Annotated in this window: 102 protein-coding genes, 1 tRNA gene, 2 rRNA genes and 1 pseudogene (1 of these 106 running past the window's edge); 52 read left to right on the forward strand and 54 right to left on the reverse strand. The window is 60.5% G+C overall.

Annotation, left to right across the window (positions count from 1 at the left end):
- The first annotated feature begins 292 nt into the window (after positions 1-292).
- The 7 genes from CO671_RS01740 (at position 293) to CO671_RS01770 (ending at position 7,223) form a co-directional block, all read left to right on the forward strand.
- Positions 293-3,178: ribosomal RNA gene (locus CO671_RS01740) — 23S ribosomal RNA — on the forward strand.
- A 236-nt stretch (positions 3,179-3,414) separates the two neighbouring features.
- A 5S ribosomal RNA gene (gene rrf / locus CO671_RS01745) occupies positions 3,415-3,529 on the forward strand.
- A 94-nt stretch (positions 3,530-3,623) separates the two neighbouring features.
- Positions 3,624-3,700: transfer RNA gene (locus CO671_RS01750), tRNA-Met, on the forward strand.
- Positions 3,701-3,865: 165 nt separating this feature from the next.
- A complete protein-coding gene (locus CO671_RS01755; RefSeq protein WP_245424936.1) occupies positions 3,866-5,197 on the forward strand; it encodes a site-specific integrase in 1,332 nt (443 codons plus the stop codon).
- A 148-nt stretch (positions 5,198-5,345) separates the two neighbouring features.
- The gene (locus tag CO671_RS01760; RefSeq protein ID WP_097604088.1) at positions 5,346-5,594 is read left to right on the forward strand and encodes a CopG family ribbon-helix-helix protein; all 249 of its coding nucleotides are present in this window, start codon (positions 5,346-5,348) and stop codon (positions 5,592-5,594) included.
- Positions 5,591-5,881 carry a type II toxin-antitoxin system RelE/ParE family toxin gene (locus CO671_RS01765; RefSeq protein WP_097604089.1) on the forward strand — a complete coding sequence of 97 codons (291 nt, stop codon included), beginning with the start codon at positions 5,591-5,593 and terminating at the stop codon, positions 5,879-5,881. Before CO671_RS01760 ends, CO671_RS01765 begins: the two co-directional genes overlap by 4 nt.
- Before the next feature lie 82 nt (positions 5,882-5,963).
- Positions 5,964-7,223 (forward strand): YiiX/YebB-like N1pC/P60 family cysteine hydrolase, encoded by a 1,260-nt coding sequence (locus tag CO671_RS01770; protein WP_097604090.1) that lies wholly within the window; start codon positions 5,964-5,966, stop codon positions 7,221-7,223.
- A gap of 81 nt (positions 7,224-7,304) precedes the next feature.
- Here CO671_RS01770 and CO671_RS01775 read toward each other — a convergent pair whose 3' ends face one another.
- From CO671_RS01775 to CO671_RS01800, 6 genes are all read right to left on the reverse strand, one after another.
- Positions 7,305-7,622, reverse strand: a complete 318-nt coding sequence (locus CO671_RS01775; protein ID WP_097604091.1) for a hypothetical protein — start codon at positions 7,620-7,622, stop codon at positions 7,305-7,307.
- Between the two features lie 211 nt (positions 7,623-7,833).
- Complete coding sequence (gene mobQ / locus CO671_RS01780; RefSeq protein ID WP_170964911.1) at positions 7,834-9,093, reverse strand: MobQ family relaxase; 1,260 nt, start codon at positions 9,091-9,093, stop codon at positions 7,834-7,836.
- Between the two features lie 2 nt (positions 9,094-9,095).
- Positions 9,096-10,613, reverse strand: coding sequence for a type IV secretory system conjugative DNA transfer family protein (locus tag CO671_RS01785; protein WP_097604093.1), 1,518 nt, complete (start codon positions 10,611-10,613; stop codon positions 9,096-9,098).
- Positions 10,614-10,737: 124 nt separating this feature from the next.
- Positions 10,738-10,950, reverse strand: coding sequence for a hypothetical protein (locus CO671_RS01790; RefSeq protein WP_097604094.1), 213 nt, complete (start codon positions 10,948-10,950; stop codon positions 10,738-10,740).
- 3 nt (positions 10,951-10,953) lie between these two features.
- Positions 10,954-11,307 (reverse strand): hypothetical protein, encoded by a 354-nt coding sequence (locus CO671_RS01795; RefSeq protein ID WP_097604095.1) that lies wholly within the window; start codon positions 11,305-11,307, stop codon positions 10,954-10,956.
- 43 nt (positions 11,308-11,350) lie between these two features.
- Positions 11,351-11,668, reverse strand: a complete 318-nt coding sequence (locus CO671_RS01800) for a hypothetical protein (RefSeq protein ID WP_097604096.1) — start codon at positions 11,666-11,668, stop codon at positions 11,351-11,353.
- Between the two features lie 352 nt (positions 11,669-12,020).
- Here CO671_RS01800 and CO671_RS01805 point away from each other — a divergent pair, with 352 nt between their 5' ends.
- Positions 12,021-12,848, forward strand: a complete 828-nt coding sequence (locus CO671_RS01805) for a hypothetical protein (protein ID WP_097604097.1) — start codon at positions 12,021-12,023, stop codon at positions 12,846-12,848.
- 266 nt (positions 12,849-13,114) lie between these two features.
- Here CO671_RS01805 and CO671_RS01810 read toward each other — a convergent pair whose 3' ends face one another.
- From CO671_RS01810 to CO671_RS01820, 3 genes are read right to left on the reverse strand one after another with little or no spacing between them, the layout of a single operon-like run.
- A complete protein-coding gene (locus tag CO671_RS01810; RefSeq protein WP_097604098.1) occupies positions 13,115-13,897 on the reverse strand; it encodes a hypothetical protein in 783 nt (260 codons plus the stop codon).
- Positions 13,879-14,481: a hypothetical protein gene (locus CO671_RS01815; RefSeq protein WP_097604099.1), complete on the reverse strand. Its 603-nt coding sequence runs from the start codon at positions 14,479-14,481 to the stop codon at positions 13,879-13,881. Before CO671_RS01815 ends, CO671_RS01810 begins: the two co-directional genes overlap by 19 nt.
- 36 nt (positions 14,482-14,517) lie before the next feature.
- Positions 14,518-14,973, reverse strand: coding sequence for a hypothetical protein (locus tag CO671_RS01820; protein WP_097604100.1), 456 nt, complete (start codon positions 14,971-14,973; stop codon positions 14,518-14,520).
- A gap of 232 nt (positions 14,974-15,205) precedes the next feature.
- Here CO671_RS01820 and CO671_RS01825 point away from each other — a divergent pair, with 232 nt between their 5' ends.
- Together CO671_RS01825 and CO671_RS01830 are read left to right on the forward strand one after the other, a co-directional pair.
- Positions 15,206-15,835: a recombinase family protein gene (locus CO671_RS01825; protein WP_097604101.1), complete on the forward strand. Its 630-nt coding sequence runs from the start codon at positions 15,206-15,208 to the stop codon at positions 15,833-15,835.
- A gap of 200 nt (positions 15,836-16,035) precedes the next feature.
- Entirely contained in the window at positions 16,036-16,338 is a 303-nt protein-coding gene (locus tag CO671_RS01830) for a hypothetical protein (RefSeq protein WP_097604102.1), read from the forward strand.
- A 61-nt stretch (positions 16,339-16,399) separates the two neighbouring features.
- Here the strand turns inward: CO671_RS01830 and CO671_RS01835 are convergent, their stop codons facing one another.
- The 3 genes from CO671_RS01835 to CO671_RS01845 all read right to left on the reverse strand — a co-directional run bounded on the left by CO671_RS01835 (position 16,400) and on the right by CO671_RS01845 (position 19,851).
- Positions 16,400-17,410 (reverse strand): hypothetical protein, encoded by a 1,011-nt coding sequence (locus tag CO671_RS01835; protein ID WP_141514441.1) that lies wholly within the window; start codon positions 17,408-17,410, stop codon positions 16,400-16,402.
- A gap of 62 nt (positions 17,411-17,472) precedes the next feature.
- On the reverse strand, positions 17,473-18,759 hold the full coding sequence (locus tag CO671_RS01840) for a hypothetical protein (RefSeq protein WP_141514442.1): 1,287 nt from the start codon (positions 18,757-18,759) through the stop codon (positions 17,473-17,475).
- 102 nt (positions 18,760-18,861) lie between these two features.
- Positions 18,862-19,851, reverse strand: a complete 990-nt coding sequence (locus CO671_RS01845) for a hypothetical protein (protein ID WP_097605040.1) — start codon at positions 19,849-19,851, stop codon at positions 18,862-18,864.
- A gap of 128 nt (positions 19,852-19,979) precedes the next feature.
- Between CO671_RS01845 and CO671_RS01850 the strand changes: the two genes are divergently transcribed.
- Genes CO671_RS01850 through CO671_RS01860 form a run of 3 tightly spaced genes read left to right on the forward strand, consistent with a single transcriptional unit; the run spans position 19,980 to position 23,204 of the window.
- Positions 19,980-20,957 carry a DUF4238 domain-containing protein gene (locus CO671_RS01850; protein ID WP_170964912.1) on the forward strand — a complete coding sequence of 326 codons (978 nt, stop codon included), beginning with the start codon at positions 19,980-19,982 and terminating at the stop codon, positions 20,955-20,957.
- Between the two features lie 11 nt (positions 20,958-20,968).
- Positions 20,969-21,742, forward strand: coding sequence for a TIGR02391 family protein (locus CO671_RS01855; protein WP_097604106.1), 774 nt, complete (start codon positions 20,969-20,971; stop codon positions 21,740-21,742).
- A gap of 7 nt (positions 21,743-21,749) precedes the next feature.
- Positions 21,750-23,204, forward strand: coding sequence for an SEFIR domain-containing protein (locus CO671_RS01860; protein WP_097604107.1), 1,455 nt, complete (start codon positions 21,750-21,752; stop codon positions 23,202-23,204).
- Between the two features lie 140 nt (positions 23,205-23,344).
- On the opposite strand, the gene CO671_RS01865 is transcribed toward CO671_RS01860, so the two are convergent.
- From CO671_RS01865 to CO671_RS01885, 5 genes are all read right to left on the reverse strand, one after another.
- Positions 23,345-24,967: a hypothetical protein gene (locus tag CO671_RS01865; RefSeq protein WP_097604108.1), complete on the reverse strand. Its 1,623-nt coding sequence runs from the start codon at positions 24,965-24,967 to the stop codon at positions 23,345-23,347.
- Between the two features lie 58 nt (positions 24,968-25,025).
- Entirely contained in the window at positions 25,026-26,738 is a 1,713-nt protein-coding gene (locus CO671_RS01870) for an ATP-dependent helicase (RefSeq protein ID WP_170964913.1), read from the reverse strand.
- Positions 26,735-28,483, reverse strand: coding sequence for an AAA family ATPase (locus CO671_RS01875; RefSeq protein WP_097604110.1), 1,749 nt, complete (start codon positions 28,481-28,483; stop codon positions 26,735-26,737). The genes CO671_RS01870 and CO671_RS01875 overlap by 4 nt, the downstream gene beginning before the upstream one ends.
- 912 nt (positions 28,484-29,395) lie before the next feature.
- Positions 29,396-30,196 (reverse strand): IclR family transcriptional regulator, encoded by an 801-nt coding sequence (locus tag CO671_RS01880; protein ID WP_097604111.1) that lies wholly within the window; start codon positions 30,194-30,196, stop codon positions 29,396-29,398.
- Positions 30,189-30,584 carry an acyl-CoA thioesterase gene (locus tag CO671_RS01885; RefSeq protein WP_245424937.1) on the reverse strand — a complete coding sequence of 132 codons (396 nt, stop codon included), beginning with the start codon at positions 30,582-30,584 and terminating at the stop codon, positions 30,189-30,191. The genes CO671_RS01880 and CO671_RS01885 overlap by 8 nt, the downstream gene beginning before the upstream one ends.
- Positions 30,585-30,684: 100 nt before the next feature.
- On the opposite strand from CO671_RS01885, the pseudogene CO671_RS34090 reads away from it, so the two are divergent.
- The 7 genes and pseudogenes from CO671_RS34090 to CO671_RS01915 all read left to right on the forward strand — a co-directional run.
- Positions 30,685-31,641: pseudogene (locus tag CO671_RS34090) on the forward strand (FAD-dependent monooxygenase); the annotation flags it as partial.
- Positions 31,642-31,788: 147 nt separating this feature from the next.
- Complete coding sequence (locus tag CO671_RS34095; protein ID WP_245424946.1) at positions 31,789-33,438, forward strand: benzoate-CoA ligase family protein; 1,650 nt, start codon at positions 31,789-31,791, stop codon at positions 33,436-33,438.
- Between the two features lie 26 nt (positions 33,439-33,464).
- Positions 33,465-34,190 carry an alpha/beta hydrolase gene (locus CO671_RS01895; RefSeq protein ID WP_010027696.1) on the forward strand — a complete coding sequence of 242 codons (726 nt, stop codon included), beginning with the start codon at positions 33,465-33,467 and terminating at the stop codon, positions 34,188-34,190.
- 78 nt (positions 34,191-34,268) lie between these two features.
- A complete protein-coding gene (locus CO671_RS01900; protein WP_097604114.1) occupies positions 34,269-34,964 on the forward strand; it encodes a fumarylacetoacetate hydrolase family protein in 696 nt (231 codons plus the stop codon).
- Between the two features lie 2 nt (positions 34,965-34,966).
- On the forward strand, positions 34,967-35,614 hold the full coding sequence (maiA, locus tag CO671_RS01905; RefSeq protein ID WP_097604115.1) for a maleylacetoacetate isomerase: 648 nt from the start codon (positions 34,967-34,969) through the stop codon (positions 35,612-35,614).
- Between the two features lie 83 nt (positions 35,615-35,697).
- Positions 35,698-36,741, forward strand: coding sequence for a cupin domain-containing protein (locus CO671_RS01910; RefSeq protein ID WP_245424938.1), 1,044 nt, complete (start codon positions 35,698-35,700; stop codon positions 36,739-36,741).
- Positions 36,738-37,523 carry a maleylpyruvate isomerase N-terminal domain-containing protein gene (locus CO671_RS01915; RefSeq protein ID WP_097604117.1) on the forward strand — a complete coding sequence of 262 codons (786 nt, stop codon included), beginning with the start codon at positions 36,738-36,740 and terminating at the stop codon, positions 37,521-37,523. Before CO671_RS01910 ends, CO671_RS01915 begins: the two co-directional genes overlap by 4 nt.
- 374 nt (positions 37,524-37,897) lie before the next feature.
- Here CO671_RS01915 and CO671_RS01925 read toward each other — a convergent pair whose 3' ends face one another.
- Positions 37,898-38,335: a MarR family transcriptional regulator gene (locus tag CO671_RS01925; protein ID WP_097582091.1), complete on the reverse strand. Its 438-nt coding sequence runs from the start codon at positions 38,333-38,335 to the stop codon at positions 37,898-37,900.
- A 132-nt stretch (positions 38,336-38,467) separates the two neighbouring features.
- Positions 38,468-39,766: an aromatic acid/H+ symport family MFS transporter gene (locus tag CO671_RS01930; protein WP_097604118.1), complete on the reverse strand. Its 1,299-nt coding sequence runs from the start codon at positions 39,764-39,766 to the stop codon at positions 38,468-38,470.
- A gap of 325 nt (positions 39,767-40,091) precedes the next feature.
- Between CO671_RS01930 and CO671_RS01935 the strand changes: the two genes are divergently transcribed.
- The 8 genes from CO671_RS01935 to CO671_RS01970 all read left to right on the forward strand — a co-directional run bounded on the left by CO671_RS01935 (position 40,092) and on the right by CO671_RS01970 (position 47,239).
- Positions 40,092-40,595 (forward strand): flavin reductase family protein, encoded by a 504-nt coding sequence (locus CO671_RS01935; protein ID WP_097604119.1) that lies wholly within the window; start codon positions 40,092-40,094, stop codon positions 40,593-40,595.
- Positions 40,596-40,667: 72 nt separating this feature from the next.
- Complete coding sequence (locus CO671_RS01940; RefSeq protein ID WP_097605041.1) at positions 40,668-41,846, forward strand: flavin-dependent monooxygenase; 1,179 nt, start codon at positions 40,668-40,670, stop codon at positions 41,844-41,846.
- Positions 41,847-41,867: 21 nt separating this feature from the next.
- The gene (gene tsdA, locus CO671_RS01945) at positions 41,868-42,842 is read left to right on the forward strand and encodes a gamma-resorcylate decarboxylase (protein ID WP_097604120.1); all 975 of its coding nucleotides are present in this window, start codon (positions 41,868-41,870) and stop codon (positions 42,840-42,842) included.
- Between the two features lie 11 nt (positions 42,843-42,853).
- Positions 42,854-43,738, forward strand: coding sequence for an intradiol ring-cleavage dioxygenase (locus tag CO671_RS01950; protein ID WP_210201904.1), 885 nt, complete (start codon positions 42,854-42,856; stop codon positions 43,736-43,738).
- Position 43,739: 1 nt separating this feature from the next.
- Positions 43,740-44,795 (forward strand): maleylacetate reductase, encoded by a 1,056-nt coding sequence (locus CO671_RS01955; protein ID WP_097604122.1) that lies wholly within the window; start codon positions 43,740-43,742, stop codon positions 44,793-44,795.
- A gap of 382 nt (positions 44,796-45,177) precedes the next feature.
- On the forward strand, positions 45,178-46,179 hold the full coding sequence (nuoH, locus tag CO671_RS01960) for an NADH-quinone oxidoreductase subunit NuoH (RefSeq protein ID WP_097604123.1): 1,002 nt from the start codon (positions 45,178-45,180) through the stop codon (positions 46,177-46,179).
- Between the two features lie 10 nt (positions 46,180-46,189).
- Positions 46,190-46,753, forward strand: a complete 564-nt coding sequence (locus CO671_RS01965; RefSeq protein WP_097604124.1) for an NADH-quinone oxidoreductase subunit I — start codon at positions 46,190-46,192, stop codon at positions 46,751-46,753.
- 45 nt (positions 46,754-46,798) lie between these two features.
- Complete coding sequence (locus CO671_RS01970) at positions 46,799-47,239, forward strand: CBS domain-containing protein (protein ID WP_097604125.1); 441 nt, start codon at positions 46,799-46,801, stop codon at positions 47,237-47,239.
- 176 nt (positions 47,240-47,415) lie between these two features.
- On the opposite strand, the gene nuoG is transcribed toward CO671_RS01970, so the two are convergent.
- From nuoG to CO671_RS02070, 20 genes are all read right to left on the reverse strand, one after another.
- Positions 47,416-49,995, reverse strand: coding sequence for an NADH-quinone oxidoreductase subunit NuoG (gene nuoG, locus CO671_RS01975; RefSeq protein WP_141514443.1), 2,580 nt, complete (start codon positions 49,993-49,995; stop codon positions 47,416-47,418).
- A 32-nt stretch (positions 49,996-50,027) separates the two neighbouring features.
- Entirely contained in the window at positions 50,028-51,293 is a 1,266-nt protein-coding gene (gene nuoF / locus CO671_RS01980; RefSeq protein WP_097604126.1) for an NADH-quinone oxidoreductase subunit NuoF, read from the reverse strand.
- 4 nt (positions 51,294-51,297) lie between these two features.
- Positions 51,298-51,810 (reverse strand): NADH-quinone oxidoreductase subunit NuoE, encoded by a 513-nt coding sequence (gene nuoE / locus CO671_RS01985; RefSeq protein WP_097604127.1) that lies wholly within the window; start codon positions 51,808-51,810, stop codon positions 51,298-51,300.
- A gap of 17 nt (positions 51,811-51,827) precedes the next feature.
- Positions 51,828-53,042, reverse strand: coding sequence for an NADH dehydrogenase (quinone) subunit D (gene nuoD / locus CO671_RS01990; protein WP_097604128.1), 1,215 nt, complete (start codon positions 53,040-53,042; stop codon positions 51,828-51,830).
- Between the two features lie 29 nt (positions 53,043-53,071).
- Positions 53,072-53,608, reverse strand: a complete 537-nt coding sequence (locus tag CO671_RS01995; protein WP_097604129.1) for an NADH-quinone oxidoreductase subunit C — start codon at positions 53,606-53,608, stop codon at positions 53,072-53,074.
- On the reverse strand, positions 53,605-54,108 hold the full coding sequence (locus CO671_RS02000; RefSeq protein WP_003582024.1) for an NADH-quinone oxidoreductase subunit B: 504 nt from the start codon (positions 54,106-54,108) through the stop codon (positions 53,605-53,607). Before CO671_RS02000 ends, CO671_RS01995 begins: the two co-directional genes overlap by 4 nt.
- The gene (locus CO671_RS02005) at positions 54,096-54,461 is read right to left on the reverse strand and encodes an NADH-quinone oxidoreductase subunit A (RefSeq protein WP_097605042.1); all 366 of its coding nucleotides are present in this window, start codon (positions 54,459-54,461) and stop codon (positions 54,096-54,098) included. The genes CO671_RS02000 and CO671_RS02005 overlap by 13 nt, the downstream gene beginning before the upstream one ends.
- Before the next feature lie 105 nt (positions 54,462-54,566).
- Positions 54,567-56,006: an NADH-quinone oxidoreductase subunit N gene (locus tag CO671_RS02010; protein ID WP_097604130.1), complete on the reverse strand. Its 1,440-nt coding sequence runs from the start codon at positions 56,004-56,006 to the stop codon at positions 54,567-54,569.
- Positions 56,003-57,478, reverse strand: a complete 1,476-nt coding sequence (locus CO671_RS02015) for an NADH-quinone oxidoreductase subunit M (RefSeq protein ID WP_097604131.1) — start codon at positions 57,476-57,478, stop codon at positions 56,003-56,005. The genes CO671_RS02010 and CO671_RS02015 overlap by 4 nt, the downstream gene beginning before the upstream one ends.
- Before the next feature lie 8 nt (positions 57,479-57,486).
- On the reverse strand, positions 57,487-59,247 hold the full coding sequence (locus CO671_RS02020; RefSeq protein ID WP_097604132.1) for a Na(+)/H(+) antiporter subunit D: 1,761 nt from the start codon (positions 59,245-59,247) through the stop codon (positions 57,487-57,489).
- Complete coding sequence (locus CO671_RS02025) at positions 59,240-59,494, reverse strand: hypothetical protein (RefSeq protein WP_097604133.1); 255 nt, start codon at positions 59,492-59,494, stop codon at positions 59,240-59,242. The genes CO671_RS02020 and CO671_RS02025 overlap by 8 nt, the downstream gene beginning before the upstream one ends.
- Positions 59,491-60,954 (reverse strand): monovalent cation/H+ antiporter subunit D family protein, encoded by a 1,464-nt coding sequence (locus tag CO671_RS02030; RefSeq protein WP_097604134.1) that lies wholly within the window; start codon positions 60,952-60,954, stop codon positions 59,491-59,493. Before CO671_RS02030 ends, CO671_RS02025 begins: the two co-directional genes overlap by 4 nt.
- Positions 60,955-60,958: 4 nt before the next feature.
- Positions 60,959-61,261, reverse strand: coding sequence for an NADH-quinone oxidoreductase subunit NuoK (gene nuoK, locus CO671_RS02035; protein WP_010029941.1), 303 nt, complete (start codon positions 61,259-61,261; stop codon positions 60,959-60,961).
- Positions 61,261-61,761, reverse strand: a complete 501-nt coding sequence (locus CO671_RS02040) for an NADH-quinone oxidoreductase subunit J (RefSeq protein ID WP_010029942.1) — start codon at positions 61,759-61,761, stop codon at positions 61,261-61,263. Before CO671_RS02040 ends, nuoK begins: the two co-directional genes overlap by 1 nt.
- A gap of 301 nt (positions 61,762-62,062) precedes the next feature.
- Positions 62,063-63,142 (reverse strand): sn-glycerol-3-phosphate ABC transporter ATP-binding protein UgpC, encoded by a 1,080-nt coding sequence (ugpC, locus tag CO671_RS02045; RefSeq protein ID WP_097604135.1) that lies wholly within the window; start codon positions 63,140-63,142, stop codon positions 62,063-62,065.
- A complete protein-coding gene (locus CO671_RS02050; protein ID WP_097604136.1) occupies positions 63,139-64,068 on the reverse strand; it encodes a PfkB family carbohydrate kinase in 930 nt (309 codons plus the stop codon). Before CO671_RS02050 ends, ugpC begins: the two co-directional genes overlap by 4 nt.
- Positions 64,069-65,091, reverse strand: a complete 1,023-nt coding sequence (locus CO671_RS02055) for an SIS domain-containing protein (protein WP_097604137.1) — start codon at positions 65,089-65,091, stop codon at positions 64,069-64,071.
- Positions 65,088-65,933, reverse strand: a complete 846-nt coding sequence (locus tag CO671_RS02060; RefSeq protein ID WP_097604138.1) for a carbohydrate ABC transporter permease — start codon at positions 65,931-65,933, stop codon at positions 65,088-65,090. Before CO671_RS02060 ends, CO671_RS02055 begins: the two co-directional genes overlap by 4 nt.
- Complete coding sequence (locus CO671_RS02065) at positions 65,933-66,817, reverse strand: sugar ABC transporter permease (RefSeq protein WP_097604139.1); 885 nt, start codon at positions 66,815-66,817, stop codon at positions 65,933-65,935. Before CO671_RS02065 ends, CO671_RS02060 begins: the two co-directional genes overlap by 1 nt.
- Before the next feature lie 74 nt (positions 66,818-66,891).
- A complete protein-coding gene (locus tag CO671_RS02070; protein ID WP_097604140.1) occupies positions 66,892-68,130 on the reverse strand; it encodes an extracellular solute-binding protein in 1,239 nt (412 codons plus the stop codon).
- 228 nt (positions 68,131-68,358) lie between these two features.
- Here CO671_RS02070 and CO671_RS02075 point away from each other — a divergent pair, with 228 nt between their 5' ends.
- The 5 genes from CO671_RS02075 (at position 68,359) to CO671_RS02095 (ending at position 74,343) form a co-directional block, all read left to right on the forward strand.
- Positions 68,359-69,564, forward strand: a complete 1,206-nt coding sequence (locus tag CO671_RS02075; RefSeq protein ID WP_097604141.1) for an ROK family transcriptional regulator — start codon at positions 68,359-68,361, stop codon at positions 69,562-69,564.
- 363 nt (positions 69,565-69,927) lie between these two features.
- Positions 69,928-71,283, forward strand: coding sequence for an extracellular solute-binding protein (locus CO671_RS02080; protein ID WP_097604142.1), 1,356 nt, complete (start codon positions 69,928-69,930; stop codon positions 71,281-71,283).
- A gap of 128 nt (positions 71,284-71,411) precedes the next feature.
- Positions 71,412-72,296, forward strand: a complete 885-nt coding sequence (locus CO671_RS02085; protein ID WP_077994876.1) for a sugar ABC transporter permease — start codon at positions 71,412-71,414, stop codon at positions 72,294-72,296.
- A 10-nt stretch (positions 72,297-72,306) separates the two neighbouring features.
- Complete coding sequence (locus CO671_RS02090) at positions 72,307-73,221, forward strand: ABC transporter permease subunit (RefSeq protein ID WP_010032994.1); 915 nt, start codon at positions 72,307-72,309, stop codon at positions 73,219-73,221.
- Positions 73,222-73,233: 12 nt separating this feature from the next.
- On the forward strand, positions 73,234-74,343 hold the full coding sequence (locus CO671_RS02095) for a sn-glycerol-3-phosphate import ATP-binding protein UgpC (protein ID WP_097604143.1): 1,110 nt from the start codon (positions 73,234-73,236) through the stop codon (positions 74,341-74,343).
- Positions 74,344-74,349: 6 nt separating this feature from the next.
- Here CO671_RS02095 and CO671_RS02100 read toward each other — a convergent pair whose 3' ends face one another.
- Complete coding sequence (locus tag CO671_RS02100; protein ID WP_009994847.1) at positions 74,350-74,823, reverse strand: cupin domain-containing protein; 474 nt, start codon at positions 74,821-74,823, stop codon at positions 74,350-74,352.
- A gap of 92 nt (positions 74,824-74,915) precedes the next feature.
- Here CO671_RS02100 and CO671_RS02105 point away from each other — a divergent pair, with 92 nt between their 5' ends.
- The gene (locus CO671_RS02105) at positions 74,916-75,452 is read left to right on the forward strand and encodes a hypothetical protein (protein ID WP_097604144.1); all 537 of its coding nucleotides are present in this window, start codon (positions 74,916-74,918) and stop codon (positions 75,450-75,452) included.
- A 98-nt stretch (positions 75,453-75,550) separates the two neighbouring features.
- On the opposite strand, the gene CO671_RS02110 is transcribed toward CO671_RS02105, so the two are convergent.
- A complete protein-coding gene (locus tag CO671_RS02110) occupies positions 75,551-76,321 on the reverse strand; it encodes a TIM barrel protein (RefSeq protein ID WP_097604145.1) in 771 nt (256 codons plus the stop codon).
- Positions 76,322-76,450: 129 nt separating this feature from the next.
- Between CO671_RS02110 and CO671_RS02115 the strand changes: the two genes are divergently transcribed.
- Positions 76,451-77,239: an SDR family oxidoreductase gene (locus CO671_RS02115; RefSeq protein WP_097604146.1), complete on the forward strand. Its 789-nt coding sequence runs from the start codon at positions 76,451-76,453 to the stop codon at positions 77,237-77,239.
- A gap of 299 nt (positions 77,240-77,538) precedes the next feature.
- Positions 77,539-78,003 carry an Rrf2 family transcriptional regulator gene (locus tag CO671_RS02120; RefSeq protein ID WP_097604147.1) on the forward strand — a complete coding sequence of 155 codons (465 nt, stop codon included), beginning with the start codon at positions 77,539-77,541 and terminating at the stop codon, positions 78,001-78,003.
- Between the two features lie 54 nt (positions 78,004-78,057).
- Here CO671_RS02120 and CO671_RS02125 read toward each other — a convergent pair whose 3' ends face one another.
- Positions 78,058-79,176, reverse strand: a complete 1,119-nt coding sequence (locus CO671_RS02125) for a monooxygenase (RefSeq protein WP_097604148.1) — start codon at positions 79,174-79,176, stop codon at positions 78,058-78,060.
- A 165-nt stretch (positions 79,177-79,341) separates the two neighbouring features.
- On the opposite strand from CO671_RS02125, the gene CO671_RS02130 reads away from it, so the two are divergent.
- Positions 79,342-80,118 carry a metallophosphoesterase gene (locus tag CO671_RS02130; protein WP_170964914.1) on the forward strand — a complete coding sequence of 259 codons (777 nt, stop codon included), beginning with the start codon at positions 79,342-79,344 and terminating at the stop codon, positions 80,116-80,118.
- A gap of 21 nt (positions 80,119-80,139) precedes the next feature.
- Here the strand turns inward: CO671_RS02130 and CO671_RS02135 are convergent, their stop codons facing one another.
- From CO671_RS02135 to CO671_RS02145, 3 genes are all read right to left on the reverse strand, one after another.
- Positions 80,140-83,328 (reverse strand): multidrug efflux RND transporter permease subunit, encoded by a 3,189-nt coding sequence (locus CO671_RS02135; RefSeq protein ID WP_097604149.1) that lies wholly within the window; start codon positions 83,326-83,328, stop codon positions 80,140-80,142.
- Complete coding sequence (locus CO671_RS02140) at positions 83,325-84,500, reverse strand: efflux RND transporter periplasmic adaptor subunit (RefSeq protein WP_010030311.1); 1,176 nt, start codon at positions 84,498-84,500, stop codon at positions 83,325-83,327. Before CO671_RS02140 ends, CO671_RS02135 begins: the two co-directional genes overlap by 4 nt.
- A 263-nt stretch (positions 84,501-84,763) precedes the next feature.
- Entirely contained in the window at positions 84,764-86,311 is a 1,548-nt protein-coding gene (locus tag CO671_RS02145; protein WP_097604150.1) for a cation:proton antiporter, read from the reverse strand.
- A 214-nt stretch (positions 86,312-86,525) separates the two neighbouring features.
- Between CO671_RS02145 and CO671_RS02150 the strand changes: the two genes are divergently transcribed.
- From CO671_RS02150 to CO671_RS02160, 3 genes are read left to right on the forward strand one after another with little or no spacing between them, the layout of a single operon-like run.
- Positions 86,526-86,990: a MarR family transcriptional regulator gene (locus CO671_RS02150; protein WP_010029563.1), complete on the forward strand. Its 465-nt coding sequence runs from the start codon at positions 86,526-86,528 to the stop codon at positions 86,988-86,990.
- Positions 86,983-88,203 (forward strand): HlyD family secretion protein, encoded by a 1,221-nt coding sequence (locus CO671_RS02155; RefSeq protein WP_097604151.1) that lies wholly within the window; start codon positions 86,983-86,985, stop codon positions 88,201-88,203. Before CO671_RS02150 ends, CO671_RS02155 begins: the two co-directional genes overlap by 8 nt.
- On the forward strand, positions 88,196-89,737 hold the full coding sequence (locus CO671_RS02160; RefSeq protein WP_097604152.1) for a DHA2 family efflux MFS transporter permease subunit: 1,542 nt from the start codon (positions 88,196-88,198) through the stop codon (positions 89,735-89,737). The genes CO671_RS02155 and CO671_RS02160 overlap by 8 nt, the downstream gene beginning before the upstream one ends.
- Here the strand turns inward: CO671_RS02160 and CO671_RS02165 are convergent, their stop codons facing one another.
- The 3 genes from CO671_RS02165 to CO671_RS02175 are packed head-to-tail and all read right to left on the reverse strand — an operon-like array spanning position 89,738 to position 91,671.
- The gene (locus tag CO671_RS02165; protein WP_097604153.1) at positions 89,738-90,355 is read right to left on the reverse strand and encodes a DNA-3-methyladenine glycosylase; all 618 of its coding nucleotides are present in this window, start codon (positions 90,353-90,355) and stop codon (positions 89,738-89,740) included.
- A gap of 49 nt (positions 90,356-90,404) precedes the next feature.
- A complete protein-coding gene (locus CO671_RS02170; RefSeq protein WP_097604154.1) occupies positions 90,405-90,719 on the reverse strand; it encodes a hypothetical protein in 315 nt (104 codons plus the stop codon).
- A 43-nt stretch (positions 90,720-90,762) separates the two neighbouring features.
- Positions 90,763-91,671: a LysR family transcriptional regulator gene (locus CO671_RS02175; RefSeq protein ID WP_097604155.1), complete on the reverse strand. Its 909-nt coding sequence runs from the start codon at positions 91,669-91,671 to the stop codon at positions 90,763-90,765.
- Positions 91,672-91,790: 119 nt separating this feature from the next.
- Here CO671_RS02175 and CO671_RS02180 point away from each other — a divergent pair, with 119 nt between their 5' ends.
- Positions 91,791-92,534, forward strand: coding sequence for an SDR family oxidoreductase (locus tag CO671_RS02180; RefSeq protein ID WP_097604156.1), 744 nt, complete (start codon positions 91,791-91,793; stop codon positions 92,532-92,534).
- Positions 92,535-92,764: 230 nt separating this feature from the next.
- Here the strand turns inward: CO671_RS02180 and CO671_RS02185 are convergent, their stop codons facing one another.
- Positions 92,765-93,676, reverse strand: coding sequence for a LysR family transcriptional regulator (locus tag CO671_RS02185; protein WP_097604157.1), 912 nt, complete (start codon positions 93,674-93,676; stop codon positions 92,765-92,767).
- Between the two features lie 163 nt (positions 93,677-93,839).
- On the opposite strand from CO671_RS02185, the gene CO671_RS02190 reads away from it, so the two are divergent.
- The 6 genes from CO671_RS02190 (at position 93,840) to CO671_RS02215 (ending at position 104,361) form a co-directional block, all read left to right on the forward strand.
- A complete protein-coding gene (locus CO671_RS02190) occupies positions 93,840-94,655 on the forward strand; it encodes an alpha/beta hydrolase fold domain-containing protein (RefSeq protein ID WP_097604158.1) in 816 nt (271 codons plus the stop codon).
- A gap of 46 nt (positions 94,656-94,701) precedes the next feature.
- The gene (locus CO671_RS02195; protein WP_097604159.1) at positions 94,702-95,892 is read left to right on the forward strand and encodes an efflux RND transporter periplasmic adaptor subunit; all 1,191 of its coding nucleotides are present in this window, start codon (positions 94,702-94,704) and stop codon (positions 95,890-95,892) included.
- Positions 95,893-96,030: 138 nt separating this feature from the next.
- Positions 96,031-99,231 (forward strand): multidrug efflux RND transporter permease subunit, encoded by a 3,201-nt coding sequence (locus CO671_RS02200; RefSeq protein ID WP_097604160.1) that lies wholly within the window; start codon positions 96,031-96,033, stop codon positions 99,229-99,231.
- A 289-nt stretch (positions 99,232-99,520) separates the two neighbouring features.
- A complete protein-coding gene (locus CO671_RS02205; protein ID WP_097604161.1) occupies positions 99,521-101,305 on the forward strand; it encodes an IlvD/Edd family dehydratase in 1,785 nt (594 codons plus the stop codon).
- Positions 101,306-101,435: 130 nt separating this feature from the next.
- Complete coding sequence (locus CO671_RS02210) at positions 101,436-103,253, forward strand: GGDEF domain-containing phosphodiesterase (protein WP_097605044.1); 1,818 nt, start codon at positions 101,436-101,438, stop codon at positions 103,251-103,253.
- Between the two features lie 259 nt (positions 103,254-103,512).
- A complete protein-coding gene (locus CO671_RS02215; RefSeq protein WP_097604162.1) occupies positions 103,513-104,361 on the forward strand; it encodes a GNAT family N-acetyltransferase in 849 nt (282 codons plus the stop codon).
- Here CO671_RS02215 and CO671_RS02220 read toward each other — a convergent pair.
- Positions 104,358-105,275, reverse strand: a complete 918-nt coding sequence (locus tag CO671_RS02220; RefSeq protein ID WP_097604163.1) for a DMT family transporter — start codon at positions 105,273-105,275, stop codon at positions 104,358-104,360. The genes CO671_RS02215 and CO671_RS02220 overlap by 4 nt on opposite strands.
- 193 nt (positions 105,276-105,468) lie before the next feature.
- On the opposite strand from CO671_RS02220, the gene CO671_RS02225 reads away from it, so the two are divergent.
- Positions 105,469-106,767, forward strand: coding sequence for an adenylosuccinate synthase (locus CO671_RS02225; protein ID WP_097604164.1), 1,299 nt, complete (start codon positions 105,469-105,471; stop codon positions 106,765-106,767).
- 61 nt (positions 106,768-106,828) lie between these two features.
- The gene (locus CO671_RS02230; protein WP_097604165.1) at positions 106,829-109,333 is read left to right on the forward strand and encodes a hypothetical protein; all 2,505 of its coding nucleotides are present in this window, start codon (positions 106,829-106,831) and stop codon (positions 109,331-109,333) included.
- 211 nt (positions 109,334-109,544) lie between these two features.
- On the opposite strand, the gene rpoH is transcribed toward CO671_RS02230, so the two are convergent.
- Both rpoH and CO671_RS02240 read right to left on the reverse strand, forming a co-directional pair.
- Positions 109,545-110,453 carry an RNA polymerase sigma factor RpoH gene (rpoH, locus tag CO671_RS02235; RefSeq protein ID WP_012484996.1) on the reverse strand — a complete coding sequence of 303 codons (909 nt, stop codon included), beginning with the start codon at positions 110,451-110,453 and terminating at the stop codon, positions 109,545-109,547.
- A gap of 189 nt (positions 110,454-110,642) precedes the next feature.
- Entirely contained in the window at positions 110,643-111,668 is a 1,026-nt protein-coding gene (locus tag CO671_RS02240; protein WP_097604166.1) for an RluA family pseudouridine synthase, read from the reverse strand.
- Positions 111,669-111,709: 41 nt separating this feature from the next.
- On the opposite strand from CO671_RS02240, the gene CO671_RS02245 reads away from it, so the two are divergent.
- Positions 111,710-112,093, forward strand: coding sequence for a hypothetical protein (locus CO671_RS02245; RefSeq protein ID WP_010034389.1), 384 nt, complete (start codon positions 111,710-111,712; stop codon positions 112,091-112,093).
- 7 nt (positions 112,094-112,100) lie between these two features.
- Positions 112,101-112,925, forward strand: coding sequence for an RNA methyltransferase (locus tag CO671_RS02250; RefSeq protein WP_010034391.1), 825 nt, complete (start codon positions 112,101-112,103; stop codon positions 112,923-112,925).
- A 107-nt stretch (positions 112,926-113,032) separates the two neighbouring features.
- Here CO671_RS02250 and CO671_RS02255 read toward each other — a convergent pair whose 3' ends face one another.
- A complete protein-coding gene (locus tag CO671_RS02255) occupies positions 113,033-114,193 on the reverse strand; it encodes a hypothetical protein (RefSeq protein ID WP_010034392.1) in 1,161 nt (386 codons plus the stop codon).
- Between the two features lie 217 nt (positions 114,194-114,410).
- Positions 114,411-115,001: an EipA family protein gene (locus CO671_RS02260; RefSeq protein ID WP_064684799.1), complete on the reverse strand. Its 591-nt coding sequence runs from the start codon at positions 114,999-115,001 to the stop codon at positions 114,411-114,413.
- 194 nt (positions 115,002-115,195) lie between these two features.
- Here CO671_RS02260 and CO671_RS02265 point away from each other — a divergent pair, with 194 nt between their 5' ends.
- Positions 115,196-115,343 carry the start of a histidine phosphotransferase family protein gene (locus CO671_RS02265; protein ID WP_097605045.1) on the forward strand. Its footprint extends 500 nt past the window's final position, so the window shows 148 of its 648 coding nt (coding positions 1-148); it begins with the start codon at positions 115,196-115,198; its stop codon lies off the right edge, out of view.

The raw sequence follows: 115,343 nt of genomic DNA on the forward strand, positions 1-115,343 counted from the left end.
ACTTGATTACCGTTGCCTGACCGCGCGGTATCGGATCATATCTCGAGAAGCTGGTCTTAAGACCTGACACAAGCGAGCTGCTCGGCGTAGCTCCAATAAAGTGCTCAGGTCGAACACGTCGATGGCATTGTTAGAAAGCGTGATTGTAAAAGGTAATCACGCATGTTTGGCCCGACCGCACGGCAATCGCAAGGTTGTCCGGATGGTCGGATTTGGCACCCCACGAGGGCGAAAGCCGAGTGGATAAGGTTTGCCAAATCAAACAAAGATGATGAGCATTGGCAATGAGAACGATTAAGTGTCGTAAGGGCATTTGGTGGATGCCTTGGCATGCACAGGCGATGAAGGACGTGATACGCTGCGAAAAGCCGTGGGGAGCTGCGAATGAGCTTTGATCCATGGATCTCCGAATGGGGCAACCCACCTTAAGATACTTGGGAATCTGATGCGCCGGTGGCGCGTGAGTGAGTAGGAATTAGTGAATAGTGAATAGTTTTAAAAACTAAACACTAGCGACTGCTCACTACTCACTGTTTGCGTCACGGACGCATGAGGTTCCAAGTATCGATAATAAGGTATCTGCACCTGAATAAAATAGGGTGTAAGAAGCGAACGCAGGGAACTGAAACATCTAAGTACCTGCAGGAAAGGACATCAACCGAGACTCCGCAAGTAGTGGCGAGCGAACGCGGACCAGGCCAGTGGCAATTGTGATTAAAGTGGAACGCTCTGGAAAGTGCGGCCGTAGTGGGTGACAGCCCCGTACGCGTAGATATCATGATTGTCCTAGAGTAGGGCGGGACACGAGAAATCCTGTCTGAACATGGGGAGACCACTCTCCAAGCCTAAGTACTCGTGCATGACCGATAGCGAACAAGTACCGTGAGGGAAAGGTGAAAAGCACCCCGACAAGGGGAGTGAAATAGAACCTGAAACCGGATGCCTACAAACAGTCGGAGGGGGCAACCCTGACGGCGTACCTTTTGTATAATGGGTCAACGACTTAGTGTAACAAGCAAGCTTAAGCCGGTAGGTGTAGGCGCAGCGAAAGCGAGTCTGAATAGGGCGATATAGTTTGTTGCATTAGACCCGAAACCGAGTGATCTAGCCATGAGCAGGTTGAAGGTTGGGTAACACCAACTGGAGGACCGAACCCGCATCTGTTGCAATAGATTGGGATGACTTGTGGCTAGGGGTGAAAGGCCAATCAAACTCGGAAATAGCTGGTTCTCCGCGAAATCTATTTAGGTAGAGCGTCGAGCGAATACCCCCGGGGGTAGAGCACTGGATGGGCTATGGGGACTCACCGTCTTACTGATCCTAACCAAACTCCGAATACCGGGGAGTACTACTCGGCAGACACACGGCGGGTGCTAACGTCCGTCGTGAAAAGGGCAACAACCCTAACCTCCAGCTAAGGTCCCCAAGTCATGGCTAAGTGGGAAAGGATGTGAGGATCCCAAAACAACCAGGATGTTGGCTTAGAAGCAGCCATCATTTAAAGAAAGCGTAACAGCTCACTGGTCTAAATAAGGGTCTTTGCGCCGAAAATGTAACGGGGCTGAAGCCATGCACCGAAGCTGAGGATTCCTCTTTGAGGAGTGGTAGCGGAGCGTTCCGTAAGCTGATGAAGGGAGACCCGTGAGGGCTCCTGGAGGTATCGGAAGTGCGAATGTTGACATGAGTAACGATAAAGAGGGTGAGAGACCCTCTCGCCGAAAGACCAAGGGTTCCTGCTTAAAGTTAATCTGAGCAGGGTTAGCCGGCCCCTAAGACGAGGCGGACACGCGTAGTCGATGGGAACCACGTTAATATTCGTGGGCCTGGTGGTAGTGACGGATTGCACAAGTTGTTCTGGTTTATTGGATTATCAGGGCAGCGGAGCGGTTCCAGGAAATAGCTCCACCGTATAGACCGTACCCGAAACCGACACAGGTGGTCAGGTAGAGTATACCAAGGCGCTTGAGAGAACTATGTTGAAGGAACTCGGCAAATTGCACGCGTAACTTCGGAAGAAGCGTGACCCCATTTTACGCAAGTATGATGGGGTGGCACAGACCAGGGGGTAGCGACTGTTTATCAAAAACACAGGGCTCTGCGAAGTCGCAAGACGACGTATAGGGTCTGACGCCTGCCCGGTGCTGGAAGGTTAAGAGGAGAGGTGCAAGCTTTGAATCGAAGCCCCAGTAAACGGCGGCCGTAACTATAACGGTCCTAAGGTAGCGAAATTCCTTGTCGGGTAAGTTCCGACCTGCACGAATGGCGTAACGACTTCCCCGCTGTCTCCAACATAGACTCAGTGAAATTGAATTCCCCGTGAAGATGCGGGGTTCCTGCGGTCAGACGGAAAGACCCCGTGCACCTTTACTATAGCTTTACACTGGCATTCGTGTCGGCATGTGTAGGATAGGTGGTAGGCTTTGAAGCGGGGACGCCAGTTTCCGTGGAGCCATCCTTGAAATACCACCCTTATCGTCATGGATGTCTAACCGCGGCCCGTCATCCGGGTCCGGGACAGTGTATGGTGGGTAGTTTGACTGGGGCGGTCGCCTCCGAAAGAGTAACGGAGGCGCGCGATGGTGGGCTCAGACCGGTCGGAAATCGGTCGTCGAGTGCAATGGCATAAGCCCGCCTGACTGCGAGACTGACAAGTCGAGCAGAGACGAAAGTCGGTCATAGTGATCCGGTGGTCCCGCGTGGAAGGGCCATCGCTCAACGGATAAAAGGTACGCCGGGGATAACAGGCTGATGACCCCCAAGAGTCCATATCGACGGGGTTGTTTGGCACCTCGATGTCGGCTCATCGCATCCTGGGGCTGGAGCAGGTCCCAAGGGTTTGGCTGTTCGCCAATTAAAGCGGTACGTGAGCTGGGTTCAGAACGTCGTGAGACAGTTCGGTCCCTATCTGCCGTGGGTGTAGGAATATTGACAGGATCTGTCCCTAGTACGAGAGGACCGGGATGGACATATCTCTGGTGGACCTGTTGTCCTGCCAAGGGCATAGCAGGGTAGCTATATATGGACGGGATAACCGCTGAAGGCATCTAAGCGGGAAACCCACCTGAAAACGAGTGTTCCCTATCAGAGCCGTGGAAGACGACCACGTTGATAGGCCGGGTGTGGAAGTGCGGCAACGCATGAAGCTTACCGGTACTAATAGCTCGATCGGCTTGATCGTTCTCATTGACTGTGCTCATCACAAGGCGAATGCAAAGCATTCGTCCTGCCAGGGCGACCGCAAAGCGGTCGTCCCGACAAGGCAAAGGCCTTCGCCTTTGCCCGGGCCCGGCGAACACGAAGTGTTCGTCCGGTTAAAGGCCAAAGACGTGTTCAAAACAAAACACTACCGACTAGTCACTAATCACTAGTCACTCGTGTACCAGCTTCTCAAATCAAAAAGTTGCGCTTTGCCGACCTGGTGGTTATGGCGGGGTGGCTGCACCCGTTCCCTTTCCGAACACGGCCGTGAAACGCCCCTGCGCCCATGGTACTTCGTCTTAAGACGCGGGAGAGTAGGTCGCTGCCAGGTCTGCAAATCGCAACTCAAATCTTCTCTGAACATCCAACGGCCAAAAGCCGAACAAAAGGCCGCCCACAAAGCGGCCTTTTGTGTTACAATATACCGCGGGGTGGAGCAGCCCGGTAGCTCGTCAGGCTCATAACCTGAAGGCCGCAGGTTCAAATCCTGCCCCCGCAACCAAAATTTCCAAGACTATCAAGACTTTGTCGGCCTCCCATGTGGAGGCCGAAGTCGTTTTTACCCCTAGCACAAACCTAGCACAAAACCCGAGGTCGATTTGACTGGTCCCTTGAGGTCGTGATTCCCTGTCCCTACATCGAACACGAAAACAATCAGGGGGCCGGTATGACGAGCCATGAAATCCTCGGAGGGAAGGTCAATGTCTACCGGCGCGGGGGGCTCACCTGGCATTGCTCCACGTCCCTGAAGGGCCGCCAGTACCGTACCAGCACCAAGGAAACCGGGCTGGCGCAGGCCAAGGCGTTTGCGGAAGACTGGTATCTCGGGCTTCGCGGCAAGCTGGCGGCCGGGTTGATGAAGACCGAAAAGACCCTTGCTGAGGCCGCTACGAAGTTCGAGCAGGAATATGCCGTCATCACGGAAGGCGAGCGCAGCCCCAAGTGGGTTGAGGGGCACAGTATCCGCCTGCGGCTTCACCTGATCCCGTTCTTTGGCAAGATGGGCCTGTCGGAGATCACGGCCGGGACGGTTCAGGATTACCGGGTTCATCGCATCGGTACGTCCACGACCGGTCAGCCCCCGGCACGTAGCACACTCCATGATGAGGTTGGCACCTTGCGGCAGGTGTTGAAGACGGCCATCCGCCACAAGTGGCTCAATCATCTTCCCGATCTGTCGCCGCCGTACAAGACGCAAGGGAAGATCATGCACCGGCCGTGGTTCAGTCCCGCCGAATACAAGCAGCTTTACGAGGCAACCCGGCTGAATGCCAAGGAGCCCAAGAACCCTTACTTCCGGTGGGAAGCCGAGCAGTTGCACGACTTCGTGCTGTTCATGGGCAATACCGGCCTTCGGCCGGATGAGGCCAAGCAGCTCCAGCACCGGGACGTGACGATCGTTGAAGACCCGGAATCGCGTCAGCGCATCCTCGAAATCGAGGTGCGCGGCAAGCGTGGTATTGGCTGGTGCAAATCCATGCCCGGCGCGGTCAAGCCCTATGAGCGTCTGCGCGATCGGCTCAAACCGGCGCGTGAAAAAGGTGAGGGCAAGAACGTTGAGGCCGTGGCGAAGCTCCCGGCGCCGACCGATCTGCTGTTTCCTGGCAATTATCTCAAGATGTTCAACAATCTTCTTGAAGCGCAACATCTCAAGCTCGACCGAGACGGCAAACCTCGGACGGCCTACAGCTTACGTCACACCTATATATGCCTTCGGCTGATGGAAGGGGCAGACGTCTACGCGATTGCCAAAAACTGCCGCACCAGCGTCGAGATGATCGAGAAATTCTACGCGGCGCACATCAAGACCACATTGGACGCTTCCGTCATCAACGCGCGCAAACCCCGGAGGGCGAACCGCGATCGGAGGGGGAAGAGAGCGGCGGAACCGCCGCTCTACCACGGAAACGAGGCTCCACAGCCTCGTCGCGACACCCGAACGGGTGTCCAGACGAACCGCTTGCCGGTTCGCAGCGCCCGCTTGGCGGGGCGCTCATAGAAGGTTTAGCCTTCTCTTAATCCGGCCACATCGCTTCGGTGTGGTCGGGATTTATTCACCTCAATGAAAGTCCTCTCCCGTGAGCAGAACCTTGACGAACCACATTGGTTCACCAATAATCAAAGTGAACCAAGGAAAGTTAGGTGCCATGACTGCGGCGTTTACCGTGCGTGTAAAAGATGAAACCGCAAGCAAGCTCGATCAGCTTGCCGAAAAGCTGGATCGCTCCCGCTCCTACATGGCTGCCGAGGCCATCGAGGCCTTTGTTGAGCAGCAGGAGTGGCAGCTTGCCGAGATCGAAGCCGGGTTGGCCGAGGCCGATCGGGGCGAATTCGCCAGCGATGACGATGTGGCTAAGGTTGTCGGAAAGTACGTCAAGCCTGCCCGTCAATCATGAGCGGAAAACGTATTCGCTGGACGCTTCGGGCGTTGCGGCGGCTTGATGAAATCGGCGCATATATCGAGAAAGACAATCCCGATGCGGCGGCTCGCGTGGTGGCGCGGATCGTGTCGGCCGTCGATATGTTGGCGGAACTGCCTGCAAGCGGGCGGCCGGGTCGCATCAAGGGCACCCGTGAAATCGTGCTGGCGGATATACCTTATATCATTCCGTACCGCGTCAGCCAGGATATTGAGATTATCACCGTCATGCATGCGCACCAGCGGTGGCCGGAGATGTTTTGACAAATATCGCGTACATCAGTCCGCGTTTTTGACAAAACCGCCTTAAACGTGAGGCAGAGAATCGCAATTAACGTGGGCTGCCATGAAGCGGATCAATGACACCATACTGCAGCCGGGCGATATCATTCTGACGACATCGGCGGAGGCCGTCAGTAAGGCAATCCGAATAGCGACGCGCAGCGATATTTCGCATGCCATGGTCTGTGTCGAAGGTCACTCGGTTATCGATGCCACGGCTGAAGGCGTACAGGCCCGCAATACGCAGCGCCTCTTCTACGAGGATGGGTGCTCGATCCATATTCTGCGGTTGCGCGATGGGCTCACGGACGCCCAGCTCAATGCCGTGATTACTTTTATGCGCGCCCACATCGGGACCCAGTATTCGACCAAGGAGGCTGTGCAAACGGCACTCGGTGGTAGACGGCGACCCAGCCGAAAGCAGTTCTGTTCGCGGCTTGTCGCTCAAGCTTTCTCCCACGCAGGTATTGAGCTGGTTGGCAACACGAACTTCTGTTCGCCTGCCGATCTCAAAAACAGCTCGCTTCTCATGGCGATCGGCAATCCCGCCATCGACGTTCCTGCGGAGGAAAAGACCCGCTGGGACAAACATCTCGATAGCACCGAAAGAATGCGAAAGGCGATTAACGACGTCCTTGATGGTGCCCGAACGAAAAACAAAGATATCCAGACCTTCGACGACATTCACCGCCATCTTGTAGAACATCCCGAAGATGATGACGCCTTTTGCGCCTTTCTACAGCGGTCTGGCTATCTCACGCTGTGGCAGATCGAGCTGGAGAAGAATCCGTGGCAGTATGACGTGGCGCTGATGAATGCTGATCCGTCAGGGGAGATTGAAGCCTACTGCAGGGTAACGCTTCGCGATCACGAGAGTGGCCCGCATCGTTATATTGTGAATCGGGGCGCGTACACGCTCTGGAGCCGGCAGTTTGGACTTCGCTTTTTTCATGTCATGGCAGAGCTATACCAGCACCTCGCCTATCTGCACGATCAGCGGATCAGAACGGCCAGGGCCTGGCTGACCATGAACGGACACCCCTTGTCTGACAAACCGCCCGAGCTGGTCCCGCATACGCCGGAGTGGTTTTCCTCACTGGAACAATGGGACCCCCCTCAAGCGATGATGACACGCGCCGTCATTGAAGCGGCCGAGCGCTCGGATGTTTGCTCGGTTTGCGGAGATGACCCAGCCAGCGACTTTGTTCTTGAAGATCATCAGCGTCCTTTAGGTGGACCTGCTACCCTCCGGCTCTGTTCGGATTGTCTCGGTATCCGAAGGTCGGGTGGCGCGTTTTATGTTCCTCTGACTTCAGCAGTCTGAGCGACCTCTTCCTTTGGTAAGGCACCGGAGGGGGTGCAGGGGTCTCCCCTGCAAACCGCGCGTAGCGCGGTCGCGTTGGTATTATGATAGACAGGCCACGCCGAGATAGCGCGGCAGCACGAGCGGCAACGCGAAGAGCAGGACGCCGCCGAGCGCGAGGCCCAGGCCGCTCGTACTCCTTCCTAAGGTTACCACCCACACGATCACACCCACCGAGGACATAAGAACACCTATCCCGTAGGCCACGGCAATCACCGGATGGAGCAGCGAGCAGAATGCCATGGGCCGGTAGCCGAGCCATCCGGCAACATGGTCGATGCCCAGTCCACCCAGCAGTACGATGCCCGAGAGGGCGGCGAGGTTACCAACGAGATGGGCGACGAGGCCGGGATGTGACATAGGCGATCTTTTCTGACAGGAGACAAAAATACGGTGAGGCGGCAGGACCACAGGTCCGGCGTATAAAGAGAAGATGAAGGGGTAAGAGCGCACTTATACATCGCTGCGCGACATAGGTGCTCCGGCAGCCACAGGCTTGTGGCAATCCGCCGGAAAGGAACGCCCTTGCGGGCGTGTTTTTTTGGCCTGTATTCCGGTCGTTTCGCCTGGTCTACCATCGCTCGCGCCTCCGCGACGTCGTGCGGCCACCGAGCCGCACGCGGCGCACCCAACGCTCGACCTCCTTTGCCCGGACCAATCCCCGCTCGTAGCGAAGATTGGCGCCCGTCGCCGCACGCTCCAGTTCCTTGAGCAATTGCGCGATCTGGTCGAGCCGTTTGCGGGCATGGGCCGTCTTGCGTGCGGCGGCCTCCCGGCGCTGCTTGTCCTCCTGGGCCGCCTTCCAGCGATTGAACCGGAATGCGGGTCCTTTGATCGCGCCTTCGGCCGTAAACGTGACACGCCGCTGCCAGTGGTCGAGCTTACGGTTCATGCGGTCGAACCGCCGATTGATGGCCACGAGGTCCCGCTTGAGCTGCGTGTTGTTCCCGGCCACGATCCCTTCCAGCCAGGACAACCGTGTACCTATGTCGTGGGCGGGGTAGTTGCGCTGTCGCCGTTGGGTCTTGGACGCTGATGCCGCCGTTGAGGGCTTTCGATATGAGCTGACCTCACGCACCTGACTGCGCGGGTGTCGGCCATTGCGGACGATCTGGCGTGCTTTAGGCCCGACGTGGAACTCGGGCGTCCGGCTCAGTTCCGTCGCCCGTGCCCTGTCATGGCGTGCCAGGGCTTCCTCCCGTTGGGCTGCCAATGTGCGGTGATCGATCCGCGTGCGCTTTCCGGCTCGTTCCAACGCGAGATTGCATGCGATGGCCCATTCCGACCGCCACACGTTCAGCAAGTCCTTGCTGTTCCATTCGCGGGTTTTGACGGGGTCAAGACCGCTCGCCGTTGCGCGGCGCAGGGTCAGCATGACATGGGCGTGGAAATTCTTGTCGTTTTGTCCCTGCTCCGGGATGGGATCATGCAAGGCGAAATCCGCCACCATGCCGCGCCGGACAAAGTGCGTCTCAAGGAAGGTCCGCACGAGGTCAAGGCGATCAGCCGGGTTCAATTCATATGGCAGGGCCATGTTGAACTCGCGCGCCAACTGGGCGTCCTTGCGGACTTCCATGGCTTCCACCGTGTTCCAGAGGGTTTCCCGGTCGGTGAGCCATGGCGCACTGCCGGGAGGTGCGAGAATTTCCCGGTGCACGACCCCGCCGCGACGGCTGTAGTCGTGTACTTCGTTGTTGCTGCGGTCGTTCAGCCGTTCCCCGGCACGATAGGCCGCAGCCGCCACCGCTTTGGAACCGGGACGGTAGGAGCCGTCCGGATTTCGCTTTGACTTGCGTCCGAGGATTTGTCCGGAAAAGTGATAGATAGCCATGGTCAGCCCCGGAGGCGTGACCGCTTGGTGGCAGCTCCCCGCCACTGGTCCCATTGCCCGCGCCAGCGCCGCACCTTCCGGTAATCGATGCGACGGCCGAGGATGGAATACGGAACATTGCGGAGCTTGACGACCGTGCGGGTGAGGGGGAGGCGCTGCACTTCGGCCGGATCGAGAAGCCAATACCCGCTTTCGGACTGACCTTTTTGGCGATTGCCGCTGTCCCACAGTTCCCCGGAATGGCTCACGCCGGATGACCTGGATAGCGTGGTCATGTTGCCGAGCATGTTGGCGACGTACGTGGCCGTTTGATTGTCGTTGACCCCGAAGAACACGCGCGCCGACGCGTTGGCGAGGAACGCCTCGGCACCCCGGCCATAGACCTCGTAAATCTGCGGCAGGTTCTGCCAGATCAGGACCGGCGTGCAGTAGGCGCGCAGCAGGCCGGATTGCCGTTCGAGCGGATCAAGGCGGCCGAGCACCGCGACTTCGTCAAGGAGAAGCACGACCTTGCGCTCTGGAGGCGCCACTTTGGCCCGCGTGAGCGTCTTTAGCGCGCAGCCAACCATGACCCGTAGCCATCGTTCGTAAACGGTCAAAACGTCCTCATCCACGCAGAGGAAGAGCGTGGACGTTTCCGTCGTCAGTTCTGACAGATCGAATGTGGACGATGACGACAGGATGCCTGCCGGAGATCCTGCCGACCACGATTCGGTGGCCTTCTGGAGATTGGACAGAATGGATTTGAACTCTGACGAAAAGCCACCGCCAGGTTCGAGCGCGCTGGTGAGGAAACCAGCGGCGATTTCGCGTGCCGCGAGCGACGGGGAATTTTCGGTAATGTCGTCGAGCGTGGCCAAAAAGACGTGCGGTGTGCCGACCGACAGACGGCGCACGGCGGCCAGCGTGCGGCTTTCGACGGGTTCCTGCAGCGTGTGCAGAATGAGTGCCTTCAGCATCGACGCGGCCTTGTCGTCCCAATGCGCTTCGCGGGCATCCGGTTTGATCATCAGCGACGCGAGTGCGGCTGCGTCATCCGCTTCGTTCGGTGTTCCGACACGAATGATGTCCATGGGGTTGTATCGGTCGGAATGCTCAAGGTCCGTGGGATTGAGCATCCGGACCTTGCCGAAGGTGGCGCGGCGGCGGCGTGCGATGTCGTAGTTTTCCCCCTTTGGGTCCGTGACGACCATCGAGCCGCGATAGGAGAGCAGGGAGGGGATCACCACGCCGAGGCCCTTTCCGGAGCCCATGGAGGCGAACACCATGACCATGCCGTCCGAGGAAAAGCGCAGAAATCGGCGGAAGGCGCCGCGTCCGAGAATGACTCCTTCTCCGGTGATGGCGCCCCGTCGCAGTTGCTCCCAGCGCGTGGCCCACCGGGAAGAGCCGTGCGAACCGCCCTTGCGGCGGCGTTTGCGGGCCACTCGAAACAGCAGCCGCAGCATCCACCAGCAGGCTTTCAGCAGAAACGTCAAAATCCGGTAGGTGGATTTGAGCAATAGTCCCAACAAATCCATGGCATTAACCTGTCACACGGTGAATGCCATGGACAAACCACGTTGCCTGCCGAAGCGGCACGAAACGGGTAAATAGTCTCCCTTGGCGTTCACTTTTTACGGGAGGTGTTTTGTCGGATATCGGTTAGCGGCGCCGGGGATTGCCCCGGCGGCGCTCGAATGACGTGCGCCGGGGTGGCGCACGTCGGTTCGGTTTACGGGTGAGGCGCGTGAACAAGTCCGCGATGATGCGGGCGAGGGCACGGCCGAAGGCTGAGAAGACCGCTGCCAGGATTTGCAGGTAGAGGTTCAGCAGTCGCTCGATCACCCGGAAGATGAAGCCGAGGAACTGGTTCATCGGTCAGGCATCGACCTTGCCGTAGGAAACGGGCCGGAAGGTCATGCGGTCCAGTGACCACATATGGCGGATGCCGGTACCGCTGTCCTCCAGGATGGCAACTGTCGTGCCATCCTCCAACGTTCCCCACATAATTATCTTGGGCTTGTAGACATCAAGCAACCGTTCGTAGCTATGGTGGTGATTGTTGATAAGCCGCGTCAGGATACGATGCACGGTTTCCGCGCTGAGCGGGCGGCGCGGGTTTGGCAGAAGCCGTTGCAGGATGTTGGGCATCAGGGACGGCAAACCCGTCGAGGTATGGACGGCGGGCATGGTGTCCGAAGTATCATGATCAATCGTAATGTACTTGCGCATGGGAATCTCCAAATTGGACGAGTGAAGGGGCGGGGCCGTGTCATCAGCTGACGCGGCCGATCGCAAAGGGCTTGCGGTTCTTCTTGCTGATGACCCACAGCCAGTTCTCGCCGTTGAGGGGATTGCGGAAGACGTAACCGAGGGTGCCTTCCTTGCTGCGCTGATACCGGAGGAAAACACCATCTGCCTCCTGACGGCGAAAGCCGTTGGAGCTGGTGTAGTAGCAGCGATGCCGTCCGAAAATCTGATGGACTTCCTCGTCGTAAATCCAGAGCGTGGCGGACACGATGCCTGCCGTGCTGGCGGCGCTTTGGGCACGAGGGGGTGTGGGCAAGGTGTAGACTTGGGGAAAATTTCTCATGTCGTATCTCCTGTTGCGATTACGCGGACCTGACGAATGCCAGTTCGAGCAGGCCGGCTTCAGGAGAGCAGGGCGGAGCAATGCTAGGAATTTTAATAAATTTGCTGGGCATTCTTATTAAAATTGACATCCGTCCAAACAATGAATCCTCCCCTGGCAGGGAGGATTCACCGGAAACCGGAGCGCGGCAACGCAGCCGGTTTCACACGCCTCAAGACGGTCAGGAGACAACCCGTCGGCGTGGATGGGAAAACGGAAAAAAGGTTGGGATAGCCTCAGTGTGGGGCCGGGACCGGGAAATGCAAGTATATTGAAATAAAATTTTGCGACGCGATGTTAAGGGAAACGCTAGATGACTGAAAATGAAAAGAGAAGAGGAGGAAAACCTCCGCGGCCCACCAAATACGAGAAGTTAAATGCGACTCTCGAAAAGGGCCTGAAGGGTAAAATCTCATTGCATGCTCCGGGTTGGGGCAAGATGTCCGGCTTTGTCGAAGAGGCCATTCGACGCGAATTAGAACGACGGGAAGCTGCTGCTCACGATGAAGTGGAGAGGGCTGCTGTTGACGACATCCGAAACGAGATCGATAACATAGATGTCTTGATTGTAGGGCGAGGAAGCGAGGAATTCATTTCCCAAGCCGTGAACTATACCTACCACTATCTGCGCTTTTTCTCGTTCCGGGGAGCGATCTTTGAGTTGTTCCCCCGCCATTACAAAAGATATGCTGATAGCGTCGAACAGTATGACGCGGCAAAACAAGAGGCGACGGCGTTTCTGGGCAAGGGCTGCAATTTTGACGAGGATCATCTTCTTCGGCTCATTTCAAGCGCGAAGGATGCAGGAGCTGAGGAAGCCCGTGAACTCGCGGCAGCATATGAGAAGATCAATAGCCCTGAACAAGGGCTGATACAGGAAGAAACCCTTCAGCCCAAATCGCATTATGCGAGGCTTTGGGATATTTTTGAAACGCCTAGCCCATTCGCCAGCGCATCTTCGGCTCTCGATGATACCAAGTATTCACCGGAATTTGCTGGTCCGAACGCTTCCCAGCTACAATCCAAACGTTTTACGTGGTGGAAGTTGAACGAAGACCGTCTGGTCGGGGCACAGTGGGGCGTTGCGATTACGATAACCGGAGTGGTTATCGTCTGGATTATTGAAATGTTGTTCAACTGAGCGAACCGGCCGGGGTTTCCCTCCGCTTCCCCCATGTCGATGCTCCGGCCCTGAAACCGAGCCGCATGTCTCGGTTTCTTGCTGCGCAACCGGGCCTCCCGCATAGACATGTGGCCCCGCGCGTCGGTGACACCAAGCGGGGCGACTGGTTTGCCCTGCGGGCCCGGTCAGGCCATTTTGACCTGACCTAAACAAGTCTGGGCCGCCCCGCTTGGCGTCAACCCCGGCCTGCCGTCCGCGCCGATCGATAGGCTATGGTCATGCCATCATTCCACTGGAACCATCTCGCCGTCCACAAGGTAGGAGCATTCGAACTTTTCGCCCGCGAAATAGCAGTCCTTGGTGTTATTGGGCAGTTTGACGGTTTTAGGTGATTGTCCGGCCTTGGAGGGAGTGCAGATCGCAAACACGTCAAACGGCGATTCATAGAGGTTGGCGAAGTGCTTCACGCTGCCCGCGACACGGGGCTGAAGCGGGGAAGCGTCGGCGCCGCTGCCAGCCCGCATCGTGACATCACGCACACGGAAGCCGCAGACGTCGGGTTGTTTGTCGTTCAGTGCTTCGGTGGGCAGTGTCTTGGGCTCCTCCAGCAGCGCCTTGGAGTAGGGGTCGTTCTCCATTATGTCGTCGGCCAATTTGTTGAGCCGCACGGCTTCCTGCGGGGTGAAGTCTGTCGCCCCCGGTGGGGTGGTGCGCCCGCAGATTTCCACCGTACCGGGCGAGCCGTGCAGGTAACGCGGCATGAACATGATGGTGTAGGAGCCGCTTTTGGGCAGCGGCCCGAACCATGACGCCGGGCCATTGGTCTTGTAGTCGGGCGCGTCCAGCACCGGAATGCGCTCCGGGTTGTCCATCAGGACGCTGACATAAGCGCCCCGCTTGAACTGACCGACAAACATCCCTGCCGATCCGGTGTAGTTGAAGCATCCGGTTCCGGCATCGAGCTTGAAGGGCTGGGTTTTGGGCAGCGGCGCCTGTTCGGCCGATGCGGGAGCCGCCAGCAGGCAGGCCCCGACGACGCAAAGGGCTCTTAGACCTTGGGCTTGCATATGTTCGCCTTGAAATAAGAAAGGGCCTGGTTCGCCTTCTCTTGAATGGATTTTACCGGGGTTTCGGGGTTTTCCTTTTCGAAGGGGCCAACTCTCAGTCCCCACCGTCCGGTCGTAGACTCTTCGGAAACCGCCTTGCACCACACGTCTTCCGCAGCTTCAAGGCACATTATTTTGGCGCCCGGAAGCTTCATGTTTTTGCCCCGTCCAACTTCGACGGCGGTCACATTGGTGAGGTCCACCGAGAATTTTGCATCCTTCAAGCCGACGCGCTCATTTATTGCGAGGGGCTTCATTGCAACGGTGAATGTGCAGTTGTCCGATGTTTCGACCGTGGCCCGGAGGGCATCCTCCGAGTTGCTACCCTCTTGCATCTTGACCACGAGGCTGAGGGGCTTGGCTTGCGTGGCCTCGGTGCTGACCGTCAGCGTGTCCATTGTGACCGAAGCTTTGTCTTCAAGACCGAAGAGAAGGTAGCTTACGACCTCCTCCGCGCTCTTGCCGTCGAAGGGACCGGCAGCCTCGCTGGAGCACGCCGAGAGAATAGCCGCGCTGAATGCGGCGGTCAGGAGTTTCGCTTTCATGGGAATGCCTTTCGGGGCTATCGGGATATGTTGCAATTACATGCGGGTGAGCTGCATGGCGTAATCGCAGCCCGCGACGCGCAGCTTGGAACCGTCGAGCTGATAGTTGCATACCGCAGCCGGTGGAGAGCCGGGGATGCCGGGGCCGGGTTCGAGTTTCAGGCGGTTGTCGTCGTAGGTTGTCCATTTCCACACGGCTTGTGTGCCCTTGACGACAAAAATGGCCGTGCCGTCTTTCAGAAGATCAACCGTGTTGCCATTCGGATCGGTGTATTTTCCCTCGATGCCGGGACTGCCGGAGCAGGACGCGAGGAACAGGGCAAAAGCTGTCGTCACAGCGGCTTTAAATACAGATGGATTTTGTTTGATTGCATTTTGCATTGAGAAATGACCCCTGAACGTGGAATCGGGGGCGGAATCCGTGCCGTGGCAGAACGGCAAGAACCGCCGTCCGGCCTGTGCCTTTGGCAGTTTCTGGGTATCAAAAATCACGACTTTTGCCGGTCACCCCGGCAAGTGCAGACGCTTAATATCAACAACAGAAAATCAAGTAATTAAATCCGTTGATGAAGACAAAATGGCGTTACAGAATGTGAATCTCTCCCACTTGCAAAAGTCGTGATTTATGAGTGTTTGAAATTGGTCATTAATATTAAACAATACAAGGTTTTATAGATGTGGTTTTGCCTCTTGCTCCCGTCATATTGCTTGGCAGGATGCAGTCATGATTTATGGATATGCCCGCGTTTCCACGAAAAAGCAGGACCTCGCTTATCAATTCGACAGGCTTCAGAAGGCGGGTTGCGACCAAATAATCCATGAGAAAAAGAGCGGCAAAGACACAGCAGGACGGCCAGAACTGTTGCGGCTGCTGGCCAACCTTCAGCCCGGCGACAACCTTCTTGCCACGGTCTCGGATCGCGTAGCCCGAGATCCTCTCGACCTGGTGCTCATCCTCCGCGAAGTTGAGAACGCGGGCGCGCGGCTTCGGCTCCTTGATGAACCATTTATCGACACGACCTTCGATTTTGCCGATATGGCAGCGTATTTTAAGGGTTGGTTGGGGCGGGTGGATCGGTTGCGGATATTGCAAAATACCGCCAACGGACGCGCCATGGCGAAAGCCAAGGGGGTCAAATTCGGGCGCAAGCCGAAACTTAGTCCCCGCCAGAGAATCCAGGTCATCGAAAGGAAGGCTCGTGGTGAGCCATACGCGCAGATTGCCCGGTCGTTTGGAGTGAGTGAGAGCACCATAAATCGAATTCGACCTGTGGAGAGCGGATGCTCTCTATCTCCGGTGTTCGGCCATGACGGTGTTGTCCCTGAATGTTGCGAGAATTTCAAGAAGGTGTGAAGCTCCTGGTTGAACCGGGATCAGTCGATCATTTCGCTTTCGATTGCATCCGTTAAATTCTCGCGTATCTTGATTCTGCGCATGTGAGCATAAGGTGGCGCCTGGCGCCTTTGATAGGCCACCACACCAAGAACCAGCATCGGTTGGCGACCGATAAGGCTGATGCAAGATTACGCCACCTCTAAAAAGGATCTCTTGTCATGGATTCCCATGCCATTATTGCGTCTCTGCCGTTGAGCGGAGACGACCGGGCCGAATTCATTCGGGCCGCAAACCATGTGTTCGAATGCATCATCGAACGGATTGAACCGAACAATGAGGAGATGACCCGCAGCCTCTGGGATGCCGGTCACTACGTCGACCATCATCTGTTGAACGAGGCCATGTTGCCGATAGAGCGGGACTACGCTCTGTCCTTCATCGATGCGTTTCTGGTAAGTTATGTGGTCGATTTGGCGGTTGAGGCCGACAAGCTGGTGGCCGAGCCTCAGACCGTGAACTGATGTCGGCTGATACGACGGCCCCCGGTTCACGCCGGGGGCGTCTCGCCGGGAACAGAGCTTGTCAAAGTGGGTTTCCGCACATGTACGCAGGCGCCCCGTTATTGTTTGCACGCCAAGCTGCTTGACCTGCTGGAGAGCAATCCGGCTCCGGGGGACGGTCACACCGCTCGTACATCGTTTCCTCTTGTAGGTCTCCGACATGAGTGTTTTGCTGTCGCCGTAGCGTGCGAATCTTCGTATCGGTCTTGTAGATCTCGAAAGAGCCCGAGGTGATGCTTTGCGCATTGTGAGCGCAATGGTAGGTGAATACCGAGTTAGTCGTATTGATCACGGACAGATTAGTGATCGCGCAGCCCATGGACGATGAGAGGTCATCCGCCCAGAGCTTTGTATAAGCTTCAAGGGATTCGGGGACTTCATAGCACTGCCCGGTCATTGGCTGGCTGGTGTTGTTGATGATAAACGAGGTAGCCCTCCACCCGGGTTGCAGTGAAGTGGTTTGATCCTGGGGCTCGGGTTCGGTTGGCACACAATCAACGCTGCCTTGCTGATACTGCCATTCTAGGGAGCCGCAGATGGGCTTCACCGCGGGCGCTTGCCGCAGTCTTTCCAACTCGGCCTCCCAGGCCACATATCGTTCCTCTTTTCGGGTATCCAATTCGGCATTCCGACGTTTTGCATCTTCTTCCCACTCCCTGAAATAGGCGGGCTCATCGGGAGCCGGGTCGAGCCGATCCACACCGGCACCAACCACCGCACCTACCTTGTCGATATTCTGCAGGGCCGCGATCCCCAGTTGGGCGATTGGACCAAGTGGCATTAGGGGCAGGATGACTGGCACCATGTCATTTGGTGTAAGGTTCTTTCCGCCTAGAATCTTGTCCCACACGTCGGAAGCGCCCTGTTTAAACTCCAACGAACTCCCGAGACCTCCGGCCACCTTGCCCGAGACCTTCAAACCGTGATTGTTAAGTCCGCCTTTCTCCAGAAGTTCGGCGCCTATTCCAATCCCCTGCAAGCCCAAGGTTGCGGTGTCATCCGCTTGGGCCTTGGCCTCTTTGTATGCCAGCATTGCTAGGAGGGAGGCCCCTATATGCCATCTTGGGTGCAATCTAGTCTCCCGTTAAAAGCGATTCAGTAGACAGTAGGGATGACGAGCGTGACTTTACATTTGTGTTTGCCGCCGGGCATGAACACCGCGTACCCGCCGTATCGATTGGTTTGCTTGTCATGGAATGCGGCGGCCAACTGAATCTGCTTGTCAGCCGCAGCAGCTACCGGAAATGCCGTCGAAAGATAGAAGGGGCCGATTTGGCTCGATCGTTTGCCGTCCGTGAACGTGATGTCCGTTTCGTTCAAAGTTGTCGTAATCGGCTCGCGGCAGCCAGTTTCCAACGGGGTTTTAGCAAATTCCAGGAAGGCGACGAGGTTGATCTTTACGAGCTGTGAAAGTTCTTCATCCTTCCGGTACCAGGAAAATATGCTAACGAAGACGTCAGATCGCGGAAAATCCTTTACGAGCTGCCGGAACACCACAGGTCGGTTTTTTAGCATATTGTCGAGGTAGTTCGGTCGCTCCTTAAACTTGTAAAGCTCCTCCGAGAAATACCGACCGGGCATAAACCCAACTGTTATCTTTTCGCCGCTCTTGGCCTTCATAAGGGCATAAAGATCAGCTGAGGAGTTGTAGAAAAGCACGTAACGCGCGCCACGCAGCTCGTACCGCTCCTTTATCGAGGTCTCCATGATGGCGTGGGCTAGTTTCTCCGCTTCGGGCAAACCGAATTTCTCTAAATTCGCTCGCCATGCGTCGTTAAAATTGGGTCGGTGAACCCCAAAGATCACGGCGTCGCTAAAAGCCTCCAAACCTTCTGGCGTCTTTTCGAGCGGAATATTGCTTGCCGCATCTATCGGTCCTGCCGATGGCTCCACCGATTCCGTATTGTTGGTTGTCACAGGATCGGCAGGTGTCAGCGCCACTTTCTTGAATTCCTTACCGGTGAACTCGAAGAAATGTGCGCCTCGGGGACTGTCTTCCCCCACCTGTCCGGCGACAACCAGCAGGCGGCTATTCTTGCGGAACTCAAACGGGCGATCATAGCCCTGCCAGAAGCAGGCTGCGAACGGCAAGGCGTGGACCTGCCCCGTTTTGACGTCGATGAGAGCGCCGGTATCGCACTGTGTGCCCGCGCCCCATTGCGTAAAGACATAGCTGCCACCGAAGTTGATAGGTTCGCGTGATGCCTGCTGGAGTCGCGTGCGCTCTTCCTGCGTCAGCTTAGGGTCCAGTCGGACCTGAACTTCCGGCCCTGAATACATCTTCGCCAGATAGTCCTTGAATTTGGGGACTTCCTGCGACTGCGCTCCTGTCACGCAGCACAATCCAGCGGCCATCATTAACCCGACAAGCAGCTTTCTCATGCTGTGCGACATCTCCTGTTTCACGGCATGATTGCATCTCACGTTATACTTGCCAACGACTTTCGACGGGGCAGAACCGGCCGCTATAAAGGTGCAGGCCGATTAGCACCTTGCTAGAAGTTGCTGGCCGAGTTTTTCGATGAGATCGGCAAACTCCAGAACCGCGTTGGCGCGGATAACGAGTCGCTGCCCAATGGAATAAGAAGTATCGCCGCTGCGGCTGACGTAGTCCGTATCGACAATGCCTTGCTGATGCGCGAGTAGATGCCGCTGCTGGAAATACATCGTGAGCTTCTGCAGCGACCCGGCTTCGATAAGTTGATCGTAACTGGCGCCGATGGTCTGAGCCCATAGCTCGGAACCTGCTTCCAGGTTTTGAAAAGCATTGCGCCGCGCCTTTGGGCCGGATTTGGTCTCGTAGAGCTGCTCGCACAAACGCTGGAACGACATAACCGTGTCCTGCATGGCCTTTTCCAGCAGGGTCCTTGTCATTACTTCCGCTTCGTCGGGGCCGAGGTTGGCGCGCAAGGCGTCGCCCAGCGTGGCCGCTGTCCGAATGGTGGCAAGGGTCTGGGCAAACGTGTGGCTGGCGGAGTTTTTCCCGCAACTTGGGCAGAAGAACGCCGCTCCTACATAAGAATACCGGCATTGGCAGGATTCGCACGTCGTCCGCAACCGCATGGGATCGGCTGCCGCCACCGGCAGTAGGACAACATCGTGGGCGCCTTTGACATCAAGGGTGATGCTCAAGAATGAATTGCGGCGTTGGCGGCGCTTCGACTCCGCCGCGTCGGCGCGCATCGCCTTGTTGATGCCAGCCTTGACGGAATTAAGTGCATATTCCCGCCCTTCTTCAATCTGCTTTCGCGTGAACCAATCTGTGGCTGGCGCTACGTGGCGACACGAGGGGCAAAACACTTCCTCGTCGCGGACTATGTTCGTCCAGTCATCCGCGTGGATTTTGAACTGAAACAGGCATTTTTCGTCGGGACATTCCTTGTCGTAGAAACCGTCAGCATCCTTTTCGAGCGGAACGGAAATGCTGGTGGTGCTGGCCAAGCGGCTTAATTCGCGCTGAAGATTCTTGAACATCGGCGACTCCTGTGATGCCGTGTACATAGCATGAACAAAATTCTTCTGCTACTGAAGGATGCAGGCGCTCTTGCCATGCATGATCTCCCAGGCAAGATGCTGGGCAAATCACCCGAATGGAATATTCGATGGCCCTGGATCATTATGTTTCTCAAGTACATCTGAAGAATTTCTACGCTCCTGATTTGGGGGAGCGGATGTATGCGATTCGTAAGGCCGGTTTGAAAACCTATCAGTGCGATTCCTACAGTCAGTGCCGCATCGAGGAAGGCAGCACCAATCCCTATCTTCAGGAGCCTCGTGTCATTGAGGAATTCCTGAAAGATGTGGAGCCCCGATACAATGCTGCGCTTGAAAAGCTCCGCGCAGGGCAGCTTGATCGTGATTCCATTTTCGCAATTGCCGGATTTGCGGCTTACGTCGAAAGTTGCTCACCCGCCGGGATGCGCATCCATAGTGCGCCTTTGCGCAAGACTTTGGAGATGACGGCGGAACTGCTCGAAAAGGACGGACGCTTGCCGCCAGCTCCACCGGAGCTTGGCGGGGAATCACTGGCCGAACTTTTGAGTTCGGGCCGCGTGCAGTTTGCGATCGATCCCAAATACCCGCAATCCATTGGCATCCAGAGCATCCTCAAGCGCTTATCGATCTGGGGGAATTCCTGGTGGGACATTGTCATTAACGAAGACGGGGACAGCCCATTCTTCACCAGCGATTACCCCGTGGCGATTCAGCCGGGTGATCGGCCGGGGCTTGTGAATCGCATCGTGCCACTCGCCCCGAACCTAGCCTTGCGGATAAAACCCGATCTTGCCGAGCGTGGAATCGTGGACTTGGAGTTTCGCAATCTGCGCATCCGGCGTGTGAAGGCGACCAAGCAACTGATTGCGGCGATCAATACCGCGATTGTACAGGGGGCTGAGACCACGGTTTATTCTTCATTGGATCGTCCGTGGGTTCCCCGCTTTGTGGAAAAGTACGCGAACTTTCATATTGAACCGAGGACAACGAAAGTTCCTTACGGCGATGGCTATATGGCCGTATCGACAATGGCGGTTGGCCGGAAAACGAATGCCGCGCTGTCGGTTAACCAGATGGGCAGATAGGAGGGGGTTGGATGCGAGATCTTTTGGCGGCCATACCCGACGTTGAGTTGTTGTTATCAATGCAGCCTGAAGAGCTTGGCGCGAAGCTGCTTTTTTTGCTCCGACGACGCCTCGAAACCGGCTCCCGTTATGTGCATCTCAGCAATTCCCTTAATGAGCTAGACAGTTGGGATAGGCCTGGGCGCAACCCCTTCCCACCGGGCAAGGTTGACGAGATCAAGATCGCGATTGCCGAAGCTTGGCTTTGGCTGCAGGCGCAGGGCCTATTAATTCCGGCTCCTGATAGCAACGGGGCCAACGGATTTTCGGTTTTAAGCCGCAGGGCCAAGACTTTTGAGGATGAGGCTGCCTTTGCGAGACACAATGTTTCAAGGCTTCTCCCTAAGGAGATCCTCCATCCGCGAATGGCCGATCGTGTGTGGTCTGCTTTCATACGCGGAGAGTTTGATGTTGCGGTTTTCCAGGCAACGAAGAGCGTCGAAGTGTACGTCCGAGAGGCGAGTGGGCATGGCAACGACCTTCTTGGAATGAAACTTATGCAAGAAGCGTTCAAACCGGAGGGAGGCGTTCTCACAGATGCGAGTGCTGAAGCCGGCGAGCGGCTCGCGCGGATGCAATTGTTTTGCGGCGCCATTGGTTCTTACAAGAACCCAAATTCGCATAGGGATGTTGATATGACTGACCCCATGGAGGCCCTGGAGATCATCTTGCTTGCCAACCATTTGATGAAGATCGTCGATGCGCGAGTTGCCGGACGCAATCCGGCGGTAAACAACGGAAACTGAGGCGGGAATGACTGAGACTAAAGCGACCGAGCCGAAGCTTTTTATTTCATACAGCTGGACGACCCCCGATCATGAGGCATGGGTGCTTCAGTTTGCCGAGGAATTAACGAGCCAGGGCGTGCATGTCATTCTCGACAAATGGGATTTGCAGCCTGGGCATGATGCGAATGCCTTTATGGAAAGCATGGTGACCGACCCAACGGTCACGAAAGTCCTGCTTATCTGCGATGAAATGTACGCCAAGAAGTCGGACGGGCGCAAAGGTGGCGCTGGTACGGAAGCTCAGATCATCACGCCTGAGATCTACGCCCATACGGCCCAAGACAAATTTGCAGCGGTGGTGCGTGAGCGAGACGCGGACGGTAAGGCTCATCTGCCAACCTACTACAAAGGACGAATTTATTTCGACTTAACGAATCCTTCGACCTATTCCACGGAGTTCGATCGTATCCTGCGATGGGTATGGGGCCAGCCCCTTCATGTGCGGCCTGAAATCGGTCAGAAGCCAGTGTTTCTCACCGATAACGCTGTTCAGGGAAAAATCCAGAGTTCTGTGACTCACAGGCGAGCAATGGAGGCGGTTCGAGCTGGAGAGAGCAACGCAGTAGCTTGCGTCAGGGAATACCTCGATACTCTCGCCAACGGGCTTGAAACTTTCCGGATCAAGACGGGTGAGGAAAACAAGGCTACTTTTGACGATTTGGTTGTTGAAAGTATTGATGCTTTTACGTCATACAGGAATGAGGTAATCGAGCTTTTTTCGGTAATAGCGCAGTATTCGGCGTCGCAAGAGATGATTGATTGCGTACATAGATTCTTCGAAAAGTGCATACCTTATCTGCATATTCCGCCCAATAGGTCTCATTTTTTCGAGTGGGATTGCGACAATTATCATTTCATCGTGCACGAGTTGTTTCTTTATGCCCTTGGAATACTTTTCAAATATGAGAGATTTGACGCTGCTGCCAGTCTGATAGACACCGAATATTATTGGGACGACCGGCGTGAGCGGGATAACAAGATGCATTCCTTCGCGATCTTCCGTGACTATCTGAGGTCTTTTGAACATCGGAACAAGCGGCTGGATAAGCGGCGTCTGTCGCTTCGTGCCGATATGTTGCATGAGCGAAACAAGGGGACCGGAGTCGACTTTCAGTATCTGATGGCTGCGGACTTTATCCTTTATCTCCGGGCTGCGCGCAGCGGATATTGGCAAGGGTGGTGGCCCGAGACCCTTCTACACGCAGGGAGACATGGAGGTGCTTTTGAACTTTTTGCGCGCGCCAAGTCGCTAAAATATTTCAATAGAATCAGAGGCCTATTGAAGGTTGAAAGTAAGGAGGAGTTCGCTAAATTTATCGAAGAACTCCAGTCGGATCGTCAGAATCTTCCTTCTTGGGAGTTCACCCGGGTCAATCCAAGTGCTTTGTCCGGGCTTTCCAATCTTGCGACCACGCCATGAGAACGGAGGCGATAATTGGAACCGCTATATAGTCAAACGGGACAGGTTTACGCGTGGCTCGATGATGTTTCAGGTCGCATCATCAATCTTTGTGGCCAGCATGTCGCCTTCCTCAGCGGAAGCATCTAATAACCAACCATCTAATAAGATATCTCCGAAATAGCCACTCCGTAGAGCGCTTTGAACTGCCGTTCAGCCCAAGACTTCCATTCATCCTCTTCGTGCCGTTCCGAGAGCCATTTAAAATTGAATTTAAATGGGCCGTCATTGAATATCCATTGTCGCGATAAGTTGTAAACAACACCATTTCCAAAGAAATTATTGAGGGTTTTTGTTAAATCCTCTTCCGTTTTATTTGGAAATTTTCGTATAAATATTCCACCATCGTCAGCTTTGTCTGAGAACAGAGATAGATTATTTAGCCACAAATCCTCAATGTGCTCACTCGAATTTGCCTTCCAATAGCCTGGCCAGCAGAAAAACTCAGGGTTAGACGATTTGTCCGTCGTGAAGTCGATGAAGAATGATAGCAAAACACGGAGCGCCATATTGCTATTTTGATATTGGAAAAGATCTTTTTCCTTCATCAATGTTCCTACTTCAGGGATCGTTAATCGCCATTTTTGAACCTCATCCCAACCTTCAGATATATGCTGAATCCCGCATTTCGAGGTCAACTTCCATGATACATCCAGATATTCTGACTTAGAATAGTCCTTTATAGCGTTGGAAAATGCTGTCGGGTCATCGGCGATTCCCCGGCAAAGCAGTTCAAACCGGATATTGGGATCGGCCAAATTTACGAAGCTTGCAAAGTTTGAGATATCGCAGGGAAAGCCTTCGGTCGGATTGATCGCCAAATCTACAACCAACAGGAAGAGGGCGACACGGGGATCAAGGGGACAAGCAGGCATTTCAAGTCCGCTGAGTTCCAGAAATTTGATGAACGCAGCTTCATAAACACCGTACAGCATCCCTGCTTCCCTAAAGTCATCGAGAGTAAGGTCCGGCGTAGCGGAATTCAAAAACTGCATTTGATTGAAGCATGCCTGTCCTTCCCATAACTGTGCCAGCGAGGTGTGCCTCCTAAAAATGGGTGACCCGTAGTAGTAACCGATTTGGCCCAGCTCCGTTAATTGGCGAAACTCTTGTTCCCATCTGTCCAAAGACGGGAGGAACACCGAGTTTGGATCAATAATAGGCTGAATGTTGGAAATCAGCCCGCTGTAGGCGATATTGAAGCAATGCCCTTGTGATTCGAAATATTTATCTTGGTATATATCGGTTGAGATCTCTGGCTTAAGTAGCCAGAGTTTGAAGAATTGAACGTCCATATAGTTATTAATGATCGTATTTGCGAGAGCTTGAGCAGCATCGGTATGATCCTTACCGCTGAGCTCTCCGTTCAATGCCCAATTCTTTATAGATTTAAAAGGCTTAGTGATATTGCACCATTCGGTCATATCACTAAGGTTCATGTGTGTTTGGTTTGGGAAGCATGTGCTCAGTAATAAACCGGTAGTGCTGCCAATGTGCTGCCACCAATGAATAGTCTCGTGGATATATGTTGAGTATGCCTGAAGTGTTTCCCCGCTAACCTTATTTCGATCGAAATTTTTGCTCGTTATCGAGTCTATAAGCTCATGATTTCTTGGGCTTAGCCTCAGCACAAACTGCTCCGTGTTATAAAGGCCATGGGCGTCCAAGACTGCGCGAAAGTCACTCATTCCTTCAGAGCGGACCAAGGCAGGATCTAATGTCATTAATTTTCCTCAGTTTTTGGTACAGCTCATAATCGAGCTGAAAGTAGGACGCCTGGGGCTAGGATTTCTCAACAAATCCGCGCGCCACAAGATCCGCGCGCAGGTTGCCAATTTCCTTGTCGGGAATGGCCAGTACGAAGAGGTCCTGCGCCCGCGTCACGGCCACATATCCGATGCGACCAATTTCGGTTTTAGGGCCAGCTATTAATTCTTCCACTTGGGCTTTGTTGGCGACATACATCACGGCCGGAATGCTCTCGCCTTTCACACCATGTACGGTCTCTACGCGAATGTCAGTGCCTTCGGAAGGCACTTCGCCTGCAGGCATTAAAGCAGCACTCTTCAACTTTGTTTTGGCAAGCATCTGACCGACGGTGGTGACAGGAGTTAGTTCTGCTTCAGATTCGAGCCAAGACAAAACTGCTTTGACGCTGGGTACCAGATGTGAGTGCCAATCCGTGGCAGCCGCCAGAGCCGCCGAGGGCAATCCATCTTGAGCGCGTGTAAATCCCCATAGTTTCCGACGAATTTTTGCGGCAAGCGCATCTGTCCCCGGCCGTTGCAGTCGGTTTGCCAGATCTTTTGGCGGATTACTGAGAAGCCGAAGAAAGCCACGAACCACGAGATTGAAGGCTGCGTTGTAGTCGCCAGCCTGGTCCCTTTTAAGTGAGGCTTCTGCGAAAATGGCCGTGGCGCCTTGTCCCTGAGAAGGCAAATCACCTCGCCAAACCTTCACCCCCTCATTACCGCGACATACTATCGTTGCTTGGTTTGGAGAAATGTTGGCTTCTGAAAGCATGCTTATGAACTTCTTTCGAAGATCCTCTTCGCCTCCTTTTTTCAAGGACGTGAAATACGCACCATTCAAGGTCTTCGGAGAAGCACGATCGTGCTCGTCAGCTCTCCCCGTCAGGGCGTTTGCGACCTTGACGATCGCTGGCACAGATCGGAAATTCCTCGTTAGTTCCTGCGCGTCAACGCCAGCTTGGCTATGATAGGCTTTGAGGTACGTTCCGTCTGCATCGGCGAATTCGTAGATCCCTTGATTGGCGTCCCCGATAAGCGAAATGTGCGTTCCGGCGACATTGAGAAGTTCAAGGATGGCCTGATGGCAAGATCCAATGTCTTGCGCCTCATCTATGATGATGTGGGGATATCGATGAGCCAGGGCCTTTAGAACGAATGGCTGGTCGAGCAGCGTGCGATGGACCCAAAAACGACCGAGATCATGAGTATAAGCGCCGGTTTTTCCGAGCCGCACCGCAAGACCATTGCCTTCTGCATAGCTGACCGGGACTTTGGTGCCTTTGTAGGTGGCATAGTAGCTTGGAGTGCCGCCTCCAAGTGACACCTTGAGTTCAGTAACGGACATGGGAAATCCATTGCCATTGAATGTGAAACCCTTAAGGAAGGGTTCGCCACCAGAGATCAAGTAGGACGCCCTTGCTGCATTCATCGTCCGGTGAGCGTGAGGCCCAAGAACATGGGTCGTGAAAAAACTGTCCAAGGTTGCGATATCGACACGACTTCCCTGCATACCGAGGCGGCGATCGCGTACGAGTGCGCGGTAATCCCTTTGGAAGGTTTCAACGGCCACATTGGAGTATGAAAGCAATGCAATTCTACCCCGATTATTGCCCATAAGTTCGCGCATATGTACGAGACGATGTACGGCAGTGCGGGTTTTTCCGCTTCCAGCGCATGCTGTGACGCAGAGTTTTCCAAGTGGACGTTCAGCGATATTTTGTTGTTCGGAGGAAAGCGATGTCACGAACTGGCCCCGAATTCACACACATGCTTGATGGCATTCTTAATGTACGTAGGCACCGCAATCGCTTGACTCAGATCTTCTACCTGTGCAGCCAAAGCCTGACCGAACTTACCTTTCTGGACATTACTTTCCGTGCGCTCGAACATGCCCTGAAATAGGGTCTTCGCCTTTTCCTGATCGGTGGTCCCAGCAGCTACATTGGTAGCTAACGCCGCACCGATTTGGGGGTGAATAGCTTTCAGGGCTGCAAGCATGGTGGGCCTATTAATCGGGTCTAAAGCCAGATCGTATTCAAATGTCTTTTGGCCGTAGAAAACCTTGACGAAGGTGTCTTCCCGTTTTTTGAGGCTGGCGGCCGTGTCCGAGATTTCTATTGCCTCCCCAAGCGCTGGATAATGAGCGATCGGCTCCGAGCCTGGTAAATGAATCTTCTGCGGGTCTGCATCTGTGAGCACTGAGACAGGGACTTTGAGTGCGTCTTCGCCAAACAGAGGCAGGAAGCAATCGAAATTCAGCCCGTCAACGCTGATGACGCTGACTCCGTGCTTGCGGAGATCGAAACCCTCTTTCTCTGCCAGAGTGCGGATCATCATTTGTTCCGCAGCCCCCTCCACGAAAATGATCCTTCTCGCGAAGAATAGCTCCGCCCGAGTTACGTCGAGATAACGTTCCAGCTTTTCGCGGTCACCCTTCTGGAATTTGACATTTCGTGGGGCGAAGGTCTCGATGGCGCTCTCCGTTTCGACCAAGCACACGATCGTCTTGAGCTTTGCGATGCTCGCAAAGTTCGGCGAATGGCTGGTCACAAACACCTGAACCGGCTTTTCTCCTTCAGAAGTTTCAACATTCATAAGATATTTCAAAAGGATGGATTGTAGCTGAGGGTGGAGATGTGCTTCAGGTTCCTCGACAATCAGGCCGCGAAATGCCGCGTCCGGATTCATCGCAAGCTCGCTCAGAACTACTGCCATGAAGATTAGGTTGTTAAAGCCGAGGCCGTTATGCTCGATTTCGAAGGTATCGACGAGCATGGATAGGCGGGCGGTGAGCTTTTGGAAATCTGTACCAGAGAGGCCGAGGTCGATTGCTTGCCGCATAGTGCTGCCAATCATGGCTTCGTGGCGCGTGCTAATGGCTTTGTGCGTATCTACGAGAGGCGCATGTTTTTTTAGATTATCGTCGAGTTCGACGAGAGCTTTGTTTATTTCTTCACGGCCCTTTTCATCCGATAGGAGTTGAATCAAGCGAGCGAGTTGGCTACTGCGACCGGGGCGCAGCCCTTGGCTGGCATCCCGTAGCGGGGGAAGGTAAACACTTCTCAAGTTTTCAAGCATGTCGCTTGTGAGCGGATTGTCCTCATGGTCCCCGCACCAACGCTTTACCTTCAGACGCCCGCTCTTGTCGGGGTCTCCATATTGAACAGTGATTGATGCTACAAGTTTGCCGTTTGCATCCTTCTTGAGGGCCGGAAGGAAATCAGCTTCGTCGTCAGTATTCAAATCTCGAAAAATGAACGTGAACGAGATGTCGCCCTTACGTTTACCTCCTTTTGGACAGTGAACGTCATCTGTAATAAAGCGCGGATAGGGATCGTCTGCACCCGCTAGCAGCGAGCGCAGTGCCTCAATGACAGCTGATTTGCCGACATTGTTCGGCCCTACAATGATATTGAGTCCAGCCTCGAACTGTAGTTTGACGTTAGCCAGTCGCCTGAAATTTAGAATTTCCAAGTCTGATAAGTACATTGCATCCCCTTACTTCTTAACGAAGCACACTACCGTTCGCCGGAGATGTAAAGCCAAATTTCTACCATACGTTTCAACGCCTTTAGGACAACATGGATTCCGCAGTGTCTCGAAGCTGAAGAAAGGAGGTTTTCCTGACGCATCTAAAATCAAAAAAAAACGGAAAATTAGCACAGATTTTAGCACAAAATAATTTCAAACCCGTATTCGCGAGTAATTACAGTTAGATGCCTGAGTGTCCGTCAGGCTCATAACCTGAAGGCCGCAGGTTCAAATCCTGCCCCCGCAACCAATTTCCTTTATCTTACCCAGACCAGTTATCGCTGGCGGAAAAGCTTCGCTTTCCCTGGCGATGGTAGCTCGTCGTTCGCAAAGCTCACCATAACCTGAAGGGTGAGCGGGCGCTCGGGCAAAGCCTGATAAAACAGTCCAGTGGACGGTTTTAAGACCCGAACGGGGCAAATCCTGCCCCCGCAACCAAATAAATAGCCCGCCTCGTGCGGGCTTTTTGTTTGGTAACGGGTCGAGGAGTTAACGCCTCTTCAGGGGCCTGCTAGGAGGCAAAGCCGACCAAGCGGGACAGAAAACTTCAAATCCTGCCCCCGAAACCAAACACACAAATAGACAATACTCAAAAAGCCCGCCAATCCGGCGGGCTTTTGTCGTTTTAGCGCGACAGAACAGACAGGCGATGAACTCCTGCGCGTCCTGATCGATTTCCAAACACGGCTATCCCGGCCGGTTATGCCGCCTCTGATTGACGCCTTCGATCTGGCCCCCGCCAGGGTATTTGGAGACTGCGATATAGCCAAGCAGTCGTTCTGTCGGCAGACCGCTTTCGACGATGTGTGCCGGCGCCAGGGGCCTGGATCACACCGCCGCGGCCCCGGAAGGCGTATTTGGGGCGGCGCGTTAGCCGGTGATGATCGGCGAAAAGGATAGCTTCTCGCAGAATCCTATGAGCTTCCGCACAGCATCGGAACCCGGCTCCGTCACTGCGGGGTCTGTGCCTATGAGGGTGATTACGCATTGGGCTCTACCCTGCCAATCGAGGATGGGTGCGGCAATCGCAACCAGGCCGGGAATGAAGCGTCCTTCCACTGATGAGAATCCACGCATTCGGAACGTCTCGGTCATTCTCTCGATGTCTTGCTCCGTTCGCAATTGGCTGTCCACGGTGGATGATGCCTTGCGTGCGGCGCGTAGTTCCGCTTCGCGGATCGCCTGAAGCGGCGCCGGCGGAGCCCAGGTGAGAAAGGCCCGCCCGGTCGCGGAGTTAAGAAGCGGCAGGATGGTGCCGAGGCCCATCGACGTGACCGTGGGCGTGGCGGCGCGCTCCCAGCGGACGACGGTCGCACCATGCGTGCCCCAGACCGACAGAAGCACGGTCAGGCCGGATTCGAGGCAGAGCTCCGGAAGAGCGTCGGACGCACGATTGACGAAGTCATGCCGGGCGAGCGCCGCAAGACCGAGCGCGATCGCGCCTTCACCGAGATCGTATTTGCCGGACTTGCCAGCCTGAACGACCAGGCCCGCGTTTAGGAATGACGTCAGATAGCGGTGCACCTTGCTCGGTGGCATGCCGCAGTCGCGCGCCAGCTCCGACAGCGACATCGGACGCAGATAGCCGCCCATCGCGCTCAAGAGCTTCAACGCCGCGTCCAGCGACTGGATGCCGCCGGACTGGCGATCGCTTTCGTCGTCCTTATCCATCTTCACCCAGTAATTGGCGCAGTACCTCTATTTCGCTGGCGACAATAGCATCGCCCGCCGGCTTGAACAGGCCCCGGAGCTCGCCGCCCACAGCCGCGACCTCGCCTGCTACCGTGATCTCATAACCGAGCCGCAGGGTTTTGCGGCCCCACTCCTCGATCGACAGCGCGATGCGAAGCCGGTCGCCGTCGCGCATAGGCCTGCGGAACTGTGCCTTTGCTTCCAGGAGGCCGATGCCGACCGCGCCGAGGGTTTGGCAAATTTTTCCATGGCCCCCAAAATTACGCAACCAGTCGTGGAAGGCGCGATCAAACCAAGCGTAGGTCCGGGGGTAGAAAACGATCCCCGCCGGATCGCAGTCGCCAAAACTCACCGAATATTCAAGCACATGTGCGTCTCTCATTTTTCCACCATATGAAACTAGTTGCACTATGTGGAAAAATATCTATCATCAGGATCGGGAACTGTCGAGTGACTTGGGAGGAAACATGTCGCAACTGTCCAGCGTGGAGATACTCGGGGGAGGCCCTGCGGGGCTCTACTCCGCAATCCTCTTGCGGCGTGCCATGCCGCATCTGCGCCTGCGCGTGACGGAACAGAATCCCAAAGGTGCGACCTTCGGATTCGGTGTAGTCTTTTCCGATCAGGCGCTGGATTTCCTGAAGGCGGATGATCCGGAAACGCACGATCTCATCACGCCCGCCATGGAGCGCTGGCGCAACATGACCTTGAACCTTCCCGGTGGGCAGGCCGTCCTCGATGGCGTCGGTTTCTCGGCCATCGGGCGGCTGGAACTGATCGAGGTCCTGCGCAAGCGCGCAGAAGCCCTCGGTGTCGAAATCCGTTTTTCACATCTGATCGAATCGCTGGACGAAGTGCAGGCCGACCTGATCATCGGCGCCGACGGGCTGAACTCGTTCGTGCGGCGGTCCAACCAGGCGGACTTTGCGCCGACGATCGAGCATTTCAGCAATCATTTTGCCTGGTTCGGCACGGAACGGCCTTTCGACACCCTGACCCAGACTTTCGTGAAAATGCAGAGGGGTGCGTTCAATGCGCATCACTACCGCTATCAGCCCGATCGCAGTACTTTCATCGTCGAATGCGACGACGCCACATTCCAGGCCTATGGCTTTGCGGCCATGGACGAGGCCGAGAGCGCGCGGGCCTGCGAGTCGATCTTCGCCGATCTTCTTGATGGCGCGCCGCTGATCACCAATAAGTCCACGTGGCGGCAGTTTCCTCGTCTCTGGTGCGAAAACTGGGTAGTCGGCCGTCACGTGCTTCTCGGGGATGCCGCTCATACCGCCCACTTCTCCATCGGCTCCGGCACGCGGCTTGCCATGGAGGATGCCATCGCGCTTGTCCGGGCACTCTCGTCTCACGACGATGTCGAACAGGCATTGGCTGCCTATCAGGCGGAGCGCCAGCCGATCGCCAGGAAGATCGTCGATGCCGCCAACACGTCCGCCACATGGTATGAGAATTTTGCCGCCAAGATGGATCTGTCGCCGGTCGATTTCGGGCTCGACTATCTGATGCGCTCGGGCCGTGTCGATATGGACAGGCTGCGCCGGATGGCTCCCGGCTTCATGGCAAGATACGATGCGGAGAAGGGCGGCGGCAATATCGTCGATCCCGTCGGCCACGACAATGCGGGTGCTACGGAGGTCGGCTTCAGGCGGGAGGACCATCCGAATTGTTCTTCAATCCTCTGGGACAATCTCTTCTGCAATCCGGATAAGCTTGCGCTGATCGGCCCGGCGGGATCGCTGACCTATGCCCAGTTGGTGACCGAAGCGGCACGCTGGGGGAATGCCTTCATCGCCGCTGGGCTTAAGCGTGGCGACCGGATTCCGTTCTTCCTCGACGACACGCCTGTCTATCCGGCTGCCTTCTTCGGAGCAGTCCGAGCCGGCTTCGTGCCGGTCCTGCTCAACACCCAGACCACGGCCGATGTGCTGAATTTCTTCCTTCAGGACACGGGCGCGAAGATCGCGCTATGCGAAGCAGCGCTTGCGAGGCGCTTTGAAGGCGAGGCGCTACACGGGACGACGCTCGAGCGGGTGGTGATCGTCAATGGCGCGGCGGATGGTGAAGGGCGCATCGCTGCGGCGGACTTTCTTGCTGGGCAGCCCGACACGCTCGATTGCGCCGATACCGGGCCAGAGGACATGGCCTTCTGGATGTATTCCTCGGGCTCGACGGGGCGGCCCAAGGGGATCGTCCACCTCCACCATGACATGGCCTATACGCAGGCCTCCTTTGGCAAGCATGCGCTCAAGCTGACCGAGGATGACATTTGCTTCTCCGTCCCGAAGATTTTCTTTGCCTATGGCTTCGGCAACGCCCTCACATTCCCGTTTTCGATCGGCGCGACGACGCTTCTGATGCCGGGCCAGCCGAGGCCCGACGCGGTGCTGGACATGATCGAAAAATACCGGCCGACGGTGCTCTTCGGATTGCCGACGCTTTATACGGCGCTGGCGCGGACGGAAAATGTCGGGACGCGCGATCTGAGTTCGCTCCGGCAATCGATGTCGGCGGCGGAAATCCTGTCGCAGGATATTTACGACGCCTGGAAAAGTCTGACCGGCCATGGTCCGACCGAGGGACTGGGGTCGACCGAACTGCTTCACATCTACCTCTCGAACAGCCTTTCGGATCACCGCATCGGTTCGGCCGGCGCGCGGGTGCCGGGTTACGAAATCCGGCTCGAGACGCCGGATGGCAGGGTGCCGGAGCCCGGAGAGGAAGGCGTCATGTTCGTGCGAGGCGATTCTTCCGCTCCGTCTTATTGGAATCGGTCCGACAAGACGAAGGAGACGATGCGGGGCGACTGGATCTATACCGGCGACCGCTTCATCGAGGTGGACGGTTACTATTATTTCCAGGGCCGCGCCGACGAGCTTATCAAGGTTTCGGGCCAATGGGTCTGGCCGCTTGAGGTTGAACGCTGTCTCAACGAGCATCCCGATGTCCATGAATGCGCGGTCATGGCCCATCAACTCGAAGACCGCCGAATGACGCTGCGGGCCGTGATCCGGCTGAGGGAGGGGCGCGCCGCGACTGAAGCGCAGTCGGATGCGTTGCGCGCCTATGTGAAGACGCGGCTGCAGCCCTACAAATATCCGCGCATCGTGAATTATGTCGCCGACCTGCCGAAGACCGGAACGGGGAAGATCGATCGCCAGGCACTGGCCGCGATGCCGGTGCGGCAAGATGCTGCAATCGGACTTTGAAGCGCATGACCAGAGGAGGGGAAACCATGGGAACTTATGTACTTGTCCATGGCGCATGTCATGATGGCAGCCATTTTGAAGCTTGCGCCGCGCCCATTCGCGCAGCCGGGCATACCGTCCACTGCCCGACGCTGAAGGGCAACCGGCCGGGAGACGACCGCAAGGCCGTGACACTGGACGATGCGATCGACTCCCTCGTGGCGTTCTTCGAGGAAAACGACATTCAGGACGCGGTTCTGGTCGGCCACAGCTGGGGCGGCATGGCCATCACCGGGGCAGCCGACCGGTTGGGTCCGGGACGTGTGCGTCGTCTCGTCTATTTCAGCGCCTTCGTGCCCAACAATGGCGAAAGCCTGATCGATATGTGCCCGCCGCATTATCAGGCGCTGTTTCCGCAGCTTGCCGGCGAGACCGGCGAAGTTTTGTTTCCCTATCCGATCCTGCGTGAATCCTTCATCAACGACGGAACGGAGGAGCAGGCGCGGTCGCTGTTCAACAGCCTCAACGCCCAGCCCTTCAACACGATGAACGACAGGATCAGGCTCTCGAAGAACCCGGCGGAGTTCATGATCGGCAAGTCCTTCCTGCACTGCACGGAAGATACGTCGCTGCCGCAGTCGCTACCCTTCCATCCGCGTCTTTCGGAAAAGCTCGGGCTCTACCGTCTGATCAGCATGCCCGGCAGTCATTCGACGCATGTAACGGCGCCCGTGCTGCTGGGCGAGAAGATCATGGAAGCCGGGCGGGATTGAAGCCGCAAACTGAGGCGAAAGCCCAAACGCTCCGCGGATCACCGCGGAGCCAGAACTGCAACCAACAAGGAAAGATAGATGACCCTGGTCCTACCCGCTCCTGCCACCCCCACCGTCGCCGTCGCCGGATCGGATGCCAGATTTCCGGTACGCAGGATATTCTGCGTCGGCCGCAATTATGCGGCGCATGCGCGCGAAATGGGCAAGGACCCTGACCGGGAGCCGCCGTTCTTCTTCAGCAAGCCGGCGGATGCCGTGGTCGATTCCGGTGAAACCGTGGCCTATCCGCCCCAGACCGAGAATTTCCACTACGAGGCCGAGCTGGTCGTGGCGATCGGCAAGGGTGGATGCTCCATAGCGGAGGCGGACGCGCTCGATCACATCTGGGGCTATGCTGTGGGCAATGATCTGACGCGGCGCGACCTACAATTGGCCGCGCGTGACGTGGGCCGGCCCTGGGATTTCGGCAAGGCGTTCGACCGCTCCGCCATTATCGGCCCGGTGCATGCGGTATCGGAGACGGGGCATCCCGCGAAGGGGTCGATCCGGCTTGCGGTCAATGGCGTGGTCAAGCAGGATGCGGATCTGGCCGAACTGATATGGTCGGTTCCGGAAGTCATTTCCTATCTCTCGCATTCGATCGCGCTTGCGCCCGGCGATCTCATCATGACGGGAACGCCGGCCGGGGTCGGTCCGCTGGTGCCGGGTGATGTTTGCACCGTGAGCATCAAGGGTCTGGGCGAGATTTCCACCACGATCGGGCCGAGGGACTGAAAATGGTCCTCAAGCTCCACAATTTCTTCCGCTCCTCGACATCGACGCGGCTTCGCGCAGCGCTCAATCTCAAGGGGTTGGCCTATGATTATGTCCCCTATGTCCTGCGCCGTGGCGATACGCGAAAGGCCGAATATCTGGCGATGAACCCTCAGGGTCTCGTGCCTGTTCTGGAGCGGGAAGACGGAAGCTTTCTGACGCAATCGCTCGCCATCATCGAATGGCTGGAGGAGACGCATCCCACCCCCGCGTTGCTCCCCACCGATCCGGATGGGCGGGCACGGGTGCGTGCGCTTGCCTATATGATCGCCTGCGAAATCCACCCGCTGAACAATCTGCGCGTGCTCGGCTATCTCGCCGACCGCTTCGGCGCCAGCGAGGATGGCCAGAAGGAATGGTTCACCCATTGGGTGGCGACGACGTTCGACGCGCTTGAGACGATGCTGGCTTGCGATCCGCGCACCGGCGCCTTCTGCCACGGCGACGTGCCGGGCCTCGCCGACATCTGCCTATATGCGCAGGTCTGGAACAATCAGCGCTTCGGGATCGCTACGTCGGCCTGGCCGACCATTCAACGGATTTTCGCGCGCCTCGACACAATAGCGGCGTTCAGCAACGCCGCGCCGCTCCGGCAACCCGATGCGGCCTGAGACCGTGAAACGGAGGATATGCCATGCATGATGAGATCCACGCCAAGCCGGCCAATGCGATGCAGCCTGATGATACGCCGGAATTGCGCGCGCTGTACGAGGGCTTCGAGGCGATGCATCTGATGCCGCTCTGGACACAACTCGGCGATCTCATGCCGCGTCATCCGAAGCCCAAGGCTGTCCCGCATGTGTGGAAATGGGCCGATCTGCTGCCGCTGGCCCAGACATCGGGGGACCTGGTGCCCGTGGGCCGTGGCGGCGAACGGCGGGCCATCGGCCTTGCCAATCCGGGCCTTGGTGGACATGCTTATGTCAGCCCCACGCTCTGGGCCGCGATCCAGTATCTCGGCCCGCGTGAGACGGCGCCTGAGCATCGCCATGCGCAAAACGCCTTCCGCTTCGTGCTCGAAGGCGAAGGCGTGTGGACGGTGGTGAACGGCGATCCCGTACGGATGAGCCGGGGCGACCTGCTGCTGACGCCCGGCTGGCATTTTCACGGCCATCACAACGATACCGACAAACCGATGGCCTGGATCGACGGGCTCGATATTCCGTTTGCGCAACAGAACGATGTCGGCTTCTTCGAATTCGGTTCCGACCGGGTGACGGACTATGCGACGCCGCGCTTCTCGCGGGGAGAGCGGCTCTGGTGCCATCCGGGCCTTCGCCCGCTGTCGGGCCTGCGGGATACGGTAGCTTCGCCGATTGGCGCCTATCGCTGGGAACATACGGACCGCGCGCTGACAGAGCAGCTGCTTCTTGAGGAGGAAGGCCAGCCCGCGACCGTTGAGCAAGGTCATGCTGCCATCCGCTACGTCAACCCCACAACCGGAGGCGATGTCATGTCGACCATCCGCTGCGAATTCCACCGCTTGCGCGCAGGCACCGACACGCCGCCGCGCCGCGAGGTGGGCTCGACCGTGTTCCAGGTCTTCGACGGTAAGGGCGCGGCCGTGATTGGCGGAGTTACGCATAAGTTGGATATCGGAGATATTTTCGTGATCCCGTCCTGGATTCCCTGGTCGCTTCAAGCCGAAACGCAATTCGACCTGTTCCGCTTTTCCGATGCGCCGATCATGGAGCGACTCAATTTCATGCGTAGCCATGTCGAAATGGCCGAAACATGAGCCAGACGCTGGAGGAGGCCCGGATCGCATTGCGCGAAAGGCAGGGCAGGGGGGCGCGCCATGACGCAGTGCTCGCGCCCTCGCAAGCGCTGGACTGGGCTCGACTCGGCACGGCCTATTTCGCCCGCTTGCTCAACGAGCTCTCCGATCGCGCTCTTGATGAACCTAGCGCCGTGGAAGGGTTCAGCCGGCGGCGGCTTGTCGCTTATGCCGGTTACCATGCGCGTCTGCTGAGCGAATTCGTGGCTTGGGGAAGGGCCGGCGAGGCCGGACCTTTTCCGCGCAATCTCGACGTTGCCGCCGACGATCTCGAATTCGGCATTACCCAGCCCTCGCGGGCATTGCGTTATCTCTTCGACCATTCTGCGGTTCATCTCAATGTCGAATGGCGCGATTTGAGCAATGAAGGCTGGGGCCGCTCGGTGGCCGACACCACAGGACGAAAGACCCAATTGCGCGATACGCCACTGACGCGGGCTCGCAAGCTTTGGCTTCTTGCCATCGATCTGAATTCTGGCGGCCGGTTTGCGGATATGCCGGCGGGATTCGTCGATTTCCTGATCCTCGACCAGGCCTCGCGACGGCTTCCGACCGGGAGGTTCGCGCTGGTCGCGACCGATCGGGTCGCCCCACTGATCATGAGCCAGGCGCCAGCAATGATCGTCAGAGGGACTGCCCGCGACCTCGTGGGTTGGCTCAGCGGAAAGGGCGTAGGCAACCTAAGCGCCGAAGGTGGTGCCCTGCCTGCCCTCGCGCCGCTTCCCGCCATCGGACCGGCCTAGAGCCTTTCCTGGCTAGATTGAAGCATTCTGCCGGAGCAGGTTTTCGTCAGGGCAGAGGCGATTGGCGATGGGCATACCCCACGGTACGTTCGAGCCGATCGCCTCTGATCCTGGCGAAAAGATGCCCGGCCCACCGGCCGCACCGCTTCGCCGTGGCGAAGCGATCAGTGCGTCCGGCGTTTTTCAGTCTTGCAGATTTGCCTGGCAAATCTGCGGGAGGGTTGGCTGAAACGGGCCGTCTGATCGACCGGCCGGCTTGGCCGTAGAACTGGGCTACGACACGCGCCGGCCGGTCGATCAGACGGCCCGTTTGAGCCAACAGAATGCTTCAATCTAACCAGGAAAGGCTCTAGGAGAGTTTCCACCTCGGCACATCAGCGTGCTTCGAGCTTGTCCAGGTTGGTATGGATGATCTTCAGCGCCGATTTCAGCCAGGCCACTTCAGCCTCGCTGAATGTCTCGACGCCGACCGCCTCGAACTCTGCTGCGAGCGGCATCAACTTCTGCACGAGCGCATCGCCCGAGGGCGTAAGCATGATCGAAACCGTGCGCCCGTCGTCGGGCCGGGTACGCGACACCAATCCTTTCTTCTTCATCACTGTGACCAGACGCGACAGGGTGGAGATTTCGACCGTAACCATGGGGCTCAGATCTGTCAGCCTTTGCGGGCCCTCCTGCTTCAGGATGGCCAGGACGCGGTACATGGGCAAGGTAACGTCAAAATCGTGCAGCCGTTCCAAAAAAAGCTCGCCCATGCGCACGCCGACGCGATTTAGAAGATAGGGAAGTGATCCGGTAAATCGATAGGACATTTTCGCTCGCAATTATTGCATCTGCACTGAATAGCCGTAGCCGAGGGCATGTGCAATCAAATGTCGCGTTCGTCCGGGCAAATGAAAGCCGGCCTCATCGAGGCCGGCTATGATGGCGGGTATTCCTGCCGGTCAGTGCGCGATGACACTTCCCTTCTCGGTCGTCACATGCAGGAAGGTGAGGGCCGTCAAAACGCAGCCAACCACTGCCGTTATCGAGAAGATGTAGAAGTTCCACTCCGGCGCGAGCCCTCGCTGCAGCACGGCGCCACCGATCAGTGGCCCGGCGATACCACCCAGCCGGCCGACCGCGAGCGAAAAGCCGAGGCCCGTTCCGCGGATCTGGACAGGATAGAAGCGGCCGACCAGAACATTCGAGAGGATTTGGGTTCCGATCGTACCGGCGCCGGCGAGAGCGACAAGTGCGTACATGAGAACGCCCTGCTTCAGCGTAAGCATGTAGATCGTTGCGGCGCCGATCGCGAACAATATGGCGACAGTCATCTTCACATGGCCCCTATCGGCAATCCGGCCGGCAATGACGATACCGATGGCGGCGCCGACATTGAGCATGATCGCAAACAGCAGCGCCGAACTGATGTCGTAACCCATCTTGTTCATGATGGTTGGCAGCCAGTTCACCATGCCGAAGGTCAGCAGCAGGGAGCAGAAATGAATCCCCCAGGCGTTCAGCGTCAGCGCAAGCCGCCCTTCCGCAAACAGCGCCAGGATACCCTGCTTTCCAGAGGTGGTCGGCTGGTGCAGAACCCGTTCCAGGCCGAAAGTATCGCAGATTGCGTCAGCCTCGGCACGGCGGCCTTTGGCGGCGAGCCAGTCGGGCGACTCGGGCAGTGACTTGATCAGGAACGGCAGTGCCAGCAAAGGCGCGCCGCCGATGATCATTAGGGGACGCCAGCCGTAATGCTGCAGGATCAGCATGCCAAGAATACCCGAGAGAATGCCGCCCAGCAGATAGCCCATAAAGGACAGCGAGTTGGCCAGCGCCTTTCGTTTGGTGGGCGAGAATTCGAGAATGAGTGCGGTCACCGTCGGCAGAAGCGCGCCAAGCCCGAGCCCGCTCAGGAAGCGCGTGCCTGCGAAGACCGGGAAGTTCGGAGCAAGCCCGCTTGCGATCATCATGACGGAAAAGCTGGCGAGGCTACCGAGAACGACTCTCTTCCGGCCAATGCGATCGGCGAGAGTGCCGGCAATTGCAGCACCGAGCAGCATGCCGAACAGGGTCAAGGCGGCGGCGCGGCCGACGAGAGACGGATCCAGGGCCCATTCCACCTGCTTGAGCAGCGCCGGTGCAATGACACCGAAGACCACTAAGTCATAGCCGTCGAACATTATCATGAAGCCGCACATGGCAATGACACTTGCCGTACTTTTGGTTTGCGCCACCATGGCGCTCATTTCCTGCGAAGACATGGCTCCTCCTCCGTGATCTCGCTTTGAAAAAAGGCTGAAGCCCAAAAAATCAAAGACTCCCCTTCGGCATCGGGTTTGTGAACGGCGCGCAAGGCACGCTTGTCCGACAGTCCTCTCCTGCCCGATGCCTACAACAATAAAAGATTGCAAATGCAAATATTGCAAGAGAAAATCTTGCGCCGATTAAAATTATCCTCGGCGGGGGCATCAAATGGGTCGACCGTGGTCGGATTTGCGGTCTCGTCCATTACGGCTAAGAAAATATTTGCATTGACAATAATTGCAAACGCAAATATTTGGTAAAAATCGGAATGGGAGAGAGATCATGCAGATTTTATCCGATGGAATGGTCGGCGCAAATTTTCGTGCCGCGATGCGAAAATTTCCAGCGACAGTCACCGTGATCACGGCGGTAAAGGACGGTATCGACCATGGCATGACAGTCACGGCAGTCACTTCCGTTTCCATGGATCCGCCGTCGCTGGTGATCTGCCTCAACAACAGGACCCTCCTGCACGAAATGCTGCTGTGTCAGCCGGATTTCGCAGTGAATGTGCTCAGTCATGCTCAGCGGCCGCTGTCTGAGGCATTCGCCGGCAAAGTCGAGCCGCATGCGCGCTTCGGACTGGCGAACTGGCGGCGGCACGAGGCCGGCATGCAGCTTCTCGACGATGCGAACGCCAATGTCGTCTGCCGCCGCATGGCTGCCGTGCCTTATGGCACCCACACGCTTTTCATTGGTCAGGTCGTTCACGCGACCGTGGCCCCCAGCACCATACCGCTGATCTACGAGGACGCCCGCTACTGCGTTTCGCAGCCGGCAGCCTGATCGCGGAAGACGAAGGAGGAGATCATGAAACTCGAATTCATCGAAAGCGGCGGGGAAAACCTGGCCCGCATCATGCGCGGCGGTTCCCTGAAGGACCGGGTCCTGCCGCTTCTGCCGACATTCAGGGACCGGGCATTGGCGACCGAAAGGGCGCGCCGGGTGCCGGCGGAAAATATCGCTGCGCTACGCGAGGCCGGCTATTTCGATGCGGTCAAGCCGGCCGCCTATGGTGGCGTGCCGAAACCCTTTTCAGAGCTTGTCGACGCCAATATCGAACTTGCCTCGGCCTGCGCCTCGACAGGGTGGGTCGCGGGCCTTCTGTCGGCACATCAATGGCTGCTCGCCATGTTTCCCAAGGCCGCGCAGGATGATGTCTGGGGCGAAAACCCGGATGCGCTTCTCTGCGGTTCCTATGCGCCGACCTCCATGGCTGAGGCTGCCGAAGACGGTTATCGGCTGAACGGCCGCTGGGCTTTTGCCAGCGGCTGCGAGAATGCCGACTGGTCGCTCTGCGCCGCCATCCTCCCCGCCGAGGGCGAGCGGAAGCCGGTTCCCGCCTTCCTGCTCGTGCCCGCGTCGCAATATGAAATCGAGGACACCTGGGATGTGGCGGGGCTGGCGGGAACGGGGTCCAAGACCCTGATCCTCAGCAATGTTACCGTGCCGAAATATCGCGTGCTCACATTCCCGGATGCCACAAGCGGTCGCACGCCGGGCGCCAGATTCTATGCCCAAACCGGTCTTTTCAACATGCCGCTTCTGACCGGCATTCCGTCCTGCCTCGCCTCCGCCGCCGTCGGCGCGGCGAAGGGCGCACTGGAGAGCTATGTCGCGTCCACCGGCACCCGAGTCACTCGCGGGGCGGTCGCCGGCGGTAACAGCCGCATGGCGGAATTTGCGACGATACAGCTGCGGGTGGCAGAAGCTGCGGCCAGCGTCGATGCGGCACGCGAGATCCTGCTGCGTGACGTGGCGCGGGCCGAGGAACTGGCAGGTTCAGGCAGCGAATTCATGATCGAGGACAGATTGCTGAGCCGCCGCGGCCAATCCTTTGCCGTCAACCTGGCGCTGCGAGCCGTGGAGGCGCTTAACGCGTCCACCGGCGGACTTGGCCTCAACATGGACAATCCGGTGCAACGGGCCTGGCGGGATGCCAATGCCGTCGGCCGCCATATCAGCATGAACTGGGATGCCGTCGGCACAATGGTCGGCCAGCATATGCTCGGCCTCGAGCCGAAGGGCCAATACTGAAACAAGAACAGGGAGAGAGACATGCAAGGCAAAATCGCGCTCGAGGAACATTTCGCCATTCCGGAAACACTAATGGATTCGGCCGGGTTCGTACCGGGCGATTACTGGACCGAGCTTCAGTCCCGATTGCTCGACATTCAGGACAAGCGGCTGAAACTGATGGATGCGCATGGGATCGAAACCATGATCCTGTCGCTCAACGCGCCGGCCGTTCAGGCCATCGCCGAGACGGGACGGGCCATCGATATCGCCCGCCGCGCCAATGATGCGCTAGCCGAAGAATGTGCCGAGCGTCCCGACCGCTTTCGTGCCTTTGCTGCCCTGCCGCTGCAGGACCCCGAGGCGGCCGCCCGGGAACTGGAGCGCTGCGTCAAGGAGCTGGGCTTCGTCGGCGCGCTGGTCAACGGCTTCAGCCAGCGCGCGGATACCGATGGGCTTCTCTATTACGACCTGCCGCAATATCGCGGCTTCTGGGCGACGGTCGCCGCCCTCAACGTGCCGTTCTACCTGCATCCGCGCAATCCCCTGCCGCAGGACAGCCGGATCTATGAGGGCCACCCCTGGCTGATGGGACCGACCTGGGCCTTTGCCCAGGAAACGGCGGTCCATGCATTGCGCCTGATGGGATCGGGCCTGTTCGACGAGCATCCCAATCTCAGGATCATCCTCGGCCATATGGGCGAAGGCCTTCCCTACATGATGTGGCGCATCGACCACCGCAATGCCTGGGTCAAGGTGCCGCCGAAATATCCGGCCAAGCGCCGCATCGCCGACTATTTCAACGAGAATTTCTACATCACGACATCGGGGAATTTCCGTACCCAGACGCTCATCGATGCAATGCTGGAAATCGGCGCCGACCGGATCCTCTTCTCGACCGACTGGCCCTTCGAGAACATCGATCACGCCGCCGATTGGTTCGATACCACGACGATTTCGGAGGCCGATCGGGCGAAAATCGGCCGGACCAATGCCAAGCTACTCTTCGGGATATGAGGGAGGGCAAGATGGTCGCGAACTATCCGCTTTTCACCGAGGAAAACTCGGTCGAGGCCGTCAATACGCGCATGGGCGGGGATATCGATCCCCGCCTGCGTGAGATCATGTCGACGATCGTGCGTCATCTTCATGCCGCGGTGAAGGAGATCGAGCCGACGCATGAGGAATGGCTGGCGGCGATCGAGTTCCTCACCAGGACCGGTCAGATGTGCGATGAGTGGCGGCAGGAGTTCATCCTGCTCTCGGATGTGCTCGGTGTGTCCATGCTGGTCGATGCGATCAACCATCGACGTCCCTCGGGCGCGACGGAGAACACCATTCTCGGTCCGTTCTACGTACCGGAGGCACCGCGTTATGCGCGGGGGACGAACATCTGTCTCGACGGCAAAGGTGAGCCGCTCGTGGTCGGCGGCTTTGTCAGGGACACCGATGGAAATCCGATCGAAGGCGCGTTGATCGACGTCTGGCAGACCAACGACGACGGCTTCTACGACGTCCAGCAGAAAGGCACGCAGCCGGATTGGAATCTGCGCGGCGTCTTCACTACGGACGGAGAGGGCGGCTATCGGTTTCGTTCCGTCAAACCGCGCTATTATCCGATCCCAGACGACGGGCCGGTGGGTAAGCTGCTGGGGCGCCTCGGCCGGCATCCGAACCGCGCGGCGCATATCCATTTCATCGTCAGCGCCGAGGGTTACGATCCCGTTGTCACGCACATCTTCCCCCCGGATTGCCAATATCTGGATCAGGATGCAGTGTTCGGGGTGAAGGAGAGTCTCATTGCCGATTTCCGGACACGGCAGGAGGACGGCGTGGGTGAGGACCAGGGCCTTAATGCGCCCTATTGGCAGGTCGACTGGGACTTCGTGCTGACAAAAAAGGCTGGGACCTGAGATGAAGGACTTCGTCTACAACGGATTGGCAACGCGCGTGATTTTCGGCACCGACACGCTCAAACAGCTTGCCGATGAGATGAAGCGGCTCGGCATGTCCCGGCCGCTGGTCCTTTCCACGCCTCATCAGAACAGCGAGGCGGAAAGGGTAGCGGACCTGATCGGGACACAGGCCGTGATCTTTTCGGGCGCGGTCATGCATACGCCTGTCGAGGTTACGCAGGAGGCAATGAAGGTTGTCGAGAAAACCGGTGCCGATGGTCTGATCGCAATCGGCGGCGGCTCGACAACCGGCCTTTCGAAGGCAATCGCGCTTCGTACGGATCTGCCGCAGCTCATCGTGCCGACGACTTATGCGGGGTCGGAAATGACGCCCATTCTCGGGCAGACCGAAGATGGCCGCAAAGTCACGCTCCGTGACATGCGCGTACTGCCGGAAACGGTTATCTACGACGTCTCGCTCACACTGGAACTTCCGGTGCATTTATCAGCGGTCAGCGGCCTCAACGCGATTGCACATGCGGTCGAGGCACTCTACGCCCGCGACCGCAACCCGGTGACCAATCTAATGGCAGAGGACGGGATCCGCGCGCTGGCGCGGGCGCTGCCGCAGATTGTCCGTGATAGCCTGAACGTTGAGGCCCGCTCAGATGCTCTCTATGGTGCATGGCTCTGCGGCATCTGCCTGGGTTGCGTCGGAATGGCGCTTCATCACAAGGTTTGCCACACGCTGGGCGGCATGTTCGACCTGCCGCATGCCGAAACCCACAGCGTGATCCTGCCTTACGCGATGCGTTACAACATGCAAGCTGCACCCGAAGCGGCCGCAAAAGTGGCGCGGGCGCTGAGTGTGGAGAATGCCGCAACCGGACTCCGGAACCTCACCCGGGAGATCGGTGCGCCGCTGTCTCTTGCTGCAATCGGCATGCCGGGCGAGCGTATAGGCGAAGCGGCCGCCCAGGCGGTGTCCAATCCCTATTGGAATCCGGCGCCTGTCACCGAACCGGCCATTCGCGCGCTGTTGACGGATGCATTCGACGGCGGTTGGCGCGACTGAACTGTTTCGATCTGCGCGCCACAGTGCGGGCTTTTTTGATTCCAAGCACATCAGAGAAAATCGCCGGCACGAAGACTTCATCTTCTCGACGAAGGCCAGATCGATGTCCGCAATGGCCAGCGTCAGATGGTTCACAAACAACCACCGTTTTGTCCTGAAGGAGCGCAATACAGAGACGTGCGCATCGAACCAGGCGTCTCGAACGTCCTGAACTCGGACACATCATCGCCAGCGACGACATAACTGTAATACTGTAATGGCGTTGTAAGAGCTGCGTCAGCGTTATACTATGTAGCCTGACAAAGTGCACAAGTGCTCAGCGTATAGCCGGAGCCAAAGTCCGGTTGCGCGTTTCAACCCGATGAATAAGTAGCCGCGGATCATGGAACTTATCGTCGCCCTTGGCCTGATCGTTTTCAAGGTCGCGTTTCTGATTGCGATCTTGCTGCTGCTGCCGTTGCCGCTGACCTGGCTGGAACGCAAGATCGCAGGGCACATGCAGCAGCGGATGGGGCCGATGCGCGTGGGGTGGCACGGGCTCCTGCAGCCGGTGGCGGACGGGATCAAGCTCTTAACCAAAGAGGACCACATCCCGGCCGAGGCCGATCGCTTCCTGTTCAAACTGGCGCCAATACTGGCGCTCGCCCCTCCCTTTGTGGTGTTCGTCGCGATCCCCTTCGGCGAAAGCATCTCGGTCCTCGGCGCCGAGATCACGCTCTACGTCTCCAACATGAATGTGGCATTACTCTTCGTCTTTGCGGTGATCGGGATCGAGGTCTATGGCGTCATCTTCGGTGGCTGGGCCGCTAACAGCAAATACGCGGTCCTCGGCAGCCTCAGGACCTGCGCGCAGATGATCAGCTACGAGATTCCGATGGGGTTCGCGGTGATCGGGGTGGTCATGTTGGCGCAATCCATGAGCCTGCTCGACATCGTGCGGGCCCAAACCGATGTCTGGAACATCGTCTACCAACCGGTCGGCTTCTTCGTGTTCTTCGTCGCTGGATTGGCCGAAGCGCAGCGTATTCCTTTCGATCTTTCGGAAGCGGAAGGCGATCTGGGCGCCGGCTTCCATACAGAATACAGCGGTATCCGCTTTGCGTTTTTCATGGTCAGCGAATATGCCATCGTGTTGCTGGTGTCGGTCCTAGTGGTGATCCTGTTTTTCGGCGGCTGGAACGGTATCCTAATCCCCTTGCCACCACTGCTCTGGTTTGTGCTCAAGGTCGCATTCTTCGTCTATGTGTTTATCTGGTTCCGCTTCACTTTCCCCCGCTACCGCTACGACCAGCTGATGGCGATCGGATGGAAAGTCTTGCTTCCTCTGTCGATGGCGAACATAATTATATCCGGTGTACTTTTAGGGGCCACGGCGGCTCCGTAGCGAGGCGGCGATGTCGCGCGCGCAGGACAAAGTTGGAACATGGATTGGTTGGGCGTTCTTCGCCGATCTGGCGAATGCGTTGGTTCTGACCTTCGGCTACCTGTTCTCCAGAACCGTAACCATGCAATATCCGGACAAGGAAAAATGGCTCCCGTACTCACGCTATCGCGGGCATCACTTCCTGACGCGTGATGAAGCGGGCGAGATCAAGTGCGTGGCCTGCGAACTCTGCGCGCGGATCTGTCCCTGCGACTGTATCGAAGTCGTCCCCTACGAGGACGAGAAGGGCAACCGGCACCCGGCGAAATTCGAGATCGACACGGCTCGCTGCCTGTTCTGCGGGCTGTGCGAGGACGCCTGCCCAGCGGATGCAATCGCGCTTGGCCAGCAGTACGAATTTTCGAGTTTTTCCTCAGCCGACCTGGTGATCGGGCGCGACGACCTGCTCGCCAAGCCGGGCAAGGCGGCAACCGGCGGCGGCGTGGTTACCGCACGCCTGAATAAGAAGGACGTGCTCGTCGAGACGAAAGAGATGCAGGGCTACAACTGGTGGCGGAATATCCGGCGAACGTGAACGCGCGCCATCCGTCAAGCCGGAGCGCGCAGACAGGAGGCTCAGATGCTTGTCGGCGAAATCATGAAGAACAAGGGTGTCGGTGTCATCGCGGTCGCTCCCGATCAGACGATGGTGGAAGTCTTGAGGTTGTTTCGCGACAACAATATCGGCTTCGTTGTCGTCAGCCAATCGAACGACGAATACCTGGGTTCGCTATCGGAGCGGGATTGCTGCAATGCGGTGGCGGAATACGGGGCCGAGGCGGCGCTGATGCGGGTCGCGGATGTCATGAACCGCAATGTGGCGACCTGTTCGACACGGGATTTGCTCCCCGTCGTGATGGGGATCATGACCCAGCGGCGTACGCGTCATGTGCTGGTCATGGATGGAGGCGACGTTGTCGGCGTGGTCAGTATCGGCGACGTGGTTAAACATAGGCTCGACGAAGCGCAGCGCACAGAGCAGGATCTGCAGGATTACATCTGCGGGACCAGGTATCACTGACGTCGCCGGCTTGATGTGAGGAGGCTAAAGCGCGTCGCATCAAATTTGATCCATGCGACGCGCTTTAGCCCTTTGTTTTTTTGCATGTCGTTATCCCGGAACCGCTGCACACTTCCGGGCGACACGCATTGGGGCAGGGGAGCTTGCGGGAGGCGCAGCGCCCCGACCCCAAATCTTCAGACCCCACGCCAGATCCGGCTCGTGCGGTCGACCTCAAGAGTGGCATGCACCTTCTGGACCTCCACCGGGCATGGGTATTCACCCCGCCGCATCAAGCCGTTGAGACGCAAGGCTCGATAGTTTTCCGGAACGAAGACGAGGCCCTTGGGAAACCGCCCGTCGACCTTGAGCTGCGCCGTCAGTTCGCCCTGGGCGGACCGCACAATGACCTGATCGCCATCCGAAAGGCCAAGCTGTGCGGTATCCTGCGCGCTCATCGCGACATAGGGATCATTGGCGACCGTGTTCAGGATGTCCGACCGTTCGGAAAGATATCCGTTGTGGAACAGGCAGTCGCCGGTGATCAGCATGAGCCGGTCGGCTGCTGGCGGGACGGGCGGCGGGGCAAAGAACCTGGCCACAGGTGCCGTCGGCGCCGCCTTGGTGAATGCGCCGTCGGCGCCAAGTCCATCCTGCGTCAGCCCCTGGTAGGCGGGAACAAGCCGTGCAATCTCGTCGAAAATTTCGCCTTGCGTCGACGGCCGCAGTGCCTGGTTGCGAAGCGCCGCGACGAAGTCGAAGATCGCCAGATTGCTCCGCGCCTCGAAGGCGGGTTCGCGGAATTTGCGGACCTTTTGGGTCCGGCCCTCGTTGTTGGTGAACGTACCGGTTTCCTCGCCGTAACCTGCCGCGGGCAGGACGACCTCGGCAAGGCCCGCCGTATCCGTGAGAAAGGCGTCCTGCACGATCAGGAGATCGACGGCGCCAAGCGCCCGCGTCACGAAATCCCTGTCGGGATAGGCAATCAGGGGGTCGGTTGCGACGATGTAGAGAGCGCCCATCCGCCCGCCGACGCAGAGCTCCAGAATGGCGTCGAGATCCGCACCGGGTTCAGACGGGATTTCGGCGCCCCAGTTCCGCGCAAGAGTTGTGCGCGCTACATCGTCGGTTACCGCCCGCAGCCCCGGCAGAGCCGCCGGCAGAACTCCCATGTCCCAGGCGCCCATCTGGTTGGCACGGTCGAAGAGGAACTGCATCGTCAGGCCCTTGCCGAGCAGGTGCAGAGCCTGCAGCAGGTTATTGATCTGCTGCAGCGTCGCGCTCGCTTCGGGTGATCTCAGGAGGTCGACGCTGACAAGCACGGTGACGCTGCGGCCTTCCTTGAGCGCGGCGGCGAGACGATCCTGCCCGTCTATGCCGGTTTCCGCCGCTGGCTTGCCGATTGTCGCGCCGATGCTCGCAAGAACGTTGCCCGGCAAGGCCTCACCAACTGCCGCTACGAGACCGGCCACCACAGCCGCAAGGCTCGCCGCTTCTCCGCCCGGCAGCACGCGAACCACCACCCTGGCATCGGCATCCAGACGGGATGGCCGCGCCGAGAGCATGAGCAATCCGGTCTGCCGCCGCCGCACGCCATCCCGCAGCAGGTATTCGGTGACCGGGTTCTCCTCGGTGACGTTGCCGCCGACGACGAGCACGCAGTCGTTGCCGATCACTTCGTCCAGCGGTGCGCGGCTATGGAAGGCTGCCATTAGCGGGCCGAGCGCATCGAAGGGCGTGGACCAGCGTGACGAGCAATCAATGCTGTTGGTGTGGAATGCCGTCCGCATCAGCTTCTGAAACTGATAGAGTATCTCGTTGGGCAGGCGAGGCGAGGCCAGCCCGCCGGCAGCCTTGCCCTCGACGGCCGACAGCCGCTGGCGCAGATAGTCCCCCGCTTCGTCCCAGGAAACCGGAACCAGGGCGCCATCACGACGGATCATCGGTCGCTTGATCCGGTCCCGGCTCGCGACGAAATCGAGGCCGAAGCGTCCCCGAACGCAGAGCACTTCGCGGTTAACTCCCTCGTCCCACTTCGAGCGCACCCGCATGAACTCGCCCTTGCGCGTGCCCACCGTCAACTGACAACCGGTGCCACAATGCGGGCAGACCGTATCGGTCTCGACCAGATCCCAGGGCCGCGCCTTGTAGCGATAGGGGAAGCTCATCAGCGCGCCGACCGGGCAGACCTCGACGCAATTGCCGCACTGGTCGCAGCTTGCGAGACTGCCCTCGAAGCCGGTGACGGCGGTATCCATGCCTTTTTCGACGGTACCCAGGGCGACCGCGCCGACGACCTCCTCACACATCCGGACGCAGCGCTGGCACTGGATGCAGCGGTTGACGTTCATGATGATGACCGGGCTGAGACGGATGTCCTCGGAATGGAATACACGTTTGGGATCGTGAAACTCGCTTTTGCGAGGCCCGTAGGCCATCACCATGTTCTGAAGCTCGCATTCGCCGCCCTTGTCGCAGATCGGACAGTCGAGGGGGTGGTTGGCGAGCAGCATATCGAGCATGGAAGCGCGCGTTTCCTCGATCAGAGCTGTGTTCGCCCGCACCACCATGCCCTCGGTGACGGCGGTGGCGCAGGACGGCTGCAGCCGCCGCTGCCCCTCGATCTCCACCAGGCACATGCGGCAGGAGGCCAGCGGCGGCAGACGCTTCAGATAGCAGAAGGTTGGGATATCGATGCCCAAACGCCGGGCGGCCTGCAGCACTGTCGAGCCAGCCTCAACGTCCAGCGTTTGTCCATCGATCGTAATGCTAACCATACTTCCTCGCAGTCCTGTCGCGGTGCAGGCCTTCAGTGAAAGGGGCACCTGTGCTCCTCGATATGGGCGACGAACTCAGCGCGAAAATGCGCGAGTGCCGCCCGCAACCCCATCGCCGCCCCGTCACCCAAAGCACAAAACGTATTGCCGAAAATGCCCTTGCAGAGCATCTCCAGCTGCTCCAGATCGCCGGCGACACCTTCGCCGGCCTCGATCCGGCGCAGGACCTTTACGACCCAGTTCAATCCTTCCCGACATGGCGTGCACTTGCCGCAGGACTCATGATGGAAGAATTCGATGATCCGGGTCGCGACCTTGACCATGCAGGTCGAGTCGTCGATCACGATGACGCCAGCCGAACCGAGCATCGAGCCGGCGGCAGCCAGCGAGTCGAAATCCATCCTCACCTCCAGCCCGTGCTCCGGTATAACCGGCGCTGAGACCCCGCCCGGGATTACCGCCTTGATTTTGCGTCCCGGCAGCACGCCGCCGGCGTGGTTCTCGACCAGTTCGCGCAGCGGTATGCCCATCGGCAATTCATAGAGGCCGGGTTTGCGCACCTGCCCACTGAGGCAGTAGAGCTTCGGGCCGGGGCTCTTGTCCGGGCCGATGCCCCGAAACCAGTGCGGCCCCCGCATAACGATATGCGGCACGCAAGCGAGCGTCTCGACATTGTTGATCACTGTCGGGCTGGCGTAGAGCCCGGCCACGGCCGGAAATGGCGGCTTCAATCGCGGCTGCGCCCGTTTGCCCTCGAGCGACTCGAGCATCGCAGTCTCTTCGCCGCAGATATAGGCGCCGGCGCCGCAGTGGATGTGTACGGCGAAATTGAAATCCGAGCCCAGAATGTGCTTTCCGAGATAACCCTTTGCATGGGCCTCGGCGATCGCCTGCTCCAGACGACGGATCGCCGTCACATATTCTCCACGAATGTAGACATAGGCGGTTTCGGCCCCAATCGCGTATGCACTTACCGCCAACCCCTCGATCAGTTGATGCGGGTCGCGCTCCATGATGATCCGGTCCTTGAACGTGCCCGGCTCGCCCTCATCGGCGTTGCAGCACAGATATGTCGGCTTGCCGGTCCGCTTCGGCACGAAACCCCATTTCATGCCCGTTGGGAATCCGGCACCGCCGCGGCCGCGCAGGTTGGACCGTTTGACGAGGTCGATAACCTCGTCAGGCGTGTTTTCGCGCAGCACCTTGGCCAGAGCCTGGTAGCCTCCGCCGGCCTCGAAGGTGGAGAGCAGATGGCCATCCCGAACATCGACATTCTTGAGGAGGATCGGTTCGAACATGACGCTATTCTCCCGGCGGTGCTACTGAGGCGAGATCGGCACCAGTCGCTTGCCCCGCCTCGGTTCGCAACCTGTCGAGAAGCGCGTCGATACGCGCGATATCGAGGTCGCCGTGATAGTCGTCGCCGACCTGCATCACTGGAGCCATCTCGCAGGCGCCGAGGCATTCGACGGTCGAAAGCGTGAACAGCAGGTCTGGGGTGGTTTCGCCCGTCTTGATCCCGAGGACCTCCTCCAGATGCCTCAGCAGGTCCTCGGATCTGCACAGCATGCAGGAGACGTTGTCGCAAAGCTGCAGGTGGAACATGCCCACCGGTTCGGTATGGAAGAGCGTGTAGAAGGTCGCCAGCTCGTAGACCCAGATCCGCTCGACTCCGAGAATGTTGGCGACCTCCTCCAGCAGCGGACCCGGCAGATGGCCATGCTCCGTCTGCGCGATCCGAAGCGCGGGCATGATCGCCGAGCGCTGGTCGGGATACCGCGCCGCCGCCTCTTCGATCTTTTCGCGCATGGTCATCACGTCCAAGTCCTCTGCTACTTGTCCACCTCCGCCATCACGGGGTCGAGGCTGCCGAGCACGGCGATCATGTCCGCCAGATAGCGGGCGTTGGTGACCCCGAAGAGGGCCTGAAGATTGACGAACGAGGGTGCCCGCACCTTCATGCGGAACGGTTTCGGCGACCCGTCACTGATGATGTAAAAGCCAAGTTCGCCCTTTGGCGCCTCGATCGCCGAATAGACCTCGCCCTTCGGCACCTTGAAGCCGTAGGCCGACAGGTCGAAATGCTGGATCAGCGCCTCCATCGAGCAGTGCACCCGATCCTTGTCCATCGGGAAGGCGATTGTCGGCATATCGATCTGGAACGGCCCCTCAGGCATCTGGTCGATGCATTGTTCGATGATCCCTATGCTTTCGCGCATCTCGTCGACGCGGCATCGCCAGCGTGCATAGCAATCGCCCTCGTCACGGGTGATGACGTTGAAATCGAGCCGGTCGTAGATCTCGTAGGGCTCATCGCGCCGGATGTCCCAGTCGACACCGGAAGCACGCAGGTTCGGGCCGCTGAGGCCGAGATCGACGGCATCCTCGGCGGAGATCACGCCGATCCCCTTCGTGCGATTGAGAAACACCCGGTTATCTTCGAGCAGTCGCTCATAGTCGCGGATCCGGTTCGGGAAGATGTCGCAAAACTCCCGGATCTTGGGGAAGAATCCGTCAGGCAGGTCTTCGCGCACTCCGCCGACCCGGCAGAAGGAGGTGTGCATGCGCGCACCACTGATCATTTCCAGGAGGTCCATGATCATTTCACGTTCGCGCATGACGTAAAGCAGCGCGGTCATGGCGCCGAGATCCATCGGCAAAGCGCCCGTGATCAGGAGGTGACCGGAGATCCGTGCCAGCTCGGCCATCATCACGCGGATATATTGCGCCCGGATCGGTGCTTCTATGCCGAGGAGTTTCTCCACCGCCAGCGCGAAGGCGAGGTTGTTCGAGGGCGGACAGAGATAGTCGAGCCGGTCCGTCAGCGGGAATATCTGGGTATAGGTGAAGCTCTCCGCCAGTTTTTCGGTGCCGCGGTGGAGGTAACCGATATGCGGATCGACGCGCTCGACGAACTCGCCGTCCAGTTCGAGGACGAGCCGAAGAACCCCATGGGTGCTGGGGTGCTGCGGACCGAGGTTGAGAAGCACTTCCCTGGTCTTGAGCGCTTCGCCCTCAGGCCTGCTGAGCTCGGTGACTTCGGTCATCTCAACGTTCCGGCGTAGAACGGCCTCCCTTACGGAATGCCCCTGGTGGCAAGGTCGGGCTGCGTTGGCGGCGGACCTTCGGCACCGAAGGGGTTCAACTTGTCCTTATAGCCCCTGAGGGGGAAATCCTTGCGCTGGGGAAAGCCCTCGAAGCCCTCCCACATATAGATCCGGCGCAAGTCGGGATGTCCCGCGAACCGGATGCCATACATGTCCCAGGCCTCACGCTCATGCCAGTTGGCGGTGCGCCAGACTCCCGTGACCGAAGGCACTTCAGGAGGATCGCCAAGGCGGCATTTGATGCGGACCCGCCACCTGTTGGGCAGCGAATAGAGATGGTAGACCGCCTCGAACCGCGGCGTTTCGGGATAATGATCGACCCCGCAAACGTCCGAGAGGAAATTGAATTGCAGCGCCGGATGCTCTTTCAGGAACCGGCAGAACTCGACGATCCTCTCGGGCGGAACGGCAAAGGCGTCGATACCGTGCGCAGTGCCGAGGTCCTCGATTGTTTCTCCGAAGCGCTCCATGATCGGAGCGCGATTGAGGGACGGCTCCGCACTCATGATGCTATAACCCGATCCAGAGGCGTGCCGGCGAGTGCCCGCGACCGCTTGATCTTTTCTTGAAGCAGAAGGAAGCCGTGCATCAGCGCCTCAGGCCGGGGCGGACAGCCAGGCACATGCACATCGACGGGCACGAAGGTTTCTGATCCCTGCACCACGGCGTAGGTGTTGTAGACCCCGCCCGAAATAGCGCAGGTGCCCATGGCGATCACCCAGCGCGGTTCCGGCATCTGGTCATAGAGCCGCCGCACGACGGGCGCGAATTTCCGGGTCACGGTGCCGGCGATGATCATGACGTCGGATTGTCTCGGCGAAGGGCGGAAGACCACGCCGAACCGGTCGAGATCGTAGCGGGCGCAACCGGCGGAGATCATCTCGATGGCGCAGCAGGCAATGCCGAAGGTCTCCGGCCACAGCGCCGATCTCCGGCTCCAACTGATGATGCTGTCGGCCGTGGTGAACAGCACGCTGTCGCGGATCGCGTTGTTTACGCCTCCCATTCCAGCGCTCCTTTCAGCCAAGCGTAGGCGAAGCCCACGAGAAGCAGCAATATGAAGATGAACATCTCGATATAACCGACCAGGCCGATCTCTTTCAGGACGACGGCCCAGGGAAAGAGAAACATCGCTTCGACATCGAAAACGACCAGCAGGATCGCGAGGATAAAGAATGGCACCCTGAAGCGGCCCGCCGCCGCCTCGCCCGCTGCGTCCATGCCGCATTCATAGGGCATGTTCTTGGCGGGATAAGGATTGGATGGGCGCAGCAGTGAGGAGACGAACAACGTCACCCCCGTCACCAGAACGACTCCGGCGACCATGAAAAGAACCGGCAAAAATTCCATTGCAGTCATATCACTGCACCGGTCGCCCATCGACCACGCCGCGGCGCGACTTGGGCAATCCTTCCTCTGCCTTCAAGTTTATTCCGTCGGTGTGATCATTGCAAATCCAATCGCTCACCCGCCAAAGACCGAATCTTGGGCAAGCTTCAGAAACCACGACGGAAATAGGCCGATGCCGATGGTGCCGGCAGCGGTGACGGCGAGTGTCGCGCCCACCAGAGGCGTCAGCGCCGGGGCGAACGCCCTCTTCGGCTCGCGCATGTAGATCACCATCACGATGCGGATGTAGAAATAGGCGGCGACGGCGCTGAGCAGTACTGCGATAACCGCCAGCATGACGAAACCACGCTCGACGAGGGCGACCAGCACGTAAAACTTGGCGAAGAACCCGGCCGTCGGCGGAATGCCGGCCAGCGAGAAGAGATAGAGCAGCATCAAAAGCGCCAGCCCCGGATGTGACTTGGCGAAACCCGCATAGTCGTCGATGACCTCGCCCGAGAAATCGCCGTTCCGCATCATGATGACGATGCCGAAAATGCCGAGATTCATGAACGCGTAGATCAGCAGATAGAGCATCACGCTGGCGATCCCATCGGCGCCGCCAGCGGCCACGCCGAAAATGGCGAAGCCGGCATGGGCGATGCTGGAATAGGCCAGGAGGCGCTTGAAATTATCCTGGACCAGCGCCACGAAGCTGCCGAGCGCCATCGTCACCACCGCAATGACGGCGACGATGATCCAGACGTCCGAGGCTGCGACCAGAGGGTTGAGGAACACCCGCAGGATGACCGCGAACCCTGCCGCTTTGGGGCCGACCGACATGAAGGCGGTGATCGTCGTCGGCGCGCCTTCGTAGACGTCCGGAACCCACATATGGAACGGCACCGCGCCCACCTTGAAGACCAGCCCCGCGACGATGAAGACTACCGCTAGCAGCAATCCGGGATCGAGCGGATCGCCGGTCACCGCTGCAGCCATCGCGTCCAGTTGCGTGGTGCCGGTCAGCCCGTAGACCAGTGAAACGCCGTAAAGGAAAATCCCGGTCGAGACCGCGCCAAGGATCACATATTTCAGCGCCGCTTCGTTCGACCGCCGCTCTTGCCGCAGGAAACCGGTCAGCACATAGGTACAGAGCACCATCAGTTCGAGGCCCACATAGATCGACATGAGATCGGTGGCCGACGCCATGATCATCATTCCCGAAAGCGCAAAGAGCAGCAGGACATAGTATTCGCTGCTGCCGATCCCTTCGATATCGGCATATTTTCGCGAGAGGAGGAATGTCAGAACGGAGGCTAAGTAGAACACGAACTTAAAGAAGACCGCGAAGCGATCGGCGACGAACATGCCCGTATAGGCCGGCCGCACCTCGCCCGCCAGCATGAGTGTCGCCAAGGCGGCGATCAGCACGATGGCAAGGGAAGCCCAGACAAGGAAATGTTCCTGTCTCTTTTGTACAAACTGCCCCAGGATCAGCAGGATGCAGGCCCCCGTGATCACCACGATCTCGGGCAGGCTCGCAAGGACCGACTGGAGAAGCGCCGCGGCGGTCATTGGCCGCTCTCCCCACCCTGCACCTGCGCCAGCAGATGTTTCGCCGAGGCATCGATGATGTTGAGAAAGGGTTTTGGATACAGTCCGACCCAGAGCACGAAGACGGTCAGCGGCAGGATCGCAGCGATCTCGCGGGCGTTTACGTCACGTATCTTGAACCGGGCGGTGACGCTCGCCGGACCAAGCGCGACCTTCCCATACATGCCAAGCAGATAGGCCGCGCCCAACAATGCGCCCAGAACGGCGGCCGCGCCGACGGCCAGGTTGGCCGCAAACCCGCCAGACAGCACGAGCAACTCGCCCACGAACGAATTCGTTCCCGGCAGCGCCATCGACGACAGGATGAACAAGGCAAGAAACGTGGTGTAGACGGGTGCTGTCTTCATCAGCCCGCCATAATCGGCGATGCTGCGGGTGTGGGTCCGCTCGTAGATCAGGCCGACGAACAGGAATAGGGCGCCCGTCGTCACGCCATGATTGAACATTTGCAGGATGCCGCCCTCGAGCCCGCGGAGGTTCAGCGCGAAAATCCCCATCGTCACGAAGCCCATGTGGCTGATGCTGGAATAGGCCACCAGCTTCTTGAGGTCGTCCTGTGCCAGCGCGAGCAACCCGCCATAGACGATCGCAAGTGCCGAAAGCGAAAGCATCAGGGTTGAATAATACACCGACGCCTCCGGCAGCATCGGCAGCGAGAATCGCAGGAAGCCGTAGGCGCCCATCTTCAGCAGCACGCCGGCGAGGATGATGCTGCCCGCTGTCGGCGCCTGCACATGGGCGTCCGGCAGCCAGGTGTGGACCGGGACCATCGGCACCTTGACCGCGAAGGCGACCAGGAAAGCGAAGAACAGCCACGACTGGACCCGGAACGGCAAATCCTGTGCTGTCAGAGCGAGAATATTGAAGGTCTCGCCACCGTTGAAATAGAGCACGATGACGCCGACGAGGAACAGGACGCTGCCTGCCAGCGTGTAAAGGAAGAACTTGAAAGCCGCATAGACCCGGCCGTCGCCGCCCCAGACGCCGATGATCAGGTACATCGGGATCAGCATCGCCTCCCAGAAGACGTAAAACAAGAACAGGTCGAGTGCGCAGAAAACCCCGAGCATCAGCGCCTCCATGGCCAGCAGACTGACCATGAATTCCTTCACCTTGCGGTCGATCGCGACCCACGAGGCGAGCACGCAGGTCGAGCCCAGCAGCGCGGTCAGGAAAACGAAGAGCGCACTGATTCCGTCGACGCCAAGCGTATAGGTGATCCCGAGCGCAGGAACCCACGGGCGCGTCTCGGTGAACTGCATCGCGTGGGTCGTGGTGTCAAAACCGACCAACATGGCGATGCAGAGAGCGAGGTCGAGGACGGTGACAGCCAGCGCCATCCACCGCACCGCAGCGTCGCTGCGCAGAAACATCAGAACCGCTGCCCCGGCGGCGGGTGTGAATACGATGAGGCTGAGTAGCGGTAACCCCATGGGACCCCCTACCGCCACGCCACGGCGAAGATGGCGGTGGCCGCGATCACACCGACGATCATCGCCAGCACGTAATGGGTCACGACGCCGGTCTGGAGTTGCCGAAGCCGCCCGCCGCCGCGCAGGATCGAGCGGGCAACGCCGTTCACGACAGCGTCCACCCCGGTCAGATCGATCCGCAATCCCGCCCGTGCCGCCCCATACAGCAGGGGCAGCGCCGCGGTTTCGGACACGTCGCTCACCGCCTTCTCGTATCGCGCCAGCGGTCGTTCGGCGAGCCACATGAAGACCCGCGCGCCCTTGCGATAGAACCAGTCGGTGTCGATGCTGATGGTCTTTTCTGGGTCGAGCGCCCGCAGGAACAGCACGAACCCGAAGGCAGTGAACATCAGCACGCCGAGGCTCTCCGTGACATGGAGGCCAGTGTAAGGTTCGAAGTCGACCGGATAGGGCAGAAGCGCATAAAGCGGCTGCGGGAACACTCCGATCGCAATGCAAAGCACCGCCGCCATTCCCATGGCGACCAGCATGTTGCGCGGCGGCTCCCGCGCCTCCAGTTTCCGGTCGGTGCCGAAAAACATGTAATACGGCAGCTTCAAGCCCGTGTGCAGGAAGGTCCCCGACGATGCCATTGTCAGCGCCAGCACCACCAACGCCCGATGATCCTGTCCGGCAGCGGCGATCACCATCGATTTGGTGACGAAGCCCGAGAAGAAGGGAAATGCCGAGATCGCGAAGGCGCCGACCATGTAGAGCGCCACGGTCAGCGGCATGGTCTTGTAGAGTCCGCCAAGCTCGGTGAGCTTGCGACGGCCGGTGACGTAGATCACTGCCCCGGCACCCATGAACAGAAGCGCCTTGTAGAGGATATGCGCGAAGGCATGGCTGGTGGCGCCGTTGACAGCCATCTCGGTCCCGATACCGACGCCTGCCACCATATAACCCACCTGGCTGACGATGTGATAGGCCAACAGGCGCCGGCAGTCGTTCTCCAATACTGCATAGATGACGCCGTAAAGCGCCATCGCGATGCCGAGCCAAACGAGAAGCTCGGTTCCCGGAAATGCGCGCGCCAGCACATAAACGGCGGTCTTGGTGGTGAAGGCGCTCATGAATACCGCCCCGGTGACGGTTGCCTCAGGGTAAGCGTCGGTCAGCCAGGCGTTGAGCGGCGGCACGGCGGCGTTCAGAAGGAACCCGGCAAGGATCAGGTAGGCGCCGGCGCCCATCCCCCCCTCGATCGGGCCTAGGAGTAGCGAGCCTGTTGAAAGCCCGTAGAGAATGATGCCGCCAAGCAGGACGACGCCGCCGGTGATATGGACCATGAGATACCGGAACCCGGCGCTGATCGCTTGCCGGCCGCCCTGTGCGAAGACGAGATAGGCAGAGGCAAACGCCATGCCTTCCCAGAACAGGTATAGCGTCAGGTAGTCGCCGGCGAATACCACGCCGAGCGCGCTTCCGACGTAGACGAACGCAGCGACGTGCTGGCCGGGGCGAGGCAAGTGCAGCGCGTAGACCGTCCCGATCAGAGCCATGATGGTGAAAACCGTGGCGAAGACGCTGCTCAGCTTGTCGACTTTCGCGACCTGGATTTGCTGCCCGAGGAACGACGCCGCGCCGTAGTTGCCCGGCTGCATCGTAATCACGGCGAAGATCGCCAACGCCGGGACCAGCAACAGATAAGCCTTGCGGATCGATCCACTGAGGAATGGGATCGGCAGAGCGCCGAGAATGAAGAGCAGGGCCGGATGGATGAAGTCAGTCATAGTAATCCTCGCGCCGCATCAGCCCAGCACGATGGCCGAGAAACTTGGAAACGAAGATGAGCAGCACGCAGGAGCCGAAGCCGTAGACGGCCGACCAGCCCGGCAGGCGGTCCCACAGGTATTCGGCGTGTTCGCGGGGAACCAGAAAGTCGGCGATGACGATAAGAACGAGCGCCAGATAGAACAGCCGGCGCCGCTGCTGCGCATATTCTTCGGCACCAAAGAAATCGACCACGCGCTTGATCATCTGACCACTCCGTCCGCCAAGGTGACGAAATAGCCGGGGAAGATGCCCATCAGCACCGACAGGATGGCGGTCGCGACCAGCGGGATCGTGACCATCGGAATTTCCCGAACCGTCGCGGGGCTCTCCTGTGCCTCCGTCCCGAAAAAGGCGAGATAGCTGATTGGCAGGAAATAGGCGGCGTTCAGGACGGAACTTATGAGGAGCACGATCAGGAATGGGATCTCCCCGGCCTCCACCGAACCCCGTGCCAGATACCACTTGCTGACGAAGCCCGCGGTCAGCGGCACCCCGATCATGCCGAGCGAGCCGACGAAGAACGCCGCCATCGTCCAGGGCAGCCTGCGGCCGATCCCAGCCATATCGCTGATGTTGCGCTTGCCAGATGCGCAATAGATTGAACCGGCGCAGAAAAAGAGCGTGATCTTGGAGAACGCATGCGCCGCGATGTGAACGATCCCGCCGACCATCGCGACCGGCGACAACAGAACCGCGCCCAGCACGATGTAGGAGAGTTGGCTGACGGTCGAGTAGGCGAGCCTCGCCTTCAGGTCGTCCCGCGTGAGGGCGTAGACCGACGCCATGAGGATCGTGAACGAAACCAGATAGGCCGTGGCGATACCAAGGCCCAGCTTCCCCACCAGCTCGACGCCGAAGACATGGAAGACCACTCGCAGCACGCAGAACACGCCCATCTTGACCACGGCCACCGCATGCAGGAGCGCGCTGACCGGTGTCGGAGCCACCATCGCGGCAGGCAGCCAGGCGTGCATCGGCATCACCGCGGCCTTGGCGAAGCCAAAGAGATAGCAGAAATAAACGACCGTCAGCAGCAGCGCGGAGGCATCAGCTCCCGCCAGCAGCCCGCCCGTCACAAAGTCGAGCGACCCGGCAATGTGGTAGGTCAGCGCCAGCGCGGCGAGCAGCACGCTTTTCGACGCGCCCATCAGATAGACGATGTACTTGCGGCTGCCCGTCCATCCTTGCTCGTCCTCGTGGTGGTAGACGAGGGGATAGGTAACGAGACTGAGCACCTCGTAGAAGATCACCAGCGTAAACAGATTGGCGGCGAACGCACCCCCGGCCGCGGCGGCCAGACTGCTGGCGAAGCAGGCGAAGAACCGGGTCTGCGCGTGCTCGTTCAAGTGCCGCATATAGCCGATGGAATAGATCGCAGCCACGATCCACAGCAGCGACGAGACGGTGGCAAACACCATGCCGAGCGCATCGACCCGGAAAGCGAAGTCAATCCCCGGCAGGATCTCGAACAGGCGCAAATCGATCGTCCCGCCCGCCAGCACGGTGGGCGCCATCGAGGCGACAATCGCGAACATGGCGATCGCGGCCAACGGCGAGACGACATCGCGGAGTTTCTCGCGGTTGTTCAGAAGGAGAATCGCAAGGGCCGCCAGACCTGCGACGGCAACGGCAAGCAGCGGCCGGATCGATATCACCGGGTCCAAACCGCTATCCTTTCATCATGGTCACGTCGTCGACCTTGAGGGTGGACTTGTTCCTCACGAGGGCGACCAGGATACCGAGGGCGACGGCAACCTCCGCCGCGGTGATTGCGATGACGAAGATCGCGAAGATCTGCCCGCGGAAATCGTCGTAGTAATGCCCGAAAGCGATGAAGTTGATATTGACCGAGTTGAGTAAAAGCTCCAGCGACATGAGCACCACCAGAATATTGCGCCTGATCAGTACACCCGCTGCTCCGATCACGAACAGGACCACTCCAAGCACAATATACCACCAGAGCGGAACCATCACTCCTGCTCCTTCCGCGCCAGCACGATGGCGCCGATCAGGGCCGCCAAAAGGATCACGGAGGCGATTTCAAACGGCAGGAGATAGTCGGCGAAAAGTGTCGTGCTGAGCTGCCTGATCTGATCGCCGCCGCGCATGGCGACAGGTTCGATGACCGAAAAGCGGTTACTCCAGAGCACCAGCACAAGCATCTCGACCCCAAGCAGGCCGACCAGCACCAGAGCCGACAGGTTGCCGCCCGGCAAGAACCGCTGCAACACCGCTTCGCGCACATCGATCATCATGATCACGAACAGGAACAGGACCATGATCGCGCCGACATAGACAAAGATCTGGATGACCGCGAGGAACGGCGCCTCGAGCAAGACGAAGATGGCCGAGATATTGAGGAAACACGCCATCAACGCCAATGCGCTGTGAACCGGATTCCGCGCCAGGACCACCGTCAGGGCGGTGATCACGGACACCGCAGCGAACAGAAGAAAGAACCCCTGATCCATCGACGCCGACCCTCCGACGCGAACTGTCACTCGGCGCGAGATAGCCGGCTCTGAGATCGCGCCGCAACTTCAGATGCGTTCGCAAATTGTGCCTTAGTATCGGATTTTTCACAAGGTTATTGTCGAGCCTGTCGGTACCGAGTTTGGTTACGGTGTAGTGAGAAACTACTTCCAATAACACCGGTTACTCGCCCGAAATTACAAGTCTCCGTGGTTTCACGCCCCCGCAACCAAAGAAATAGTCCGCAGTGCGGGTCTCTGGCACAAAGACTTCATTTTCTCGAGGAAGGACGCATCGTCCTTATCCCTCGCGAAAACAGCTGAGACCGGTTTGCGGATCGAAGAGATGCATCGCCTCCTCGTCGAAGAAGAGGGTGAGCGTTTCGTTGTCCCGGATCGGCGTGCGCGGCGGCAAACAGGCCATCAGCCGCTGATTTCCGGCAAGGGCGGTGACGACGAGTTCCGGGCCGGTCAGCTCGGCGACCTCCAGGCTTGCCTCGAGCGACGGGCCGGGGCCGTCCGTGCGAAGGGCCTCGGGGCGGATGCCGAGGATGAGTTCGCGGCCATTGACGGCGGCTTCGGCGAAGCGGGTCGGCAGGGGCAGGCTGGCATCGGAACCTGCAATCGCTAGCCGGCCATCGCGCACTGTCGCTTTCAGCAGGTTCATCGGCGGCGCGCCGACGAAGGTGGCGACATAGAGCGTTGCCGGATGATTGTAGATTTCCTCAGGTGTGCCCAGCTGCTCGATGCGGCCGTCGCGCATGACGGCGATGCGGCTTGCCAGCGTCATCGCCTCGATCTGGTCATGGGTGACATAGACCACCGTGGTCTTCAGCATCTGATGCAGCCGCTTGATCTCGGTGCGCATCTCCATGCGCAGCTTGGCGTCGAGATTGGAGAGCGGTTCGTCGAACAGGAAGACCTCGGGCTTGCGCACCAGCGCGCGGCCGATCGCCACGCGCTGGCGCTGACCGCCGGAGAGCTGGCTCGGTTTGCGGTCGAGGAGGTTTTCGATCTGCAGGAGCTTGGCGGCATCGCGCACGGCCTTGTCGCGCTCGGGCGCCGGGACCTTCCGCATTTCCAAGCCGAAGCCGATGTTCCGGTGCACCGTCAGATTGGGATAGAGCGCGTAGGATTGAAAGACCATGGCGATGTCGCGGTCTTTCGGGTGCACGCCAAGCACCGAACGCCTGCCGATCCTGACGTCGCCGCTCGTCGCCTCGGCAAGGCCGGCAATGATGTTGAGCAGGGTGGACTTGCCGCAGCCGGAGGAGCCGAGCAGCACGAGGAACTCGCCGCTTTCCAGCGAAATGTCGATGCCTTTCAGCGTCTCCACCTCGCCATAGGTCTTGCGGATGTTTTCGATGTCGAGCGCGCTCATGACACGGCCTCCTGAGGAGACGATGGCTCACCATAGCTGCGGGGAAGGGTGGAAATGGCGCGCGAGGCGACTTGTGTCCCAGCCGCCAGGCAAGAAGCCAGCGGCTTGCTATCCGCCAATGCTGCCAGGAAGCCGGCGTTGAAGACATCGCCGGCGCCGATCGTATCGACGACCTTGACGACGGGTGCAGGCACCGACGCCGGCAGGCCGTCCGGCCCGATGGCGATGGCGCCGTCCGGGCCGCGCTTGACGACGACGATAGCGCCCTCCGGCATATGCGACCTGATCTCACGGGCGGCTTCGATAGGATCGGCGATGCCGGCAAGCGTCGTCGTCTCGACCTCGTTCAGGAGCGCAATGCCGCTGCGCGAAAGCCAGGCGCGGGCGGCGGCGCAATTTTCTTGCGTCCAGCCGTCGAGCGGCCAGCCGGTATCGAGTGCGACGATGATGTCGTGGCTGTCGGCCCAGTCGAAGAAAGCGTCATATTCGCTAGCCAGGTCGTCGGTCAGAAAGCCGCCGCAGAGAAGCGCGTAACCGCCGCGCAGTCTTTCGCCGTCGATGACGGCGAAGACGTCGGCGAGGCTGAAGCGCGGCAGGTGGCCGGTCGTCGTGAAGAAAGTACGCTCGCCGTCCGGATGGGTGATGCCGACGGAAAGCGTCGTTTTCTCGGGGCGCACCGGCCACTTCTCGGAACGCCAGCCGAAGGCTTCCGCCAGCCAGCGGCCGAACTGGTCGCTGCCGATATTGGCGGCGATCTCGAATTCGATGCCGAGCGCCTGCCAGGCGAGAGCGGTGTTGCCTGCCGATCCACCAACTCTCAGCTCGTCATGATCGACGATGATTTCCGTGCCGGCCTTCGGCCAGGGGGCGGCCGGTCCGAGGATGAGATCGACATTGACGTTGCCGATGACTGCAAGCGGCCGCATTCATTCACTCCGGGTAATCTTGGTGGAACGGACCGGCGTTCCGGCATTGTCCACGCGGGTTTCGGCAAAGGCGATCATTAGCCGTTGGGCAACCGGCAGCATGGCGAAGATCGCGGCAAGGCCCGTCGCCGGCGCAAAACGGATCGTCGCCGCCCCGGTGACGGGGGCTTCGCTCGAGGCGTCGAACAGGATGACAGGCGCGCCGGTCTCGACGGCGGACACCGCCATGGCGGTGACGAGGCCGGCCGTCTCGTCGAGGCCGCGGAACAGCACGACGCCGATCTCCGGCCCCAGCATCTCCATCGGGCCATGGCGCAGCTGGCCGCCTTCGAGCGAGAAGCAGGGGCGGCGCGAAAGCTCCGTCAACCCGAGGGCTAATGCCTCGGCGACACCTTGCAGGCGGCGGCCCGAGGTAACGACGGTCACGACGTTTTCCAGGGCGGAGAGTGCCGCTGAGATGTCATGGTCTTCGGGCGCCTTGAGGACGGCAAGTGCGGCCGCGGGATCCTCGCCGAGGGCAGCCAAGATCGCGAGATGCAGGGCGAAGGTCACTGTCAGGCTGCGGGTTGCGGCAAAGGCAAGCTCTGTGCCGCCGCTGCCGACCAGCGGCGGGGCGGTTTTGGCAAGGAAAGAGCTGCCTTCAAGTGTCAGGCCGAAGGTTTCCTCCGTGCCGCCGGTCTCGTCGAACCAGCGCAGGACTTCGGCGCTTTCGCCGGATTGTGAGGTGACGAAGATTGTCCTGCCGGCGATCGGCAGCGGCTGGCCGAGCTGTTCGGAGAGCGGCAGGGCGACGGCATCGATGCCGAGCCCACGGTAGAGCGGCTCGACCGCGCGGTTGACCGCATGCGAACCGCCCATGCCGAGCAGAAGAAGCCGGCCGGTTTTCTCAAGCGAGGCGGCGGCTCTTGCCGCCATCGGCGCCGCGGCTTCATAAGAGGCGAGCGCATCGGCGTGCTGGCGCGCCATCTCGCGGTCGATCGCCGCAAGTCCGGCGGGCCGGTTTCTTTGTGTTGTCATGTTCATCCCTTGACGCCGCCGCTGGTGAGCCCTGAAATCAGGGCGCGTTGCATGACGAGACCGATCAGCACCGGGGGCAGGGCGGCGAGCACGCCTGCCGTGGCGATCAGTCCGTAATCGGAAACGCGCCCGCCCGCGAGATCAGCAATGGCGACGGTCAGCGTCTTGGCGCGCTGGTCCGAGGTGAAGAGCAGCGCATAGAAGAATTCGTCCCAGGCCAGCAGGAATGCGAAGAGGCTCGATGTCGCGACTACGGGGGCTGCGAGCGGCAGCGTGATGATCCTCAGCGTCTGGAACAGGCCGGCACCGTCGATCATCGCGGCGGATTCGATCTCGCGCGGGATGGAATCGAAGCCCGATTTCATCAGCCAGGTGGTGAACGGCGCCAAGATGGTGAGATAAACGAGGGCGAGGCCGAAGACGTTGTTCAGCATGCCGAGATGGGAGAGACTCATATAGAGCGGCACGGCGAGCGCCACCGGCGGCAGCATGTAGGTGGCGATCACCATCGACAGTGACCAGCCGACCGAAGGCGTGCGCGACACTGCCCAGCCGGCCGGAATAGCGAGCGCGATGGCGGCGATGGTCGCCATGCCGGCCACCTCGATGCTGTTGCGCAGCGAAGAGGTGAAGGCGGCGCCAGCGCTGTTTTCCAGTGTCGACAGCAAGAGCTGGTATCGCGAGAAATCCGCCGCCTGCGGCCACCAGCGCAGCGGCTTTGCCGCAAGGTCGGCGGCCGGCGAGATGCTCATGATGAAGAGCCAGAGGATCGGCGCCAGGATGACGGCGGCAAGCAGCAGCGCGCAAAGATGAATGAAAGCGGAAAAGAGCGGGCTTTGACGTTCCATCAGGCGGCACTCCCGGCGGTCTTGCGCACCAGGGCGGCGTAGCCGACGGCGAGCAGCGTCACCAGCAGCGTGACGATCAAGGCCAGCGACGCGCCCGAACCTGCCCGCTGGAAGGAGAAGGCTTCCTGGTAGACGAGGATCGACAGCGTGCGGGTACTGTTGGCCGGGCCGCCGCGGGTCATGACCCAGATGATGTCGAATACCTTGAAGGCTTCGATCGTGCGCAGCACCAGCGCCACCATCAGCGGGCCGGCGAGATAGGGCAGGATGACGAAGCGGAAGCGGGCGAAGGGGCCGGCGCCGTCGACGAGGGAGGCGGCGGTGATATCGCGCGGCACGGCCTGGAGTGCGGCAAGCGCGATCAGCGCCACCAGCGGAAAATTCTTCCAGCAGTCGGCGACGATGAGGGAGGCGAGCGCCGTGCCGGGCTCGCCGAGCCAGGAGCGATAGGCGTCGAGCAGGCCGAGCTGCGTCAGCGCGGCGTTGAGCGCACCGTATTCCGGATTGTAGATCAGCCGCCAGAGTGTGGCGTTGACCACGGTCGGCAGCGCCCAGGGCAGGATCATCAGGGCGCGCAGTGCGGTGCGGCCGCGGAACTGCTGGTTCAGTAGCAGCGCGGCAAGCACGCCGATCACCATTTCGGCGGCGACCGAGACGATCGCAAACCAGGCTGTCGTGACGAGCGTGCGCTGGAAACTCGAGCCGGAGAGCATCTTCACGTAATTGTCGATGCCGACGAAATTGCCGCCGGTGCCGACGAGCTTCGCATCGGTGAAGGAGAGGCCGACGGTATCGATGAGCGGCCAGCCGATGACTGAGATCATGACCACGAGAAGCGGCAGCATCAAAAGCCACGCGCGGGTTGTCAGCCATGTGCCCGACATCGAGGCGACCCTTCTTCATTCACAGGTTTGGGAGGCCGGGCGACGGCAGGCGCCGCCCGGGGTTCATGCCGGGCTCAGAGGCCGCTGTTTTCGGCGGCCGACTTCAGCGCGTCCTCAGGCGTGGATTGGCCGAGCAGCGATTCCTGGATCGCCTGCTGCAGCGCCGTCGAAAGCTCCTGATATTTCGGCGTCGTCGGGCGCGGATACATGGCGGCAAGACCGATTTTTGCAGCGGAAATCAGCTCTTCCTGGCCCTTGGTGACACCAGCATCCTCATAGGAGGAGGCCCAGATCGGCAGGCTGAGCTTGGCGTAGGCGTTCTGTGTGGCCTGCGAGGTCATGAAGGTGATGTATTTCCAGGCCTCGTCGGGATGCTCGCTGGCCGAGGTGATGCCGAGGCCCATCGAGCCGTTGACGGCCGAAGCCTCGCTCTTGCCGGCGACGCCCGGCGCCGGCACGACGCCGACCTTGCCCGCGACCTTGCTGTCCTTCGGATCGTTGGCCATGTTGTACATGTAGGTCCAGTTGAGCGCGAAGGCGGCATCGCCGTTCTGGAAGACCTTGCGGACGTCCTCTTCCAGGAACTCCTTGGAGTTCGGATTGGTCAGGCCTGACGTATAGCTGGCCACCATATATTTCAGGGCATCAAGGCCGCCACCGCTCTGGAAGGCAGGTTTGCCGTCCTTCAGAAGATCGCCGCCATAGGCGCTGACCAGCGTGGTGTAGTCGCAGATTGCCGCTTCGGCCTGCGACCAGCTCCAGGCGATCGGGGTGGCAAGCAGGCCCTTGTCCTTGATCGCCTTTGCCTGCTCGGCCAGCTCGTCCCAGGTCTTCGGCGGCGCCTTGATGCCGGCCTTCTCCAGGATTTCCTTGTTGTAGAACAGATATTTGGTGTCGAGGATCCAGGGCATGCCGTAATATTTGCCGTCATACTGCACGGTGGTCCAGGCGCCCGGCAGCACGCCCTTCTTCATCTCGTCGGTGATGCGGGAGGAGACGTCGACCAGCACCTTGTTGGTGGCGTATTCGGCCGGCCAGATGACGTCGAAAAGGACGACGTCGTAACCGCCACCGGAACCTTGCGCCAGCACGGTCTTGTCGTGCAACCCCTCATAGGGAACGAATTCGAGATTGACCTTGATGTCGGGGTTCGCCTTGGCGAAAGCGTCGGTCATGGCGCGCACATCGGCCTCGCTGTAAGCGGCCTGCGCCATGAACAGCGCGTTCAGCGTCGTCTCGGCGAAAGCATGCGGGGCAAGGGATGCGCCGATCAAGGCCGCACCCAAAAGCGTCTTGTTCAAGGATTTCAGCATTGCAGCCTCCAGTTTTTGACATTTACGCATGGCCGAGGGCGGTTTTTCCGCCATCGGTTTCGAGAAGGCACGCGTGACATAAAACCGTGCCGGTCCGTTATCTCGGAGCGTCGTTGGAGGCCCTGGGCGGGCTCCTGCGTTCCCTGGAACTCTACGGTCCCTTATTAAGTCAAATGTCTTGACTTATTACTTCGCCAACATTCTACTGGAGTCAAGAGGCAATTGCACATGAATGACGTCAGGCCGATCCGGGCCAAGAGCGGCACCAATCACGAAGGCACCAGCGCGCATAACAGGCGTGTGATGATCGATGCCTTGAGGATCAACGGTGCGCTCTCGCGCGCCGATCTGGCGCGGGCGACGCGGCTGACCAAGCAGACAGTGTCCAATATCATCGAGGAGCTGGAGCGCGACGGTCTCGTCAGTTCGCAGGAGGCGGTGCGGAAGGGCAGGGGCCAGCCCTCGACGCCTTATCGGCTTGTTCCCGAGGGCGCCTTCGCGATCGGCCTGCAGATCGACCGGCATGTGACGCGGGCGGTTGCCGTCGATCTCGTCGGCAATGTTCTCGTGCGCGATGAGGCCGGCCTCCCGGCCGGAGGCCCGTCGGAAGGGACGAAGGTCATCCTCGATCTCGTTGCCGGCGTGCGTGCAGAACTTGCCGGGATCGTCCAGCAATCGGAAAAGCGGCTGGTCGGCCTCGGCGCCGCCATGCCCGGACCCTTCGGCGTCGCCGGCAGCGGCGACGATCCCTGGATGATGGAGGCCTGGCAGAAGTTTCCGCTGCTGGAAACGCTGACCGCCGGCACCGGGCTCGATGTCGGCCTGCAGAACGATGCGGCGGCGGCCGCGACTGCCGAGCGTATGGTGGGGGCCGCCCATGGTCTCGACCATGCCGTTTGCCTGTTCGTCGGCTACGGCATCGGCGCCGGCCTCATTCTGAACGGCGAACTCTATCGCGGCGCCAACGGCAATGCCGGCGAGATCGGCATGGCGCTGCTCTTTGCCGACGGCAAATCAACGCCGCTCGAACATCGCGCTTCGCTCGCCTCGCTCTACCAGCACCTGTCGATCGATCCCGCCGATCCCGATCTGCATGCGCACATCAACGACCTCGCCTCGAGGGGCGATCCAGGCATCGATACCTGGATCGAAGCGGCGGCGGCGGACCTGCGCTGGAGCATCCATCTCGTCGAAACGGTCTTCGATCCGCAGACGGTGATCCTCTGCGGCAGCGCCCCCGAAGCGCTGGTGAACCGGTTGATTGCCGCCATCGGCCCGCTGCTGCCCTCGATCGCCGAACGGCGCGGCCGGACGCTGCCGCGCCTGCAGCCCGGCATGGCCGATCCATGGTCAGTGGCGCTCGGTGCTGCCGCCGGACCGATCAGCCGCGCATTCGACCCCCATTTTGCAGCAATTTTGAAGGATTCCCTCTAATTTAGGGGCTGAAACCGGGCGTTGCACAGCAGTGCAACGGCAAAACGAGGACGTTTTTTGCAAGTTTCGATATGACGGAGCAATGAATAGGTGAGCTATTCCAAAATATTAGTAAATATTAAATACTCTTTGAAATTGTACTTTCCTGAATATAGATGCGTGCATCTGTAAATATATTTGCAGATCGCTCGGCGCTGATCTAAATATTTCCTCTAGGAGTTGTGAACAACAACCGTGTGACGATTTTGTGACGACTGGATTTCGGTCATTTCATGTCATGTAATATTCATTGGCCGCGGCAATTTGAACCAGCTAATAGGGCGTGCGCTGAAAGTGCGCGTCCCTTTTACGTTCGAGGTTCTCATGCAAGCCAAGCTTCTCGGCGCCGTTGGCGCCCTTCTCGCTACAGCGTTTCTTGCTGGCCCCGCTGCCGCCGCCGAAAAGACCAAGATTGACTTCTGGTTCGGTAATTCCGGTGACATCGCAAAGCGTGTCCAGGAACAGTGCGATCGCTTCAACCAGTCGCAGGCCGACTACGAAGTCGTCTGCACCAGCCAGGGCAGCTACGACGCTTCCCTGCAGAACACCATCGCCGCCTTCCGCGCCGGCAAGCAGCCGACCATCGCCCAGGTTTCCGACGCCGGCACGCTCGACATCATGCTTTCCGGCGCCTACTACCCGGCAAACAAGCTGATGGCCGACATGGGCTACACCGTCGACTGGAACGATTATTTCTCGGGTATATCAGGCTACTACGCCACGTCGAAGGGCGAGATGTATTCCTTCCCCTTCAACTCCTCGACCGCTTTGCTCTACTGGAACAAGGACGCCTTCGCCAAGATCGGCAAGGACCACGCTCCGGCGACCTGGAAGGAAGCCGGTGAGGACTTCAAGGCTCTGAAGGACGCCGGCTATGCATGCCCGCTCGCCTTCGACATCTCCAGCAACGAAGTCTGGCAGTACATCGAGCAGTTCGAAGCCGTCAACGGCGAGCCGATCGCCACGAAGAAGAACGGTTTCGAAGGCCTCGACGCCGAGCTGGTCTTCAACAAGAACCCGCTTCTCGTCAGCTACATCAAGGACCTCAAGTCCTGGTACGACAACAAGCTCGCCGTCATCAAGAACAAGGCCGTCGGCCAGACCTTCGTCGAAGCCTTCGCAGCCGGCGATTGCCAGGTCATCCTGACCTCGGTCGGCGACCACGGCAATGTCGGCCGCACCGCCAAGCAGGGCATGAACTGGGGCGTTGCCATGCTCCCGACCTATGGTGACGCAACCCGTCACAGCTCCTATGTCGGCGGCGCTTCGCTCTGGGTTCTGAAGGGTCATTCGGACGCCGAGTACAAGGCTGCCGCTGCCTTCTTCAATTTCATCGCGAAGCCGGAAGAAGCTCTGACCTGGTCGACCGTTACCGGCTACATCCCGGTTCGCAACTCCGGCTTCGAATATCTGAAGAAGCAGGGCTTCTACGACAAGGCGCCTTACTCCGGCCGTGAACTCGCCATTCAGAGCCTGACCGCTTCCCCGGCTGGCGACGCAGCCGCCAAGGGCATCCGTCTCGGCGGCCTGCTACAGGTCCGCACCGAGATCGCCAACGGCCTACAGGCGATCTTCGTCAACAATGCCGACGTCCAGGCCTCGCTCGACTCTGCTGCCGAACGCGGCAACCAGCTCCTGCGCCGCTTCCAGCAGACCTACAAGAACGTTCAGCTCCCCTGATCGCCTGATTGAGCCGCACCCGGCCCGCCTTACGCGTGCCGGGTGCGTCTTTGTAAGTTCTCCCAACCAGTCGCGGATGCGCGCTGCCGCCCGCGCCTGAAGTCAAACCAGGGCGAAAACGACCACCCATGGAAAAGCGCGTCACTTTCTCCTCGACGACGATCGGCCTCCTCTTCGCATTCCCGATGCTGTTGCTGATCTTCGTCTTCTTCTACTGGCCAAGCGCGCAGGCGCTTTATTGGGCTTTCACGCTCGAACAGCCATGGGGCGGCGGCAATGCCTGGGTCGGCTTCGACAATTTCAAACTGCTGCTCAGCGATCCGATCTATTGGGAATCGATCACCCGCAGTATGGTTTTCGGCTTCAGCTCGACGATTATTGCCATGGGGCTGGCGCTCATCCTGGCGCTTTTGACGGATCGTGAACTGCGCGGCCACAAGATCTACCGGTCGGTTTTCATCTGGCCCTACGCGATCGCCGCGCCCGCTCTCGGGCTGGCCTTCCGCTTCATCCTGGCGCCGGAGGCCGGCCTTCTCTCGGTCATCAACCATGTCTGGCCCGGCCTCTGGAATCCCGCGCTCGACGGCAAGGACGCGATGATCGCCGTCATCGTCGCCTTCTCCTGGAAATATATCGGCTATAACTTCATCTTCTTCCTCTCGGCTCTGCAGGGCATTCCACGCTCGCTGATCGAAGCGGCGGCCATGGATGGGTCCGGGCCGCTGCGCCGCATGTGGGACCTCCAGCTGCCGCTGCTGACGCCGACATTGTTCTTCCTGCTCGTCATCAACATCACCGAGAGCTTCCAGGATTCCTTCGGCATCGTCGACGTCATGACGCAGGGCGGCCCGGCCCGAGCGACGGAGCTCATGGTCTACAAGATCTATTTCGACGGCTTCCGGGGCCTCGATTATTCGGGCGCTGCGGCGCAATCGATCATCCTGATGCTGCTCGTCGTCATGCTCACCATCTTCCAGTTCCGCTTCATCGAGCGGCGCGTGCACTACAAGTGAGGTCGCGGACATGATCGAACGCACGCCGATATTCAACTTCATCTGCTACACGCTTCTGGCGCTCGGCATGGTGATCGCGCTTCTGCCTTTCGTCATCGTCATCATCGCATCGACGCTCGATCTGGAGACGGTCAATCGCGTGCCGCTGCCGCTGACGCCGGGTTCGCATTTCTGGGAAAACGCCCGGGAGGCCTGGGTGCGCGCCGATCTCGGCACCAAACTGCTGCACAGCATCATCTTCGCGACGTCGGTCGCTGCCGGCAAGGTCATCCTTTCCGCCATGGCAGGCTTCTCGATCGTCTATTTCCGCTTTCGCGGCCGCTATGTGATTTTCTGGATCATCTTCATCACGCTGATGCTGCCGCTCGAAGTCCGCATCGTTCCGACCTATTCGATTGCGGCCAACGCACTGCAGCCTTTCCAGACGATCCTCGATGTCACCGGCATCAGCTGGCTCGTGGCCCAGATCACCGGTATCCAGATCAAGCTCGAATGGGGTCTGCTGAATTCCTATCCCGGCCTGGTTCTGCCGTTGGTCGCAACCGCGACCGGCACCTTCCTTTACCGGCAGTTCTACCTGACGGTTCCGGACGAACTTGCCGAGGCCTCGAAGATGGACGGATCGGGCCCGGTCCGGTTCTTCTGGGACATTCTGGTGCCGCTGTCGCGGCCAAACATGATCGCACTGTTCACGATCATGTTCGTCTGGGCCTGGAACCAATATCTGTGGCCGCTGCTGATCACCACCGATCCGAATTTCGGCATTGCGGTGACGCAGCTCAAGACGCTGATCCCGTCCGAATTCGGTCTGCCCGATTGGAACGTCGCCATGGCGGGTACTCTGATCATCATGTCGCCGCCGCTGGTGCTCGTCATCCTGATGCAGCGCTGGTTCGTGCGCGGCCTTATCTCCACCGAGAAGTGAAGGAACAGTCCTGTGGCACCGATCTCAATCCGTGATGTGAAGAAGAGTTACGGCAAACATCCCGTGGTTCACGGCGTCGATCTGGAGATTAAATCCGGTGAATTCGTTGTCATCCTCGGCCCGTCCGGCTGCGGCAAGTCCACGCTCTTACGCATGATCGCCGGCCTCGAGGAAATCAGCGGCGGCGAAATCGCCATTGACGGCCGCGTCGTCAACCAGCTGGAGCCGCGCGAGCGCGGCTGCGCGATGGTGTTCCAGAACTATGCGCTCTATCCGCATATGACCGTTGCCGAGAATATCGGTTATGCCTTGAAGGTGGCTGGCGTTGCGAAGGCTGAGCGACAGCGACGCATTACCGAGGTCGCCAAGGCGCTCAGCCTCGAACCTTTCCTCGACCGCCGCCCGGCCGCTCTTTCCGGCGGCCAGCGCCAGCGCGTCGCCATGGGCCGCGCGATGATCCGCGAGCCGAAAGTGTTCCTCTTCGATGAGCCGCTGTCGAACCTCGACGCCAAGCTGCGCATCGCCATGCGCGCCGAAATCCGCCGGCTGCACCGCCGCCTCGGCGCCACCTCGATCTTCGTCACGCATGACCAGACCGAGGCGATGACGCTGGCCGACCGGCTGGTGGTGATGAACGGCGGCAGGGTCGAGCAGGTCGGCACGCCGGAAGAGGTCTATCATCATCCGGTCTCGCGCTTCGTCGCCGGTTTCGTCGGCACGCCGGCGATGAACCTGCTCGAAGGCACGATCAACGACGAGGGCGTCTTCGTCTACGATCAGAGCCGCAAGATCGCGCTGCCGCGCGAACGCGCCGCGAGCCTGAAGGGCAAGCGCGTCGTGCTCGGCATGCGCGCCGAGGCCGCGCGGCTGGTGGCGCCGGATGCGCCCGGCGCCCTGATCGCGACGGCCGATTTCATCGAAGAGCTCGGCGCGAGCCGCGTCGTTCATGCCGATTTCGACGGGCTGCCTTTTGCCGTGGCGCTGACGGATGCGGTGAGCGTGAAATCGGGCGATCCGATCGGCATCGCGATCGACCACAACGCGATCCACCTCTATGCTGCCGATACCGGCCGGATCATCGAGAACCCTGCCATGAGCAGCGCCGCCACGGTTCACGCGTAATGGATATCAGCGATGGATCGGGTCGATCCAGGGGACGTCTTCCGGCTTCTCGACCGGCTCGATATCGAGATTGACGACGACGGGCTCCTGGCCTGAGCGGACGAGCACGCATTCCAGCGTCTCGTCGCGGCTGGCGTTGATCTCCTGATGCGGCACGTAGGGCGGGACATAGATGAAATCGCCGGGGCCGGCCTCGGCGGTAAATTCCAGATGCTCGCCCCAGCGCATGCGGGCCTTGCCCTTGACGACATAGATAATGCTTTCGAGATCGCCGTGATGATGGGCGCCGGTCTTGGCATTGGCATGGATCGTCACCGTGCCGGCCCAGATCTTCTCGGCGCCGGCGCGGGCATTGTTGATCGCGGTGGCGCGGTTCATGCCCGGCGTCTGCGCCGTGTTGGGATCGAGCGAATTGCCGGGAATGACCTTGACGCCATGTTCCCGCCAGTCGATGTGAGAGTGCTCGTGGTCGCCGCTCATGCCTTGCCTCCGCCTTCGATATAAACAATCTAGGTGGGCGCGGCGCGGCGGCCAAGCGGATTATCTTCGTGCATCAGGAAAGAGTTCACCCGATGAGCCACCTCCCGCAGATCGATTACGACACCGCTTCGCAAGAAGTTCGCGCGGCGCATGATGAAGAGATCAGGCTGCGCGGGCGCATGACCAACATGAAGCGGACCCTCCTCCATTCGCCGGTCGCCCATCGCATCTATGCCGAGTGGTTCACGCTGCGGGCCGAACTCGATCCTGTGGTCAGCGACCGGGAGATCTGGATCTTCTCGCATGCGATCTCGAAAGCGGCGAAATCGAAGATCGCCATCACCTTCTTTCGCCGGGCGCTGATAAACAAGGGTTCCGACCCCGATGCACTGGCGCTTTCCGAAGCGGAGGCCCTGCTCGATGCCTTCGGCAGGGCGATCGTCGCCGATTCCAACGCCGTTCCGGCCGAGCTCTGGGCGAGGTTGAAAAAGCGTTACGAGACCAAGGCGCTGGTCGATCTCGTCGCCTTTGCCGGTATCATGCTGGCGACCGCCGTGTTCAACAATGTCGTCGAGGTCGAGTTCGATCCTGAACTCGAGGCCTTCGCAGAGGGCGCCGGCCCGGCCTGAAGCGAGTCGCAATCTTTCGGATCGCTGCTCTCGCTTTAGGTCTTTGTCTTACGCATGTCGTTGCCGCAAAACCGCTGCACACTTTTGCGCGACATGCTTTACCCGCCGAGCGAGGCGATCGCGGCTTTGACTGCGTCCGCGCCGGATCGGGTCGGCCGGTATTCCAGGCCGACGGCGCCATCATAGCCATTGGCGAAGATCCAGTTGAGGCGGTGGGCGAGATCGATGCCGCCGGAGCCCGGCTCGTTGCGGCCGGGATGATCGGCGACATGAACGTGAAAGACGCGGTCGAGACGGCCCTCCAGCACCTCTTCGGTGCGTTCGTCCATCACGGCGGAATGGTAGATGTCGTAGACGATGCCGATCTCGGGGCGGGCGACGTCATCGATGATGTCGAGGCCTTCGCGAGTGGAATCGAGGAAATAGCCGATATGGTCGATGCGGGTGTTGAGCGGCTCGACGCCGAGGCGCACGCCGCTGCCGGCGAGAACATCGGCGCCGGCTTTTAGTGTTTCGGTGAGAGCCTGACGCTGCGCCTGCCGGGTGAAGCCGGGAAGATCGTCTCCTGCTTGGGCAATCAGCACCGGCGCGCCGAGACGCCTGGCGACGGCAGCGGATTCGGCAAGGCCCTCAAGCCAAGCCTGCCGGTTGGCGGCGTCAGTCAGGGCGATCATCGGTTCGGCGACGAGGCTGGTCACGGCAAGGCCGGTTTCCTTTAGCGCCGCCTCGATCGTATCCAGGTCCTTGTCGGTCCAGCGCCAGAATTCGACCGCCGTCAGGCCGCCGGCATGGGCGCGGCGGATGCGGTCGGGAAAAAAGTCGCCCTCTTCGGCAAACAGCCACTCTATGCAGGCCGAATAACGTCGCATGAAAACTCCTCCCCTGTGCGGGACGCAGGCTGCGCCAGATCGGAGCCTGCCGCAAGGCTTGACGCCCGGATTCATTGGCGGAACACTCGCTAGATCGAGCCGGGCTCGCCGGCGCTGCTGGAGGAAGATATGGATCTGGGATTGAAGGGAAAGACCGCGGTGATAACGGGCGCATCGGTCGGCATCGGGCTGGCGATCGCCGAGGGGCTGGCGGCAGAGGGCACCGATCTCGTGCTGGCGGCGCGCGGCGGCGAGCGGCTGGAGGCGGAGGCCGCCCGGATTGCCGAGAAGCATGGCGTCAGCGCCACCGCCGTTGTCGCCGACGTCGCGACGGCAGCGGGAACGGAGGCGATCATTGCGGCCGCCGCAGAGAAGGGCGGCGCCGACATCCTCATCAACAATGCCGGCACCGGATCGAACGAGACGGTAATGGAGGCGCCGGACGAGAAGTGGCAGGCCTATTGGGACCTGCATGTCATGGCCGCCGTGCGGCTAGCGCGCGGGATCGCGCCGCAGATGAAGAGGCGCGGCGGCGGCGTCATCCTGCACAATGCCTCGATCTGCGCCGTTCAGCCGCTCTGGTACGAGCCGATCTACAATGTCAGCAAATCGGCGCTGATGATGTTTTCCAAGACGCTCTCGACCGAGCTCATCCAGGACAATATCCGCGTCAACTGCATCAATGCCGGCCTGATCCTGACGCCGGACTGGATCAAGACCGCCAAGCAGCTGACGGCCGAAACCGGCGGCAACTGGGAAGGCTATCTGCAGAGCGTCGCCAATGAGCACGCTTCTTCCAAACGTTTCGGCACGCCGGAAGAGCTCGCAAACATGTTCGTCTTCCTGAGTTCGGAACGGGCGAGCTACTGCATCGGATCGACCTATTTCGTCGATGGCGGCATGCTGAAGACGATCTGACGGCAAAGCGCGGGCGGCAGGCAGTGAGTGGCGCCAGCCACTAAAGCGCGTCGCATCAAATTTGACTCATGCGACGCGCTTTAGCTCTTTGTTTTGATGCATGTCGTTGTCCCGGAACCGCTGCACACTTCCGGGCGACATGCATTGGTACGTCGGATGACGCTTTGCTGCCCTGCAAGCCCGCAAGTGTTGCCGAGATAAGCTATAAATAATAGCTATTTTATTGTATCTTCACGCTTTCGACGCTATTTGCCTGCTATTGGCGGGATAAATATTGCGTTTTCGACAGGACAAAGACAATGCTGACGAAAAAGGGAAAATACGGCCTGAAGGCGTTGGTCGACCTGGCGCGGCTGCCGCCTGGCGAGACCGCCTTCATCAACGACGTCGCCGCCCGCAACAATATCCCGAAGAAGTTTCTCGATACGATCCTGCTGGAGCTGCGCAATGTCGGCATCCTGCGTTCGAAGAAGGGACCCGGCGGCGGCTATTCCCTCTCGCGGCCGGCTTCCGAAATCCGCATCGGCCATGTCATCCGCACGCTCGACGGGCCCTTAGCGCCGATCCGCTGCGCCAGCCGCACGGCCTATGAGGCCTGCGACGATTGCGCCGATCCGGAAACCTGTCAGGTGCGGCGTTCGATGACCGATGTTCGGGACGCGATCGCCGCCATCCTCGACAATATGACCCTCGATCAATTCGTTGCGGCCGGCGGCTATGTCGAGGGCGCCACGGAAGAATTTCCGATCTCTGCCGCCAGCTGAGATCTCTTCGTTTCCACATCGTCCCGCACAACGACAGTACCTTGTGGCAGTCGTTCAGGCTTGCTTCGACATATACTCACCTGCGCTCGCCAGCAGCCTATCCCGTGGCAGCGAAAGCGCGTGAATGCGGGCATTGCGCCAATGGCGGTCGAGATTGAGCCCGATGCCGGCCGATGCCTGCCCGGCGAGTTCGAACAGCGCATTGGCGGTGGCGAGCGCCGTTTCGCCGGCTGTGATCGCGGCGGCAGAAGCGGAAAAATGCGCGTCCGCCATCGCCGCCTCCACGGGATTGACCTGGGCAAAGTCAAGTTTTCGGCCAGCCCGTTCCAAGGCCGCCGCCGTCGCTTCGATGCCGACGGCGTGTTTGCCGAGGTGAGAGAGGACGGCGGCGCGATCGCCGATCGCTGTCATCAGGTCGGCCCACGCGGCTCGCGCGATACCGAGGCTTACCCCGGCCTTGAGCAGCAGGCGGAGCGACATGCCGGTCGAATATCCAAACGAAGACGCCGGCGCGATGGCCGCGGCATGGACATGGAGTGCGCCGGCGATCGTCGTTGCCGATCCATTGGTGCGCTGGCCGAAGCCGTCCCAATCATCGACCACCTGCAGGTCTTCATCGCTGCCGGTGAGGTAGAGCGTCGCCGGGCGGTCGGGCGGAAGTGTGAGGGCGGCGGCGATCCAGTCAGCATAGAGGATACCGGCGGCCTGCCGAGTGCGGCCGCTGAGGCGATAGCCCGGGCCTTCGTCCGTCACCTCGCATCCCTCGGCGAAAGTGGCGGCCGCGAAGCGGTCGCCGAGCAGCACACGGGCAAACAGCGAGGCCTTCAGATCCTCTCCGGCCTGAATGCGGAGTGTTTCCAGCGCGGAAAAATGATTTTCCAGAGTCTCGCCGATCGAGGCATCGGCCTCGGCAATGATCGCAACGATTTCGGCAAGCAGGGCATTCGGCACGTCGAGCCCTTCATGGTCGGGCGGAACAGTGATCGCGGTCAGCCCCGATATCGACAGCGCGTCGAGTTCGGCAAACGGCAGAATGCGGTTGATATCGCGTTCGCTCGCCTCGCGCCGGAATGCGGTGGCGAGGTCACGGGCCGTGGATATTGCCGCCTCTTCGCTCTCGATGCGCTGCGCTGGCGGTCTCACGCGGTCACGAAACTGCGATACGGTTCCCATCGATCACTCTTTCCTCGACGGACAACAGGAGTGAGGGATTTCGCTCCGGATGATAAGAACGGTTTTTCTAGAAAAAACCGATGCTTCGAATTTTCTCACCAACTTGATCGGCTTGCCCTCGACGCTACTTATGGTTAACCGGGGCTTCCTTGATTGAGAAACATGATGAGCGACTCTCTTGCTCGCCGCAGCGAGGTTTCGAAAATGGCACGCGAGCCGAGACCGCGTCCGACGCTGGATATCGCCGATATTCCAACCTATGCCATCGGTGACATTCACGGCCGGTGCGATCTGCTCGTGAAGGCCGAACAGGCTATCCTGCGCGATGCGGCACGGTTGCCCGGGCGCAAGCTGATCGTGACGCTCGGCGACTATATCGACCGCGGCCCGGAATCGGCGCAGGTCATCGCTCACCTCATGGAGCCGCCGCCGGAAGGTTTCGATCGGATCTGCCTTGCCGGCAACCACGAGATCGCCATGCTCGATTATATCGACGGCTGGCTTTCTTATGACGACTGGATGCGGATGGGATCGGCGCACTCGCTGAAGTCCTATGGGCTCGATCCGGAGCATCTGCCGCTGGTCTTCCCCTCCGGCGCACAGCTCGACGCCTTCCTCCGTCATTCGCTGCCGCACACGCATATCGATTTCATGCGGGCGATGCCGATCATGCTGGACACGCCGAGCGTATTGTTCGTCCATGCCGGCATCGATCCGACGCGGCCAATCGCGGCGCAAACCGACGAGGATCTAGTGCTCATCCGCCACCGATTTCTCGAAAGCAGGATCCCTCTGCCGAAACTCGTCGTCCATGGTCATACGCCGAACGACGAGCCGGAGGTTCGCGCGAGGCGGCTCAATCTCGATACGCGCGCCTATCGCAGCGGCAGGCTGACCGTCGCCCGGCTGTGGCAGGGCCAGGTGCATCTGTTTTCCACCTGACAGGCATTGTCACTGGAGTGATCAAACCGTCTCCCTTTCGGTGGGGACCGCTTCGACCGGCCTTTCAGCTGAGCGATTACGACGCCGGCCGCGCAGCACGACGTAGAAAACCGGCGTCAGGAACAGGCCGAAGATCGTCACGCCGAGCATGCCCGAGAAGACGGCAGTGCCGAGCGACTGGCGCATTTCGGCGCCGGGGCCGGTGGCGATGGCAAGCGGCAGCACGCCGAAGATGAAGGCGAAAGCCGTCATCAAGATCGGGCGCAGGCGAAGATGGCTGGCCTCGATCGCCGCGTCGACCGGCGATTTGCCTTCTTCTTCCGCTTGTCTGGCAAACTCGACGATCAGAATGGCGTTCTTGGCCGCCAGGCCGATCAGCACGATCAGGCCGATCTGCGTCAGGACATTGTTGTCCATGCCGCGAAGCGAAACCCCGATCAGCGCCGCCAGCACCGCCAGCGGCACGATGAGGATGATCGCCAGCGGCAGAACCCAGCTTTCATATTGCGCCGCCAGCGCCAGGAAGACGAAGATCACCGACAGGGCGAAGATGTAGACGGCGGTGTTGCCGGTATGGGTCTCCTGATAGGCGAGTTCCGTCCATTCGAAGGTCGTTCCCTGCGGCAGGATCTTCGCCGCCAGCGCTTCCATCTTCGCGATGGCGTCGCCCGTCGACGTGCCTGGCGTCGGATTACCCTGAAGCGGCACCGAGACATACATGTTGTAGCGTTGGACGAGCGCCGGGCCGCTGGCATCCTGGATATCCATCAAGGTTCCAAGCGGAACCAGCGCGCCGGTCGCCGATCGAACCTTCAGGGCTAGGATATCTTCCCTATCCATGCGGTACTGCCGGTCGGCCTGGGCGCGAACCTGATAGACGCGGCCGAACGCGTTGAAATCGTTGACGTAAGCGACGCCAAGATTGATGGAGAGCGCGTTGAAGATATTGGGGATCGGCACATTCAGGAAGCGCGCCTTGTCGCGGTCGATCGCCAGGAAATATTGCGGGCTTGCATCGGAGAATGTCGTAAAGACGCCGGTCAGCCCCTCCGTCGTTGCTGCCGCACCCATCATCTGGCGGGCGAGGGCGAGCACCCGCGTCATATCCGCGTTTTCAAGATCGGAAATCTGCATCTTGAAGCCGCCAGAATTGCCGACACCTCGCACGGATGGCGGCGGTATGGCGATGATGAAGGCTTCCTGGATGCTTTGCAGCTTGCCGAAAAGCTCGCCGATGATCTTGTTGGCGTTGTCCCCGCCTTCTTCGCGTTCGGCGAAGGATTTGAACGGGACGAAGACGACGCCGGCATTCGAGGCATTGGTGAATGTCGCCCCGCTGAAGCCGGCAAACTGCACGGCGTTGCCGACACCCGGCACGGTGCGGGCAATATCGCCCACCTGCTTGACGACGGCGTCGGTACGCGCGAGCGAGGCGCCGTCAGGAAGCTGTATGACGATGATCGCGTAACCCTGGTCCATGGTCGGGATGAAACCCGAGGGTACGCGCGTGCCCATGTACCAGGTTGCCCCCAGCAGGCAGACGAAGGCGAGCATTGCCGCACTCAAGCCGACCCAGCTGCTGACCAGGTGCCGAACGGTCCATGAATAGCCGGAACTCATCCGGTCGAAACCGCGGTTGAAGCCATCGGCAAGGCTGCGTCCCAGGCGTGTGGCCACATTGATACGCCTGGTTTCGTGGTCATCATGGGGCTTGAGCAATATGCCTGCCAGGGCGGGAGAAAGCGTCAGCGAGTTCAACGCAGATATCGCGGTGGTGACGGCGATGGTGACGGCGAACTGCCGGTAGAACTGTCCCGAAATGCCCGGAATGAAGGCTGTCGGCACGAAGACGGCGATCAACACCAGCGAGATGGCGATGACGGCGGTTCCGACTTCGTCCATCGTCACGTGGGAGGCCTGTTTCGGCGTCATGCCGCGGGCGAGATTGCGCTCGACATTTTCCACCACCACGATCGCGTCGTCGACGACGATGCCGATCGCCAGCACCAGGCCGAACAGGGTGAGCATGTTGAGCGAGAAGCCGAAGGCCAAGAGGACGGCGAAGGTGCCGATCAGCGAGACGGGGATGGCAATGATCGGAATGATCGCGGTGCGCCAGGATTGCAGGAAGACGAGAACGACGATCGCCACCAGGATCGCCGCCTCGACGATGGTTCGATACACTTCGGAGATCGAATCCGAGATGAATTCGGTGGTGTCGTAGACGATGCGATACTCCAGCCCTTGCGGGAAATTCTGCGACAGGTCCTTCATGATCGTCTGGACCTGATGGGCGGTGTCGAGGGCATTGGTCCCCGGCCGGGCGAAGATGCCGAGTGCGACCGCGGGATCGTTGTTGAGATAGCTGTTGGTGACGTAGTCCTGCGCGCCGAGCTCGATGCGGGCTACATCCTGCAACTGCACGAGCCGGCCGCTATCCGTCGATTTGACGATGACATAGCGGAACTCGCGCACGTCGGAGAAGCGGCCGTCCGTCCGCACCGTATATTCGAACGCGTTCTTGCCGGTGACCGGCGGCGCGCCGATCTTGCCGCCCGACACCTGGACGTTCTGGTCTCTGAGGGCGGCGACGACGTCATCGGATGTCATGCCGTAGGCAGAGAGCTTTTCCGGGTCCAGCCAGACTCGCATCGAATACTGGCGCTCGCCGAACAGCTGCACGTCGCCGACGCCATCGAGGCGAACGAGAACGTCGCGGATGCGGTTGCGGGCGTAGTTGGAGACGTAAAGCTGGTCATAACGATGCGTCGGCGACAGCAGGTGCACGACCATCATCAGATCCGGCGAACTTTTGTCGGTTGTCACGCCGAGCCGCTGGACTTCCTCGGGAAGGCGGGGGAGGGCGATGGAGACGCGGTTCTGGACAAGCACCTGGACCTTGTCGAGGTCGGTGCCGAGCTTGAAGGTGATCGTCAGCGACATGGCGCCGTCGGCGCTCGAGTAGGAAGACATGTAGAGCATGTCTTCGACGCCGTTGATCTGCTGCTCGAGCGGCGTCGAAACCGTATCGGCGATGGTCTGCGGATCAGCGCCCGGATAGGAGGTGCGCACGACGATGGTCGGCGGCGCGATCTCCGGATATTGCGAGACCGGCAGCTGCGTATAGGCGATGCCGCCGACGACGAGAAGGACGATCGAAATCACGGCCGCAAAGATCGGCCGGTCCACGAAAAAATGAGCGAATCTCATTGTCCGCTCTCCGCGCCGGCGGTTTCGGGCGCCGTGTCCTGCCGCTCCTTCGGCAGCTCGGTCGTCTGAGGTGTGATCTTCGAGCCGGGACGGGCGCGGATCACGCCGTTGACGATGATCGTCTCGGTGCCGTCGAGACCCTCGCGTATCACCCGGTAGCCGTAGAGCCGCGGTCCAGGCCTGACGGGCTTGGTCGAAACCGTGCCGTCGTCGGCGACGACATAGACGACGCGCTCGTTCTGATCCGAGCCGATTGCCTCGTCGGGGACAAGAATGGCCTGATAGGTGTTGGAGGCTTCGACCTGTATGCGGCCGAAGAGGCCGGGCTGCAGGACAAGGTCAGGGTTGGGAAAACGGGCCCGCAGACGAATGGTGCCACTCTGGTTATCGACCCGGTTCTCGGCGAAATCGAGCTTTCCCTTGAAAGGTTTGGCATTGGGATCCGAGATCGTGACGGAGACATCCAGTCCGCCGCCGCCCTGCTGGAGATCCTTGCCCAATTTGCGGGCCGTGTCGGCAAAATTCAGCAGGCGGCGTTCGTCGACGTCGAAATAGAAATCGATCGGGTCGAGAGAAACGATCGTCGTGAGCACGGTCTGGTCGGTCTGCACGAGATTGCCGGCCGAAATCAGCCGGCGGTCGATACGGCCGCTGAGCGGCGCCTTGATTTCCGTATATTCCATGTCGAGCGACGCACGGTCGGCTGCGGCCTGCGCGCCGCGGACATTGGCCTCGGCCGAATCGAATTCGCGGCGGCGATCATCCAACGTCTGCGCCGACTGACTGCCGCTGGAGGCAAGCGACTGGGCGCGCTTGTACTGCGCGTCGGCAAAGACCAGGGTGGATTGCGACGCTTCAAGTGTCGCCTTTGCCTGGCTGAGGGCCGTTATGAAGGGTCTCTGGTCGATGACGAAGAGTAGATCGCCCTGCTTGACCAGGGCGCCGTCCTGGAAATGGATTTCCTGCAGATAACCGCCGACGCGCGAGCGAACGGAGACTTCGTCGACCGGTTCGAAGCGACCGATGAACTCGTCGCTGTCGACGACGTCGCGAACGACCGGCTTGGCGACGGTGACAGGCGGGGGCGGCGGCGCGTTCTGGGCCAGCGCGGCCAGCGGCATCAACGCCGCCATGCAGCCAAACACCGCGATCTGTCGAAGCGCGTAAGTCATACCGGTCCTCCAATCTCGGCGGCCGCTTTTTGCTGCCGCCAAACCTAAGATGAAGTGATGTCGTTCTTGTCTTGCTGCTTGATCGGAGGCGTCCGCCCCCTTGAATTCTCCGGCGTCCAATCTCCTGGAAAGGAAGGCCGGCAGGCAATGCAGATCGGAAAAATCGTAACCCTATGGAATTGGACTATAAGCGGCAGCGGCGAAAAATTGCAAATGCCAATTGGCGGCGGTTCCTGAATCCATCGAGACGTCGCGGAAGAGCGTCAGCTCTCGACGATCTCGTCCCTGCTGGGTGGAAGCGCGCCGAGTTCGGCCCAGTCAAGTTCTTGTTCCAGCATATGAAAGACATCGTCGTCGATCTCATCGGAGCGGCGCATCGCTGCCAGCTTGGCGCGTTTTGCGACGATGACATTGCGGCGCTGTTTATCGAGCCTGCTGACCTCGCGTGGATGTTTCCCATCCGCGGCGATCTTGCGCTCCGAGGTGTAGACGTCGCGCAGGATGCGGGTGGAATCGTCCTCGCCGCCTGTAAGCTCGGCCAGCGCCGCATCGATCAACGCCACGCGGGCTCTGGCGAGATCGCGCTCCAGGGACGTGTCCGGATCGAATTTCAGAAAACGGATCAGCGGTCCGAGCGTCAGTCCCTGGACGATGAGCGTGCCGAGGACGACGGCGAGCGCGCTGAGCAGGATGATGTCGCGATCGGGAAAGTCGATCGGCAGGGCGAGCGCGGTCGCCAGGGTGACGAGGCCGCGCATGCCGCACCAGCCGGCAAGCAGGCTGGCCGCAAACGTCGGAGCGGCCTGTGTCGTGCGTCCGCGCGCTGCGAGAAAGTTGATCGCCGCCCGGTTGTAGAAGAGCACCCAGGCGAGACGGACGACGACGACGGTGCCAAAGACCGCGGTGGCGAAGCCGATCGCGAAACTCAGTCGGCCGGGATCGAGGTCGAGGACGATCTGGCGGGCCTGCAGGCCCATCAGCAGAAAAGCGAGCACATTGAGCAGGAAGACCGCAGCCTCCCACACAGAATAGGAGTGGATGCGGTGGCGGGCCGTCTGCCGTTCCGGCATGTAGCGGGCAATCACCATCGCGTAGACGACGATGGCCAGAATCGCCGAAAGATGCAGCCGCTCGGCGATGATCCACGTGCCGAAGGTGGCGACGAATTCGAGCAGGGTGCCGCCGAGCGTGCCGGCGAGCCTCAGGCCGACGACCATGTAGAGACGGCCCATGAGATAGCCGAAGACGAGGCCACCGGGGACTGCGAGAGCCAGTTCCGCCAGAGCGCCGGAAAAGAAGGCCGGACTGGCTGCGGCCGAAACCGCAGCGCTGAAGATCAGAAGTGCGACGGCATCGTTCAAAAGGCTCTCGCCCTTCAGGACGACATAGGTCTGGCGCGGCAGGGCGAAGCGATCGAGCATGGCGGTGGCGGCGGCGGCATCCGGCGGCGCGACGATGGCGCCGAGCGCGACGGCCGCGGCCAGCGGCAGGCCGGCCATCGTCACCCCGACGACGGCGACGGCTGCAGCTGTCAGGATCACGGCGATCGCGGCGAGCGAGAAGAGGGGCAGCCAGTTGCGCCTCAATGTCCTCGGCGGCAGATCATAAGCGGCGTCGAAGAGCACGGGCGCGACCAGCAGCGCCAATGCAAGGTCGGGATCAATGGCAACCTCGGGAGCCCAGGGCACAGCCGCGACGATGACGCCGGCGATCGACAGCATTGTCGGATAGGGGATCCGGAACTTCCTGGAGAATTGCAGAAAGACGATCGCCACCAGCAGCAGGGTGAGCATGCTTTCGAAGAACGCCATCAAGCTCCCCCAACATGCGCCTCCTGCGGAGGCGTTCCTGCCGCAGAATTAGGGCGGCGCAGGGCCGCGGCCACTGTCAAACGGGCCCGAGCCCAAGCTGCGGCATTTCAGCCGACATTGCTGAATCTGCCGTCTGCGTCCTTGTTCTGGCGGCAAGCTCAATATATCTACCGATATTATAAGTATGCTTATAAATTAACGGTCACAGGTTTTCATGAGCGCTACGCCCACACTCGGCTTCCTACTCCATGACGTCGCGCGACTGCTGCGCAAGCGGTTCGAGCAGCGCGCGAAGTGCCTTGGGCTGACCCGGTCGCAATGGCAGACGCTTGCCTATCTCTCCAACAATGAAGGCATCCATCAGAGCGGCCTGGCCGAAATCCTTGAAATCGAGCCGATCACTTTGGTGCGCATTCTCGACAAGCTCGCCGAACGCGGGCTGATCGAACGCCGCCAGCACCCGACCGACCGGCGCATCTGGCTGCTCTACATGCGCGAAGAAGCCCATCCGCTGCTCGCCGAAATGCGCGAGCTCGGCGATGTAACCCGCGCCGAGGCGCTCGAAGGCGTTTCGGCCGAGCAGCGCGAGCTGCTTTACCAGATCCTATCCGCAATGAAGACGAACCTGGTGCAGGCTTGCCGAACACCAGTTGAAGAAAATGAGATGAACGATGGCTGATCAACCCAACCTCCGCGTCGTTGCCGACGCCAATGCCAAGACATCTGACGAAAACCAAGTCAAACAGCAGGAAACGGTAGCCGAAGCGCCTTCATCCAGTTCAGCGCCGGCTGCCGCCGTGGCTGCGCCTGGCGGCAACAAGGTCCGCCGCCGGCGCAGTCTCACACGGCCCGTCCTTTTCGCCCTGCTGCCGGTGGCGCTCGTCGTCGGCGGTTATTATTACGTCAATGGCGGCCAGGTGATGTCGACCGACAACGCCTATATCCAGGCCGATATGGTCGGGGTCACCACCGATGTCTCGGGCATCGTCGAGCAAATCAACGTGCACGAGAACGAGGCGGTCAAGGCGGGACAGGTGCTCTTCAGCCTGAAATCGGATTCCTTCAAGATTGCGCTCGATGGCGCCAAGGCGCAGCTCGGCGCGCAGCGCAACCAGATCATGAACCTCAAGGCGAGCTATCAGCAGTCGCTCGCCGAGATCACGCAGGCGCAGGCCGATCTGCCTTATTACAAGGAGCAGTTCGACCGGCAGCAGAGCCTTGTCAACAACGGCAGCGCGACGCAATCCGCCTATGACGAGGCCAAGCACAATCTCGAGGCCGCCAGCCAGAAGGTTGCCGTCGCCAAGGCGGAAGCGGCAACGACGCTTGCCCAGCTCGGCGGCTCTGCCGACCAGCCGGTCGAGGAAAACCCGCTCTATCTGCAGGCCAGGTCGAATGTCGACAATGCCCAGCGTGAACTCGACCACAGCATCGTCAAGGCGCCTTTCGACGGCATCGTCACCAATGTCAACGCCTTGCAGGTGGGCTCCTACCTGCAGGCTTCGCAGCAGGCCTTCTCGCTTGTCGCCACCGACCATCTGTGGATTGCCGCCAGCCCGAAGGAGACCGAGCTTACCTATGTCAAACCCGGCCAGACGGCAGAGATCTACGTCGATAGCTATCCCGGCGTGACGTGGAAAGGCAAGGTCGAGAGCATCAGCCCGGCCTCCGGCTCCAGTTTCTCGCTGCTGCCGGCGCAGAACACCACCGGCAACTGGGTGAAAGTCGTCCAGCGCATTCCGATGCGCGTCAGCATCGAGGATACCGAGGGCAAGCCGCCGCTTCGCGTCGGCATGAGCACGGTGGTCGATGTCGAAACCGGCCATGCCCGCGGACTGCCCGACTTCGTCAACAAGCTTCTGGGCCGGCCTCAGGGCAAGGATCATGAGTAACGCTCCCGCATCTCCGGCGACCCCTGTTGCCAATCGCGGCGCGATCACCGCCTGCGTCATTCTCGCCGTCATCATGCAGGCGCTGGATACGACGATCGCCAACGTGGCGCTGCCCTATATTCAGGGCAGCGTGTCGGCCTCCGCCGACCAGATCAACTGGGTGCTGACATCCTACATCGTCGCGGCGGCGATCATGACGCCGCCGTCGGGCTTCCTTGCCGCCAAGTTCGGCCGCAAGCGCGTGCTGCTCGTCGCCATATCAGGCTTCGTCGGCGCCTCGGTGCTCTGCGGCCTGGCGCAATCGCTGAACCAGATCGTCACCTTCCGCCTGCTGCAGGGCCTGTTCGGTGCATCGCTGGTGCCGCTTTCCCAGGGCATCCTGCTCGACATCTATACGGTCGAGGAGCGCGGTTCGGCCATGGCGCTTTTCGGCGTCTCGGTCATGGTCGGGCCGGTCCTCGGCCCGGTCATCGGTGGCTGGCTGACCGACAATATCAGCTGGCGCTGGGTGTTCTACATCAACGTGCCGATCGGCGCGCTTGCCTTTGCCGGTATCGTCATCTTCGTATCGGAAACGAAGAGGGATGCGCTCGCCAAGCTCGACTGGTTCGGTTTCGGCATGATGAGCCTGCTCATCGCCTCGCTGCAGCTCTTCCTCGACCGCGGTGAGCAGCTCGACTGGTTCTCCTCCGGCGAGATCATGCTCGAAGCCATCATCTGCGCCGCCGCCTTCTATCTGCTGCTGGTGCACACGCTGACGGCGGAGAAATCCTTCGTCAATCCGAAGCTGTTCCTCGACCAGAATTTCACGATCAGCATGATCTTCATCTTCGTGATCGGCATCACCTATCTCGCCTCGCTGGCGCTGATGACGCCCTATCTGCAGACGCTGATGGGCTATCCCGTCATCACCGCCGGCATCGTCATGGGGCCGCGCGGGCTTGGCACCATGCTTTGCATGTTCATCGTCGGGCGGCTGATCGGCAAGGTCGATACACGCTGGCTGCTGGTGCTCGGCCTCGGCCTGACTGCCTGGGCGATGTACGACATGACCGGCTGGACGCCCGACGTCTCGCAATGGACGATCGTCTCGGTCGGTTTCATCCAGGGCGCCGGTCTCGGTTTCCTGTTCGTGCCGCTGACGACGATCGCTTTCGCCACGCTGCCCGCCCATATGCGCGGCGACGGCACCGGCCTCTACAATCTGTCGCGCAACATCGGCTCGTCGGTCGGCATCTCGATCGTCTCGGCGCTGATCGTCGAAAACACGCAGAGCAATCATGAATCGATCGCAGCCTATGTGACGCCGTTCAACCACGCCTTCAACGCGGTGGCGGCGCAGGGGCTCAGTCCCGTGACGGCGGCCGGGCGCGCCTCGCTCAACGAGATCATCACGCTGCAATCGACGATCATCGCCTATATGGACGACTTCAAGCTGTTGATGCTGATGTCGCTTGCCGTCATTCCGCTGGTTCTGCTGCTGCGCAAGCCGAAAGCGGCGCCCGCCGTCGACCACAGCGCTGTCATGGAATAGTCAGCGAAATGGCTTGCTGAGATAACGCGATCCCTGAATGCCGAAGCGCCATGGCACGTCGGCATTTTTGGTGATGCCGATGCGTTTTCCCGAAACGATCGGCACCGGCACGGAGGGCGTCAGCGCATAGGGCGGGCGGTCGAGCAGCCGGTCGTTGATCTCGATATCGATGCCGAGCGCCTGGCAGAGTTTGCCGGGGCCGCTGCAAAGCGCCGTCAGCATGTCGGTGCCGCGCCGCCGCATCATCAGAGGGATTCCTGTTTCCGGCTCAAGCGCCCGGATGAGCACGGCCGAACCCGGATGGCAGACGAAGTTCAGGCACCAGTACATGCCGTAGATGCGGTAGATGTAGACATTGCCCGGGCGGCCGAACATGGCGCCATTGCGCTTGGTCGGGCCGCGGAAGCTGTGCGAGGCCTCGTCATCGGGGAAATAGGCTTCGGTCTCGGTAATGCGGCCGCCGGCCCCATCGACTGTGAGATGGCAGCCGAGCAGAGCGCGGGCAACAGTGATCGCGTCGCGCTCGAAAAACGCCTTGAGGCTTTCACCGGCAAGCGCGCCGGCGCCGATCGCGCCGGCTTTCGTTCCACCATCGGTCATGGCCGAGGCAGATACCATTCGACGTGGCGGCCGTCATCCCAAAACCATCGCAGCGGAGGGGCAGGCATCAGTGGCCGGCATTCGGATCGCGCATCGGGATCGAGGAGACGGTGACCGAGACCGGGTCGCTTGCCGGGAAAGTATCTTCCAGTCCCTCTTCCAGTTCTTCTTCGAGCAGGGCGGGATCCTTGCTGCGCGGGCCGTCGCCATGGGCGGGTTCGATGGCTGTCGCAAGCAGGGTCTTGGCGCGCGAGACGGCATTTTCCTGGGTCAGTCCGGGCGTGCTGCGCAGCGTCACGGCAATGCTGTCTTCGCCCTCGCCGCCGAATTCGACGACGAAGCCGTCTTCCGTCTGGTAGACAGTGATGTCGCTGAGTGCCATGGCCTTCCCCCGAAAAAAAGCGGTTGCATGCGCAAGGCGCGTCTTAATGATGCGCGCTTTCCGGATTTTGTCGAGCGAAGACCTTCACCAGCCAGTCGATGAAGACGCGCACGCGCGGTGAAAGCTGGCGGTTGCGGGGGTAGAGCAGGGATACCGGCGTCGGGGTCAGCGGAAAATCCTCTAGCACGCGAACCAGCCTTCCCTCCGTGAGATCTTTTTCAGCGTGATAGCGCGGGATCTGGATCAGGCCGAGGCCCATCCTTGCCGCGGAAATATAGCTTTCGGCGGCGTTGACGGCGACGGTCGCGGGAAGGGTGATGTTGCGCACGGCGCCGTCGACGATGAATTCGAGCGGCAGCAGAGTGCCGGTGCTGCTGGAGCGGAAGCCGACCATGCGGTGGCCGGTCAGCCGGTCCGGATGCTGCGGCAGGCCGTGGGCGGCGATGTAGGCGGGGGAGGCGAGGGTGATCTCGTCGAGCATGGCGAGACGGCGGGCGACCATGTCGCTATCCCCGGGCGTACCGACGCGCAACACGCAATCGATGCCTTCGCGAACCAGATCGACCAGCCGATCGCCCTCGCTCATATGGAATTCGATCTCCGGATAGGCATCGAGAAAGGACGGCAGGCGCGGCAACACGAAGTGGCGGGCGAGCGTTCCGTGCACATCGACGCGCAGCAGCCCCTTCGGTCTGGCGCCGGCAAAGGCGCCTTCGGCATCCTCGATGTCGGCGAGGATCGACAGGCAGCGCTGGTAATAGGCCTCGCCGTCGAGCGTCGGGCTGACATGGCGCGTGGTGCGCTGGAGCAGGCGTACGCCGAGGCGGGCTTCGAGCTGTTTGACCGCATCGGTGACGGTCGAGCGCGGCAGGCCGGTGTCTTCCGCGGCAAGGGTGAAGCTGCGGCGTTCAACAACACGGCAGAACACACGCATGGCATCGAACCTGTCCATCTGTTTGTTCGCCTTTCCCGGATAGTGATGCCGAAGAATGCATGATTATCCGCGTCGGCAAAAGCCGCATCTTCTTTCGATCGAAAAGCGCGCTGTGGCGCAGATGAAGGAGAAGAACAATGGCTTCCAACCAAAGCAGCAAGGTCGCACTGGTCACCGGTGCTTCCCGCGGTATCGGCGCGGCGGTTGCCAGACGCCTCGCCAGAGACGGTTTCACCGTCGTCATCAATTACTCCGGCAATGCCACCCCAGCCGAAGAACTGGCCCGGGAGATCGAGCAGGCCGGCGGCAAGGCGCTGACCGAGAAAGCCGATGTCAGCGATGCGGACGCCGTGCGCCGCATGTTCGATGCTGCGGAAACCGCTTTCGGCGGCATCGACGTGCTCGTCAACAATGCCGGCATCATGAGGCTCTCCTCGCTCGCCGAGGCTGACGACGAAAGCTTCGACCGCCAGATCGGCGTCAATCTCAGGGGCACCTTCAACACGCTGAGGGAAGCGGCCAGGCGCTTGCGCGACGGCGGCCGGGTCATCAACGTCTCGACCTCGGTCGTCGGGCTGAAGCTTGAAACCTACGGCGTCTACGCCGCGAGCAAGGCGGCCGTCGAAACGCTGACGGCGATCATGGCCAAGGAAATGCGCGGCCGCAATATCACCGTCAATGCGATTGCGCCCGGTCCTGTCGCCACCGATCTTTTCCTCAACGGCAAACCAGAGGAACTCGTCGTCCGCATGGCGAAGATGAACCCGCTGGAGCGCCTCGGCACGCCCGAGGACATCGCATCGGCGGTCGCCTTCCTCGCCGGCCCGGACGGCGGCTGGATCAATGGCCAGACGCTGCGCGCCAATGGCGGCATGATCTGACGAAGGTGACCTCATCGCGATTATGTGAACGACGCTTGTGGGTTTTCCCTCTTACAATCTTATGGAGAGTGCTTATAACTGCTTTATCGCGAGAGAGTGGCGTTCCCTGACGCTCTCTTACGAACCTCCAGAGCCTGCCGCGCCCGCTCTGCGGCGCGACAGGCCCGATGTTCAAAATATTGCGGCCCGTCGAAGGTACCCCTCCTTCCGGGCCGTATCTGTTTTGCCGCTCAATAGTCGTTCAGCTTGGCCTCGACCAGAAGCTTCACCAGCCAGTCGACGAAAACGCGGACCTTGTTGCTGAGGTGGCGGTTCGGCGGATAGACGACATAGAGCGGGATCGGATCACGGCGCCATTCCGGCAGCACGCGGACGAGTTCGCCCCGCCGCATCGGCTCGCGCGCCATGAAGGTCGGCACCTGCGCGACGCCGAGCCCCGTCAGCGCCGCAGTCAGATAGGTGCGGCTGTCGTTGACGGAGGCGATATAGCGCGGGTTGGTCTCAATCGTCTCGTTGTCCCTGCGAAATTCGAAGGGCAGCGTCCGGTTGTTCTGAGCGCGGAAATAATTGACCGAGTAGTGTGCGGCCTCCAGATCCTCGGGGCGTTCGGGCATGCCGAATTTCTGGATGTAATTTGGCGAAGCACAGGTGATGAGTTCCATCTCCGAAACGCGCCGGGCGATCAGCGACTGGTCGGCGGGCGTGCCGGCCCGCAACGCGCAATCGACATTTTCGACCAGATAATCCACCGTGCGGTCGCTGACGCCGAGGTCCAGACGGATGTCGGGATAGCGCTGATAAAAGTCGCAAAGGGCCGGGACGACGATTGCGTCAGCAAAGGCGCCGCTCATTTCGACGCGCAGCCGCCCGCTCGGCAGGCTCTGCGAGTTGGAGAGGCTGCCGTCGAGTTCCTCCAGTTCGGAGATAAGCTGGGCGGCGCGTTCGTAATAAAGCGCGCCGTCCGTGGTCACCATCACCCGGCGCGTGGTACGGTTCAGAAGCTTGGTGCGCAGATGCGCCTCCAGGCCCTGGATAAGATTGGTCACCGTCGCCTTGGGCATGGCGAGCATGTCGGCGGCGCGGGTGAAATTGCCCGTCTCCACCACGCGGATGAAGACGCGCATTGCCGAAAGCTGATCCATCGGTTTCAAGTCCGCAGTTTGCGTTGCACCATTATTCGAGAATTGGAACAGTGTAATCGCGATATCGCTTCTTATTCCCTGTTCTGAATAACAATATCTTTTTTATGCAAAATGCAAGCGACGGGCGTTGTCTGTTTGTCGCGATGCGCACAGAGGCCGGAACATGACGGTGGAATGGAAAGATATGATGCTGGACAAGGTGGCCATCGGCCCCGTTTCCGCACGCATCTACCAGGGCGCCGATTACGGCAAAGGGCCGCCGATCGTGCTTTACCTGCATGGCGGCGCGTTTCTCGATCAGGAGACAAATGTCGACCGGCCGGTGGCGATCAGCCTCGCCAAGGCCGGCGCCATCGTCGCCGCCGTCGATTACAGCAGCCTGTCCGGCAATCTGTTTCCGAAGGCGCTGGAAGTTTCCTTTTCCGTTTTCACCTACCTCGCCAACAAGCGCGCTGCCGGTCTTGGTGACCGCAAGTCGCTGCTGTTCGTGGCCGGTGAGGAGGCCGGCGGCAATGTCGCCGCCGGTGTGGCGCTGAAGGCGCGCGACCAGCTGCCCGACGCGCTCGACGGTCAGGTTTTGATTTCGCCGCTGCTTGATCCCTTCATGGGCACCTCTTCGATCCGCAAGGCGGAGGCCATCGGCATGCGCCAGCGCTGGACGGAGGGCTGGAGCCATTACTTGAGCGGCGGCGGCTGCCACCCTTACGCAGCGCCTTGCCTCTGTTCGCGTCTTGCAGGCGTTGCGCCGGCGCTGATCTTCACCGCCGAGGACGATCCTCTGCACGACGAAACAATTGGTTACGGCGCCCGCCTGAAGAAGGCGGGTGTCGGTGTGCGCCAGCATGTCATTCCCGCCGGGACGGGCTGGCCCTCGATTTATGGTGGGAAATCCGGGGAAGTGCCCGATTGGCAGGAACACGTCAGCCGCCATTTCGGAGATTTCCTTCAGGACGTAAGCGTCCAACCGCAATTGCATTGAAGAAGATCTGATATTTCGGCGGCTTGGGGCCGCAAGGAGAGTACTGATGACGTCCAGAAGCAAGCGCTGGGCCCTGGTGGGCGCCGGCATGGGCCTTATTGCGTCGGTTTCCGGCGCTGCATTGTTTTTCGAACTGCCGATGAGCACGACCGCCACGGCCGCTTCCGCCCCGGCGCAGCCTCCCGCTGTGCCGGTGACGGTTGCCGTCGTCGCGGCGCGCGACGTGACGGCCTGGGAGAGTTTCTCCGGCCGCCTCGAAGCCGTCGACCGTGTCCAGGTTCGTTCCCGCGTCGCCGGCGCCATCCTGTCGGTGGCGTTCCGCGAAGGTGCGCTGGTCAAGCAGGGCGACCTGCTGTTCACCATCGACCCGGCTCCCTATCAGGCGAGCGTGGCGCAGGCGCAGGGCCAGGTCGCCTCGGCCGAAGCGAAGGTCAGCCTGGCGCAGACCGAACTCGATCGCGGCCGCCGGCTTTCCGACAACCGCACCATCTCCCAGAGCGATCTCGATCAGCGCCAAAGCGCGCTGGCCGAGGCGCAGGCAGGACTGCGTTCGGCGCAGGCCGCATTGCAGTCGGCCCAGCTCGATCTCGATTATACTGAGGTGCGGGCGCCGGTGTCGGGCCGCATCGGCAAGATCGAGGTGACCGCCGGCAACCTGGTTGCGGCCGGCTCGGCTTCGCCTGAACTGACGACGCTCGTTTCGGTCGATCCGATCTATGCGAGCTTCAATGCCAGCGAAGAGATGGTGACGCGTGCCCTTGCCCAGCTGCCGCAGACGGACAGCGCCCTGCCGCCGGTCGAACAAATCCCCGTCGAGGTCGGCACCCTGGCCGACAGCGGCACTCCGATCAAGGGCAAGCTGCAGCTGATCGACAACGAGGTCGATGCATCAAGCGGCACAATCAGCGTGCGCGCCGTCTTCGACAATCCGGGCGGGCGCCTGATCCCTGGCCAGTTCGTGCGGGTGCGCATGGGCCAGCCGAAGGCCGAGAACAAGATCGTCATCAGCGATCGTGCCGTCGGCACCGATCAGGACAAGAAGTTCGTCTTCGTCGTCGACGGCGAGAACAAGGTGGCCTATCGGCAGGTGCAGCTCGGCACGCTGTCTGACGGTCAACGGGTGGTCGAAAGCGGCCTAAATGCCGGCGAAAAGATCGTCGTCAACGGTCTGCAGCGCATCCGTCCGGGCGCCGTCGTCGTGCCGCAGATGGAAGAGAAGGTCGCGACCGCTCAGTAAGACTTCACCCTCCCCGGCGGAGCAAGGCGATGCCTCGCCCGGGGAGGGCCCATGCTCGAATTGATATGACCCGCCGGTGGCTCCCAAGCCGCCGGAGAGGGACTTTGCATCCATGTTCACCCCGGAGAGGGCTTTGATATGAACATCTCCAGATTCTTTGTCGATCGCCCGGTTTTTGCCGGCGTTCTTTCGGTCCTCATCGTGGTTGCCGGCCTGATCGGCCTCAGGGCGCTGCCGATTTCCGAATATCCTGAAGTCGTGCCGCCATCGGTTGTCGTGCGCGCCACCTATCCCGGCGCCAACCCGTCGGTCATCGCCGAAACGGTGGCGACACCGCTCGAGGAGCAGATCAACGGCGTCGAGGGCATGCTCTACATGTCGAGCCAGGCGACGTCGGACGGCGTGCTCAACGTGACCGTCACCTTCAAGCTCGGCACCGATCCCGACAAGGCGCAGCAGCTCGTGCAGAACCGCGTTTCGCAAGCCGAGCCGCGCCTGCCAGCGGAAGTCCGTGCGCTGGGCATCACCACGGTCAAGAGCTCGCCCGACTTCATTATGGTCGTCAATCTCGTCTCCGATGGCGACAGTCACGACATCACCTATCTGCGCAACTACGCGACCCTCAACGTCAAGGATCGGCTCGCCCGCATTCCGGGCGTCGGCCAGGTGCAGGTTTTCGGCGCCGGCGACTATTCGATGCGCGTCTGGATCGATCCGCAGAAGGCCGCCGAGCACGATCTCGCTGCCAGCGATATCAGCAACGCCATCAGCTCGCAGAACGTCCAGGCCGCCGCCGGCATCATCGGCGCGTCGCCCAGCCAGCCGGGCGTCGACCTGCAGCTCAACGTCAACGCTCAGGGCCGCCTGCGCACGCCCGAAGAGTTCGGCAACATTATCGTGAAGACGGGCGCCAACGGCGAGATCACCCGCCTTCGCGACGTCGCCCGCATCGAGCTCGGCGCCGCCGACTATACACTGCGCTCGCTGCTCGACGGCAAGCCGGCTGTTGCCGTCGCCGTTCTTCAGGCGCCCGGTTCGAACGCGATCGAGATCGCCGACAATGTGCGCGCGACCATGGACCAGCTGCAGCTGGCCATGCCCGAAGGCGTCAAATACGAGATCGTCTACGATACGACGAAGTTCGTGCGCGCCTCGATCGAGAAGGTCATCGATACGCTGCTCGAAGCCGTCGCACTCGTCGTCCTCGTCGTCATCCTGTTCCTGCAGACATGGCGCGCTTCGATCATCCCGCTGATCGCGGTTCCGGTCTCGATCATCGGCACCTTCGCGGTCATGTATGTCTTCGGCTTCTCGATCAACGCGCTCAGTCTGTTCGGGCTGGTGCTCGCGATCGGCATCGTTGTCGACGACGCAATCGTCGTGGTCGAAAACGTCGAGCGCAACATCGAGCACGGCCTGTCGCCGCGGGCGGCGACCTACAAAGCGATGAAGGAGGTCTCCGGTCCGATCGTGGCGATCGCGCTAGTGTTGGTCGCGGTCTTCGTGCCGCTCGCCTTCATCTCCGGCCTGTCGGGTCAGTTCTATCGCCAGTTCGCGCTGACGATCGCGATCTCGACCGTCATCTCGGCCTTCAACTCGCTCACCCTGTCTCCGGCGCTCGCAGCTCTTCTCTTGAAGGGGCACCACGCGCCGAAGGATTGGCTGACGCGGTTCATGGACGCCATCTTCGGCTGGTTCTTCCGCGGCTTCAACCGTGTCTTCGGCGCCGGCTCGAACGCCTACGGCAAGGGTGTGGGCGGGCTGGTGTCGCGCAAGAGCATCGTCATGGTGGTCTATCTGGCGCTGGTCGGTGCGACCTACAGCATGTTCACCACCGTCCCGGGCGGCTTCGTGCCGTCGCAGGACAAGCAGTATCTGATCGGCTTTGCCCAGCTGCCGGATGCCGCAAGCCTCGACCGTACGGAAAACGTCATCAAACGGATGACCGACATCGCGCTCGCTCAGCCGGGCGTTGCCAATGCGATCGCCTTCCCGGGTCTGTCGATCAACGGCTTCACCAATTCCTCCAATGCCGGCATCGTCTTCGTGACGCTGAAGGACTTCGAGGAGCGCAAGACGCCCGATCTCTCGGGTGGCGCCATCGCCATGGCGCTGAACCAGAAGTTCGGCGCCATCCAGGACGCCTTCATCGCCATGTTCCCGCCGCCGCCGGTCAACGGTCTCGGCACGACGGGCGGTTTCAAGCTGCAGATCGAGGATCGCGCCGGCCTCGGCAACCAGGCGCTCGACGAGGCAACCAAGGCGGTGCTCGCCAAAGCCTATCAGACGCCTGAACTTGCCGGGCTGTTCTCCAGCTTCCAGATCAACGTGCCGCAACTCTATGCTGACCTCGACCGCGCCAAGGCCGAGCAGCTCGGAGTTTCCGTCACCGACGTCTTCCAGACGCTGCAGATCTATCTCGGTTCGCTCTATGTGAACGACTTCAACGCCTTCGGCCGCACCTACAGCGTCCGGGTGCAGGCCGATGCGAAATTCCGCGCCCAGCCGGAAGATATCGGCCAGTTGAAGGTTCGTTCGGCATCGGGTGAGATGATCCCGCTTTCGGCCCTCCTGAAGGTGGAGCCGAGCACCGGTCCTGAGCGCGCCAACCGCTATAATGGCTTCCTTGCCGCCGACATCAACGGCGGTCCGGCGCCGGGCTTCTCCTCCGGCCAGGCGCAGGCGGCAATCGAGAAGATCCTTCGCGAGACACTGCCTGCGGGCATCGACTTCGAGTGGACGGATCTGACCTATCAGCAGATCCTGGCCGGCAATTCGAGCGTGGTCGTCTTCCCGCTGGCGCTGCTGCTCGTCTTCCTGGTGCTGGCCGCCCAGTATGAAAGCCTGACGCTGCCGCTTGCGATCATCATGATCGTGCCGATGGGCGTGCTGGCCGCGCTGACGGGTGTCTGGCTCACCGGTGGAGACAACAATATCTTCACCCAGATCGGCCTCGTCGTGCTTGTCGGTCTATCGGCGAAGAACGCGATCCTCATCGTCGAGTTCGCCCGTGAACTGGAGTTCGAGGGCAGAACGCCGCGGGAGGCCGCGGTCGAAGCCAGCCGGCTGCGCCTTCGCCCGATCCTCATGACCTCCATGGCCTTCATCATGGGCGTCGTGCCGCTCGTCGTCTCGACCGGCGCCGGTGCGGAAATGCGTGCCGCCATGGGTGTCGCGGTCTTCTCCGGCATGATCGGGGTGACGTTGTTCGGCATCTTCATGACGCCGGTGTTCTACGTGCTGCTGCGCCGGATGACGGGCAACCGCCCGCTCGTTCAGCACAAGCCGGACGAGCACAAGGAGGAAGAGGCCGAGGTCATCAGGCTCGCGGCCGAATAACGGAATTCAACCTTCCTTTGTCGAGTAAATCGGGCGGGAACTGCGGTTCTCGCCCGTATCGTTTTCGGACGTCCGACAAAAATGCGTTACGTGCATCAAAACGGTTGCAACCATGGACGGGGGGACTATCAAAGACGGAGAGCAGCTGACAGGATCGGCGCGGGCCTTACCTCTGCCATCTGGATAGGCAATGCCGGCGAGGCCGGAGCGCTTGCGGGAGATGGTGGGACGGGCTGAAGCCTTCGCTTCTTGGCTTCGAAGAGACGTACGGCCGATCGGGAGGATGGTAATGACGGACAGCCAAACCAGGAAACGCCGCCTGCGTTCGCAGGATTGGTTCGACAATCCCGATCACATCGACATGGCGGCGCTCTATCTCGAGCGTTTCATGAATTACGGCATCACGCCGGAGGAGTTGCGCTCCGGCAGGCCGATCATCGGGATTGCCCAGAGCGGCAGCGACCTTACACCCTGCAATCGGGTGCATATCGAACTCGCCAAGCGCGTGCGCGACGGCATTCGCGATGCCGGCGGCATTCCGATCGAATTTCCGACACATCCGATCTTCGAGAACTGCAAGCGCCCGACGGCCGCGCTCGACCGCAATCTCGCCTATCTCGGCCTCGTCGAAATCCTTTACGGCTATCCGCTCGACGGCGTGGTGCTGACCACCGGCTGCGACAAGACCACGCCTTCAGCGATCATGGCGGCCTCGACGGTCGATATTCCGGCTATCGTGCTCTCCGGCGGGCCGATGCTCGACGGCTGGCACGAGGGGGAACTGGCGGGCTCCGGCACGGTGATCTGGCGGATGCGGCGGAAATATGCGGCGGGCGAAATCGACCGGGAGGAGTTTCTGCAGGCAGCGCTCGATTCGGCTCCATCCGTCGGCCATTGCAATACGATGGGCACCGCTTCGACGATGAATGCGCTGGCCGAGGCGCTCGGCCTGTCGCTGACCGGGTGCGGCGCCATTCCGGCCGCTTACCGAGAGCGCGGCCAGATGGCCTACCGCAGCGGACGGCGGGCCGTCGAGATCGTGTTCGAGGATCTGAAGCCGTCGGATATCCTGACGCGGGCGGCCTTTCTCAATGCGATCCGTACCAATTCGGCGATCGGCGGCTCGACCAATGCACAGCCGCATCTGGCTGCGATGGCCAAGCATGCCGGCGTCGAACTCTATCCCGACGACTGGCAGGTGCATGGCTTCGATATCCCGCTGCTGGCCAATGTCCAGCCGGCCGGCGCCTATCTCGGCGAGCGTTATCACCGCGCCGGCGGCACGCCGGCGATCATGTGGGAGCTGCTGCAGGCGGGAAAACTCGACGGCGACTGTCGCACGGTGACAGGCAGGACGATGGCCGAGAACCTGAAGGGGCGGGAGGCCAGCGACCGCGAGGTCATCCGGCCGTTCGACGACCCGCTGAAGGAGCGCGCCGGTTTTCTCGTTCTCAAGGGCAATCTGTTCGACTTCGCCATCATGAAGATGAGCGTGGTTTCAGAGGATTTCCGCCGGCGCTATCTCCAGGAGCCGGGGCGAGAAGGCGTCTTCGAGGGCAAGGCGGTCGTCTTCGACGGGTCGGAAGATTATCATCGTCGCATCAACGATCCCGCCCTCGGCATCGACGAGAATACCATCCTGGTGATTCGCGGCGCCGGGCCGCTCGGCTGGCCGGGCTCGGCCGAGGTCGTGAACATGCAGCCGCCGGACCATCTTCTGAAGCGCGGCATCCGCAGCCTGCCGACGATCGGCGACGGCCGTCAATCGGGCACGGCGGACAGCCCCTCGATCCTCAACGCTTCGCCGGAGAGCGCTGCCGGCGGCGGCCTCGCCTGGCTTCGCAGCGGCGACACGATCCGCATCGACTTCAACCACGGGCGCTGCGACATGCTGGTGGATGACGCCGAGATCGAGCGGCGCAAAGGCGAGGGCATCCCGCCGGTGCCGGCGGATGCGACGCCGTGGCAGCAAATCTACCGCCGTTCGGTCACGCAGCTGGCGGACGGCGCCGTTCTGGAAGGGGCGGCGGAGTTCCGGCAGATCGCGAAAAAGCCACCGAGGCATAATCACTGATCCTGAAGCAGCGGCAGACGCAAGTCCGTTGATCCAAAAGGGGAAAGCCGTAACGAAGATTTCACCTCGTCATTTGTTCGCCCCATAGGACAAGGCTTCCTTAATGCCGGCCGAAGACCATATTGCCATTATGCAAGCTTCGAAGGCTGAGGCCGTGTTGCCAGAAAATAACGCCACACGATCCGAACAAGAGTTTCAGGATCTTCTGCGCCGGCTCGAACTCGCTCTCGACGCGTCCCGGATCGGTGTCTGGGAGCATAGTATCGCCAAGGACGGGATCTTATGGGACGCACAGATGCACCGGCTCTACGAGACCGGCGAAACATGTCGGCACGTGCCGGTATGGTTCTGGTCGAATGCGATCCATCCCGACGATCGCGAGCGGGCCGAACGTGATTTCGACCAGGCCATCGCTGCGCGCGGTGCCTATGACTCGCAATTCCGGATCGTGCTGCCGAGCGGCGAAATCCGGCATCTTCGCTCGCGGGCGCATTTTTATGTGGATGCGGAGGGCGCGCCCTCCTTCATCGGCGCCGAGTGGGATGTGACGGCCGACGTGCAGCTCAACGCCGAGCTTGCACGGCAAAAGCTGATGGCAGAGGCGAGGGCGCTGGCGCTCGAGGAAAGCAACGCGCGTATCGAGCATGTCGCCGATCACGATTATCTCACCGGCTTGCCGAACCGGCGCCTTCTCGACAAGCGGCTGGCGGAGCTGCCGGCTGACAGGAGCGTTGCGACGCTTGGCGTGCTGCATCTCGATATCGACCAGTTCAAGCAGATCAACGACAGCCACGGCCATGCGGCCGGCGACGCCGTGCTCAAGGCTGCAGCCCTTCGCATCGCCGCCGCCATTCCTGCAAACGGCATGGTCGCCCGCGTCGGCGGTGACGAGTTCGTCGTCGTGCTGGTCAATTTCACCGATCTGGCCGAGCTGAAACTGATCACAGAGGATGTTCAGCGGCGGCTGCGGAAAAAGATCCGCTTTGGCCAGGAGATGCTGCAATCCGGGGCGTCGATCGGCGTATCGTGGAGCGGTGATCGGCGGGCGCGCAACCTGCTGGCCGAATCCGACCTGGCGCTCTACCAAGCCAAGCAGCTCGGGCGGAACCGCATCGAATTCTTCACGCGGCAACTGCAGGAGGATCTGCGATCCAAGCGTCGGCTGGTCGAAGAGCTGAAGCTCGGGCTCGAGCGCGGCGAGATTATTCCCTATTATCAGGTGCAGCTCTGCGCCACAACGCGGCAGGTTATTGGCTTCGAGGCGTTGGCGCGCTGGAAACATCCTGACAAGGGCGTGCTCGCCCCGGGCACATTTCTGAAGATTGCCGACGAGCACGGGCTTGCGGCGGAGATCGATGCGGCGATCTTGAAACGTGTTCTCGAGGATCGGCAGTTCTGGCAGTTGCACGGCCTTGCGGTTCCGCGCATCGCCGTCAACATTTCGGCGTCGCGTCTTGCCGACCCGGCGCTGCTCGGCAAGCTGAAAAAACTCGACATTCCGCCCGGCGCAATCGTCTTCGAGCTGGTCGAGACGATTTTCCTCGATGACAGCGACGAGACGCTGCTCGATCATATCAATGATATCAAACAGCTGGGCATCGACATCGAAATCGACGATTTCGGATCGGGCCACGCCTCGCTCATCGGTCTCGTCAAGCTGCGGCCGAAGCGGCTGAAGATCGACCGGCAACTCGTTGCCGAGGTCGTCAGCTCGGAGGAGCAGCGGCGCGTGGTCGGGTCGATCGTCGAAATCGCCAAGGCGCTCGATGTCGAGGTGATCGCCGAGGGCATCGAGACCGAGGCCCATGCCACCGTGCTGGCGCAGCTCGGCTGCGACGGCCTGCAGGGTTATCTCTTTGGCTATCCCGCGCCGGCAACCGAGACGGACCTGCTGTTCTCGTCGGTGGCGGGCGGGGTTGGAAAGCACAAGGCCGCGATAGGCGGGTAATGTCAGTGAAATTGCTTACTCGTCGCCGGCAGGACGATAATCGAGCGGCAAGTAATTTTCTTGAGCTTGCAACGGCATTGTTTCATGGTAATGCGGAAACAAAGCTTACTGCATTGCATCGAAAATGATTATACGCGTCGTCAAGACCATCAGCGCGGCTTCTCCATCATTCGCAGCCGCGCTCGGGGGAGCGGTGACCTGACAATTGCTTTGCCGTTGGCGGGATGGACTTGCAGAACATTCAATCTGGGAAGGTCGCATGAATTCGGAATTTGCCGTTCGTTCGATGCGGCCCGGCGAATTGGAGCTCGTGCTCGAATGGGCGCGTCAGGAGGGATGGAATCCCGGCCTCGACGATTCGCTGGCATTCCTCGAAGCTGATCCGTCGGGATTCTTCGTCGGCGCCATCGGCGAAGTCCCTGTCGGCTCGATCTCGGTCGTCAAATATGGCGACAGCTTTGCCTTTCTCGGCCTCTACATCGTCCACCCCGATTTCCGCGGCAAGGGTTACGGCAAGGCGATCTGGCAAACGGGGATCGCCACGGCGGAAGGCCGGACGATCGGTCTCGACGGCGTCGCCGCCCAGCAGCAGAACTACCGCAGGGCCGGCTTCGAACCCGCTTATCTCACCATTCGCTATGGCGGCGTCGCCAGCGCGCTGCCGGCTTCGACGCTCGTTGCGCATCCGGTGCTGGATTCGCGCCTGGAAGGGCTGCTGCGTTACGATTCGGCGATCTTTCCGCAACCGCGGGAAGCCTTCCTTGCCGCCTGGTGCACCGGCCGCAAGGGACGGCGTACCGCCGTCGTACGGAAGAGCCACAAAATCCGTGGCTACGGCACGATCCGCCGCTGCTACGAGGGCTACAAGATCGGCCCGCTCTTTGCCAATGATGCCGATAGCGCCGCAGCACTGCTTGCCGAACTGGTCCCCGAGGCGAAAGGGGCAACGGTTTTCATCGATATTCCCGCCGAGAACCGCGAGGCGATCGCGTTTGCCGAAGGCATGGGCCTCCAGCCGGTGTTCGAGACCATGCGCATGTATCGCGGGCCAGCGCCAGCCACGCCATTGAAGCACGTCTTCGGCGTGACGACGCTGGAGCTTGGCTAATCCACCGGTGAGGCGGGCACCGTTGGAGCCGAAGCTTTCGGACGACCTTTTTCGGCGACGGCGATGCCGCCGAGCGTCAGGGCCAGCGCGATCATGTGGAAGGACTGCAGCGTCTCGCCGACCAGGGCGACGGAGAGCAGGGTTCCGAATACCGGCACGAGATTGATGAACAGGCCGGCCCGGTTGGCGCCGATTGCCTCGACGCCCTTGATGTAAAGAATCTGCGCCAGCAGCGAGGGGAAGATCGCCGTGTAGAGAGTGATGCCCCAGCCGGCCTGATCGGGCCATTGCGCCGCGTCCCGGCCGGCCTCCCAGAGGAGCAGCGGCAGCGATGTCAGCATGGCGGCAAAGGCTGGGAAGGCCATCAGCGTTCGCCAGTCGACCCGCGGTTTCCAGCGCAGGAAGATCGTGTAGAGCGAATAGGCGACGATGGCGATCAGCATCAGCCCGTCGCCCCGGTTGAGCTGCAGCTGCAGCAGCGAGGCGAGGTCGCCATGGGCCGCTGTCAGCGCCACGCCGACCAGCGTCATTCCGAAGCCGAGGCATTGCGCCAGCGAAATGCCGGTGCGGAAGAAGACGAAATTCAGCAGGAAGATCAGCATGGGAATGCCGGCCTGCTCGATGGCGACATTGATCGCCGTCGTATACTGTACCGCCGAGTAAAGCATGGCGTTGAAGAGCGTGTAGCCAATGGCGCCGTAGCACAGCAGCAGCGGCAGGTTTTTCCTGGCGACCGGCCAGTCCTTTTTGAGTTGCGGCACCGAGATCAGGGCGATCAGCGCGACGGCAAGGAACCAGCGCAGGAAGGTCAGCATCATCGGGCTGACATGGCCGACCGCGAGCTTGCCGGCGACGGAATTGCCGCCCCAGCAGAGGGTGGCGATGACGAGGCAAATGTAGGCCGTGGCTTGCAAGAGCGTTTCTTCCTCGTCTTTTGATGATCAACAAGCGGCGTTTTCCCAGGGGAAATAGCCTGCCGACTGCTGATTTGTCACGTAAAAAGCCCAATCGCCTGTGACAACAGGGTCGCTTTCCCAAAAACAAAGCTTTATAGATGCGCGGGTTTGAGCAGGTGCGCGGTTCCGCGCCGGTAACAGGAAGAGTTAGATGACGAACGTAGTCGTGGTCGGTTCGCAATGGGGTGACGAAGGCAAAGGCAAGATTGTCGACTGGCTTTCGGAACGCGCGGATATCGTCGTGCGCTATCAGGGCGGACACAATGCCGGCCATACGCTCGTCATCGACGGCACGAGCTACAAGCTTTCGCTGCTGCCGTCCGGCGTCGTGCGCCCGGGCAAGATGGCGGTGATCGGCAACGGCGTCGTCGTCGACCCGCATGCGCTGATCGCCGAGATTGAAAAGCTCGCCGGCCAGGGTGTGACGATCACCCCCGACAATCTGCGCGTGGCCGACAACGCGACGCTCATCCTGTCGCTGCACCGGGAGCTGGACGCGATGCGCGAGGACGCGGCATCCAACAGCGGCACCAAGATCGGTACGACGCGCCGCGGCATCGGTCCGGCCTATGAAGACAAGGTCGGCCGCCGCGCGATCCGCGTGATGGATCTTGCCGATCTCGACAGCCTTCCCGGCAAGGTCGATCGGATCCTCACCCATCACAATGCCCTTCGCCGCGGCCTCGGTGTCGCCGAAGTCAGCCACCAGACGATCATGGACGAACTGACCTCGGTCGCCGAACGGGTACTGCCGTTCCGCGATACCGTCTGGCTTTTCCTCGACAAGGAGCGCCGCAAGGGCGCCCGCATCCTCTTCGAAGGTGCACAGGGCAGCCTGCTCGATATCGACCACGGCACCTATCCTTTCGTCACCTCCTCGAACACCGTGGCTGGCCAGGCAGCGGCCGGCTCCGGCATGGGGCCGGGTTCACTGGGTTATATTCTCGGCATCACGAAGGCCTATACGACACGCGTCGGCGAAGGCCCGTTCCCGACGGAACTGAAGGATGAGATCGGAGAGTTTCTCGGCCAAAAGGGTCATGAGTTCGGCGTCGTGACAGGGCGCAAGCGCCGCTGCGGTTGGTTCGACGCCGCGCTGGTGCGCCAGTCGGTCGCCACCAACGGCATCACCGGCATCGCGCTCACCAAGCTCGACGTGCTCGACGGCCTCGAGGAACTAAAGATCTGCGTCGGCTATATGCTCGACGGCGAACAGATTGATCACCTTCCCGCAAGCCAGGGAGCGCAAGCTAGGGTCGAACCGATCTATATCACGCTGGAGGGCTGGAAGGAATCGACCGTCGGCGCCCGCAGTTGGGCAGATCTTCCGGCACAGGCGATCAAATATGTTCGCCAGGTCGAAGAGCTGATCGGGGCGCCTGTCGCGCTCCTGTCCACCAGCCCGGAGCGGGACGACACCATACTTGTGACCGATCCGTTTGAGGATTAAGGTCACCGGTCACTGCGGAGGATAGGTTCGGGAGAGTGCCGGACTTCTTGAGAAAGTACTGATGGCGGATTTTATTGCAGTTATTCGGCGGGCCGTCGACGGCCTGGCCGAAAATACCCCCGAGATGCGGGTAAAGGTCTACGAACGTGCTCGCGGCGCAGTGCAGCGGCAGCTCGAGAACATGAAGCCGCGTCCACCGGAAGCCATGCTGCAACGCCAGCTCGAAAAGCTCGAGGCCGCCATCCGCGAGGTGGAGGGTGAACACTCCGAGGCGCTGTCACTCGATGAGGCGGCTGACGCCGTCGCTGTGCCGGAGCCCGTCGAGGAATACGCGGCTCACGGTGAAAGCGAACCGGCGCCTGTGTCAGAGCCGACCGTCGACGAGCCGGCCGAGGAAGCCGATGCAGAACCGCCGGCGGCAGAGGCCGTCGACGAGCCCGATCAGGTCGAAGCTGCCGCGCCGCAGGAAACTCAGGAAGAGGTCGTAGCCGAAGAAGCCGAGCCTGCGGACCCCCAGCCTGCAGAGCCCGAGCTCGTGGAAACACCTGTTTCCACCGAGACGGAAGCGCCCGTTGAGTCATACTGGCATCCCTCCCATGAGGAGGAGGCGCCGACCGAGGAATGGCATGCCGGCGAGGCGCGTGAGGTCGCTGGCGAAGAGGCGGCGTCTGACCATGACGGCTTCGAACCGCCGCCTGCCGGGCATGGCTACGCGCAAGCCGACGACGATCGTGCCGATGAGCAGCCTCCCGCGGAAGCCGAAGAGGTCGCGGCCGAACCGGCGACTGTTGAAAGCGATGAACCGAAGGCCGAGGCGGCTTACGAGCCCATCGAATCTTTCCAGCCGGTCACACGCGGCCTAGAGCATGCATCCAACCGGCTGGTCGAGCCGGTCGCCGATTTCGATCGTGCGCAGGAATTCGTCGAACATAGCCGCGAGGAGCCGCTGCAGGCGGATGCGGCGGCGCATTTCGACCCCGTCTGGACCGAACCCGCCGCTGAAACGCCGGCTCCGGCGCCGAAGGATGCCGAGACCGAATGGGCGGAAGAGGAGCTCCGGCAATATTCGGAAACCGCTCCGGCCGCCGCCGACACGTCGGCGCGCGCCTTCGAAGAGGTGATATCGAGCCTCGAAAAGATAGCACCCGCGGCCGTCATGCCGGCTGCCAAGGAAAGTTTCTCCTGGGAAACGGCCGCCTTCGACGATCTGCCGCCGATCGAGGCCGGCAGCAACAAGAAGACGCCGGTTTCCTCGCATTTCGACGATGTCGATATCTTTGCTGAAGTGCATGATGGCAAGGCGGCGCCCGCTGCCGGCGCGCCGGGCGAGGGATGGCGCGAAGCCAAGGCACTGCGTGGTTATGACCGCCGCGGCTCGGTCGCCGCCGACGATGACGACGCCAATCCGGCGATGGATATCGATCAGATCGTCGCCGCCAAACTGCAGGGCAAGAATTTCCGCATGGAGCCGAAGCGGCGCCGCTTCGGCATCGGCACGGTGATCACCCTGATCTTCGCGCTTATCCTGATCGGCGGCGGCGTCTATGCCGGCTGGACGAACAGAGAGGCGCTGGTGGCGATGGTCGATGGGCTTGTCAGCTCGGCACCATCGCAGTCCACCAGGAACGAGGCGGCAATGACGCCGGCGGAACCCGAGACGCCTGCTCAGCCGAGCACGCCGACGCCAGCCGAGCCGGCTACGCCGGAAGCGCAGAATACGCCGCCGGCACCCACAGAGCCGGACCAGCAAGTGGCGTCATTGAACAATGACGGTGCGGCGGCCAATTCCAAATTCACCCAGCGGCTGCTTTCCGATGGAAGCGAAGTCGACAGCGGCCCGGCGGCTGTGCCGGGAACGCCGACCGCCGAAGGGAAATCGGTGGCCGAGCAGAATGTCGCGGCTGCGGATACGCCGGCTGCCAGCGCCCAAGGTGATGCAGCCCGGCCGGAAACGCTGACGCCGAACGGTTCTGCGGCATCGCCGCAACAAGCCGCCCCGGTTGGGTCGTCGGAAAAGATGTTCCTCTACGAGGAGCGTATCGGCCAGAGCTCGCCGACGGCGATCGAGGGAACGGTCGTCTGGAGCGTACAGCACGAGGCCGGCCAGGGTGGCCGGCAGGAAGCGACAGTCCAGGGCAACATCACCGTTCCCGAGCGTAATCTCTCGGCTCTCGTCACCTTCAAGCGCAACTCCGATCCGTCGCTGCCGGCAAGCCATCTTGTCGAGATCGTCTTCTCGGTGCCGCCCAATTTTGAAGGCGGCAGTATCGACAGCGTCCAGCGCATCTCGATGAAGCGCACGGAACAGGATCGCGGCGACGCGCTGATTGCGGTTCCGGCCAAGATCACCGACGATTTCCACATGATCGCGCTCAACGATTATCCGGATGCGCGCAAGGCCAATCTCGACCTGATGTCGACCCGCAACTGGATCGATATTCCGATCACCTACCGCAACGGCCGCCGCGCGCTGCTGACGATGGACAAGGGCGGCACGGGAACGGACGCCTTCAATACCGCCATCAAGGAATGGACCGCGCTCGGGGATGTCTCGACGAGCCAGTGAGGAGGTTCGCAGCTGCCACTGGCCGTGGCAGCGTCTCGTCCTTGTTGAAAGCATCATTTTCGGAAATCAAGGAAAGCGGCTTGGCTCCCTCACTTCTCCCCGCTGGGGAGAAGAGGACGTGCCGCAACGTCCTTCCCCAAGCACTCTCCGTAGAAACAAAAAACGCCACCTCCGATCGGGAGGTGGCGCTGCAGTTCTCAAATCAACCGTATCAGGCCGTGGCTTCGACGACGCGGACGGCTTTGGCGCGTTCCAGGGCTTCCTTGCGGACAGCGTCCTGCACCTTCTCGAAGGCGCGAACCTCGATCTGGCGGACGCGTTCGCGGCTGATGTCGAATTCGGCCGACAGGTCTTCCAGCGTCACCGGCTCCTCGGCGAGGCGGCGGGCCTCGAAGATGCGGCGCTCGCGTTCGTTCAGTACGCTCATCGCCTTGCTCAGCATACGCCGGCGGGTTTCGAGTTCGTCCTGTTCGATCAGCACGTCTTCCTGGCTGTCGTGATCGTCCACAAGCCAGTCCTGCCATTGGCCGCTGTCGCCTTCGGCCGCCTTGATCGGCGCGTTCAGCGAGGCGTCGCCGGAGAGACGGCGGTTCATCGAAATGACCTCCTCCTCCGAGACGTTCAGCTTGGTGGCGATTTCCGATACGTGCTCCGGCTTCAAGTCGCCGTCGTCGATCGCCTGAATGCGGCCCTTCAGCCGGCGCAGGTTGAAGAACAGGCGCTTCTGGTTTGCGGTCGTACCCATCTTCACCAGCGACCACGACCGCAGGATATATTCCTGTATCGAGGCCTTGATCCACCACATGGCATAGGTCGCGAGGCGGAAGCCGCGCTCCGGATCGAATTTCTTGACAGCCTGCATCAAGCCGACATTGCCTTCGGAGACGACTTCGCCGATCGGCAGGCCGTAGCCGCGATAACCCATGGCGATCTTCGCAACGAGGCGCAGATGGCTGGTGACGAGCTTGTGGGCGGCGTCGCGGTCGCCGTGCTCGGCATAACGCTTGGCCAGCATATATTCCTGCTGCGGTTCGAGCATCGGGAATTTGCGGATTTCGTCGAGATAACGATTGAGGCCGGCTTCGCCGGCGGTAATGGACGGCAAGGTATTTCGGGCCATAGTGCACCCTCCTAAAGTGAATTCCGGTTCCCGATGAAAACGCGTCCCCGCGTCGAAAGGCAAACCGGGACGTGCGGCTTTCTACCAAGCCCGCACTAAGTCTATATACAGATAAGTATGGCGAAACGGCGGTTCAAGGCGCCGCTCACGCAGGTGTGAGACGGGGAAGGCGGAATTCCGCAGTCCTTTCTAACGCCGCAATGCCTCGACAAGTTCCACCATATCCTCGGGCAGCGGTACCTCGAAATGCATGAGTTCGCCGGTGCGGGGATGCTCGAATTGCAGCATGAAGGCATGCAGCGCCTGGCGGTCGAACCCGTTTACCACCTTGCGGATCTCTTCGGGCAGCAGATTGGCCTTGGTTCTGAAGCCGGCTCCGTAGACCGTGTCGCCGAGCAGCGGGTGGCCGATATGAGCCATGTGCACACGGATCTGATGGGTGCGGCCGGTTTCGAGGCGGCACTCGACCAGCGAGGCGAGCGCCGTCGCGTCCGGGGTTTCGTGAAAACGCTCGATCACCTCGTAATGGGTGATCGCCTCGTCGGCGTCATGGCTGTCGGGGCGCTTGACGGCGCGCCGGGTGCGATCGCCGGTGGCGCGGCCGAGCGGCGCGTCGACCGTGCCTGTCAGTGACCGCGGCCGGCCCCAGACGATTGCCTGATAGGCCCGCTCCAGCGGCATGGTGCGGCCATGATCGGCAAACTGGAGCGAGAGATGGCGATGGGCAATGTCGTTCTTGGCGACGACCATGACGCCCGTCGTGTCCTTGTCGAGACGGTGGACGATGCCGGGGCGGCGCACACCGCCGATGCCGGAGAGTGTCGCGCCGCAATGATGGATCAGCGCGTTGACCAGCGTTCCCGTCCAGTTGCCGGAGGCGGGATGGACGACCAGGCCGGCCGGTTTCGATATGACGATGAGGTCATCGTCCTCATAGAGAATATCGAGCGGAATATCCTCGCCCCGGGGCGTCGGGTCTTCCGGCTCGGGCAGGGTGATCTCGAAACTGTCGCCGACGCGCACCTTGCGCTGCGGATCGGTGACGGGCTCGCCGCGCATCGAAACCTGGCCGTCCTTGATCAGCGCCTTGATGCGGCTGCGGGAAAAATCCTCGCCGACCTGTGCCGTCAGCCAGGCGTCGAGCCGGCCTTCCGCGGTTTCATCGGCGGTCAGGACTTTTCTAATGCCCACTGCTTGTTTAAAGGGGTCGCTCAAGACGCTTCTTCTCCGACGTATTTTTAGAACGGGACGCACAGATGACAGCAATCGAGCCAGACGACCAGGAAGAGAAGCCCCTTGATCCGGCGATGGAAAGTGTCCGGCGCAAGATGGTCCGCCTGCAGATCGTTTCCGGCGCCATCATGTTCGTGAGCCTTATGGCGGTCTTCGGTGCGGTTGTCTACAAGACGATGCGCGAGCCGAAGGACACGGCTGCCGCTGCCGCCGCCTCTGGTGTGCCCTCGGAGGCGCCGCTCGCGGCGACTGTTTCCCTGCCGCTGGGTTTCAAGGTGCAGTCGACCTCGTTTTCGGCGGGGCAGATCCTGTTTTACGGCGAGACCGTCGAGGGCAAGGGCAAGGCGCTGATCTTTGATCTCCGGAGCGGGCGCACCGTCGCTGACCTGACAGTCACGGGCAATTGAGGCCGGCATGGCCGCTCCCCCGATCGCCATCGCGAATGCCGACGATCCGCGCGTTGCGGAATTCCGCGACATCCGCGAGCGCGATCTGACCGGACGGGAAAACCGCTTCATCGCCGAGGGTACCGTCGTGCTTAGAATGCTCGCCGAGGCGCATGCGCAAGGCCGCGGCTTTCGCGCCGAGAAGATCCTGCTGCTGCGCAATCGCGTCGAGGGCATCCTGCCGATCCTGGAGCGGTTTCCCGCCGACGTGCCGGTCTATGTCGCCGAGGCTGACGCCCTCGAGGGCATTGTCGGTTTCCACCTGCATCGCGGTGTTCTCGCGCTTGGCCGGCGGGAGGAGCGTGACGAGGCAGCGCTTCTTGACGCCCTGCCGGAACGGGCGCTGGTCCTCGTCGGCTGCGGCATTTCCAATCACGACAATGCCGGCTCGATGTTCCGCAACGCCGCCGCCTTCCGGGCAGATGCCGTGCTGCTCGACGAAACCTCCTGTGATCCTCTTTATCGCAAGGCGCTGCGTGTTTCGGTCGGGTCGGTGCTGAGCGTTCCACACCGGCGCGGCGGCAAGGCACTGGACCTGCTCCTTGCACTCGCCGAACGGGGTTTTGCCATCTGGACGCTTTCGCCCCATGGGAAAACGGACATTCGCGTCATTCCGGCGGCGGCACGCATGGCGCTCGTCGTCGGCACGGAGGGGGAGGGCTTGCCGGCGGCGCTGCTGGCCCGCTTTCAGAGCGCGCGCATCCCGCAATCGGACGAGCTCGATAGCCTCAATGCGGCGACGGCGACGGGGATCGCGTTGTTTTCCATGGCCTCGGCCATGGGACGGATCTGACCCCTAAAGCACGTCGCGATCTTTCAGATTCGCTCCCCGCGCTTTAAGTCTTTATTTTCTCGCATGTCATTGACGCAAAACCGCTGCCCACTTTTGCGCGACATGCTTTAACGCACCGGATTGGCGATGATGGCGGCGGCCCTGTCGGCAAGGCTGACGCGGTCGTTCGGATTCTTGGTCCCGGCATCCGCCAGCAGCGTGCGGATCGGCGAGGAAGGGCCTTCGTTGAGTGCGGTCAGCGCCACCATATTGGCGGCGATCGAGGCGATCTCCTCGCGGATCGCACCATCACGTCCGGCGACGGACTTTGCCTTCTGCAGGCGCTCGGCAAGGGCGGCGCTGCGCTTGCGGACATCCTCGCCCATCTCAGCCGTTACCGCGGCTGTATCGAACATGGACGCGGCTGGGTCTTCGGCTGTCAGTTCCGCCGGCAGGTCCGCCGCCATTTTGGCCAGGCCGGCGTCGCGCAGCACCCGGTTGATCCTGCGGATCTCGGCATTGGCGGCTTTCAACTGCTCCTTCAGCTTGACGATTTCCTGCTGACGGCGAGCGAGCAGGTTTTCCTTCTCGGCGGCGGAAGCGCTCTCACGCGCGGCCTTATCTTCCAGGCGGATCACCATATGCTGCTGCTGCGTCAGTTTCTGCTCGGCATCCTTGGCCCGCTTCTGCAGCAGGGTGACGTCCTGGCGCAACGTGTCGCGTTCGTCGCGCAGCGCGTTGGTGCGGAATTTCAGGCTTTCCGCCTCTGTTTCACGCGCAGCCAGATCAATCCTCAGCCCGTCGGTTTGTTCGCTGAGCTTGCTCAGCCGCGTCCGCATCGCCGCCAGTTCGCTCTCCTTGTTGGCAGCGGATTGCTCGGCGATATGCAGATTGGTCTTCAACTGGCTGATATAGTTCTCGTCCTTGCGCAGGTGCGAGCGCTGCTCGGCCGCCTCGACATGCATCTCGCCGATCTGGGCCTGCAATTCACCGATATCGGCGGCAAGCCTGCCGGCATCAACGGCAAGGGCATCGTGCCGCAGCTGAAGCGAGAGGGATTTTTCGCGTTCACGCAGAAGGTCCTGGGTGGTGCGCGCGTTTTCGGCGGCATAAAGGGCGCGCACCATATCTTTCTGGGCGCGGACCTCCTGCGGGCTCAGCGGCATCGTCGCTTTCAGCCGATTTTCGGTATACCAGACGATGCGGCGGTGTACGGCCGGCGAAATCAGAAAGACGAGGAAGGCCGCGGTCAGGAAGCCCAGTCCGAACAAGAGAGCGTATTCGATCACGGCGGGGCCATCGATTCGACGTTGATACTAAAACAGGATGTCAGCCCAGTCGGCCTAAGGTCTGAATCCCGTTCTCCGTTGGCCGGAACTTGACATCCGAAAACCGATTACGCTTTCGGCGTCCTATTCCGGGTCATCCGTGACGATTAAGCACGCATGGCGCATCGGGGCAAGGCCGCCGATGCGGGTGGCGGCAGTTTCCAACGGTCCTGCGGCCTCAGAAGGGGTTCCAGGTCGGCGCCTGGGTGATCTTGAGGTAGCCGACATTGACGCCGAGTCGGGCGCCGACGCCGGTGCGGATCGGCACGACCAGCACGTCGTTGTTCTTCAGCACCGTCATGCCGAAGCCCGCAATCACATAGGCCGAGCCGCTGACGCCGCCGAAGCGGGCATAGATGCCGTCGATGGAGGGCAGATCGTAGACCAGCATCATGACGCGCGAGCCCTGTCCGCCGTAATCGATGCCGAGGGAGGGGCCCTGCCAGTAGAGCGGATGCTCGCCGGCATTCTTGGTGTTCAACTGGCCTTCGCCATAGGTGAGGCCGGCGATGAAGGCGCCGCCGCCTTCCTGTCCGAGAATATAACCGTTCGGCAGGCCGTATTTCTGGAAGGCGCTTTCCACCACCTTGGCAAGACCGCCGCTGGCGGAGCCGAAGAAGGAGTGGCCGGTATCGATGATTTCCTGCATCGTATACTGACCGTTGTTGTTCTGAGCGGCGGCCGGCCCGGCAACCATCATCGAGGAGAAGACGAGGGCCGAGAGCAACCTGCAGAAGCCGATGAATCGGTGCGGAAATCGAGGGCGCATGGTGTCATCCGTTCGTCGTTGGTCGGGAGCGGACAACCGCTCGCGTCAATTGCTGCATTTTGCGCCGATGATCTTAACAATCGGTTTACCAAATATGGTGTCATTATGGCACCGAATACGATCGCAAACTTCGCGCAATTTAGATGACGCATATTACCGGGCGCGATGAGATTGCCGCCCCTCAGGAGACGATGATGTCCAAGAACCCGAACCTTACCCTGTCCGGCCCGGATCTGGCCGCGCTCCTCTGCAGCCGCGTTTGCCACGACGTCATCTCGCCCGTCGGCGCGATCAACAACGGTCTGGAACTTCTCGATGAAGGCGGCGCCGATTCCGATGCGA

Source organism: Rhizobium sp. M10, from assembly GCF_002531955.1.
Taxonomy (GTDB): Bacteria; Pseudomonadota; Alphaproteobacteria; order Rhizobiales; family Rhizobiaceae; genus Rhizobium; species Rhizobium etli_C.

Coding starts and splice junctions, on each gene's coding strand:
- nuoE (WP_097604127.1), bottom strand. CDS start 51,810: ATGACCATGCGCGAAAAGATCGAAGAGGCGGCGGCGCGGTATCCCGAC.
- CO671_RS01800 (WP_097604096.1), bottom strand. CDS start 11,668: ATGAGAAATTTTCCCCAAGTCTACACCTTGCCCACACCCCCTCGTGCC.
- CO671_RS02065 (WP_097604139.1), bottom strand. CDS start 66,817: ATGTCGGGCACATGGCTGACAACCCGCGCGTGGCTTTTGATGCTGCCG.
- CO671_RS01940 (WP_097605041.1), top strand. CDS start 40,668: ATGCGCGGCGGTTCCCTGAAGGACCGGGTCCTGCCGCTTCTGCCGACA.
- CO671_RS01755 (WP_245424936.1), top strand. CDS start 3,866: ATGACGAGCCATGAAATCCTCGGAGGGAAGGTCAATGTCTACCGGCGC.
- nuoF (WP_097604126.1), bottom strand. CDS start 51,293: ATGTTCGAACCGATCCTCCTCAAGAATGTCGATGTTCGGGATGGCCAT.
- CO671_RS01935 (WP_097604119.1), top strand. CDS start 40,092: ATGCAGATTTTATCCGATGGAATGGTCGGCGCAAATTTTCGTGCCGCG.
- CO671_RS01765 (WP_097604089.1), top strand. CDS start 5,591: ATGAGCGGAAAACGTATTCGCTGGACGCTTCGGGCGTTGCGGCGGCTT.
- CO671_RS02145 (WP_097604150.1), bottom strand. CDS start 86,311: ATGGCGTTCTTCGAAAGCATGCTCACCCTGCTGCTGGTGGCGATCGTC.
- CO671_RS01970 (WP_097604125.1), top strand. CDS start 46,799: ATGCTTGTCGGCGAAATCATGAAGAACAAGGGTGTCGGTGTCATCGCG.
- CO671_RS02015 (WP_097604131.1), bottom strand. CDS start 57,478: ATGGGGTTACCGCTACTCAGCCTCATCGTATTCACACCCGCCGCCGGG.
- tsdA (WP_097604120.1), top strand. CDS start 41,868: ATGCAAGGCAAAATCGCGCTCGAGGAACATTTCGCCATTCCGGAAACA.
- CO671_RS34095 (WP_245424946.1), top strand. CDS start 31,789: ATGGCAAGATACGATGCGGAGAAGGGCGGCGGCAATATCGTCGATCCC.
- CO671_RS02225 (WP_097604164.1), top strand. CDS start 105,469: ATGACGAACGTAGTCGTGGTCGGTTCGCAATGGGGTGACGAAGGCAAA.
- CO671_RS02080 (WP_097604142.1), top strand. CDS start 69,928: ATGCAAGCCAAGCTTCTCGGCGCCGTTGGCGCCCTTCTCGCTACAGCG.
- CO671_RS01830 (WP_097604102.1), top strand. CDS start 16,036: ATGGATTCCCATGCCATTATTGCGTCTCTGCCGTTGAGCGGAGACGAC.
- CO671_RS02180 (WP_097604156.1), top strand. CDS start 91,791: ATGGCTTCCAACCAAAGCAGCAAGGTCGCACTGGTCACCGGTGCTTCC.
- CO671_RS01900 (WP_097604114.1), top strand. CDS start 34,269: ATGACCCTGGTCCTACCCGCTCCTGCCACCCCCACCGTCGCCGTCGCC.
- CO671_RS02135 (WP_097604149.1), bottom strand. CDS start 83,328: ATGAGATTCGCTCATTTTTTCGTGGACCGGCCGATCTTTGCGGCCGTG.
- CO671_RS02175 (WP_097604155.1), bottom strand. CDS start 91,671: ATGGACAGGTTCGATGCCATGCGTGTGTTCTGCCGTGTTGTTGAACGC.
- CO671_RS02200 (WP_097604160.1), top strand. CDS start 96,031: ATGAACATCTCCAGATTCTTTGTCGATCGCCCGGTTTTTGCCGGCGTT.
- CO671_RS02150 (WP_010029563.1), top strand. CDS start 86,526: ATGAGCGCTACGCCCACACTCGGCTTCCTACTCCATGACGTCGCGCGA.
- CO671_RS02140 (WP_010030311.1), bottom strand. CDS start 84,500: ATGACTTACGCGCTTCGACAGATCGCGGTGTTTGGCTGCATGGCGGCG.
- CO671_RS01760 (WP_097604088.1), top strand. CDS start 5,346: ATGACTGCGGCGTTTACCGTGCGTGTAAAAGATGAAACCGCAAGCAAG.
- CO671_RS02075 (WP_097604141.1), top strand. CDS start 68,359: ATGAATGACGTCAGGCCGATCCGGGCCAAGAGCGGCACCAATCACGAA.
- CO671_RS02070 (WP_097604140.1), bottom strand. CDS start 68,130: ATGCTGAAATCCTTGAACAAGACGCTTTTGGGTGCGGCCTTGATCGGC.
- CO671_RS02230 (WP_097604165.1), top strand. CDS start 106,829: ATGGCGGATTTTATTGCAGTTATTCGGCGGGCCGTCGACGGCCTGGCC.
- CO671_RS02090 (WP_010032994.1), top strand. CDS start 72,307: ATGATCGAACGCACGCCGATATTCAACTTCATCTGCTACACGCTTCTG.
- rpoH (WP_012484996.1), bottom strand. CDS start 110,453: ATGGCCCGAAATACCTTGCCGTCCATTACCGCCGGCGAAGCCGGCCTC.
- CO671_RS01915 (WP_097604117.1), top strand. CDS start 36,738: ATGAGCCAGACGCTGGAGGAGGCCCGGATCGCATTGCGCGAAAGGCAG.
- CO671_RS01775 (WP_097604091.1), bottom strand. CDS start 7,622: ATGTCACATCCCGGCCTCGTCGCCCATCTCGTTGGTAACCTCGCCGCC.
- CO671_RS02055 (WP_097604137.1), bottom strand. CDS start 65,091: ATGAACATGACAACACAAAGAAACCGGCCCGCCGGACTTGCGGCGATC.
- CO671_RS02000 (WP_003582024.1), bottom strand. CDS start 54,108: ATGGGAGGCGTAAACAACGCGATCCGCGACAGCGTGCTGTTCACCACG.
- CO671_RS02100 (WP_009994847.1), bottom strand. CDS start 74,823: ATGAGCGGCGACCACGAGCACTCTCACATCGACTGGCGGGAACATGGC.
- CO671_RS02160 (WP_097604152.1), top strand. CDS start 88,196: ATGAGTAACGCTCCCGCATCTCCGGCGACCCCTGTTGCCAATCGCGGC.
- CO671_RS01875 (WP_097604110.1), bottom strand. CDS start 28,483: ATGTACTTATCAGACTTGGAAATTCTAAATTTCAGGCGACTGGCTAAC.
- CO671_RS02110 (WP_097604145.1), bottom strand. CDS start 76,321: ATGCGACGTTATTCGGCCTGCATAGAGTGGCTGTTTGCCGAAGAGGGC.
- CO671_RS01930 (WP_097604118.1), bottom strand. CDS start 39,766: ATGTCTTCGCAGGAAATGAGCGCCATGGTGGCGCAAACCAAAAGTACG.
- CO671_RS02210 (WP_097605044.1), top strand. CDS start 101,436: ATGCAAGCTTCGAAGGCTGAGGCCGTGTTGCCAGAAAATAACGCCACA.
- CO671_RS02190 (WP_097604158.1), top strand. CDS start 93,840: ATGACGGTGGAATGGAAAGATATGATGCTGGACAAGGTGGCCATCGGC.
- CO671_RS01845 (WP_097605040.1), bottom strand. CDS start 19,851: ATGTTCAAGAATCTTCAGCGCGAATTAAGCCGCTTGGCCAGCACCACC.
- nuoG (WP_141514443.1), bottom strand. CDS start 49,995: ATGGTTAGCATTACGATCGATGGACAAACGCTGGACGTTGAGGCTGGC.
- CO671_RS02120 (WP_097604147.1), top strand. CDS start 77,539: ATGCTGACGAAAAAGGGAAAATACGGCCTGAAGGCGTTGGTCGACCTG.
- CO671_RS01950 (WP_210201904.1), top strand. CDS start 42,854: ATGGTCGCGAACTATCCGCTTTTCACCGAGGAAAACTCGGTCGAGGCC.
- nuoD (WP_097604128.1), bottom strand. CDS start 53,042: ATGACCGAAGTCACCGAGCTCAGCAGGCCTGAGGGCGAAGCGCTCAAG.
- CO671_RS02115 (WP_097604146.1), top strand. CDS start 76,451: ATGGATCTGGGATTGAAGGGAAAGACCGCGGTGATAACGGGCGCATCG.
- CO671_RS02260 (WP_064684799.1), bottom strand. CDS start 115,001: ATGCGCCCTCGATTTCCGCACCGATTCATCGGCTTCTGCAGGTTGCTC.
- CO671_RS02250 (WP_010034391.1), top strand. CDS start 112,101: ATGGCCGCTCCCCCGATCGCCATCGCGAATGCCGACGATCCGCGCGTT.
- CO671_RS02060 (WP_097604138.1), bottom strand. CDS start 65,933: ATGGAACGTCAAAGCCCGCTCTTTTCCGCTTTCATTCATCTTTGCGCG.
- CO671_RS02050 (WP_097604136.1), bottom strand. CDS start 64,068: ATGCGGCCGCTTGCAGTCATCGGCAACGTCAATGTCGATCTCATCCTC.
- CO671_RS01835 (WP_141514441.1), bottom strand. CDS start 17,410: ATGCTGGCATACAAAGAGGCCAAGGCCCAAGCGGATGACACCGCAACC.
- CO671_RS02130 (WP_170964914.1), top strand. CDS start 79,342: ATGAGCGACTCTCTTGCTCGCCGCAGCGAGGTTTCGAAAATGGCACGC.
- CO671_RS01840 (WP_141514442.1), bottom strand. CDS start 18,759: ATGAGAAAGCTGCTTGTCGGGTTAATGATGGCCGCTGGATTGTGCTGC.
- CO671_RS02025 (WP_097604133.1), bottom strand. CDS start 59,494: ATGATCAAGCGCGTGGTCGATTTCTTTGGTGCCGAAGAATATGCGCAG.
- CO671_RS01895 (WP_010027696.1), top strand. CDS start 33,465: ATGGGAACTTATGTACTTGTCCATGGCGCATGTCATGATGGCAGCCAT.
- CO671_RS01855 (WP_097604106.1), top strand. CDS start 20,969: ATGCGAGATCTTTTGGCGGCCATACCCGACGTTGAGTTGTTGTTATCA.
- nuoK (WP_010029941.1), bottom strand. CDS start 61,261: ATGGTTCCGCTCTGGTGGTATATTGTGCTTGGAGTGGTCCTGTTCGTG.
- CO671_RS01790 (WP_097604094.1), bottom strand. CDS start 10,950: ATGAACCAGTTCCTCGGCTTCATCTTCCGGGTGATCGAGCGACTGCTG.
- CO671_RS02085 (WP_077994876.1), top strand. CDS start 71,412: ATGGAAAAGCGCGTCACTTTCTCCTCGACGACGATCGGCCTCCTCTTC.
- CO671_RS01825 (WP_097604101.1), top strand. CDS start 15,206: ATGATTTATGGATATGCCCGCGTTTCCACGAAAAAGCAGGACCTCGCT.
- CO671_RS01850 (WP_170964912.1), top strand. CDS start 19,980: ATGGCCCTGGATCATTATGTTTCTCAAGTACATCTGAAGAATTTCTAC.
- CO671_RS02010 (WP_097604130.1), bottom strand. CDS start 56,006: ATGACCGCCGCGGCGCTTCTCCAGTCGGTCCTTGCGAGCCTGCCCGAG.
- ugpC (WP_097604135.1), bottom strand. CDS start 63,142: ATGAGCGCGCTCGACATCGAAAACATCCGCAAGACCTATGGCGAGGTG.
- CO671_RS02125 (WP_097604148.1), bottom strand. CDS start 79,176: ATGGGAACCGTATCGCAGTTTCGTGACCGCGTGAGACCGCCAGCGCAG.
- CO671_RS01810 (WP_097604098.1), bottom strand. CDS start 13,897: ATGCAAGCCCAAGGTCTAAGAGCCCTTTGCGTCGTCGGGGCCTGCCTG.
- CO671_RS02105 (WP_097604144.1), top strand. CDS start 74,916: ATGAGCCACCTCCCGCAGATCGATTACGACACCGCTTCGCAAGAAGTT.
- CO671_RS02005 (WP_097605042.1), bottom strand. CDS start 54,461: ATGACTGCAATGGAATTTTTGCCGGTTCTTTTCATGGTCGCCGGAGTC.
- CO671_RS01815 (WP_097604099.1), bottom strand. CDS start 14,481: ATGAAAGCGAAACTCCTGACCGCCGCATTCAGCGCGGCTATTCTCTCG.
- CO671_RS02195 (WP_097604159.1), top strand. CDS start 94,702: ATGACGTCCAGAAGCAAGCGCTGGGCCCTGGTGGGCGCCGGCATGGGC.
- maiA (WP_097604115.1), top strand. CDS start 34,967: ATGGTCCTCAAGCTCCACAATTTCTTCCGCTCCTCGACATCGACGCGG.
- nuoH (WP_097604123.1), top strand. CDS start 45,178: ATGGAACTTATCGTCGCCCTTGGCCTGATCGTTTTCAAGGTCGCGTTT.
- CO671_RS01805 (WP_097604097.1), top strand. CDS start 12,021: ATGACTGAAAATGAAAAGAGAAGAGGAGGAAAACCTCCGCGGCCCACC.
- CO671_RS02245 (WP_010034389.1), top strand. CDS start 111,710: ATGACAGCAATCGAGCCAGACGACCAGGAAGAGAAGCCCCTTGATCCG.
- CO671_RS01795 (WP_097604095.1), bottom strand. CDS start 11,307: ATGCGCAAGTACATTACGATTGATCATGATACTTCGGACACCATGCCC.
- CO671_RS01925 (WP_097582091.1), bottom strand. CDS start 38,335: ATGTCCTATCGATTTACCGGATCACTTCCCTATCTTCTAAATCGCGTC.
- CO671_RS02165 (WP_097604153.1), bottom strand. CDS start 90,355: ATGGTATCTGCCTCGGCCATGACCGATGGTGGAACGAAAGCCGGCGCG.
- CO671_RS02155 (WP_097604151.1), top strand. CDS start 86,983: ATGGCTGATCAACCCAACCTCCGCGTCGTTGCCGACGCCAATGCCAAG.
- CO671_RS02185 (WP_097604157.1), bottom strand. CDS start 93,676: ATGGATCAGCTTTCGGCAATGCGCGTCTTCATCCGCGTGGTGGAGACG.
- CO671_RS01770 (WP_097604090.1), top strand. CDS start 5,964: ATGAAGCGGATCAATGACACCATACTGCAGCCGGGCGATATCATTCTG.
- CO671_RS01880 (WP_097604111.1), bottom strand. CDS start 30,196: ATGGATAAGGACGACGAAAGCGATCGCCAGTCCGGCGGCATCCAGTCG.
- CO671_RS01860 (WP_097604107.1), top strand. CDS start 21,750: ATGACTGAGACTAAAGCGACCGAGCCGAAGCTTTTTATTTCATACAGC.
- CO671_RS01785 (WP_097604093.1), bottom strand. CDS start 10,613: ATGGATTTGTTGGGACTATTGCTCAAATCCACCTACCGGATTTTGACG.
- mobQ (WP_170964911.1), bottom strand. CDS start 9,093: ATGGCTATCTATCACTTTTCCGGACAAATCCTCGGACGCAAGTCAAAG.
- CO671_RS01995 (WP_097604129.1), bottom strand. CDS start 53,608: ATGAGTGCGGAGCCGTCCCTCAATCGCGCTCCGATCATGGAGCGCTTC.
- CO671_RS01865 (WP_097604108.1), bottom strand. CDS start 24,967: ATGACATTAGATCCTGCCTTGGTCCGCTCTGAAGGAATGAGTGACTTT.
- CO671_RS01955 (WP_097604122.1), top strand. CDS start 43,740: ATGAAGGACTTCGTCTACAACGGATTGGCAACGCGCGTGATTTTCGGC.
- CO671_RS02020 (WP_097604132.1), bottom strand. CDS start 59,247: ATGACTGACTTCATCCATCCGGCCCTGCTCTTCATTCTCGGCGCTCTG.
- CO671_RS02205 (WP_097604161.1), top strand. CDS start 99,521: ATGACGGACAGCCAAACCAGGAAACGCCGCCTGCGTTCGCAGGATTGG.
- CO671_RS02040 (WP_010029942.1), bottom strand. CDS start 61,761: ATGGATCAGGGGTTCTTTCTTCTGTTCGCTGCGGTGTCCGTGATCACC.
- CO671_RS02170 (WP_097604154.1), bottom strand. CDS start 90,719: ATGGCACTCAGCGACATCACTGTCTACCAGACGGAAGACGGCTTCGTC.
- CO671_RS01965 (WP_097604124.1), top strand. CDS start 46,190: ATGTCGCGCGCGCAGGACAAAGTTGGAACATGGATTGGTTGGGCGTTC.
- CO671_RS02215 (WP_097604162.1), top strand. CDS start 103,513: ATGAATTCGGAATTTGCCGTTCGTTCGATGCGGCCCGGCGAATTGGAG.